This is a genomic window from Kribbella sp. NPDC004138 (assembly GCF_053603655.1).
The window spans coordinates 70846-186188 of the sequence record NZ_JBSGFZ010000014.1 but is presented as its reverse complement, the minus strand read 5'-3'; the positions used below and the strand labels follow the sequence as shown (position 1 = coordinate 186188).

General features: G+C 68.7%; 99 protein-coding genes and 4 tRNA genes (1 of these 103 running past the window's edge). 41 read left to right on the top strand and 62 right to left on the bottom strand.

Annotated elements, in window-relative coordinates; genetic code table 11:
• A protein-coding gene (locus ACWEOO_RS21295; RefSeq protein ID WP_452144461.1) for a S1C family serine protease crosses the window boundary here: on the top strand, positions 1–489 show its end. Its footprint begins 612 nt before the window's first position; the window shows 489 of its 1101 coding nt (coding positions 613–1101); the start codon falls outside the window, past its left edge; its stop codon occupies positions 487–489.
• 4 nt (positions 490–493) lie between these two features.
• Here the strand turns inward: ACWEOO_RS21295 and glsA are convergent, their stop codons facing one another.
• The 8 genes from glsA to ACWEOO_RS21255 form a co-directional block, all read right to left on the bottom strand.
• Positions 494–1474: a glutaminase A gene (gene glsA / locus ACWEOO_RS21290; protein WP_452144460.1), complete on the bottom strand. Its 981-nt coding sequence runs from the start codon at positions 1472–1474 to the stop codon at positions 494–496.
• A gap of 1 nt (position 1475) precedes the next feature.
• Complete coding sequence (locus tag ACWEOO_RS21285; RefSeq protein WP_452144459.1) at positions 1476–3272, bottom strand: SLC13 family permease; 1797 nt, start codon at positions 3270–3272, stop codon at positions 1476–1478.
• Between the two features lie 9 nt (positions 3273–3281).
• Complete coding sequence (locus ACWEOO_RS21280; protein WP_452144458.1) at positions 3282–4949, bottom strand: AbgT family transporter; 1668 nt, start codon at positions 4947–4949, stop codon at positions 3282–3284.
• Positions 4950–4952: 3 nt separating this feature from the next.
• Positions 4953–6458 (bottom strand): leucyl aminopeptidase family protein, encoded by a 1506-nt coding sequence (locus ACWEOO_RS21275; protein WP_452144457.1) that lies wholly within the window; start codon positions 6456–6458, stop codon positions 4953–4955.
• 27 nt (positions 6459–6485) lie between these two features.
• The gene (locus ACWEOO_RS21270; RefSeq protein WP_355690967.1) at positions 6486–6968 is read right to left on the bottom strand and encodes a DUF1269 domain-containing protein; all 483 of its coding nucleotides are present in this window, start codon (positions 6966–6968) and stop codon (positions 6486–6488) included.
• Positions 6969–7074: 106 nt separating this feature from the next.
• Positions 7075–7914, bottom strand: coding sequence for a cytochrome bc1 complex diheme cytochrome c subunit (gene qcrC, locus ACWEOO_RS21265; RefSeq protein WP_452144456.1), 840 nt, complete (start codon positions 7912–7914; stop codon positions 7075–7077).
• An 8-nt stretch (positions 7915–7922) separates the two neighbouring features.
• A complete protein-coding gene (locus ACWEOO_RS21260; protein WP_452144455.1) occupies positions 7923–8411 on the bottom strand; it encodes a hypothetical protein in 489 nt (162 codons plus the stop codon).
• Between the two features lie 11 nt (positions 8412–8422).
• Positions 8423–9700: an amidohydrolase family protein gene (locus ACWEOO_RS21255; protein ID WP_452144454.1), complete on the bottom strand. Its 1278-nt coding sequence runs from the start codon at positions 9698–9700 to the stop codon at positions 8423–8425.
• 83 nt (positions 9701–9783) lie between these two features.
• Between ACWEOO_RS21255 and ACWEOO_RS21250 the strand changes: the two genes are divergently transcribed.
• A complete protein-coding gene (locus tag ACWEOO_RS21250) occupies positions 9784–10302 on the top strand; it encodes a DinB family protein (protein WP_452144453.1) in 519 nt (172 codons plus the stop codon).
• A 154-nt stretch (positions 10303–10456) separates the two neighbouring features.
• Here ACWEOO_RS21250 and ACWEOO_RS21245 read toward each other — a convergent pair whose 3' ends face one another.
• From ACWEOO_RS21245 to ACWEOO_RS21220, 6 genes are read right to left on the bottom strand one after another with little or no spacing between them, the layout of a single operon-like run.
• A complete protein-coding gene (locus ACWEOO_RS21245) occupies positions 10457–10858 on the bottom strand; it encodes an arsenate reductase ArsC (RefSeq protein ID WP_452144452.1) in 402 nt (133 codons plus the stop codon).
• A complete protein-coding gene (locus ACWEOO_RS21240; RefSeq protein ID WP_452144451.1) occupies positions 10855–11589 on the bottom strand; it encodes an aquaporin in 735 nt (244 codons plus the stop codon). The genes ACWEOO_RS21245 and ACWEOO_RS21240 overlap by 4 nt, the downstream gene beginning before the upstream one ends.
• On the bottom strand, positions 11586–12251 hold the full coding sequence (locus ACWEOO_RS21235) for an arsenate reductase ArsC (protein WP_452144450.1): 666 nt from the start codon (positions 12249–12251) through the stop codon (positions 11586–11588). The genes ACWEOO_RS21240 and ACWEOO_RS21235 overlap by 4 nt, the downstream gene beginning before the upstream one ends.
• Positions 12248–12955, bottom strand: coding sequence for an arsenate reductase/protein-tyrosine-phosphatase family protein (locus tag ACWEOO_RS21230; protein ID WP_452144449.1), 708 nt, complete (start codon positions 12953–12955; stop codon positions 12248–12250). The genes ACWEOO_RS21235 and ACWEOO_RS21230 overlap by 4 nt, the downstream gene beginning before the upstream one ends.
• A gap of 33 nt (positions 12956–12988) precedes the next feature.
• Complete coding sequence (locus ACWEOO_RS21225; protein ID WP_452144448.1) at positions 12989–14032, bottom strand: ArsO family NAD(P)H-dependent flavin-containing monooxygenase; 1044 nt, start codon at positions 14030–14032, stop codon at positions 12989–12991.
• Positions 14033–14037: 5 nt separating this feature from the next.
• The gene (locus ACWEOO_RS21220) at positions 14038–14400 is read right to left on the bottom strand and encodes an ArsR/SmtB family transcription factor (RefSeq protein ID WP_452144447.1); all 363 of its coding nucleotides are present in this window, start codon (positions 14398–14400) and stop codon (positions 14038–14040) included.
• 134 nt (positions 14401–14534) lie between these two features.
• Here ACWEOO_RS21220 and ACWEOO_RS21215 point away from each other — a divergent pair, with 134 nt between their 5' ends.
• Positions 14535–15929 (top strand): FAD-dependent oxidoreductase, encoded by a 1395-nt coding sequence (locus ACWEOO_RS21215; RefSeq protein ID WP_452144446.1) that lies wholly within the window; start codon positions 14535–14537, stop codon positions 15927–15929.
• A gap of 105 nt (positions 15930–16034) precedes the next feature.
• Positions 16035–16724, top strand: coding sequence for a DedA family protein (locus ACWEOO_RS21210; RefSeq protein ID WP_452144445.1), 690 nt, complete (start codon positions 16035–16037; stop codon positions 16722–16724).
• Positions 16725–16735: 11 nt separating this feature from the next.
• Here ACWEOO_RS21210 and ACWEOO_RS21205 read toward each other — a convergent pair whose 3' ends face one another.
• A complete protein-coding gene (locus tag ACWEOO_RS21205) occupies positions 16736–17413 on the bottom strand; it encodes an alpha/beta fold hydrolase (RefSeq protein ID WP_452144444.1) in 678 nt (225 codons plus the stop codon).
• Positions 17414–17626: 213 nt separating this feature from the next.
• Here ACWEOO_RS21205 and ACWEOO_RS21200 point away from each other — a divergent pair, with 213 nt between their 5' ends.
• The gene (locus ACWEOO_RS21200; RefSeq protein ID WP_452144443.1) at positions 17627–20917 is read left to right on the top strand and encodes a hypothetical protein; all 3291 of its coding nucleotides are present in this window, start codon (positions 17627–17629) and stop codon (positions 20915–20917) included.
• A gap of 82 nt (positions 20918–20999) precedes the next feature.
• On the opposite strand, the gene ACWEOO_RS21195 is transcribed toward ACWEOO_RS21200, so the two are convergent.
• The 6 genes from ACWEOO_RS21195 to ACWEOO_RS21170 all read right to left on the bottom strand — a co-directional run bounded on the left by ACWEOO_RS21195 (position 21000) and on the right by ACWEOO_RS21170 (position 27617).
• The gene (locus tag ACWEOO_RS21195) at positions 21000–22361 is read right to left on the bottom strand and encodes a SpaA isopeptide-forming pilin-related protein (RefSeq protein ID WP_452144442.1); all 1362 of its coding nucleotides are present in this window, start codon (positions 22359–22361) and stop codon (positions 21000–21002) included.
• A gap of 573 nt (positions 22362–22934) precedes the next feature.
• Positions 22935–23819, bottom strand: a complete 885-nt coding sequence (locus tag ACWEOO_RS21190) for a phosphotransferase (RefSeq protein ID WP_452144441.1) — start codon at positions 23817–23819, stop codon at positions 22935–22937.
• Positions 23812–24447, bottom strand: coding sequence for a DUF2461 family protein (locus ACWEOO_RS21185; protein ID WP_452144440.1), 636 nt, complete (start codon positions 24445–24447; stop codon positions 23812–23814). Before ACWEOO_RS21185 ends, ACWEOO_RS21190 begins: the two co-directional genes overlap by 8 nt.
• A gap of 31 nt (positions 24448–24478) precedes the next feature.
• The gene (locus tag ACWEOO_RS21180; RefSeq protein WP_452144439.1) at positions 24479–25456 is read right to left on the bottom strand and encodes a TolB family protein; all 978 of its coding nucleotides are present in this window, start codon (positions 25454–25456) and stop codon (positions 24479–24481) included.
• Positions 25453–26703 carry an MFS transporter gene (locus ACWEOO_RS21175; protein ID WP_452144438.1) on the bottom strand — a complete coding sequence of 417 codons (1251 nt, stop codon included), beginning with the start codon at positions 26701–26703 and terminating at the stop codon, positions 25453–25455. The genes ACWEOO_RS21180 and ACWEOO_RS21175 overlap by 4 nt, the downstream gene beginning before the upstream one ends.
• 62 nt (positions 26704–26765) lie before the next feature.
• Complete coding sequence (locus tag ACWEOO_RS21170) at positions 26766–27617, bottom strand: alkaline phosphatase family protein (protein ID WP_452144437.1); 852 nt, start codon at positions 27615–27617, stop codon at positions 26766–26768.
• A gap of 262 nt (positions 27618–27879) precedes the next feature.
• Between ACWEOO_RS21170 and ACWEOO_RS21165 the strand changes: the two genes are divergently transcribed.
• The 6 genes from ACWEOO_RS21165 to ACWEOO_RS21140 all read left to right on the top strand — a co-directional run bounded on the left by ACWEOO_RS21165 (position 27880) and on the right by ACWEOO_RS21140 (position 34567).
• Positions 27880–29973 carry an ATP-binding SpoIIE family protein phosphatase gene (locus ACWEOO_RS21165; RefSeq protein ID WP_452144436.1) on the top strand — a complete coding sequence of 698 codons (2094 nt, stop codon included), beginning with the start codon at positions 27880–27882 and terminating at the stop codon, positions 29971–29973.
• A complete protein-coding gene (locus ACWEOO_RS21160) occupies positions 29970–30299 on the top strand; it encodes an STAS domain-containing protein (protein WP_452144435.1) in 330 nt (109 codons plus the stop codon). Before ACWEOO_RS21165 ends, ACWEOO_RS21160 begins: the two co-directional genes overlap by 4 nt.
• A gap of 164 nt (positions 30300–30463) precedes the next feature.
• The gene (locus ACWEOO_RS21155) at positions 30464–31786 is read left to right on the top strand and encodes an MBL fold metallo-hydrolase (protein ID WP_452144434.1); all 1323 of its coding nucleotides are present in this window, start codon (positions 30464–30466) and stop codon (positions 31784–31786) included.
• On the top strand, positions 31786–33027 hold the full coding sequence (locus ACWEOO_RS21150) for an MFS transporter (protein ID WP_452144433.1): 1242 nt from the start codon (positions 31786–31788) through the stop codon (positions 33025–33027). Before ACWEOO_RS21155 ends, ACWEOO_RS21150 begins: the two co-directional genes overlap by 1 nt.
• Complete coding sequence (locus ACWEOO_RS21145) at positions 33024–34148, top strand: cysteine desulfurase family protein (protein ID WP_452144432.1); 1125 nt, start codon at positions 33024–33026, stop codon at positions 34146–34148. Before ACWEOO_RS21150 ends, ACWEOO_RS21145 begins: the two co-directional genes overlap by 4 nt.
• Complete coding sequence (locus ACWEOO_RS21140; RefSeq protein ID WP_452144431.1) at positions 34148–34567, top strand: rhodanese-like domain-containing protein; 420 nt, start codon at positions 34148–34150, stop codon at positions 34565–34567. Before ACWEOO_RS21145 ends, ACWEOO_RS21140 begins: the two co-directional genes overlap by 1 nt.
• Here the strand turns inward: ACWEOO_RS21140 and ACWEOO_RS21135 are convergent.
• The 4 genes from ACWEOO_RS21135 to ACWEOO_RS21120 all read right to left on the bottom strand — a co-directional run bounded on the left by ACWEOO_RS21135 (position 34556) and on the right by ACWEOO_RS21120 (position 39114).
• Complete coding sequence (locus tag ACWEOO_RS21135; RefSeq protein ID WP_452144430.1) at positions 34556–35131, bottom strand: class I SAM-dependent methyltransferase; 576 nt, start codon at positions 35129–35131, stop codon at positions 34556–34558. The genes ACWEOO_RS21140 and ACWEOO_RS21135 overlap by 12 nt on opposite strands.
• 53 nt (positions 35132–35184) lie before the next feature.
• Complete coding sequence (locus ACWEOO_RS21130) at positions 35185–37224, bottom strand: heavy metal translocating P-type ATPase (RefSeq protein WP_452144429.1); 2040 nt, start codon at positions 37222–37224, stop codon at positions 35185–35187.
• Positions 37217–37564: an ArsR/SmtB family transcription factor gene (locus tag ACWEOO_RS21125; protein ID WP_452144495.1), complete on the bottom strand. Its 348-nt coding sequence runs from the start codon at positions 37562–37564 to the stop codon at positions 37217–37219. The genes ACWEOO_RS21130 and ACWEOO_RS21125 overlap by 8 nt, the downstream gene beginning before the upstream one ends.
• Before the next feature lie 167 nt (positions 37565–37731).
• Positions 37732–39114, bottom strand: a complete 1383-nt coding sequence (locus tag ACWEOO_RS21120; protein ID WP_452144428.1) for an alkaline phosphatase — start codon at positions 39112–39114, stop codon at positions 37732–37734.
• A 218-nt stretch (positions 39115–39332) separates the two neighbouring features.
• On the opposite strand from ACWEOO_RS21120, the gene ACWEOO_RS21115 reads away from it, so the two are divergent.
• Complete coding sequence (locus ACWEOO_RS21115) at positions 39333–40148, top strand: aminoglycoside phosphotransferase family protein (protein ID WP_452144427.1); 816 nt, start codon at positions 39333–39335, stop codon at positions 40146–40148.
• A gap of 24 nt (positions 40149–40172) precedes the next feature.
• Here the strand turns inward: ACWEOO_RS21115 and ACWEOO_RS21110 are convergent, their stop codons facing one another.
• The 8 genes from ACWEOO_RS21110 to ACWEOO_RS21075 all read right to left on the bottom strand — a co-directional run bounded on the left by ACWEOO_RS21110 (position 40173) and on the right by ACWEOO_RS21075 (position 51782).
• Positions 40173–41159, bottom strand: coding sequence for a heparin lyase I family protein (locus tag ACWEOO_RS21110; protein WP_452144426.1), 987 nt, complete (start codon positions 41157–41159; stop codon positions 40173–40175).
• A 5-nt stretch (positions 41160–41164) separates the two neighbouring features.
• Complete coding sequence (locus tag ACWEOO_RS21105; RefSeq protein ID WP_452144425.1) at positions 41165–42238, bottom strand: alginate lyase family protein; 1074 nt, start codon at positions 42236–42238, stop codon at positions 41165–41167.
• On the bottom strand, positions 42235–43863 hold the full coding sequence (locus ACWEOO_RS21100) for an extracellular solute-binding protein (protein ID WP_452144424.1): 1629 nt from the start codon (positions 43861–43863) through the stop codon (positions 42235–42237). The genes ACWEOO_RS21105 and ACWEOO_RS21100 overlap by 4 nt, the downstream gene beginning before the upstream one ends.
• A 37-nt stretch (positions 43864–43900) precedes the next feature.
• Entirely contained in the window at positions 43901–44851 is a 951-nt protein-coding gene (locus ACWEOO_RS21095; RefSeq protein ID WP_452144423.1) for a carbohydrate ABC transporter permease, read from the bottom strand.
• Complete coding sequence (locus tag ACWEOO_RS21090; protein ID WP_452144422.1) at positions 44848–45834, bottom strand: ABC transporter permease; 987 nt, start codon at positions 45832–45834, stop codon at positions 44848–44850. The genes ACWEOO_RS21095 and ACWEOO_RS21090 overlap by 4 nt, the downstream gene beginning before the upstream one ends.
• A complete protein-coding gene (locus ACWEOO_RS21085) occupies positions 45834–47078 on the bottom strand; it encodes a polysaccharide pyruvyl transferase family protein (RefSeq protein WP_452144421.1) in 1245 nt (414 codons plus the stop codon). Before ACWEOO_RS21085 ends, ACWEOO_RS21090 begins: the two co-directional genes overlap by 1 nt.
• Before the next feature lie 141 nt (positions 47079–47219).
• A complete protein-coding gene (locus ACWEOO_RS21080; protein ID WP_452144420.1) occupies positions 47220–48233 on the bottom strand; it encodes a LacI family DNA-binding transcriptional regulator in 1014 nt (337 codons plus the stop codon).
• A 132-nt stretch (positions 48234–48365) separates the two neighbouring features.
• On the bottom strand, positions 48366–51782 hold the full coding sequence (locus ACWEOO_RS21075) for an alginate lyase family protein (protein WP_452144419.1): 3417 nt from the start codon (positions 51780–51782) through the stop codon (positions 48366–48368).
• Between the two features lie 210 nt (positions 51783–51992).
• Here ACWEOO_RS21075 and ACWEOO_RS21070 point away from each other — a divergent pair, with 210 nt between their 5' ends.
• Complete coding sequence (locus ACWEOO_RS21070) at positions 51993–52988, top strand: LacI family DNA-binding transcriptional regulator (protein WP_452144418.1); 996 nt, start codon at positions 51993–51995, stop codon at positions 52986–52988.
• 15 nt (positions 52989–53003) lie between these two features.
• Here the strand turns inward: ACWEOO_RS21070 and ACWEOO_RS21065 are convergent, their stop codons facing one another.
• Positions 53004–53492 carry a DUF6326 family protein gene (locus ACWEOO_RS21065; protein WP_452144417.1) on the bottom strand — a complete coding sequence of 163 codons (489 nt, stop codon included), beginning with the start codon at positions 53490–53492 and terminating at the stop codon, positions 53004–53006.
• Between the two features lie 162 nt (positions 53493–53654).
• On the opposite strand from ACWEOO_RS21065, the gene ACWEOO_RS21060 reads away from it, so the two are divergent.
• The 5 genes from ACWEOO_RS21060 to ACWEOO_RS21040 all read left to right on the top strand — a co-directional run bounded on the left by ACWEOO_RS21060 (position 53655) and on the right by ACWEOO_RS21040 (position 59556).
• Complete coding sequence (locus ACWEOO_RS21060; RefSeq protein WP_452144416.1) at positions 53655–54863, top strand: sensor histidine kinase; 1209 nt, start codon at positions 53655–53657, stop codon at positions 54861–54863.
• A 375-nt stretch (positions 54864–55238) separates the two neighbouring features.
• On the top strand, positions 55239–56816 hold the full coding sequence (locus ACWEOO_RS21055; protein ID WP_452144415.1) for a nucleotidyl transferase AbiEii/AbiGii toxin family protein: 1578 nt from the start codon (positions 55239–55241) through the stop codon (positions 56814–56816).
• Between the two features lie 13 nt (positions 56817–56829).
• A complete protein-coding gene (locus ACWEOO_RS21050) occupies positions 56830–57483 on the top strand; it encodes a hypothetical protein (protein WP_452144414.1) in 654 nt (217 codons plus the stop codon).
• An 886-nt stretch (positions 57484–58369) separates the two neighbouring features.
• On the top strand, positions 58370–59062 hold the full coding sequence (locus ACWEOO_RS21045; RefSeq protein ID WP_452144413.1) for a DUF5343 domain-containing protein: 693 nt from the start codon (positions 58370–58372) through the stop codon (positions 59060–59062).
• Positions 59059–59556 (top strand): TIGR02391 family protein, encoded by a 498-nt coding sequence (locus ACWEOO_RS21040; protein ID WP_452144412.1) that lies wholly within the window; start codon positions 59059–59061, stop codon positions 59554–59556. Before ACWEOO_RS21045 ends, ACWEOO_RS21040 begins: the two co-directional genes overlap by 4 nt.
• Before the next feature lie 166 nt (positions 59557–59722).
• Here ACWEOO_RS21040 and ACWEOO_RS21035 read toward each other — a convergent pair whose 3' ends face one another.
• Together ACWEOO_RS21035 and ACWEOO_RS21030 are read right to left on the bottom strand one after the other, a co-directional pair.
• Positions 59723–60352 carry a hypothetical protein gene (locus ACWEOO_RS21035; RefSeq protein WP_452144411.1) on the bottom strand — a complete coding sequence of 210 codons (630 nt, stop codon included), beginning with the start codon at positions 60350–60352 and terminating at the stop codon, positions 59723–59725.
• A 217-nt stretch (positions 60353–60569) separates the two neighbouring features.
• Positions 60570–65888, bottom strand: coding sequence for a sacsin N-terminal ATP-binding-like domain-containing protein (locus ACWEOO_RS21030; RefSeq protein ID WP_452144410.1), 5319 nt, complete (start codon positions 65886–65888; stop codon positions 60570–60572).
• Between the two features lie 1031 nt (positions 65889–66919).
• Between ACWEOO_RS21030 and ACWEOO_RS21025 the strand changes: the two genes are divergently transcribed.
• Positions 66920–67543 carry a 3'-5' exonuclease gene (locus ACWEOO_RS21025; protein WP_452144409.1) on the top strand — a complete coding sequence of 208 codons (624 nt, stop codon included), beginning with the start codon at positions 66920–66922 and terminating at the stop codon, positions 67541–67543.
• Positions 67544–67556: 13 nt separating this feature from the next.
• Here ACWEOO_RS21025 and ACWEOO_RS21020 read toward each other — a convergent pair whose 3' ends face one another.
• The gene (locus ACWEOO_RS21020) at positions 67557–68447 is read right to left on the bottom strand and encodes a phosphotransferase (RefSeq protein WP_452144408.1); all 891 of its coding nucleotides are present in this window, start codon (positions 68445–68447) and stop codon (positions 67557–67559) included.
• Positions 68444–69829 (bottom strand): helix-turn-helix domain-containing protein, encoded by a 1386-nt coding sequence (locus ACWEOO_RS21015; RefSeq protein ID WP_452144407.1) that lies wholly within the window; start codon positions 69827–69829, stop codon positions 68444–68446. The genes ACWEOO_RS21020 and ACWEOO_RS21015 overlap by 4 nt, the downstream gene beginning before the upstream one ends.
• 284 nt (positions 69830–70113) lie before the next feature.
• On the opposite strand from ACWEOO_RS21015, the gene ACWEOO_RS21010 reads away from it, so the two are divergent.
• Together ACWEOO_RS21010 and ACWEOO_RS21005 are read left to right on the top strand one after the other, a co-directional pair.
• On the top strand, positions 70114–70458 hold the full coding sequence (locus tag ACWEOO_RS21010; RefSeq protein ID WP_452144406.1) for a hypothetical protein: 345 nt from the start codon (positions 70114–70116) through the stop codon (positions 70456–70458).
• 64 nt (positions 70459–70522) lie between these two features.
• The gene (locus ACWEOO_RS21005) at positions 70523–70813 is read left to right on the top strand and encodes a hypothetical protein (protein ID WP_452144405.1); all 291 of its coding nucleotides are present in this window, start codon (positions 70523–70525) and stop codon (positions 70811–70813) included.
• A gap of 190 nt (positions 70814–71003) precedes the next feature.
• On the opposite strand, the gene ACWEOO_RS21000 is transcribed toward ACWEOO_RS21005, so the two are convergent.
• Positions 71004–71549 carry a hypothetical protein gene (locus tag ACWEOO_RS21000; RefSeq protein ID WP_452144404.1) on the bottom strand — a complete coding sequence of 182 codons (546 nt, stop codon included), beginning with the start codon at positions 71547–71549 and terminating at the stop codon, positions 71004–71006.
• Positions 71550–71623: 74 nt separating this feature from the next.
• Between ACWEOO_RS21000 and ACWEOO_RS20995 the strand changes: the two genes are divergently transcribed.
• Entirely contained in the window at positions 71624–72961 is a 1338-nt protein-coding gene (locus ACWEOO_RS20995) for a tyrosine-type recombinase/integrase (RefSeq protein WP_452144403.1), read from the top strand.
• Positions 72962–72974: 13 nt separating this feature from the next.
• Here ACWEOO_RS20995 and ACWEOO_RS20990 read toward each other — a convergent pair whose 3' ends face one another.
• Positions 72975–74312 (bottom strand): acyl-CoA dehydrogenase family protein, encoded by a 1338-nt coding sequence (locus tag ACWEOO_RS20990; protein ID WP_452144402.1) that lies wholly within the window; start codon positions 74310–74312, stop codon positions 72975–72977.
• 85 nt (positions 74313–74397) lie between these two features.
• On the opposite strand from ACWEOO_RS20990, the gene ACWEOO_RS20985 reads away from it, so the two are divergent.
• The 4 genes from ACWEOO_RS20985 to ACWEOO_RS20970 are packed head-to-tail and all read left to right on the top strand — an operon-like array spanning position 74398 to position 78638.
• A complete protein-coding gene (locus ACWEOO_RS20985) occupies positions 74398–75150 on the top strand; it encodes a TetR/AcrR family transcriptional regulator (protein ID WP_452144401.1) in 753 nt (250 codons plus the stop codon).
• Positions 75147–76424, top strand: coding sequence for an acetyl-CoA C-acetyltransferase (locus ACWEOO_RS20980; RefSeq protein ID WP_452144400.1), 1278 nt, complete (start codon positions 75147–75149; stop codon positions 76422–76424). The genes ACWEOO_RS20985 and ACWEOO_RS20980 overlap by 4 nt, the downstream gene beginning before the upstream one ends.
• Before the next feature lie 8 nt (positions 76425–76432).
• A complete protein-coding gene (locus tag ACWEOO_RS20975; protein ID WP_452144399.1) occupies positions 76433–77779 on the top strand; it encodes a 3-oxoacyl-ACP reductase in 1347 nt (448 codons plus the stop codon).
• Position 77780: 1 nt separating this feature from the next.
• Positions 77781–78638 (top strand): MaoC/PaaZ C-terminal domain-containing protein, encoded by an 858-nt coding sequence (locus ACWEOO_RS20970; RefSeq protein WP_452144398.1) that lies wholly within the window; start codon positions 77781–77783, stop codon positions 78636–78638.
• 42 nt (positions 78639–78680) lie between these two features.
• Here the strand turns inward: ACWEOO_RS20970 and thrS (ACWEOO_RS20965) are convergent, their stop codons facing one another.
• From thrS (ACWEOO_RS20965) to ACWEOO_RS20955, 3 genes are all read right to left on the bottom strand, one after another.
• Positions 78681–79928 (bottom strand): threonine--tRNA ligase, encoded by a 1248-nt coding sequence (gene thrS, locus ACWEOO_RS20965; RefSeq protein ID WP_452144397.1) that lies wholly within the window; start codon positions 79926–79928, stop codon positions 78681–78683.
• A 149-nt stretch (positions 79929–80077) separates the two neighbouring features.
• A complete protein-coding gene (locus tag ACWEOO_RS20960) occupies positions 80078–80923 on the bottom strand; it encodes an acyl-CoA thioesterase (RefSeq protein WP_452144396.1) in 846 nt (281 codons plus the stop codon).
• A 50-nt stretch (positions 80924–80973) separates the two neighbouring features.
• The gene (locus tag ACWEOO_RS20955; protein WP_452144395.1) at positions 80974–81906 is read right to left on the bottom strand and encodes a proteasome assembly chaperone family protein; all 933 of its coding nucleotides are present in this window, start codon (positions 81904–81906) and stop codon (positions 80974–80976) included.
• A gap of 133 nt (positions 81907–82039) precedes the next feature.
• On the opposite strand from ACWEOO_RS20955, the gene ACWEOO_RS20950 reads away from it, so the two are divergent.
• The 3 genes from ACWEOO_RS20950 to ACWEOO_RS20940 are packed head-to-tail and all read left to right on the top strand — an operon-like array spanning position 82040 to position 85539.
• The gene (locus ACWEOO_RS20950) at positions 82040–83056 is read left to right on the top strand and encodes a hydroxyacid dehydrogenase (protein WP_452144394.1); all 1017 of its coding nucleotides are present in this window, start codon (positions 82040–82042) and stop codon (positions 83054–83056) included.
• On the top strand, positions 83053–84960 hold the full coding sequence (locus ACWEOO_RS20945; protein WP_452144393.1) for a DUF2264 domain-containing protein: 1908 nt from the start codon (positions 83053–83055) through the stop codon (positions 84958–84960). Before ACWEOO_RS20950 ends, ACWEOO_RS20945 begins: the two co-directional genes overlap by 4 nt.
• Positions 84961–85011: 51 nt before the next feature.
• Positions 85012–85539, top strand: a complete 528-nt coding sequence (locus ACWEOO_RS20940) for a ferritin (RefSeq protein WP_363711104.1) — start codon at positions 85012–85014, stop codon at positions 85537–85539.
• Position 85540: 1 nt separating this feature from the next.
• Here the strand turns inward: ACWEOO_RS20940 and ACWEOO_RS20935 are convergent, their stop codons facing one another.
• Positions 85541–87430, bottom strand: a complete 1890-nt coding sequence (locus ACWEOO_RS20935) for a DUF2207 domain-containing protein (RefSeq protein ID WP_452144392.1) — start codon at positions 87428–87430, stop codon at positions 85541–85543.
• 119 nt (positions 87431–87549) lie between these two features.
• Here ACWEOO_RS20935 and ACWEOO_RS20930 point away from each other — a divergent pair, with 119 nt between their 5' ends.
• On the top strand, positions 87550–89736 hold the full coding sequence (locus ACWEOO_RS20930; RefSeq protein WP_452144391.1) for an elongation factor G-like protein EF-G2: 2187 nt from the start codon (positions 87550–87552) through the stop codon (positions 89734–89736).
• Here the strand turns inward: ACWEOO_RS20930 and ACWEOO_RS20925 are convergent.
• Genes ACWEOO_RS20925 through ACWEOO_RS20915 form a run of 3 tightly spaced genes read right to left on the bottom strand, consistent with a single transcriptional unit; the run spans position 89733 to position 92298 of the window.
• The gene (locus tag ACWEOO_RS20925; RefSeq protein WP_452144390.1) at positions 89733–90980 is read right to left on the bottom strand and encodes a tetratricopeptide repeat protein; all 1248 of its coding nucleotides are present in this window, start codon (positions 90978–90980) and stop codon (positions 89733–89735) included. The two genes, ACWEOO_RS20930 and ACWEOO_RS20925, sit on opposite strands and share 4 nt — an antisense overlap.
• A complete protein-coding gene (locus tag ACWEOO_RS20920) occupies positions 90977–91852 on the bottom strand; it encodes a tetratricopeptide repeat protein (protein WP_359929085.1) in 876 nt (291 codons plus the stop codon). Before ACWEOO_RS20920 ends, ACWEOO_RS20925 begins: the two co-directional genes overlap by 4 nt.
• Positions 91849–92298 carry a hypothetical protein gene (locus tag ACWEOO_RS20915; RefSeq protein ID WP_452144389.1) on the bottom strand — a complete coding sequence of 150 codons (450 nt, stop codon included), beginning with the start codon at positions 92296–92298 and terminating at the stop codon, positions 91849–91851. Before ACWEOO_RS20915 ends, ACWEOO_RS20920 begins: the two co-directional genes overlap by 4 nt.
• A 62-nt stretch (positions 92299–92360) precedes the next feature.
• On the opposite strand from ACWEOO_RS20915, the gene ACWEOO_RS20910 reads away from it, so the two are divergent.
• The gene (locus ACWEOO_RS20910) at positions 92361–92765 is read left to right on the top strand and encodes an HIT family protein (protein ID WP_452144388.1); all 405 of its coding nucleotides are present in this window, start codon (positions 92361–92363) and stop codon (positions 92763–92765) included.
• 10 nt (positions 92766–92775) lie between these two features.
• On the opposite strand, the gene ACWEOO_RS20905 is transcribed toward ACWEOO_RS20910, so the two are convergent.
• The gene (locus ACWEOO_RS20905; protein WP_359929090.1) at positions 92776–93915 is read right to left on the bottom strand and encodes an epoxide hydrolase family protein; all 1140 of its coding nucleotides are present in this window, start codon (positions 93913–93915) and stop codon (positions 92776–92778) included.
• Positions 93916–93978: 63 nt separating this feature from the next.
• Here ACWEOO_RS20905 and ACWEOO_RS20900 point away from each other — a divergent pair, with 63 nt between their 5' ends.
• Positions 93979–94941, top strand: a complete 963-nt coding sequence (locus ACWEOO_RS20900; protein WP_452144387.1) for a helix-turn-helix transcriptional regulator — start codon at positions 93979–93981, stop codon at positions 94939–94941.
• Here ACWEOO_RS20900 and ACWEOO_RS20895 read toward each other — a convergent pair.
• Genes ACWEOO_RS20895 through pgsA form a run of 3 tightly spaced genes read right to left on the bottom strand, consistent with a single transcriptional unit; the run spans position 94917 to position 97544 of the window.
• On the bottom strand, positions 94917–96008 hold the full coding sequence (locus tag ACWEOO_RS20895) for a glycosyltransferase family 4 protein (protein WP_452144386.1): 1092 nt from the start codon (positions 96006–96008) through the stop codon (positions 94917–94919). The genes ACWEOO_RS20900 and ACWEOO_RS20895 overlap by 25 nt on opposite strands.
• A 10-nt stretch (positions 96009–96018) precedes the next feature.
• Entirely contained in the window at positions 96019–96888 is an 870-nt protein-coding gene (locus ACWEOO_RS20890; RefSeq protein ID WP_452144385.1) for a phosphatidylinositol mannoside acyltransferase, read from the bottom strand.
• Positions 96888–97544 (bottom strand): phosphatidylinositol phosphate synthase, encoded by a 657-nt coding sequence (gene pgsA / locus ACWEOO_RS20885; RefSeq protein ID WP_452144384.1) that lies wholly within the window; start codon positions 97542–97544, stop codon positions 96888–96890. The genes ACWEOO_RS20890 and pgsA overlap by 1 nt, the downstream gene beginning before the upstream one ends.
• 108 nt (positions 97545–97652) lie before the next feature.
• On the opposite strand from pgsA, the gene ACWEOO_RS20880 reads away from it, so the two are divergent.
• Positions 97653–98603: a hypothetical protein gene (locus tag ACWEOO_RS20880; RefSeq protein ID WP_452144383.1), complete on the top strand. Its 951-nt coding sequence runs from the start codon at positions 97653–97655 to the stop codon at positions 98601–98603.
• Positions 98604–98657: 54 nt separating this feature from the next.
• Here the strand turns inward: ACWEOO_RS20880 and ACWEOO_RS20875 are convergent, their stop codons facing one another.
• Both ACWEOO_RS20875 and thrS (ACWEOO_RS20870) read right to left on the bottom strand, forming a co-directional pair.
• A complete protein-coding gene (locus ACWEOO_RS20875; RefSeq protein WP_359929102.1) occupies positions 98658–99227 on the bottom strand; it encodes an HIT family protein in 570 nt (189 codons plus the stop codon).
• Between the two features lie 10 nt (positions 99228–99237).
• Positions 99238–101259 carry a threonine--tRNA ligase gene (gene thrS / locus ACWEOO_RS20870; protein WP_359929104.1) on the bottom strand — a complete coding sequence of 674 codons (2022 nt, stop codon included), beginning with the start codon at positions 101257–101259 and terminating at the stop codon, positions 99238–99240.
• A 136-nt stretch (positions 101260–101395) separates the two neighbouring features.
• Between thrS (ACWEOO_RS20870) and ACWEOO_RS20865 the strand changes: the two genes are divergently transcribed.
• Together ACWEOO_RS20865 and ACWEOO_RS20860 are read left to right on the top strand one after the other, a co-directional pair.
• Positions 101396–102034, top strand: a complete 639-nt coding sequence (locus ACWEOO_RS20865) for a DedA family protein (RefSeq protein ID WP_452144382.1) — start codon at positions 101396–101398, stop codon at positions 102032–102034.
• Positions 102035–102065: 31 nt separating this feature from the next.
• Positions 102066–103004: a hypothetical protein gene (locus tag ACWEOO_RS20860; protein ID WP_452144381.1), complete on the top strand. Its 939-nt coding sequence runs from the start codon at positions 102066–102068 to the stop codon at positions 103002–103004.
• Between the two features lie 6 nt (positions 103005–103010).
• Here ACWEOO_RS20860 and ACWEOO_RS20855 read toward each other — a convergent pair whose 3' ends face one another.
• The 4 genes from ACWEOO_RS20855 to ACWEOO_RS20840 all read right to left on the bottom strand — a co-directional run bounded on the left by ACWEOO_RS20855 (position 103011) and on the right by ACWEOO_RS20840 (position 108084).
• Complete coding sequence (locus tag ACWEOO_RS20855) at positions 103011–104573, bottom strand: division plane positioning ATPase MipZ (RefSeq protein WP_452144380.1); 1563 nt, start codon at positions 104571–104573, stop codon at positions 103011–103013.
• A 171-nt stretch (positions 104574–104744) separates the two neighbouring features.
• Entirely contained in the window at positions 104745–105410 is a 666-nt protein-coding gene (locus tag ACWEOO_RS20850; protein WP_452144379.1) for a response regulator, read from the bottom strand.
• Positions 105407–106963, bottom strand: a complete 1557-nt coding sequence (locus ACWEOO_RS20845) for a sensor histidine kinase (RefSeq protein WP_452144378.1) — start codon at positions 106961–106963, stop codon at positions 105407–105409. The genes ACWEOO_RS20850 and ACWEOO_RS20845 overlap by 4 nt, the downstream gene beginning before the upstream one ends.
• 47 nt (positions 106964–107010) lie before the next feature.
• Complete coding sequence (locus ACWEOO_RS20840; protein WP_359929116.1) at positions 107011–108084, bottom strand: GntR family transcriptional regulator; 1074 nt, start codon at positions 108082–108084, stop codon at positions 107011–107013.
• Between the two features lie 83 nt (positions 108085–108167).
• On the opposite strand from ACWEOO_RS20840, the gene ACWEOO_RS20835 reads away from it, so the two are divergent.
• From ACWEOO_RS20835 to ACWEOO_RS20825, 3 genes are read left to right on the top strand one after another with little or no spacing between them, the layout of a single operon-like run.
• Positions 108168–108875, top strand: coding sequence for an SDR family NAD(P)-dependent oxidoreductase (locus ACWEOO_RS20835; RefSeq protein WP_452144377.1), 708 nt, complete (start codon positions 108168–108170; stop codon positions 108873–108875).
• A gap of 36 nt (positions 108876–108911) precedes the next feature.
• Positions 108912–110375, top strand: a complete 1464-nt coding sequence (locus ACWEOO_RS20830; protein ID WP_452144376.1) for an ArnT family glycosyltransferase — start codon at positions 108912–108914, stop codon at positions 110373–110375.
• Between the two features lie 18 nt (positions 110376–110393).
• Positions 110394–110990, top strand: a complete 597-nt coding sequence (locus tag ACWEOO_RS20825; protein WP_452144375.1) for a formylglycine-generating enzyme family protein — start codon at positions 110394–110396, stop codon at positions 110988–110990.
• Here ACWEOO_RS20825 and ACWEOO_RS20820 read toward each other — a convergent pair.
• A complete protein-coding gene (locus tag ACWEOO_RS20820; RefSeq protein ID WP_452144374.1) occupies positions 110987–111955 on the bottom strand; it encodes an NADPH:quinone oxidoreductase family protein in 969 nt (322 codons plus the stop codon). The genes ACWEOO_RS20825 and ACWEOO_RS20820 overlap by 4 nt on opposite strands.
• A gap of 537 nt (positions 111956–112492) precedes the next feature.
• On the opposite strand from ACWEOO_RS20820, the gene ACWEOO_RS20815 reads away from it, so the two are divergent.
• Positions 112493–112993, top strand: coding sequence for a hypothetical protein (locus ACWEOO_RS20815; RefSeq protein ID WP_452144373.1), 501 nt, complete (start codon positions 112493–112495; stop codon positions 112991–112993).
• Positions 112994–113095: 102 nt separating this feature from the next.
• Here the strand turns inward: ACWEOO_RS20815 and ACWEOO_RS20810 are convergent.
• The 3 genes from ACWEOO_RS20810 to ACWEOO_RS20800 form a co-directional block, all read right to left on the bottom strand.
• Positions 113096–113170 (bottom strand) — tRNA-Val (locus tag ACWEOO_RS20810).
• Positions 113171–113195: 25 nt separating this feature from the next.
• Positions 113196–113266: transfer RNA gene (locus ACWEOO_RS20805), tRNA-Cys, on the bottom strand.
• 32 nt (positions 113267–113298) lie between these two features.
• Positions 113299–113371, bottom strand: a tRNA-Gly gene (locus ACWEOO_RS20800).
• 174 nt (positions 113372–113545) lie between these two features.
• On the opposite strand from ACWEOO_RS20800, the gene ACWEOO_RS20795 reads away from it, so the two are divergent.
• Positions 113546–114364 (top strand): aminotransferase class IV, encoded by an 819-nt coding sequence (locus ACWEOO_RS20795; RefSeq protein WP_452144372.1) that lies wholly within the window; start codon positions 113546–113548, stop codon positions 114362–114364.
• 74 nt (positions 114365–114438) lie between these two features.
• On the opposite strand, the gene ACWEOO_RS20790 is transcribed toward ACWEOO_RS20795, so the two are convergent.
• A complete protein-coding gene (locus ACWEOO_RS20790; protein WP_452144371.1) occupies positions 114439–115005 on the bottom strand; it encodes a CGNR zinc finger domain-containing protein in 567 nt (188 codons plus the stop codon).
• A 121-nt stretch (positions 115006–115126) separates the two neighbouring features.
• On the opposite strand from ACWEOO_RS20790, the gene ACWEOO_RS20785 reads away from it, so the two are divergent.
• Positions 115127–115198: transfer RNA gene (locus ACWEOO_RS20785), tRNA-Val, on the top strand.
• Positions 115199–115343: the final 145 nt, after the last annotated feature.

Sequence of the window (115343 nt, the reverse complement as noted above, 5' to 3'; positions counted from 1 at the left end):
CATCACCTGATCGGCGCGATCCAGACCGATGCCGCCATCAACCCCGGCAACAGCGGCGGCGCGCTGGTGGACTGCTCTGGACATCTCGTCGGCGTCAACGCCGCGATCGCGACGGTCCCCAACGCGGCCGGAGTCAGCGGCGGCGGGAGTGTCGGGCTCGGCTTCGCCATTCCCGTCGACCTGGCGAAACCGATCGCCGACCAGCTCATCGCCACCGGCCGGCCGGGCCATCCGACCACCGGGCTCCAGGTCCAGGAGCTGCCGTCCGGCGCCGGGTTGTTCGTCCTGTCCGTCGACCCGGGCGGTCCGGCCGTGGCGGCCGGGCTCCGGCCGGGCGACATCATCACGCAGATCGACGGCGAGCCGGCCGTGAGCAGCGAGCAGATCGTGGTGGCGACGCTGACCCGGAAGGCCGGAGACACCCTGAAGCTGTCGTACGTACGCGGCGAGACCCCGGCGACCACGACGCTCACGCTGGCCGCCCAGTAGTCGCTCAGGCGGGCGCGACGGGCTGGGAGGCGAGCAGATCGAGACCGAGGCTGCTCGCCAGGAACCGCGCCGCGAGCCCGCCCGTGACGCTGTTGCCGGCGACATCGAGCCGCGGGCCGTAGGTGCCCAGCGCACCCTTGCCGGGCGAGACGGTGACGATGCCGCCGCCGATCCCGCTCTTGCCCGGCACCCCGACATCGAGCAACCAGTCGCCCGACGTCTCGTACAGGCCGGCGATCGTCATGACGGCCAAGGTCACGCGCGCTACGTCCGCACCGACGACTCGCTGCTGCGTGGCGGGGCACACGCCGCCGTCCGCGAGGGTCGCGCCCATCATCGCGAGGTCGGCTGCCGTGACGCTCAGACAGCTCTGCCTCGTGTAGAGGTCGACAGCTTCGGCCGGATCACCGGCGAGGCCGCCGACACTCGTCAGCAGCGCGGCGAGCGCCCGGTTGCGATGGTTGGTCGCCAAGGCGGACGAGAGTACGCCGGAATCGAGCTCGAGCTCCCGGCCGGCGAAGGCGGACAAGCCGTCAGCGAGGAACTGCCAGCGCCCGTCCGGCGAGTCGCCCGGCGTGAGACTGGTCGTCGCGATCGCGCCCGGGTTGACCATCGGGTTGGTTCGCCCGCCCTCCGACTGGTCGACCGCCTGAACCGAGTTGAACGGCAGCCCGGTGGCGTTGACCCCGACCAGCTGCCGCACCGCTTCGACACCGACCGCCTGAGCCACCAGCGCGAACACGAAAGGCTTCGCGACACTCATGATGGTGAACGGCCGCCGCGCGTCGCCTGCCTCGAAGCACCGGCCGTCGGTCGCCGCGATGCAGACGCCGAACACCTCCGGGTCGACCTGGGCCAGCGCCGGGTAGACCTCCGACACGGCTCCGTCGGCGACGTCGCGGAACCGCTCGTACGCCGTACGCACCAGACGGTCGACCGTGGCGGTGCCGGGCAGGCCGCCGGTGGAGACGTACCGGTCGAGCATGTCAGAACCGCCACACCAGCGGGACGATCAGCAGCGCCATGAGCAGCCACCACGCCATGACGATGATGCCCAGCCGCCAGTAGTCGCCGAAGCGGTAGCCCGCCGGGCTCATGATCATCATGTTCCCGGGAGTGGAGATCGGGGTCAGGAGCGACGCGGCACCTGCGACGGCAACGACCATCAGCACCGGTTTGACGGAGGTGGCCGTGCCTTGTGCGGCCGCGACCGCGATCGGTGTCACGATCAGCACAGTGGCGGTGTTGCTCACCATCTGGCCGAGCGTCGCGGTCAGCGCGAAGAGCGCCAGGAGCAACAGGTACGGGCGGCCCGCGCCGACCGCGTCGATGACGAGATCGGCGATCCGGTCCGCCGCGCCGCTGGACTGGATGGCGCCGGACAGCGGGATCAGGGCGCCGATCATCACGATGATCTGCCACGAGATCGCCCGGTACGCCTGGCGCGGGACGACCACCTTCGTCAGGATCATCGCGAGGGCGGCCAGCAGTCCCGCCATCGCCGGCGGGACCAGGCCGGTCGCCAGCAGCACGATCATCGCGGCCAGGATCGCGACCGCGACCGACGCCTTGGATCCCCACGGGATCGCCTGGCGGCGGACGAGTTCGGGCGAGTCCACCAGCAGCACGTCGCGATCGCGCTGAAGCTCGTCCAGGGCGGCCCACGGCCCGTGCACCAGGATCGCGTCGCCTTCGGCGAGCTCCGTCTGCCGGTTGCCGCGATCCTTGCCCATCCGCTGGACCGCGATGATGACCAGGTCGCGGCTGCGGAGCATACCGGGAAACACCGTTTCACCGACCAGCGACGACCGCGGCGGGATGACCGCCTCGACGACACCGGCGTCACGGTTCATCAGCTCCGCCGCGGGGGCCGTCGTCGTACTGACAGCCAGCGACGCGTTCGCGGTCAGGCTGTGCACCTGGTCGTTCGGCCCGGTCACGACGAGCACGTCGTCGACGTCGATGGCCGACTCCGTCCGGGCGCGGCCGCGGCCGTCCTGCAGGCCGACGATGGTGACTTCCGGGTACGCCGCAAGGTCGACCTCCTCGACGCCGAGGCCCAGCAGCGGCGAGAGCTCTCGTACCCGCAACCGGTAGAACCTGTCGGTCAGCGCGTAATGGCTGTCGAGCGTCTCCGCATGGACGGCCAGGTCGGCCGCCGGATGCGCCGGCCGGGTGGCCGGGAGCAAGCGGGGCCCGAGGAGCACCGAGATCGCGATGGTCCCGACGACGAGCGGAACCCCCACGACCGCGAACGAGAAGAACCCGAAGGGCCCGGCGCCGGCGTCCCCGGCCGCCTCGGAGACGATGATGTTCACCGGCGTACCGGTCAGCATCAGCAGGGATCCCGCGCTGCCCGCGAAGCTCAGCGGCATCAGCAGCCGGGACGGCAACTCGCCGATGCGCGTCGCGAGGACCACGACGAGCGGAAGCAGCGCGGCGACCGCCCCGTTCAGCGTGATGAAGGCCGTCAGCACCGCGGACAGGAGCGTGACGGCGACGAGCACCCGTGCCCGCTTCGTGCCCGCGTGCCGCACGATGACCTGACCGGCCCAGGCGGTCACGCCGGTCGAGTCGATGCCCTCGCTGACGACGAACAGCGTGGCGATGAAGATCACCACCGGGTCGCCGAAACCCGCGAGGATCTCGGGGAACCCGACGACGCCGGTCGCCCACAACGCCAGCGCCGTCAGGACGGCGACCACCTCGACCGGCAGCCGGTGCCACACGAACAGCGCAACGGTGAGACCGAGGATGACCAGGCTCAGCGTCCCGTCGTCCATCGCCGCCGCCTAGCCGAGGTGCACCGGGGCGTTCGGACCCCACGGAATCCCGAGGACGTACCACAGGACGTAGAACAAGGTCCAGGCGACCAGCACGATCCCGGTGTACGGCAGCATCATCGACACCACCGTGCCCATACCGGCCTTCTTCCGGTACCGCTGGCAGACGAGCACGATCAACGGCAGATACACCATCAGCGGCGTGATCACGTTCGCCGGCCCGTCACCGACGCGGTAGGCCGCGACCACGGTCTGCGGCGCGATGCCGAGCCGGAAGAACAGCGGGACGAAGATCGGCGCCAGGATCGCCCACTTCGGGATCACGCCCGGCATGATCAGGTCGATCAGGAACACGAGCAGGATGAAGCCGATCAGCAGCGGCAGCGCGCCGATGTCGGCCCGCTCGAGCAGGTCGGCCAGCCCGGTCGCGGCCAGTGTGGACATGTTGGTGTAGTTGAAGTACGCAATGAACTGGGCGATCAGCAGCATCAGGAAGATCAGCCCGCCGAGCCCGTTGAACGTCTTGACGATCGCGTTGATGACGTTCGTACTCCCGGTCAGGGTCTTCGCGCCGCGGCCGTAGCCGAGCCCGGCGGCCAGGAACAGCATCGAGATGATGAACAGCAGGCTGCTCATGAACGGCGAGGACCCGAAGATCTCCCCGGTGTCCGGGTTGCGCAGCGGGGCGCCCGGGATGAAGGTCAGTGCCGACACGATCGCGATCGCGATCAGCAGGTAGTACACCGACCACCGCAGCCCGCGCGACTCCAGCTGCATCTCCTCCTCCGTCGGCTGGTGGTCGACCGGCGCGTCGGACGGCGCCTCGGCAGGGTCGTACTTGCCGAGCCGCGGCTCCAGCAGCCGCTCGGTGATCACCGTCATCACCACGGCGCAGAACAGTGTCGCGGCGATGCTGAAGTAGAGGTTGTGGGTGACGTTCAGGTCCACGTCCGGCGCCACCAGCCCGATCGTCTCGTTGGTGACCTCGGTGATGATGCCGTCGGCGGGCGTGATCAGGATGTTGACGAAGAAGGCGGCGCTGACACCGGCGTACGCCGCCGCGATGCCGGCCAGCGGGTGCCGCCCGAGGGACGCGAACGCGGCCGCGCCCAACGGGATCAGCACCAGATAGCCGGCGTCGGACGCGACGCTGGAGATGCCGCCGAGCAGCACGATGATGAAGGTGATCAACGCCTTCGGTGCGACCTTCACCATCTTCCGGATCAGCGCGGCGATCAGGCCCGCCTCCTCGGCGACGCCGACGCCGATCATCGCGACCAGGATGACCGCGACCACGCCGAAGTCGTTGAAGTTCTGCACCGCGGTCGTGAAGATGAACCGGATCCCGTCACCGGTCAGCAGACTCTCCGCGGTGATGGTCTCGTGCCGCACCTCGAAGTCCGGCACGGCCGGCGCCGGCGGGGCGTCGTTGCCCGGCACACTCGTGCCCCCGGGGTACTCCGGCGCGACCTGGGCCGTCCCCGGTTCGGCGATCTCGGTGGTGACGCTGGTGCCGGCCCAGGACAGGATCTGGGACAGCACGATGACGATCACGATCAGCGCGAGGAAGATCAGCGCCGGATGCGGGACCTTGTTGCCGACCCGCTCGATCCCGTCCAGCACCCGTTGCATCGCGCCCGGCTTGGCGTGCTTGTCCTCGACCCCTTTGGCGTTCACGGCTCAGTCCTCGGGCGGGCGGGTGAACCCGAGAGCGAACTCGATCAGCAGCTTGGTGCCGAAGCCGGTCGCGCCCTTGTTCCGCCAGGTCCGCGGTGCCGGGAGTTGCGCCGTACCGGCGATGTCGACGTGCGCCCACGGCCGGCCGGCGACGAACTCCTCGAGGAACAGCGCCGCGGTGATGGACCCGGCGTTGACGCCGCCCATGTTCGTCAGGTCGGCGATCGACGAGTCGAGCTGCGTGCGGTACGGGCGGTGCAGCGGCAGTTCCCAGACCTGTTCGTCGACGCTGTCCCCGGCGCGCCGCAACTGCTCGACGACGTCCTGGTGGTTGCCCATCACGCCGGCGATCTCGACGCCGAAGGTGCGCAGGCAGGCGCCTGTCAGCGTGGCGATGTCGACGATCGCGTCCACCGGCTCCTCGGTCGCCAGGGCGAGGGCGTCGGCCATCACCAGGCGTCCTTCGGCGTCGGTGTTCAACACCTCGACCGTGGTGCCGTTGCGCATCCTCAGCACGTCGCCGAGCTTCATCGCCGATCCGGACGGCATGTTGTCGGTGCACATCAGGTAGCCGGTCACGGCCGTCGTGCACCCCAGCGCACGCAGCGCGGTCATCGACGCCAGGACGGCGGCGGCGCCGGTCATGTCGTTCTTCATCTGCGCGTGCGACTCGTCGCTCGGCTTCAGGCTGATGCCGCCGGAGTCGTACATGACGCCCTTGCCGACCAGCGTGATCCGGCCGGTGGGTTCGGCCGGCTGGTACCGGAGCCGGACCATCCGCGGCGGGTCCACGCTGCCGCGGTTGACGCCGAGGATCCCGCCGCACCCCATCTCGATCAGCTGGTCCTTGTCGAAGACCTCCACCTCCAGTCCCGCCGGTGGCCCGACCTCGAGCGCGACCTCGGCCATCCGGACCGCGGACAGCGTGCTGGCCGGGCAGTTCGCCAGGTCACGGCCGAGGCTGCAGGCCGCGGCGACCACCCGGCCGCGCTCGACACCGGCCGCGGCCTCGTCGGCCTCGTCGTCGCCGGCGATGACCAGCAGCGAATCGAGTGTCGGCTCCTCGGCGTCGCGGCCCACGAAGTACCGCCAGCGGGCGAGCAGCACGCCCTCCGTGACGGCCTGCGCGTACGCCGCGACCGGCAGCGCGGAGTCCCGGGAGGGGACCTCGATCGCGAGCCGCTTGTGCCACGGGACGGCCCGGGCGAACTCGGCGGCCAGGTCCCGGACCAGCGTGCTGTCGAGCCGGTCCGGCGAACCGATGCCGACGGCGACGCGGACCGGTCCGTCCACCGTAGGCCGCACCAACGTCTGACCACGCTGCGCGGTGAAGCCGGCCGCCGCGAGACCCGCGGCGTCGACGCCCAGCTCCTCGGCGGGCGGCCTGCCGACCGCCACCGGGACGGCGAGCGCATCGGCCTCGGCCACGGCCTGTTTCAGAGTGCCGACGCCGACCGCCGGCCGGCGACGGGTGGAAGGAATCGGGTCGAAGTCGTCTGGGGTGGTCATCACGACGTCTCCTCCGGACGGGGCTGATCAGCTCTGCAGGGCCTGGACGAGCTCTTCCTCGCGCTCCTTGGTCAGGTTCGTCTGGATGACCGTCGGGCCGAACGGCTTGAGCGCGTCGATCACGCGGTCCACGGTCGCCGACCTGGCGAGCAGGAACACCGCGGCATGGTCGTCCTGCAGCTCACGGCCGACGTCCTTGATCAGCTGGTCGTTGATGCCGATGTCGGTGAGCTTGCCGGCGATCGCGCCACTGGCCGCGCCGACGGCGAATCCGGCCAGCGGGTTCAGGAAGATCAGCCCGAGCAACGTCCCCCAGAGGGCGCCGCTGGCCGCGCCGGCGCCGGTCAGGTTCATCGTCTGCTGGATCCGCACTTTGCCCTTGCTGTCCTTGTACGCGATCGCGGCGTCCTCGCGCTGCAACAGCTGCTGCTTGGCCAGATCCTCGGTCAGCTCGATCACCCGCTCGGCGTCGTCGCGACTGTTCAGGCCGAGCACCACTAGATGGGTCATGCCGGTTCCTCTCCTGGGCTGATGGCTCGACCTGGGGCGCCGAGCGCCTCATTTCATCAACTGCCGGTAGCGGGACGGCTCCACCGATTGAGGTGATTTCGCAGCTTCACCCTTTCCGGGGGATCCGGGGCACCTTGGCGCCGATCCAGACGGCGACGACGACGAGCAGGCCGATGCCGACCAGCCATCCCCACAACCCCTCCGACACCGGGCCGAGCCGTCCCAGCGGGTAGCCTCCGGGGTTGTCCTGCTGCTGCAACTGCGTCACGTAGGCGATGATCGCGCGCTTGTCCTCGGGGAGCAGGACCGCGTCGGAGAAGACCGGCATCTGCTGCGGACCGGTCAGCATCGCCTGGTACATGTTGCGCGGCGACGTGTGCATCAGCGACGGCGCGTAGCGCCCGTTCGGCAACGCGCCGCCCCGCCCGGCGAAGTTGTGGCAGGCCGTGCAGTTGGTCCGGAACAACTCGCCGCCGCGGACGATGTCCGACTGCGTCGCCTTGCTCACGTCGTACGACTCCGGCGGCGGGATCGCCGGGCCGGGGGCGAGCGAGGCGACGTACGCCGCCAGCGCCGCGATCTCCTCCTCGGTGTAGACCGGTGGCTTCTGCGGGATCTGGGCGCCGGGCTGGGCCGCCGGCATCCGCCCGGTGCTGACCTGGAAGTCGACCGCGGCCGCACCGACCCCGATCAGCGACGGGCCGGCCTGCCGTCCGTCGCCGTTCGTCCCGCCTTCGGCGTGCAGTCCGTGACAGCTGGCGCAGCCGACCGCGAAGAGCCGGCGCCCTTCCTCGATCTGCTGGGACTGCGGCCCGTCGGCTCCGGCCGCGCCGTTCGGCACCACGGCGGAGTACGCCAGGCCGACCAGCACCAGCGCGGCCACCAACGCGACGGCCTTCATCGCCCCGTGCCTGCGCAGCGGTCGCCGGTCAGTCGCCTCGCCCATCTGTCTGCTCACTTCTTGTCGCGCTTGGCCTGGCGGCGTGCGCCGGCGGCCCGGGTTGACGCGTCCTTCTTCAAACCACCAGTGGTCTTGGTTGCGCGCGGCGGTCCGTCGGCGGCGCGCACCGGGCGGGACGTCGTACTCCTTGCCGCCGGAGCGGGGCCGGCGGCGGTCGTCTTCGACGCCGCGATCCGCTCGCTGCGCAGTTCGTTCGCGGCCCGCCGGGCGGCCGTTGCCACCTCCCTGCTGACCCGTGCCAGCGCGTCCTCGAAGAGCTCGGCCTTGCCGCGGTCCCGCTGGTTCTTGGGATAGGCCATGCCGCGCCCCCCGGCCGTGGCGACGGACAGGCTGGCGCCGCGGCGGTAGTTCTTCACGTACTTCGTGCGCGCCCGCCGGATCCGCTGGTGCAGCTCCAGCAGCTCGTCCTCGTCCAGCGCGCTCAACGCGTCCCGATCCGTCTCGGCGATCAGCAGCCGCTCGGCATCGGTCAAGGAATTCATCAGCGCTTGGTTCACAGGAAGCCTCCTGCGTCGGAGACGACGTCTCCTTGTTTCATGATCAGTGCGAAGGCGGTCTCGGGTGCGGCCAGGAGCTGGATGTCGTCCAGCGGGTTGCCGTTCACGAGGATCAGGTCGGCCAGTGCGCCCTCCTCGACGACACCGAGGACGCCCGGATATGGATTGCGCGCACCGGACAGCGCCAGGAGCTCGGCGTTCGTGACCGTCGCCATCGCCAGCACCTCGGCCGGTGAGAACCAGCGGGTCAGCTTCGCGAGCTGTTTGCCCTGCTTCGCCGCCAGGGCGGGCTCGAACAAGGTGTCGGTCCCCCAGGCCACGCGGACGTCGTGCTTCCTGGCCAGTTCGTACGCCGTCTCGGTGCCGACCACCATCTGCTCGAACTTGGCCTGGCTGTGCGGCGGCACCGCAATCGCGTCCTCGTCGTCCAGGAACGGCTGGAGCGACCACCAGACGTCGTTCTCGGCCATCAGTTCGACGGTGTCGTCGTCGAGCAGCTGACCGTGCTCGATGCATTTCACCCCCGCGCGGATCGCCTGCTGGACGGCCCGGGGCGTGTAGGCGTGCACCATCACGTAGGTGCCCCAGTTCTCCGCGGCGTCGACGGCCGCGTGCAGCTCGGCCTCGGTGTACTGCGTGACGTCCAGCGGGTCGTATGCCGACGCGACGCCGCCGCCGGCCATCAGCTTCAGCTGCGAGGCGCCGAGCATCAGTTGCTCCCGGGCCGCCTCGAAGACCGCGTCGACGCCGTCGGCGATCCGGACGGCGCCGACGAGTTCCGCGTGACTCAGCTGACCGGCCCGGCCGCGCGGGATCTCGTGCCGGGAGCGGAAGTCGCCGTGGCCGCCGGTCTGCGAGATCATCGCGCCCGACGGGAAGATCCGCGGACCGGGGACGAGGCCCGAGTCGATCGCCTGCTTCAGGCCGAACGACGGGCCGCCCGCGTCGCGGACCGTGGTGAAACCCCGCAGCACCGTGTCGCGAGCCGTCGTGGCCGCCAGGATGTGCAGGAACCCGACGTCGCCGGTCATCGCCAGGGCCAGCGGCGCGGCGGCGAACAGCGAGTGCCAGTGCGCGTCGATCAGTCCGGGAATCAGGGTGCGCCCGTCCCCCGCGATCACGCGCGCGCCGGAGGGCACCTCGCCCCCGGCGTCGATGCTCTCGATGATCCCGTCGCGCACGACGACCTGCGCCGGGTCGCCGACGCGGCCGTTGCGCACGTCCACGACGCGCACCTCGCGAAAGACGATCGGCAAGTCCCGGTCCGAAGCCACGACGGCACCCTTCTTCTGCTCATCTCGAACAGTAGGACCAGTTCGCGCCCGGCCACTCACCCGATATGGAGGATGATGAATCCGTGGACAGGCTGTCCGTGCACGACGAGCTCGAGCGTGCCCGTGCGGACTTCCGGCGCCTTGTCGAGTCGTCGGACGACGAGGCCCTGCGGAAACCGTCCAACGGCACGCGCTGGAGCAACCGCGAACTGCTCTTCCACATGCTGCTGGGCTACCTGATCATCCGCGCGCTGCTCGGACTCGTCCGCGTTTTCGGCCGGCTGCCACCCGGGGCCAGCCGCGGCTACGCCCGGCTGCTGAACGCCGTGACCCGCCCCTTCGACAAGATCAACTACCTCGGCTCGTACGCCGGCGGGCGCACCCTGAGCCCCGCCCGCATGGTCGCCCTGTTCGACCGCGTCGTCGACAAGCTCCACCGCCGCCTCGACGCCGAGACCGACGCGGACCTGGAGCGGGGCATGCACTACCCGACCCGCTGGGACCCGTTCTTCAAGGACTACATGACGCTGGCCGACGTCTACCACTTCCCCACCCAGCACTACGACTTCCACCGCCGCCAGCTGACGCTCGGACAGGATTAGCCGCAACGCAGGGCGGCGGGAAGCCCCGAACCGGGACGTGAGACAAGCAACGGTGACTGGAGACAGGTAATACCAGGTCCCCACCCACCACGGCTTGTCTCGCCACCAGCAGCTTGACAACACCTCCGCCGCCCTTGACCGAACGGCGTTGCGGTTAGCCGGGCTGCAGTTCGGTGAGGAGTTTCTCGATGCGGGCGCGGATCTCGTCGCGGACCTGACGGACGACCTCGATCGGCTGCCCGGCCGGGTCGGTCAGCTCCCAGTCCTCATACCGCTTGCCGGGGAAGACCGGGCAGGCGTCGCCGCAGCCCATCGTGACGATGACGTCGCTGCTCTTGGCGGTGTCGTACTCCAGCAACTGCGGCACGTTGCCGGTGATGTCGATCCCGACCTCGCGCATCGCCTCGACCGCGACCGGGTTGATCTCGTCCTTCGGCGCCGACCCGGCCGACCGGACATCGACCGCATCCCCGGCCAACTGCCGCAACCACCCGGCAGCCATCTGGGACCGACCGGCGTTGTGCACGCAAACGAACAGAACCACAGGCTTGCTCACGAACCGACTCCAGACTCTGTGCGGGGTACGACGACCTCGCCCGCCGCGCCACCCGCGACGGGATAGAGCACGACGAGCAGCAGGGCGCCGACGATCGCGCCGACCACCTGGAAGACCACGAAGGCCGGCACCGACCCGGGCGCGATCCCCGCGAAGGTGTCGCTGAACGCCCGTCCGATGGTGACCGCGGGGTTGGCGAACGACGTCGACGACGTGAACCAGTACGCCGACCCGATGTACGCGCCGACCGCCGCCGGCGCCGCCGCGGACCGGCCGGACCTGGCCAGCGCGAAGATCAGCAGGATGAGCCCGGCGGTGGCGACCGTCTCGCCGACCCACAGATGGCCTGCCGACCGGTCCGTTGCCGACAAGGAGACCGCGTTCTCGCCGTACATCAGGTTGGCCAGCACGGCTCCGGCGATCGCGCCGATGATCTGGACCAGGACGTAGCCGGCGAGGTCGCGTGCTGCCAGACCGGTGCCGTCGCGCCGGCCGAGCCACCAGTCCACGGCCGACACCACCGGGTTGAAGTGCGCCCCCGACACCGGCCCGAGCATCAGGATCAGCACCGCCAGGCCCAGGGCGGTCGCGAAGGCGTTCTCCAGAAACTGCAGCCCGACGTCGTCCGGCGACAGCCTCGACGCCGCGATCCCCGAGCCGATCACCACCGCCATGAGCAAGCCGGTACCGACGCCTTCAGCGACCAGCCGCCGCCACAACGGCTGGCTCATCCGCGGCTCACCGGCACGTCGAGATCGTCCAGCAGCACACGGACACGGCGTTCGATCTCGTCGCGGATCGGCCGCACGGCGGTGACGTCGAGGCCGGCCGGGTCGTCGAGCTCCCAGTTCTCGTAGCGCGTCCCTGGGAAGATCGGGCAGGCGTCGCCGCAGCCCATCGTCACGACGACATCGGCCGCACGCACGACCTCGTCGGTCCACGGTTTCGGGAACTCCGCCGAGATGTCGATGCCTCGCTCGGCCATCGCCGCGATCGCCGCCGGGTTGACCTCGATCCCCGGCTCCGATCCGCCGGACCACGCGACGGCCTGCTCGCCGGCCAGGTGCTGGAAGAACCCGAGCGCGATCTGCGACCGCCCCGCGTTGTGAACGCAGAGGAACAGCACGACCGGCCTGCCGTCGTCGTGATGCCCTTCGACGCGGGCCAAGGCGCTCAGCCGCTGCCGCGCGAAGCGTTCGGCCAGCAGCGGAAGGAAGTTCGGGATCGTGCTGCCGGTCGCGAACTGGTCGTAACTGGAGTGCAGGAACCGCTCGACGGTCTCCGGGCCGTAGATCCCGGAGAACTCGTCGGCGAGCCGCGCGGCTGAGGTGCGCAACGCGACGTGCTGGTCGATGGACAGGTCTTGGCGACGGTGCCATACGAGTTCAGTCATGGGGTGCTCCCAGGGGCGGCTGATGTCGATGCGGGCGTCAGTGCGGGCGCCAACCGGTCGATCCGGTCGGCGAGTTCGGTGTAGGCGGCTTCGAAGGCCGCGTCGGTGTCGACCGGCGCCGGATCCGGCACCGCCCAGTGCAGCCGGGGGCGCTGCTCGACCGGCCAGTGTTCGTAGGCGTTGTCGCAGACCGCGATCAGCAGATCGTCGCGACGTACGACATCCCGCACCTGCGCAGTGCGCCACCCTGCAGTATCGAAGCCGTGCCGGCGAGCGATCTTCAGCGCGCGGCGATGGACCCGGTGCGCGGGATCCGTCCCCGCGGACAAGGCGGGGATCTGGCTCCGGCGGGACCAGATCGCCGCCGCGAGCTGTGAGCGCGCCGAGTTCTGCGTGCACACGAACACAACGCGCGGCACCGCACCCAGAGAGGCCGGGGCGATCGCCTCCAGTGCACTCGGGACCAGCCGGACGTACGTACGACGCCGGTCTGCTTCCGAGCGGCTGCGAACGACCAGACCGGCATCCTCCAGCACCTTCAGATGGTGCGCGACCAGATTCGTCGGCATGTCCAGGACCGCCGCGAGCTCCCCCGGCGCGGCATCGCCGGCGACCAGCGTGTCGACGACCGCCAGGCGCGCGGGATCGCCCAACGCGGCATGGATCCGCGCGCGATCCGCCAGCGACATTCGCTCAGTATTCATTGACTCAATAATCACTGAGTTACTGAGTGGATGTCAATCCGTCAGGCCGCGCACCAGGTTGCGGGCGGTTCGGCCGGCGCCGATGAGTGTCGCGGACGCGGCGCCGGTCCAGTCGCCGTACCCGACCAACTGCAGCCGCGGCTCCTTGAGGGCCTGCGTCTCGCCGTCGGTGGCGATCAGCCCGTCCTTGCCACGGAGGCCGAGCGGCGACAGGTGACCGAGGGCAGGCCGGAACCCGGTGCACCAGATGATCGTGTCAACCTCGAGCCGGGAGCCATCCTGGAACCTGACGCCGGAACCGTCGAGGCGGGTGAACATCTCACGTGCCCGGAGAACGCCGCGATCGCGGGCCCCGCGCACCGAGTCGACCATGACGATGTCCCCCAGGCCGCCCACACCCGCCACGTCACCACCATCGGCGCGAGCCCGTTGCCTAGCGGTGGCGAGCTCGAACAGTGCTCGGCCGTCGACATCGTCAGGCAGGAACCGCGGCGGACGCAGCGTCACCCAGGTCGTGTCCGCGACCGCAGACACCTCCGCCAGGATCTGCGCCGCCGAGTTGCCGCCTCCGACGATCAGCACCCGCTGCCCGGAGTAGTCCGACGCCTGCCGGTACTGCGAGTTGTGGAGCTGCCAGCCGCGGAATGTCCCGGGATACCTGGGCACGAACGGACGTGTCCAAGTCCCGGTCGCCGACACGACATGTTCGGCCCGCCAGCTCTCATCGGCGGCGTGCACGACCAGACAGTCGTCGGCACGCGTGACAGCGTCGACGTGGACCGGACGTCGGACCTGCAGCTCGTAGCGCTCATCGTAGTGGGCCAGATAGTCCACGACATGCGCCGCCAAGGGGTAGCCGTCGTCCAGCGTCCACGGCGGCATCATCCAGCCCGGAAGCGACGAGTACCGCGTCGGCGAGAACGTACGCAGCGTCGGCCACATCCGGCGCCACGCGCCGCCTGCCTGATCAGCGGCGTCGAGTACGACGAAGTCCCGGCCCGGCACCAGCCCGGCGCGACGCAGGTAGAACCCGGTGGCGAGCCCTGCCTGGCCACCGCCGATGACAACGACCTTCATCCGGATCAGCGCGCAGATGCCGGCTCGGGAGCGGACAGCAGTGCGGAGAGCCAGCGCAGGCGGTCGGGTATCGGCCAGTAGTAGACCCAGGTGCCGCGGCGCTCGCAGTCGACGAGGCCGGCTTCGCGGAGCACGCGGAGGTGGTGGGAGATCGTCGGGCCGGACACCTCGAACTGCGGCGTGATGTCGCAGACGCACAGCTCGCCGTCGGCCGACGCGATGATCGACATCAGCCGCAACCGGATCGGGTCGGCCAGGGCCTTGAACACCGTGGCCCCCTCGGCGGCCGCGGCCGGATCCAGCGCCGCCTCCGAGATCGGCGCGCAGCAGCCGTCACCGGTCACGAGCGAGATCTCCTGTTTCGACATACGTCTATCTTGACTCTTGTCGAATCAAGAGGCAAGGTGGGTGACGTTGATTAGATGAACATCAAGTCAAGGCCACCGGCACCCGGCGGGCCGCACCTGATGCGCTGACAACCCCTGCACACCTGGAGAACCCTATGAACACCACCACGCCAGACCTGCCGGTCGTGGTTGTCGGCGCCGGCCCGATCGGCCTCGCCGCGGCTGCGCAGCTGTCCGAGCGCGAGCTCGACTTCATCGTCCTCGAGGCCGGCCCCTCGGTCGCGTCCGCGATCGACGAGTGGCGGCACGTGAAGCTGTTCAGCCCCTGGCGTTACGACATCGACTCCGCGGCCCGGCGCCTGCTGGAGCAGGCGGGCGGCTGGACCGAGCCGGACCTCGACACGCTCCCCACCGGCGGCGACCTGATCGACAGCTACCTTGCCCCGCTGTCGAAGACCGCGGCCCTGACGGACAAGATCCGGTACAACTCCCCGGTCGCGGCCATCACCCGCGTCGGCTTCGACCGGATCCGCTCCGCCGGCCGCGAGAACGCGCCGTACCTCGTCCGCCTCGCCGACGGCACCGAACTGCTCGCCTCCGCGGTCGTCGACGCCGCCGGGACCTGGCGCCGCCCGAATGTGCTCGGCGGCTCGGGAATCCCGGCGCGCGGCGAGCAGCAGGCGGCCACGTTCATCTCACCGGCCCTGCCCGACGTCCTCGGCCGCGACCGGGAGCGCTTCGCAGGCCGCCGTACGGCGGTTGTCGGCGCCGGCCACTCGGCCGCCACCACGCTTCTCGACCTGGGCGAGCTCGCCGAGCAGGTCCCGGGCACCGAGATCGTGTGGGTCGTGCGCGGTTCTGACCAGGCGCGGACGTACGGCGGTGGCGACGCCGACGAACTGCCCGCGCGCGGCGCGCTCGGCAGCCGGCTCCGCGCCCTGGTGCAGTCGGGCCGCGTCGAACTGGTCAGCTCGTTCCGGATCGAGTCGATCTCAACGAACGCCCGGGTCGAACTCGCGGCCGGAGACCGTCGCGTCGTCGCGGACACGGTGGTGAACTCGACCGGCTTCCGGCCCGACCACGACATCGTGTCCGAGCTGCGCCTCGACCTGGACCCGATCCTCGGCTCGACCCGAGCCCTCGCGCCGCTCATCGACCCGAACCAGCACTCCTGCGGCACGGTCCCGCCGCACGGCGCCGACGAGCTCGCCCACCCCGAGCCCGGCTACTACGCCATCGGCGCGAAGTCGTACGGACGGGCCCCGACCTTCCTGCTCGCCACCGGCTACGAGCAGGCCCGCTCAGTCGCTGCCGCGCTCGCCGGCGACTGGGACGCCGCCCGCGACGTCCAGCTCGACCTGCCCGAGACCGGCGTCTGCTCCTCCAACCTCGCGTACGGCGGCTCCGACGACGAGGCCGGCGGCTGCTGCGGCCCGGCGCCCCAGGCCGTCTCCGCGCCGTCCAGCCGCGGCCTGGCGACGGGCATCAGCGGCGGTCTGCTCACGATCATCGACGACAAGCCCGCCAGCCAGTCCGGTTGCTGCGGCTGACAATCAGTTCCACGCCTGATCTCGCTAACTCGAACACCTCTGTTCGAACTGCCTGCTAGGCTATCTCATACACCACTGTTCGAGATAACTGCGCAGGAGTGCCGGATGACCGAGTCGGAGCAGGCGGCGGCCGGGTGGCGGAGGTTCGTGCCGTGGGACGGTCCCGCCGGCCGGGGCGATCTCGCGGTGATGGGCGCGATCCTCGGCGTGGTCGCGTTCGGGCTCGCGCTCCGGCCCGTCAAACCGTTCCTGATCGCGTCGCATCCGGTGCTTTTGGCGTTCCTCACCGGCGACCTGACCGCCGTCGGTGCGGCCGCCGCCTTCGCCCGGATCGGCGAGGCGGATCTGTGGCTGGTCGTCGTCGCCGGCGCGGCCGGGATGGTGAAGTTCGACTGGCTCACCTGGTGGACCGGCCGCCGGTGGGGACTCCGCATCATCAAGATGTTCACGACAAGCGAGCGCGCCGTACGGTTCGCCGGCCGCGCCAAGGACCTGAGCCCGTGGACGCTCCGCGCCGCGGTCCTCCTCGCCGTCCTGCCCGGCGTCCCCACCGCCGTCGTCTACGCCATGGCCGGCTGGGCCGGCATGCGACTCCTCACCTTCCTCACCCTCGACCTCATCGGCGCAGCCCTCATCACAACCCTCCTCGCAGCCATCGGCTACAAGGCCGGCCAAGACGCCGTCGACCTCGTCCTCCTGATCGACAAATACGCAACAGCCGCCAGCCTCACCCTCCTCGCCACCGCAGCCCTACTCCCCTTCCTCAAACGCCTCCTCAACCGCCGAACCCGCTGACGTCTACCGGCCTAAACGGTCAGGATGGATGTGAGGTCGTCGGGGGCTTCGTTGTAGACGGCGTGGCCTACTGGAAGGTCGTGGACTTCCCAGGTGGGGTCGGTGCGGAGGCGTTCGTACTGGTTCTGGAACGGCGTGGCCTCCCACGCTGAAGCGTGGATCAGGGTTCGTCGGGCCACCCGATCGATGCCGTCGCCGAGCCGGAGTCGTTGGAGGAACGAGGCGACGGGATGTGGCCGCCTCCTCGGGTCGGTGTCGGCGGACGGAGCCACTGTGCGGCCGTCTGTCCCGACCCCCGCGATGATGCGGTCCCGGTAGTGGTCGTTGGCCAGGTCCCACCAGGAGTCGCCATCGGCCGGCACGAAAGCGTCGCAGAAAACGAGCCGATCGACAGCGCGGTCGGATCGGTCCGCGGCACCGGCGATCACCAGCCCTGCATAGCTGTGGCCGCACAAGGTGATCGGCCCGGGGCCGCAGCTCTCCAAAGCCGCGAGCACTCGATCGATGTGGGTGTCCAAGTTCGCCCTGGCGCCGTCGGGTGACGGATCCGGCTCCAGGCCGTCGAGCGTGACGGCGACGGTCTGATGACCGGCTCGTCGAAGCCGGTCCACGATGCCGTCCCAGGCCCACGCCCCATGCCAGGCTCCAGGTACCAAGACAAAGGTCCGCTGCTGGTCTTCCGTGATCATGAAGCAAGACTCCGCTCGCCGCCCGGTGGCGGTCCACCGTTACACGGCCACTTGATGCCTGTTGCACGCCAACCTCGACCGCACCGCCCGAGCGATGCGGAAATGTGACGTCACCACGGGCCAATCCAGCGCGGGAGCCGTATCAGTCGGTCGTTTCGTCGCTCTTATCAGTGAGCACGAACGCGTGCCGACAACCCCCGGGGGTGCAGCATCATGGCGATTCTTCTGGATCCGCCGACCGGCGGACTTGCGCCGGAGACGGACGTCACGTTCCACTACGGGCGCCGCGTGTTCTGGCTGATCGTGGGCCTCGCCGTCTTCGGGGTCGCCGTGGCTCTGCTCGGCGATCGGCTCGGGGACTTCCTGCCGGACGCGTTCTGGATCGTGCTGCTGTTCGTCACCATCCTGCTGACCGGGATCGTCCTCCTCGCGGCCGCCCGCATCGAGGGGCGCACCATCCCCGTCTGGGCCGGACGGATCCTCGCGCGCCTCGAGAAGCTGCCCTACTGGTTCGCCGTACTGCGCTGGGCCGCGCTGGTTCTCGCCGCGCTGACGGCCGCGCACTTCGGCGCCGCGGCGAGTCTCAAGGATCAGTCGACCTCGATGGTCGACATCGAACTGTCCGGCAGCAGCAAGGCGTGGAGGGAGTGTGGGTGCGACGCCGCGTTCACGCGAGCCGTCCAGCAGGACTTCTGGTTCATCATCTCGTACGTTCTCCTGCTCGCCCTGCTGGTCTTCTGGGCCGGCGCGTACTTCCGCCTGCCCGCGCTGCGCCGCGCACGCATCACCGTGCTCATCTCGGTCTTCGTGGCCGGCGCCTTCGACATCGTCGAGAACATCCTGATGCTGTCCGCCAGATCGTCGGACCGGGCGTGGCAGTTCGTCGCGATCTGTGCCTGGGTGAAGTTCGCCATCCTGCTCGTCGCCGTCGTCTACGTCACGGCCGGTGCGTTCGCGTGGTGGTCGACGCCGCGCTGGGTCCGGCTCGCCTCGTGGGCGCTGCCCAGGTACGCGCGCAAGGCGGCCGCCACGGTCGCGAAGGAACCACCTTCGCAGGAGGTCACCCAGCAGGCGGAAGGCAAGCAGACGCAGCGCGGCACCGCCCCGCTGGGTACGGCGCAGTACGGCATCGCCCTGTCCGGCGGCGGGATCCGGGCATCCTCGATCAGCCTCGGCGCACTGCAGGCGCTCGACGACGGCGTACTCGGCTGGTCCGGGGCACGCGCGGTCACCGCCGTGTCCGGAGGCTCGAACCTCGCGGCGGGCTGGAGCATCTCCCGCTCCAGCTACCAGACCACCGACGGCGGGAATCCTGCCCGGATCAGTCCGGACGCGCTGAACCCGGTGCCGTGGGAGTGGCAGGACAGCGGGTGGCTCACCGCGGAAGAGCGGCATCTCGTCGACAACCTCGGGTACCTCGCATCGAACGAGCCTCGTGGCTCCGACACCGACCCGGCGGCGACGAATGCGACCAGGAAGGCCGAGAGCGCGGCGAGCCAGGCGTCGTACCGGCCGGCCGTGTTCGCGACGATCATCGCCGGACTGACCGTCAACGTGGTGGTGCTGCTGAGCATGCTCTGGGCGATCACCCGGCCGGTGGGCTGGGCGCTGCGCGCATTCACCGGCGAGGACGGCACGCTGCCGAAGGGCTCGATGCACGACCTCGTCACGGAGCATTCGCTCGCGCTGCCCGGCATCGTCTTCCTGGTCGCCGGATTCGCCGTACTCCTGCTCTGGGTGCTGGCGGGCCGGCTCCTCATCGGCACCGCCCAGAACCAGGCGTGGGCGCGGCTGACGCTGCGGACGCTCAAGAGAGCCGCATACGCCGCGCTCGCCATCGGGGCGTTGCTCGCCCTGACGATCTGGGCCTTCGTCGAACTCGTCGGCGCGGTCGCCTACCTGTCCTTGCCCGCGCTGATCGCCACCGCGGCTGCCAGCGCCGGTGTCGTGGGCTCGGTCGTCCGCATTCTCCGGAAGCCGGCCGCCCGCTTCGCGCCCAAGCTCGGCGGGTTCGCGTTCATCGTGGTCGCGCTGGGTCTGGCGGCGCTGTCGACGTGGACCGCGGCCAAGCACGGGGTGACCTGGTCGGGGAACGACCTGGTCAGCTGGCAATCCGGCTGGAACTGGGTGCTGGCGGTCGGGCTCGTGGTCCTGGCGGTCCTCGGCCCCAGCCCCGAGACCTGGGCGCTGGCGCCGTTCTACCGCGGCAAGCTGCGCCTGGCCTACGCGACCTACCGGACCGCGGACGCAGACGGCGACGCCACCGTGCATCCGTACGAGAACGACGACGTCGCCGGCGCCGACCAGACGAAGCGTGAGCCCGGCCTGTTCGCCTTCAACAACGGCACGACGGCCGTCCGTACGCCGCTCGTGGTGTGCACGACCAGCACCGTGAGCTCGCGCGCCGTCCGGACCCACTACGGCACTCCGGCGCTCAGCGTGACGTTCGATCCCGAGCGGACGACGTTGCACCTGCCCCAGGACGGCCGCGGCAACACGCTGGAGTTCGCCGCGTCCACCCGGGTGCTCGACCGGCTCGGCGCGAAGCTGCACAAGCGGATCACGACGATGATGGCGGTGGCCATCTCCAGCGCCGCCGTCTCACCGGCGATGGGCCGGTTCCAGATCGGGCCGACCAGCATGCTGCTGACGTTCTTCAACATCCGGCTCGGCGTCTGGATCGCCAACCCGCGGTTCATCACTCAACTCGAGGCCGCGAACCTGCAGGACGCACCCGACCTGCGCTATCCGAACACCGGGCTCGGCTACCTGTTCAAGGAGTTCTTCGGGATCCACGACCTGGACGACCCGTACCTCTACCTGACCGACGGCGGCCACTGGGAGAACACCGGCCTGGTCGAACTGCTCCGGATGTCCGAGATCACCGAGATCGTCTGCGTCGACGCCGACTCCGGCCCGGGCGACGCGACCACGTCGCTCGGCAAGGCGATCGCGATCGCCCCCAGCGAGTGCGACATCCGGATCGACATCAGCCTCGACCCGCTCCGGGCGGCGCCGAGCGGCTCCCGCGTCCCGGCGTACTCGCCGCGAACCGTCAACATCGGCTTCTTCACCAAGGGTGCCGGCACCTTCACCTACGACACCCCGGTCGGCGTCCTGTGGTACGCGAAGCCCGGTCTGGCCAAGGAGATGCCCGCGGCCCTACTCGCCTTCCACGAGCGCTACCCCAGCTACCCCCGGGAATCGACCCTCAACCAGTTCTTCGACACCGCGAGCTTCGTTGCCTACCGCAACCTCGGGCGCTACAACGCCCGCGAGATCCTGGTCGCCCGGACGAAACTCCGGGAAGCCCTCGACGAACTCCTCACGATGACCGCCACCGATCTCGACGAGCGCCTGAAGACAATGGCCTGTGCCGCGACCACCCACTGGGCCGTCACCGAGCTCTCCCGGGCCGCCCGCAGTGCCGTCCCGCCCGGCTCCCCCAACGCATCCCACCTCGTCCTGGCGTACTGCCAAGCAGTGCGAGCCTCCCTGGTCTGACGCGGGAGCCCGGAAGCTGACGCGTTCCGGGCTCCCTGGAGCTCCACCTGGGCTGGAGGGGATGTCCAGGCAGAGCGTTCCGCTACGGGTCGATCACGATCGTGCAGGTGTACGTACCGGGCCGCAGGTTGGACGCCGTGGCCGAGCCGTCACCGTTCGCACCGGTGCTGCCGCTCGCCACGGTCCCGCCACCGGGACCGGTGCAGACGATCGTCGACGCCGTACCGCCGTTGATCTGCGAGTCGACCGAGACCGCCAGGTTGGTCAGCGGGGTCTTGTGGAAGGTCGCGGTCTCACCGACGTACGGCGAGCCGGAGCAGGTCGCGACGTTGTCCACCGTCACGGACTGCGACAGCGGACCGTCGGCGGCGTAGCCGGCCGGGAGCGTCTCGGTCACCGTGTAGGTGCCGAACTGCAGGGCGTCCCAGCAGACCTGGCCGTTGGCATCGGTGATCTTCGGATTGGCCCCGTTGATCGTGAAAGTCACGCCGGACTGCGGGTGGTCACCGGATCCGTCGGCCGCGTGCTTGCGCAGCTTCGTGACCTTGATCGCGCCACAGTTGGCGAGGTTCAGCGGCGTCGGGGCGATGAAGTCCTTCAGCGCCGCGGTGAACGAGTCGGACGAGCGGCTCTTCAGGTACGCCGTACCGAACGACACACACGGGTCGCCACCGCCGAGCGCACTGAAGTTGACCGAGGCCTCACCGAACGTGCGGGCGGAGACGTTGCCGAGACCGTCGGACTCGGCGGCCGGGATCGGCGAGGTGTTGATCGACCCGGTCGCCAGGCCGGCGGTGGTCAGGTTGACCTTCTTGTCCCAGCACGGCACCGAGTTCGACGCCTCGCACTTGGTCTTGTCGACGGTCTCCCACCGGGACAGGAACAGCTGCGGGTTCGTACCTCCCTGGGCCAAGTCGTACTGGATCAGTACGTCGCCCGCTGTCCGGACCGGCGTGACGCCGTTGCCGCTCAGCGTGAGCGACTTGTTGAACTCGAAGTCCATGTTGGTGGTACCGGTCGGCTCCTGCACACGGTGCCAGAACAGGTGCAGGAAGTCCGTCGTCGCGGTGTCCTCCAGGTACACGCCGAAGTTGAGCAGGTCGCTCTTCTGCGGCGGGATACTGCCGTCGACCACCTGCGGTACCGGTGTGTCCTCCTTGGTGCCCTGGCCGAACGAGTCGTCGGTCTGGCCGCTCGGCTTGTCGGCCTTCCGCGTCTCGGCGACGTTCGCCCAGTCGAGCGATCCCGCGTCGTCGACCTTGAGGTTGGCGTCGGTGTCGATCTCGAAGTTGCTGCCCGGCAGGCTGACTTCGGGATGAGATGCGAGCGCCGGTGACGCGATCAGAGCACTCGCCACCAGCATCAGACCCGCGGCCAGTACCAACGGCCGGCGTGTCCTACGTGTCGTGCCGGCATCCGGGCCGGCTCCCAGCGAAGACCCCATCTCTCCCCCTCGGAGATCCAGGTCCCGGCCCGTGTCTCGGACCGGGCAGTCTCCTCACGGCGAGCCGTACGTAGTCCCCACCCTACGCAGCCCGTGTGTGCCCCGAATCGCCTGCCGAGCAGGCCCCCAGGCGAGGTCGCGCACCAGGCTCCCCGAGCCGGCCGCGTCGCCAAGATTCCGCTGCCGACGTTACGCCCGGAACCCCTTCAGAACAACGGCTTTCGGCCCAGCTACTCCCCCGGTGCGACCGGCCACCCGACGTGGTCCGCAAGCCCATGCACGCGCAGAAATTGAACCTTCCGGCAACTACCTCGCACCGCCCCGGGCTGGCGTACCGAGCACCTCGTTGAAAGCCTCGGTGGACGACGGGTGGGTGTAGATCCCGTCGCGCAACTCACGCGCGGTCACGTCGTGACGCAGCGGGCGCGACCTCCTCCTGCTCCCGCACGGTGACGCGCACGTTCTTCGCCGAAGCCTTCCGCGCCGCGCTGGGAACATCCCCTTCCACCCACCGCAAGACCACCACTTCGGAACCGCCGACCACCTCGTGAACCCCTGCTGCGGATGAGGACCTCAGCCGATGACCTTCTCTGCCCGTGCGACGTCGAGCTCGACGTGCTCTGGCGGGAAGCCTTTGAGGATCGACTCGTGCACCTGGTCGACCACCCAATGCGCCTGGTAACTGAGCCTCGTCTCCGGGGTGAGCTGGGCGAGTTCCGCGTCGATCTGATCCATGCCCGACTGCAGCTGCAGGAGCGCGTAGCGCCGGTCGCCGCGTGCGACGCCGGAGTTCCAGTCGACCACGCCGCTGATGTTGCCATCGGCATCGAAAAGGATGTTGCCCGGTGTGTAGTCGGTGTGCACGAGATCATCGCCCGTCATCCGGAAGGGCTGCCCGCGGTCGGCCTCGAGGAGCCGCTCCAGCAGTCGCCGGCCTCGTCCGCCCAGCTGGCCGACGGTGCGCTCGAACGCGCCGTACCCCGTCCTGCCGTCGGGGAACGCTCGTGGCCGGGGCACGCGTGGATGGTCGCGGAGCAGATCGGCGAAACGGTTGTTCATCGCAACGAACGCGGCACTCGTGGCCGAGTCGAGCGCGTCCACATGCCGGCCCGGCAACCTCTCCTGCACAACGACGACGTACCCATCGGCCAGCTCCACCACCAACTGATGCTCCGGAACGGGCAGACCTCGGCGGCGTACGTCGTTCAGCACGGTCGCCGTCTGCCGCATGATCGGCAGCCTCGTCCGAGTTCGCGTCATCGCGGCCGCACGCCCATCCGGCCACGCCACGAACGCCGCGCTACTGGTGCCGCCGACCTGATCCGCGATCCCGGTCAGCACCAACCCGCTGCCCGTCCGCGCGTTGACCTCTTCGATGACGGCGGTCGGCGCCCACGGATTCTCCGAGAGCCGAAACTCGACCTTGTGTGCCATCTCGCGCCCTTCCTCGTCACCCACCGGCCGACACGTTCTTGACCAGCCACCGCGCCAGCGGGCGCAACTGGGCGAACGCCGCCAGCACTCGATCCGCAGCAGCCGGGGTGTGCACCCAGTCGTCACAACCGAGCGCCCGCGACGCGATCACCGACCTGTGCCGCAGCAGCTCGGCCCGCGGATGATCCGCCGGATACCCACGCAACGGCCGCTTCAGCAGATCCCCCGAGATCCCGAACTCTTCCCGCTCGAGCCGCCTGAGGATGGCAACCAGCCGAGGCCCGGTGCCGGCGTCCGCAACCGCCGCCCGATACCGCTCGATCTGCTCCGACGGCGCGTACCACCACGCCAGGCCGACCTCCACCCCGTCGAGATCGAACCGAATCCCCAGCTCGACGTTCCGGGCCAACCGGACAATCGCACTCTGCCGCTGCCACGCTTGCAGCAGTACGTCGCCGTACCCCCACACCGAGAAGTCCTCGTACGCCGGATCCGCGGCGGCCACCACGTCGAGCAACTCGACCATCGGCCGCCGTACCAGCTCCTCCCGCTCCCGCCGGCATTCCTCCCGAACGCCCGCCGAAGGCTCCCCCTCGAGCCGCAACAACACGTCGAACGCGTCGCGCGGCCACCCCTCGAAACCCCCGGTCACGCCAACCACCCTAGCGAGGCGACCGGGTCCTTCAGCCGAGGGCGGCCGGGGATTCGGCGTGCGGGATGAGGAGGCGCGGGGCGCCGGAGCCGTCGGCGGGGACGGTCCAGACGTCCGAGTCGCCGGCGGCGCGTGGTACGGCGTACCCGATGGTGTTCGGGTCCAGCCAGGCGGGCTGGTCGTCCACGCTGCGGGTTTCGGCCAGGGGCGTTCGCGCGCCCGAGGACAGGTCGAGCACGGACAGCCGCCACCCCTTCGCAGGATCGCCGTCGACCGCCGACTTGAACGCGATCCGCCGGCCGTCCGGGGACAGCGACGGACACTCGACGTTCTTCGCGACGGTCCGCACGGTCTTCGCCGCGATGTCGCCTTCGACCAGGTACCGGTGCCCGCCGGTGGACATCGTGGCGTAGAAGTGGTTGTCGTCGGCGGTGAAGGTGATCCCCCAGAAGTTGAGGTCGGGAGCTGTGTAGGGTTGGCCGTCCAGCGTCACCGAGAGGAACTCGAGCGAGTCGACCATGTCGCCGGACCCCAGGTCGATCAGCCCGGCGCGGGTGGAGAAGCGGCCGTGGTTGTAGGAGTCGCCCGCGACGAACACGGTCCACGCCACCAGCCGCCCGTCGCCGGACACCCTGGCGCGATTCGGCACCCCGACCAGCGGGATGGCCTTCGCCACGTTCAGGCTCGGGTCCAGGATCGCGATCTGGAAGGTGGTCAGCGCGCCGTCCTGACGCAGGCAGGTACCGGTGCCTCCCGCCGCGTAGACCCGTAAGCAGGTCAGCGCGGACACTGAGCGCGGCCCAGCCGGATCGTCCTTGGCGATCAGCGCCAGGTGACCCTTGCTGTCCGGTGCCGTGCTGCGGAACATGATCCGCGGGCCTGTGAGGCTCAGCGTGTTGGCCGCGGCCACCGTCGTACGGTCGCGCGCGGTCGTGAGTACGCCGTACCCGACCGCGACGGTGGTCAGCACAACGGCCCCGACCACGGCGAGCACCGTCCGCCGGGTCATGCCGGATGCTCCGTTGCGGAGATCCCACGCAACAGGAGGCCGACCACGAGCAAGGCGACCGCGACCAGCGCCGCAGCCACCTGGATCGCTGTAGCGGGGCCCCACACCGTCCACGCCAACCCGAACAGCACCGATGACACCAGGTACGACAGCGCCTGTCCGGTCTGGATCAGCGCGATTCCCGTCGTCCGTACACCGCTCGGCAGCACCGGCCCGGCCAGCGCGATCAGTACGCCGTCCGTGGCGGCGTAGAAGACGCCGTACAGCGTCAGTACGACGACTAGCAGCGGCCACCCGCCGAGCGGGCCGAACAACAGCAGGTACACCAGCAGCAAAGCGGCGTAACCAGCCAGCACCACCTTCTGCCGGCCGATCCTGTCGGCCAGCACACCCAGCGGTGCGGCGAGCAGGAGATAGGCGAGATTGGTGCCGACAGCAAGCAACGGGAACCAGCCGACGCTCAGCTCCTCCCGCCGCTGCAGCAACAGGTAGACGAAGCCGTCGCCGATGGTCACCGTTCCGGCCAGGCAGGCCGCCAGCACGAGCCGTCGTACCGGCGCGATCCGCAGCAGATCGCCCAGCGCCGTCGGCTTCACGACGCCCTTCGGCGGCTGCGTGCCGCGGCGATCCCGGACGAACAACACCAGCACGAGGACACCGAACGCCGCGATGCAGAAGCTCGCCACGAACACCGCGTCGTACGCCTGCGCCGTCGCCGCCAGGATGCCCAGCGCGACGAGCGGTCCGGCGAACGCTCCGACGGTGTCCATCATCCGATGCACCCCGAACGCGCGGCCGTAGTACTGCGGCTGCGTGGACAGGGTGATCAGCGCATCCCGGGGTGCGGTCCGCAGGCCCTTGCCCGTCCGGTCGATCGCGATCACCGCACCGATCGCGCCGACGGTGCTGCCGGCCGCGAGGAGGCCGAGTTTCGCCACCGCCGAGAACCCGTAGCCGAGTCCGGCGACGAACTTGCGCCGGCGCGTCCGGTCGGCGACGTACCCGCCGACGAGCCGCAACAGAGCGGTCGCGCCGGTGTAGGTGCCGTCGACCACGCCGTACGCCGCGGGGCTCAGGTGCAGGCCGATCATCAGGTACACCGGCAGCACCGCGGTCACCATCTCCGACGAGATGTCGGTGATCAGGCTGACCGCGCCCAGCGCGAGGACATTGCCGCTCACCAGGAACAGCGATCGCCGGCGGGCCGGGCCCGCGGTGTGCGGACGGTCGATCGAGGACAGGTACACGAGGATCACCTCCGGGGCGATGGGGACCCCGCTCGCGACCGCGCCGCGAGCGGGGCCGGTGATCAGTTCCAGACGTTGGTGATCTCCGCGGCCGAGTTCAGGTGCGTCAGGCCGTAGGCGCTCTCGATGGTGCTCAGGACGTTGTAGTGGTTGATCTGGTTGGAGAAGCTGCCCACCTGGGTGTGCGCGCCGACGAAGGCGGTGAAGATGTGGTTCGACGAACCGCCGTTGTCCTCGTCGAAGGTGATGATGAGCAGGCTGTTGTGGGTCTTCGCCCAGGACGCGTACGCGCTCAGGTTGTTCTTCAGCCAGGTGTCACCGGTGCCGACCGAGCAGTCGTGCATGTCGTTGCACATGTTCGGGCTGACGAACGACACGGTCGGCAGGCTGGCGTAGTTCGCCGAGCTCGGGAAGACGGAGTACCGCAGGTTGCTCGCCGCGGGCACCGTGCTGAAGTTGACCCAGCCGTTGTGCTTACGCCGGTACTCGCCGCTCGAGCAGCCCGTGTAGCCGTCGGACGGCATGCTCTCGGAGTAGCCCTTGAACGTCTTGCCCGCGCTGATCAGCTGGCTGCCGAGGTTGTTGCCGCTGAAGGTGTGCGGGCAGCTGTCGTCGGTGACGCCCTGGGTCTTCCCCGAGAAGATCGCCAGGTAGTTGGGCTCGCTGGGATGCGTCACGCCGTACGCCTGGGTGAACTTGGCGCCCTGGCTCGCCAGGCTGTTGAACGTCGGGGCGCTGGAGCTGCCGTTGATCTGCGAGTACGCGTGGTTCTCGAACATCACCAGCACGATGTGGTCGAAGACCGGGACGGCGGCCGCCGCCTGCGCGGTGGACGAACTGCCGTGAACGACCGTCACCGAAGCGACGACAGCAGCCGCAGCACACACCACGGCCGCGATGCGCTTGCGTATCACGATTCCTCCTCACACGATGGGGTGGCTCCGCTACTCGGCGGAGCCGGCACCCATCGTGTGAGCCGTCGGCCGACCTGGCCCGAATACCGCGAGCACCTCAGATGTGCGCGAGGTAAACAAACCGCCATCACGCTCAGGAACCCCTTCGTCGCACGAGGGGATCGGCTGCGCTTGGTGGCTTGACGTGGCCCGGTTTTCCATCGTGCTATGAGCTAAGGCGACGTGGCGCTCGGCCCGGGCCGGAGAGTTGGGCAAGGTGTCCATGGCTGGGCGCGCGGGAGTTCCCTCGATCTGGACGGCAACCAGGCTGCGTCTGCCGGCAGATCTGGGCCGCAGAGCGGCAGCCGGGGTCCTGGTCGGCGTGGCCTACTACCTCGGCGCGCGGCTGGGCCTCAGCCTCTCGCTGGTCGAGCAGAACGTCACGCCGCTGTGGCCACCGAGCGGCATCGCACTGGCGGCGTTCCTGGTTCTGGGCAGGTCGATGTGGCCGGGCGTCGCGCTGGCAGCTCTGGCCGTGAACCTGCCGATCAGTGCCGGTTTCGTACCCGCGCTGCTCACCGCCTTCGGCAACACGATCGCCCCGCTGGTGGCGGCGACCGTACTCGAGCGAACCGGGTTCCGGCGTCAGCTCGATCGTCTCCGGGACGCGCTGGGGATCGTCTTCCTCGGTGCGCTGGCCAGCATGACCATCAGCGCCACTATCGGCGCCGTCACCCTGACCGCCTCGAGAGGCACCGATCAACTGGCCGCTGCGTGGGCGGTCTGGTGGACCGGCGACGCGATGGGCGTTCTCGTCGTCGCTCCGTTTCTGCTGTGCATCCCGCTGTTCCGGGAGCTGGATCCGTGGCCGGCCGTGCGCTGGCTCGAAGCCGCGATCGTCCTCGCGCTCACCACGGTAGTGACGATGTGGACGACGTACACCGACCCGCAGCTGATGTTCCTGGTGCTGCCGCTGCTCGGCTGGGCCGCGTGGCGTCTGCAGCTGCGCGGAGCAGCGCCCGCCGCCCTGACGGCCTCGCTGATCGCGACCTGGTCGGCGACGCACGGACTCGGCCCGTTCGCGGGGAGGTCACTGCTCGCGCAGATGCTGACACTGCAGGCGTTCAACGCCACCGTCGCGCTCACGTCGTTCCTCCTCGCCGCGCTCGTGAGTGAGCGGATGCGGTTCATCGGCGCGCTGATGGCCGCGGCCGCCGAGCTGGAGGAGCGCGTCAGGAGTCGCACCGCGCAGCTGGGCCTCGAGGAGGCGCGGGCCCATCGAGAGCACCAGATCGCGGAGACGCTGCAAACCAACCTGCTGCCGGACCGAATGCCCGACATCCCCGGCGTGGCCGTGGCCGCCCGCTACGTTCCGGCGACCGCTGACCTGCACGTCGGCGGCGACTGGTACGACGTGATCCAGTTACGCGGCGGCCTGATCGGACTCGTCATCGGTGATGTCGCCGGGCACGGTCTGCAGGCCGCGGCCGCCATGGCCCAGCTCAGGATGGCGGTCCGGGCGTACGCCGTCCGCGATCCCTCCCCCGCGGCCGTGCTGCACGGTCTGCACGAACTGGTCCGCGAGCTGCCGGTGGCCGAGATGGTGACGTTGCTGTACGTCCTGTACGACCCGGCCGCCGGCACCGTACGGTTCACGAACGCCGGGCATCCACCCGCCCTCCTGGTCGACGGCGACGACACGCGCTACCTGGACGGCGGGCTGGCGCCACCGCTCGGCGTACTCGCGCACTGGGACCATGCCGAGGAAACGCAGCAGCTACGGCCCGGAGCGACCTTGCTGCTCTACACCGACGGGCTGATCGAGAAGCGCACGGAGTCGATCCAGGACGGCCTCGATCAGTTGCTCGCCGAGGCTTCCGCTGTCGCGGGCTCCGACCTCGGCGCGCTCTGCGACCATCTCCTCAAGGCCCTCCCGGAAGACGGCCAGGTCGCCGACGACATCGCGCTGATCGCACTCCGGCCGCTGGTGCTGGCCGGAACGCCGCTGTCCCTCGAAGTCCCCGCCGACGCACGCGTGCTCTTCCAGGTCCGGCACGCGCTGCGCCGCTGGCTCCGCGAGTCAGGGGTCGGCGACCGCGACGCCGGTGAGATCACGATCGCCTGCGGGGAGGCGTGCAGCAACGTCGTACGGCACGCGTACGGAGCCTCGTCCGGAGACCTGCAGGTCGAAGCGAGACTCCTGGACGGGGCCGTCGAACTGACAGTCCGCGACCACGGCCGCTGGCGCCGCCCGGCAGACCGCGGCGGCGGCCTGGGCCTGACCCTCATCCGCGGCCTGATGACTTCCGTCGACGTCGCCACCGGCCTGAACGGCACGACGATCCGCATGCGGCACACCGTGGGGGTCACACGATGACCGAGTACGAGGTCGTCGACGTCCGAACGACCGACGACGTCCAAGTTGTCAGACTCTGCGGCGAAGTGGACCTCACGAACGCGATCGAAGTCAGAGACGCGATCAGCGACATCGCCTCCCCCGACGCAACCACCATCACCATCGACCTGACCCCGACCACCTACCTCGACAGCTCCGGCATAGCCATCCTCTTCCACCTCGCCGAACGCCTCAACGACCGCCGCCAGCAACTCCGCCTCGTCGTCCCCCCGAACTCCCCCCTGCAAACCGCCCTCAACCTGACCAACCTCCCCCGAACCATCCCCGTCCTGCCGACCCTCGACTGACCCACGGCGCCTGGGCCAGGACGACGACCAGCTCGGCCCGCCGGCCGCTCGCCAGCGCCTTCGCTGCGTGGTCGCCCAGGCCCCAACCTCCTGACCAACAGATCCAAACCTTCTCTTGCAATACTCCAAATGTGGGGGTCCTCTTGAAGAGGACGGAGGGGAAGATGACCGTAGTACCGGTCGTGGACGAAGGACTCGGCAACTCGTCGTACCTCGTCGATCTCGGTGACGGGCGGGCGCTGGTGGTGGACGCCGGCCTCGACCTGCGCGCCGTCGGCGCCGCGGCCGAGCGTCGCCGGCTGACAGTGGCGTTCGCGGCGGACACGCACCTGCATGCGGATTTCCTGTCCGGCGCGCGTCAGTTCGCCGTGAGCGACGGCGCCGAGGTGCTCGCCTCCGCGGCCGGCCGGCGTACGTTCGGGCATCGCGGTCTGCGCGACGGCGACGAGGTCGACCTCGGCGGCCTGCGTCTGCGGGCTCTCGGTACGCCGGGCCATACGGACGAACACCTCTCCTTCCTGCTGCTCGACGGCGAGCGTCCGGTCGGGGTCTTCACCGGCGGCTCGCTCATCGTGGGCGCCGCGGCCCGGACCGACCTCGTCTCCCCCGACCGGACCGAGGCGCTCGCCCGCGCGCAATACGCCTCGCTGCGGCGCCTCCTCGAACTGCCCGACGACGTCGCGGTGTGGCCGACCCATGGAGCGGGTTCGTTCTGCTCGGCGCCGCCCGGTGCGGACCGGGTCAGCACGATCGGCCGCGAGCGGGCGACGAATCCGTTGCTGCAGGTCGACGGCGAGGACGAGTTCGTGGCGGCGTTGCTCGGGTCGCTGGGCAGTTTCCCGCCGTACTTCCTCCGGCTCGCGGAGCGCAACCGCCGAGGCCCGTTGCTCGACCGGACTCCTGCTCTCCAGCCGCTCGCGATCGGCAAGGTACGGGCGTTGCTCGCCGAAGGGGCCGAACTGGTCGACGTACGACCGATGCGCGACTTCGCCCAAGGACATGTCCCAGGCGCGTTGTCGATCCCGTTGCGGCCGGGCTTCGCCACCTGGCTGGGTTGGCTGGCACCTGACGACCGGCCGCTGATCGTTGTCCGGGGCACCGATCAGGATGCCGACGAGATCGCCTGGCAGGCGGCCAAGATCGGCTATCGGCTGGCCGGAGAGGTCGGCATCTACCAATGGGACGGCCCGCTGACCCGCACCCGGCTGGTCGCCGCGCACCAGGTCGACGGCGCGGTTCTCGACGTACGGCAGGAGTCCGAATTCGCCGCCGGTCACCTGCCCGGCGCGCAGCACGTCGAGCTCGGCGCCGTCCCCGAGCGAGCCGAAGACGTACAACGTGAGCCGCTGGTCGTCATGTGCGGACACGGCGAACGCGCGATGAGCGCGGCGAGTTTGCTCGAACGCGCCGGGCACCGAGACCTCGCCGTACTCACAGGTGGCGCCGACGACTGGGCCGCCGCGACCGGACGTGAACTGGTGACGTGATGCGGCTCGGGATCCGTGCGAACCTCGCGCAGTTCAGCCTGCTCGTCGCGGTCAACGCGCTCGTCGGCGGCATGCTCGGCCAGGAACGCACCGTGCTGCCGCTGCTCGCCGGCGAAACCTTCCACCTGACCGGCTACACCTTCTTGCTCACCTATGTCCTGGCCTTCGGACTGACGAAGGCCGCGACGAACTACTTCGCCGGCACCTGGTCCGACCGGTTCGGCCGCAAACCCGTTCTGGTCGCCGGCTGGCTGATCGCGGTCCCCGTACCGCTGCTGCTGATCTGGGCGCCGTCCTGGGGATGGGTCATCGTCGCCAACATCCTGCTCGGTATGAGCCAGGGACTCACCTGGTCGACGACCGTGATCATGAAGATCGACCTGGCCGGACCCGAACGGCGCGGGCTCGCGATGGGGCTGAACGAGGCGGCCGGGTATGTCGCCGTCGCGGTGACCGCGCTCGCGACGGGCTACCTCGCGGCCCAGTACGGGCTCCGGCCGGCGCCGTTCCTGCTCGGACTCTCGTACGCCGCCCTCGGCCTCGGGCTGTCCGCGCTCGCCGTACGGGAGACACGCGACCACGCGCAGCTCGAGGCCGCGGGTCACCACAGTCGCGGCGAACTGACCGATCAGGAGGTGTTCACGCGGACGACTCTGACGGAGCCCGCGCTGTCGTCGGCCAGTCAGGCGGGGATGGTCAACAACCTCAACGACGGGCTCGCCTGGGGCCTGTTCCCGATCCTGTTCGCCACCGCGGGACTGTCCGTGGCGCGGATCGGAATCCTCGCCGCCCTCTACCCCGCAGTCTGGGGCCTCGGGCAACTTGTCACCGGTCCGCTGTCCGACCGCCGGGGCCGCAAGCGGATGATCACGGGCGGCATGCTTGTCCAGGCCGTGGCGCTGGCCGTGATCGCGGCAGTCAGCTCCTTCGCGCTCTGGGCAGCCGCCGCCGTACTGCTCGGCATCGGCACCGCGATGGTCTATCCGACCCTGCTCGCCAGCATCGGCGACGTTGCCCATCCGGCCTGGAGAGCACGAGCCGTCGGCGTCTACCGGCTGTGGCGTGACGGCGGCTTCGCGATCGGCGCGGTCCTGGCCGGCGTGATCGCCGACCTCTGGGGCGTGCGCGCTGCCGTGGGGGTGGTGGCGGCCGTTACCGCGCTCTCCGGTCTCGTCGTCGCGCTGCGCATGTACGAGACCCACCCTCGTCGTACCAGCGATCTGCCAAGGGGGAAGCGATGATCTATCTGGACCACAACGCGACCACACCGATCGACCCGGCCGTCACAGCGGCGCTGCTTCCCTATCTCGGCGACAGCTTCGGCAATCCGTCCAGCGACCACTCGTACGGCGCCGAGCCCCGGGCCGCACTGGATCTGGCCCGGCGTGAGCTCGCCGCTCTGCTCGGTACGGGCAACGGCCACGTCATCTTCACGGGCTCGGGATCGGAGGCCGACAACCTCGCGATCCGCGGCACTGTCCTCGCCGCGGACGCCGCCCGGCCGCACGTCGTCACGCAGGTCACCGAGCATCCCGCCGTGCTCCGATCCTGCCAGGCGCTCGAGCGGTGGCACGGCGTCGAGGTCACGTACCTGCCGGTCGACAGCTTCGGCCTGGTCGACCCCGGCGACCTCGAGGCCGCGATCACGTCACGGACCGTGCTGGTCTCGATCATGGCGGCCAACAACGAGACCGGCGCACTGCAACCGCTCGCGGATCTGGTTCCGGCGGCCCATGACCGGGGCGTGATCTTCCACTCGGACGCGGCGCAGATCCTCGGCAAGCTGCCGTTCGATGTCGATGCCTTGGGCATCGACCTGGTGACCGTCGCGGGTCACAAGATGTACGCCCCCAAGGGTGTCGGCGCGCTCTTCGTGCGGGCCGGCGTACAGCTGGAGCCGTTGGTGTACGGCGGCGGGCAGGAGTACGGCGTACGCGCGGGGACCGAGAACGTCGCCCTCGCCGTCGGACTCGGAGTCGCTGCCCGGCTGGCGTCGGAGCATCTCAACGACCGCCACCGGATTCAGAAGCTGCGTGACACCTTGCAGGATGAGCTGACCGCAGAACTGCCCGGACGCGTGCACGTCAACGGCCCGCTGGCGCTCCGGCTGCCGAACACGCTCAACCTCAGCATCGACGGCACGACCGGTGCCGACGTACTCCGCAACGCGCCCGGCATCGCCGCCTCCACCGGATCGGCCTGCCACAGCGGCGACCCGGAGCCGTCACCCGTCCTCACCGCGATGGGCCTCGACCACGACCGGGCCCTCGGCGCGATCAGGCTCTCCCTCGGCCGCTCGACGACAGCCGAGGAGATCGGCGCGGCGATCGGCCAACTCGCGGCGGCTGCGCGGATCGTCTGATGGCGATCGACGAGCGGGTGACGCAAGTCCAGGCCGGGCTTCCGCGCCTTACTCCGGCGCAGGCCTTCGAGGCAGTGCGGCGCGGTACGGCGTACATCGTGGACACGCGGCCCGAGTACCAGCGCCGCGCGGCCGGTGAGGTGCCCGGGGCGATCGTGATCGAGCGGAACCACCTCGAGTGGCGGCTCGATCCGGCGAGCGCGTCGCGCATCCCCGAAGCCGTGTCGTCCGGCATCCGGTGGATTGTGCTCTGCGAAGGCGGCTACTCGTCGAGCCTCGCCGCCGAGTCGCTGCGGGAACTCGGCTTGCTCCGCAGTACCGACATCGCCGGCGGGTTCCAGGCGTGGCAGGCGGCCGGCTTGCCCGTCGTACACCCGGCGACGCCGACCCGGCCGCGCAGTGCGGGATCAGCGGGCTGACCCTTCGATCGGTTTTCGCAGCCGAACGCGTTCGAAATAGCCGGCCCACAGTCGCCGACGCTCCACCAGCGTGAAGCCGACCCGCTCGCCGACCGTCGCCGGCCGACCGTGCCACCAGCGCTTCTCGAAGTGGTCGAGCAACACCAGCTCGCCTCCCGGCCGGATCATGCGGTAGACCTCGGCCAGGGTCGCCGCCCGATCGTCCACGTCGCAGATGGCCAAGGTGCAGACCACGGCGTCGAACGAATCGTCGTCGAAGGGCAGCCGCTGACCGTCGGCAACAGCCACGCGAACTGCTCGGCCGAGCGCGTGCAGCCGCTCCCCCGCGACCTCGACGCGCTCGCGGTCGATGTCCACCGCAACCACTTCGACGTCGCCGCGGTACCACCGGAGGTTCAGGCCGCTGCCAACCGCCAACTCCAGCGTCCGCCCGCTTGCCTGGCGGCACACCCATTCCCGGCTGTTCCCAATCAACACCCACTCACAGCCATACCCAGCGCCGTACCCCGAACTACGGTCCAGTCGACGGCGTCGAGCACGATCGGATCGGTCATTGCGCAGCATCCGAAACACCTACCAACGAGCCTACGCCCACACCACACAGTGCGTGCGTCAGCTCAGGCGTGGTCGCAGGTGCACGGGCCGTCTCCGCAGCACGTCGAGCCGGGAGTGGCGCTGAGCGAGGGGAGCGAACGGCCGGCTGGTACCACGACGGGCTCCGGGGCCCGGACGGTCCTCGCCGCCTGCGCCGCACGAAGCGCCCGGTGAGTGGGCAGACGCTTCTTCCGACCAGCACGAATACCGTTCCCGATCACCAGCACCTCGGCGAGCTCGTGCGACGCGACCACCGCCGCGAGCCCCAGTACGCCGGTCGCGGCCAGCGGCACCAGCGCAACCAGAATCCCTCCGGACAGCACCAGATTCTGAGTGAAGATCCGCCGCGCCGCGCGGGCATGCGCGATCGCATCCGGCAGCCGGCGCAGATCCTCACCCATCAACGCCACGTCAGCAGCCTCGATCGCCACGTCGCTACCCATCGCCCCCATCGCGATCCCGGCATCCGCGGTCGCCAGCGCCGGCGCGTCGTTGATGCCGTCACCCACCATCGCCACCGGGCCACGCGACTTCAACTCGGTCACGATGCGCGCCTTGTCCTCCGGCAGCAACTCAGCACGCACGTCCTCGATCCCAGCCTGCGCGCCGATCGCGACCGCCGTACGAGCGTTGTCGCCAGTCAGCATCACCACGTCAACGCCCTGCCTCCGCAGCATCGCGATCGCCTCGGAGGCCTCCGGCCGGATCTCGTCGCGCACCGCAATCGCGCCGAGCAGTACGCCGTCGTACTCGACCAGCACCACAGTCGCCCCAGCATCCTGCAGCCGCCCGACGTCGGCGACCAACGCACCGGCCGCGATGAACCCAGGCTTCCCCAACCGAGCCCGACGCCCAGCGACCGTACCCTGAAGCCCGTGGCCGGGCACCGCCTCGACATCAGTCCCCGGCGTCACCGCGTCGGTGGCCGCCAGAATCGCGGCAGCCAGCGGATGCTCGCTCCGCGCTTCCAAAGCGGCCGCCACCGACAACACCCTCGACCGATCCTCGCCGGACACAGCCACGACCTCAATCACCGTCGGCTCGTTGCGCGTCAAAGTCCCGGTCTTGTCGAGCGCGACCACGCGGATCGCGCCGAGTGCCTCGACCGCTGCACCACCCTTGAGCAGTACGCCGGCCTTCGACGCAGCCCCGATCGCCGCCACGACGGCAACCGGCACAGACAGCGCGAACGCACACGGCGCCGCCGCCACCAAAACCACCAGCGACCGCTCGATCCACACACCGGGATCACCCAGAAGACTCCCCAAACCGGCAACCACAGCGGCCAGAACCAGCACGCCGGGCACCAGCGGCCTGGCGAACCTCTCAGCCAGCCGCTGACTCACACCCTTACGTTCCTGAGCCTCATGCACGATGTGGACCAGCCGTGCCAGCGAGTTGTCCTCCGCCGTGGCCGTCACCTTCACCTCGAGTACGCCGGGCCCATTAACCGTCCCGGCGAACACCTCCGCGCCGACTCCGACCTCCACCGGCACCGACTCACCAGTGACCACCGACGTGTCCAGCGAACTCCGCCCGGACGACACCACGCCGTCCGTCGCGATCCGCTCCCCCGGCTTCACCACAAGCACATGCCCGAGCCGCAACTCCTCCGGCCCAACCACCACTTCAACGCCGCCACGCAGGACGGTCGCCGACGGCGGCACCAGACTCAGCAACGCACGCAATCCGTGCTGCGTCCGCGCAACGGCGTACCCTTCAAGGCCCTCGGCGATCGAGAACAGCACCGCCAGCATCGCCGCCTCGCCATAATTGCCCAAGGCAACTGCGCCGACCGCGGCGAGTGTCATCAACAGACCGACGCCGATCCGCCCACGCAGCAAAGCACGCACGGTCCCCGGCACGAACGTCGTCGCACCAGCAACCAGCGCCGCAAGCTCGAGAAGCCGCGCCACATCCGACGGTACGAAGAGCGCGGCCAGGAGCAGCACCGCGGCCACCGCCGCCACCTGCAGCTCGCGCACCTGCCAGATCGCGGCCGGCGGCGCGCCCTCTCCCTCCGACAGCACCGGCCCGTCGGTCGCGCAGCAAGCGTCAGCCACCAGAGACCTCGTCCACGCAGTCGTAGTCCTCAGGCCCGCAGACCTCACCCGCCGCACCCTGATGGTCGACGAGCAGAACCAGCGCGGCCAGCTCCGCCAACGCATGCGCAAGCTTCGGATCAGCCAACTCGTACCGCACCCGCCGCCCGACCTGGACAGTCCGCACCAGCCCACAGCCACGCAGACAAGCGAGATGGTTCGACACGTTCCCCCGAGTCATCCCCAACTGATCAGCCAGATCCGAAGGAAACCCGGGCTCATTCAGCAGCGCCAGCAGCAACCGCCGCCGATTCTCATCCGCCAACGCGACCCCGACACGAGCCAACGCCCCCGCATCCACCGCAACCGCAAGCCCGTCACTCACACGCGAGACGATACAGTCAATCCTGAATTAAGCCAAGACTGTATCGAGCTGATCAGCACGAGCAGCGGAGGCTCCCCAGGTTCACTACCCCGAGGCGCCTCCGCTGGTCGTTCCAGGCCGTCAACTGCAGACCAACCGGTCGTTCACCGGCCCTGGAGTACGTCGAACAGGTGCGTGTGATCGTTCGTGCCGAGCACCGCCTCGGCGCCCGGTCCGTTGGCCCAGACCGGCACGACGGCGCCGGTGTGCTGCTGGCTCGGGCCGCTCGCGACCGGCGCCTTGCCGTCGCCGCCGAACCCCGCCGTACCGTAGGTCAGCGTCAGCGTCTGACCGTCCTTGGTCGTCAGGTTGGTCGAGTATCCGGTCGGCAGGCCGGCACCGGATGCGTCCTCGCCGACGATCTGGCTCGTGTGCGAGTGGTCCGCGGTGACGACGACCAGCGTGTCCGGGTGCGTCTTCTGGTAGTCGAGCGCGACACCGATCGCCTTGTCGAAGTTGACCGTCTCACCGATCTGGCCGCAGGCGTTCGTGGCGTGGTCCTGCTTGTCGATCGAGGCGCCCTCGACCTGCAGGAAGAAGCCCTTCTTGTTCTCCAGCAGGCTGATCGCCTTCGAGGTCATGTCCGCGAGGCTCGGCTCGCTCGCCGGGCGCTGGTTCTCCTGGCAGGGCTGCGCCGCACCGCCCTTGCCGAGCGCGGCGGCCGGGCCGCTCCACTCCAGCGACATGTTGCTCTTGTTGAACAGGCCCAGCACCGGCTTGCCTGCCTTCGCCGACTTCAGTCCGGCCGCGTCGGTGACGTACTGGACGCCGTTCGCCTTGGCCTGGTCGACCACGGTCTTACCGGCGTACGGGCCGCCGGTGATCTGCTGCTCGAACCGGCCACGGCCACCACCGAGCAGTACGTCGACCTTGTGATCGACCTCCTGCTCCGCGATCGACCCGAGGCCACCGGCCGCCTTGGTCTCCTTGGGGCAGGCCGTCATGTCGGCCGGGCCCTGGCAACCGCGCAGCGACATGTGCGAGGCGAGCACGGCGGGAGTCGCGTCGGTGACCTCGGCGGTGGAGACGTCACCGACCTTCAGGCCGCGCTTCTGCGCCAGCTCCAGCACCGTCTCGTAGTTCGTACCGGGCACGTTCTCTGCGCTGCTCGGGCCCTGCGAGATCCGCTCGTCGATCGTCTTCTTGCCGGTCGCCCAGCTCGACCCGGTGGAGGCCGAGTCCGGGTCGTAGTCCGGCAGGTACGGCGCCTTGACGCCAGGCTTCACCGACCACGTCGTGTCGAGGCCGGTGTAGCGCGTGCGGTCGACGTTCAGCTTGTTCCGGACGCCCTGGTAGTACCGCGCCGCGGTGATCTCCTGCGTCCCCATGCCGTCGCCGAGGAAGAAGATCACGTTCTTCGGCCCGCGCTGCGGCTGCGGGTTGTGCTTGCCGGCGTCACCGGCCTGAGCAGAGTCGAACGCACCGCTGGCGGCGGCCGAGGCCATCCCCGCCGCGGCAATCACCGTGGCAGCGGCGAAAGCAGCCACAAAAGCCTTTTTCCTGATCATTACGGGCCTTTCCGATCGGACGAAACATCGGGACCGTATGCAGTCGTCCCATCCGCCAGGTGGCCGTCAGGCGACCACCAGGTGACATGCGCGCCGCCCGGAGGCTCACTCACTAGGCTGACGGCATGAGCCTCGACATCCCTGATCAGGTCCGCAAAACGGTCATGGCCGACGGGAACGACTCTTGGCTTGACGAGTTGCCCGGCCTGGTCGACTCGCTGGCCCAGGAGTGGTCTCTGTCGATCGGCTCCAGCTTCGCGGGCGGTCACGCCGCGCTGGCGGTCGAGGTGACGCTCGCTGACGGAAACCCGGCGGTCCTCAAGGTCGGCGTGCCAGGTCGGGACATCAGGCACGAGGCCGCGGCGTTGCGCCTCGCGGACGGGGCCGGATGCGCCAGGCTGCTGCGCGAGGACCTGGGTCGACAAGCCCTTCTGCTGGAGCGCCTCGGTGCTCCGATGTACGACGTCGTGCCCGACCCCACAAACCGCCACAACCTGCTGTGCGACGTGGCGGTGCGCCTGTGGCGTCCGGTCGCTCCCGACATCGACCTGCCCACCGGCGCGACTTTGGCCGAGCAGTACGCCGACCGGCTGCCCAAACTGTGGGAGCAGGCCGGCCGACCATGTTCACCGGCCACCGTGAAAGACGCCCTGAACTGCATGAACCACCGCCGCGCCGCCCACGACGACCGCACCGCGGTCCTGGTCCACGGTGACATCCACGAAATGAACGCCCTCCAGGCGAGCGACGGCACCTACAAGCTCATCGATCCAACCGGCCTACGAGCCGAACCGGCCTGCGACCTCGGCACCATCGTCCGCTGCAACCCAGACCTCGGCGACGACCTCCGGTCCCGGACCGAGCGACTCGCCTCCCGCACAGGCGTCGACGCCACCGCCATCTGGGAATGGGGCACCATCCACCGAGTCATCAGCGGCCTCTACGCCCACACCATCGACTTCCAGCCCTTCGCCCACCTCCTACTATCCGAAGCAGACCGCCTGACCGCGTAACCACCGAGACGTAACAGAGGAAAGTCAGCTGCGGTTGTAGGGCTGGACCGCTGCCTTGGTGGCGCCGATCCTCACGTTTCGGAAGTCGGAACGGAACGTCGCGCCCGGCTGGTAGTCCTTGTACATACCGAACTTGATCCTGAACTCGTTCTTGAAGGAGTCGTCGACGCACCTGGAACGCGTCGCGTAGCCGAAGTACTCCTCCCGCTCGAAGAGCTTCTCCTCGACGGTGGTCGCGCCCACCTTCCGGTGCCAGACCGCGATACGCCCCTTCGGCGCGCCGTCGTGGTAGGGCTCCACGTTGTACTTGATGACGAAGGAGTGCCACTCGTTGGCGCCGATGCTCTTGGTCGCCATGGCCTTGTTGTACTCCTCGTCCATCCCCGGCTCCTCGCCCCGGCGTACGAACTGGAGGTTGTGCCCGTTGCCGGCACCGGACTGGATGCGCACGCCGCCGATCGGGTTCGCGGTGCACTGCCACAGCTGCAGCACGTACGCCCCGCTGCCCGTCACGTCATCGACGCCCTCTGGGATGCGAACGTCGAACCCGACCCACACATCGGTGTGGAAAGGCAGGTCCCACCCCGTCGCCAGCTCCGTGCGGTCCCGGAGAGTATTCCCGGCAGCGTCCTTCCAGGTGTTCTTGGCGGGATCCTCAACGATGGCGCCTTCATACTCGAAGTCCTCGTCCGTGCGGAACGTCAACGCCCGCGCCTCCGAAGTCCCGGTGATCTGGGGTGCCTGCCCCGCTCCCTGACACTTGCCAGGAAACCAGCCGGCGCCCTCCCGGAGGTTGCCGCCGGCGCCCAGCGTCGCACTGCACGCACTGGCGTTCTCGATCGTCCAGCTCTCACCCGCGATACCCGCCGAATAGCTGGGCACCGCGGCTGCTGCCGCACTGGCGGTTCGTGAGTTCGTCACTGCGGCGAAACCCACCGAGGCGCTCAGGGTCAACGCCACGGTGAGAGCCATCGTCTGTCGAGCACGTCGACTTGGGGCGGGGATCTGCATCTGTGTCACTCCTTAAAGGTCGGGAGGTGTTCCAGGGCTGCGGTTGACGGGATCTCGGGGGCGGGTAGGTCTTGCCTTCGCAGGGTCTCTGCGAACGCTGTGAGGCTCGGGGTCTGGTAAAGGCCGGCGGCTTCGTCGGCGAGCCACAGAGCGGTTCTGTCCAGATCCGAGGGCTGCCGCGGCCAGATCCAGCGGCGGTCGTCGTCGGCATGGCCTGCCCAGAAGTGGAACGCGTCGCGGAGACTGCCGTAGCCGGGTTCAGCGGGCGCGTTCCAGAGGTCGCGGCCTTCAGCAGCTGCGACTCGACAGCAGACGGCGAAGGCTCTCAGACAGTAGATGGTGTAGAGCAACGAGTCGGGACGAGCCAGTTCTCTCGGGAGTGCGCCGCCGGGAGCAATGTGGCGCAGCCGGATGTCGAACCGATCGAGGATCTTGGTGAGCGCGGCCCGATCATCGACGAACTGCAGATAGCGCAGGACCTGCGCGTCCCACCAAACTCCGTGGTTGTTGGTCATCCGTTCTTCCTGCCGGCCGAGTTCGCTCGACCGCATCCAGTGGGTCAACTCGGCGAACCAGTCCTGCAGGAGCGGGAGGCCTTCGGTGAATCGTCCGGCCTTCACCAGCAAGTCGACGTGATCCAAGAGGTCGGTCAGAAACGTCGCCTCGATCTGCCCGATCGCCGCACCGTCGTGCTGACCGGGCAGCGCGGCAGCGTGAGCGAAGTTGGGGCGCATCGCGGTCGCCGGGTCCAGGAACCAGCGTTCGAGACGTGCCTCCGCGGCGTCGGCGTAGCGCGCCTCGCCGGTTCGGAAGTGGGCTTGCACCAGGGTGTTGACGGCCGCGGCCGTCTGCCGGAACCGCCGTTTGTCGAAGCGATCGCTCCACGCGTCCGGGTTCCGCCGGCCGTCGACCCTGATGTACGGCAGACCATCGGCTGTCTCCGGATTCGGCCAGGAGTAGTTGCCGACCGAGTAGTAGTCGTGGGCGTCTCCGGCCCAGTCCGACGGCTCCCGGTCGAGGATGGAATACGGCTGACCGGCCAGGAACTCGTCGGCCAGGGTGACCAGCTGACGGCTCACTTGGGTCCCGCCTCCGAGAAGGCCTGTTCGAACTCGGACCGGATCTTGTCGCCGCCGCCGTTGCGCCACTTGGTCACGGCCGCCTTCCAGCTCGAGACGGGTGCGCGTCCGGCCAGGATGCCGTTCCGTGTATCGGTCAGGTCCTTGCCCAACTGCAGACCCTTGGCCGCATCGGTCTCGGAGTACAGGCCCTGGGTCGGATCAGGCGCGAGAATCGGCAGCGCGGCTTCCTGGTAGTCGAAGCGGGCCTGGGCGACATCGCGCCGGCCCGGGTCGTAGATGGCCAGGGTCGGTCCGCTGACGTACCCGAACGGCACCAGCCGCAGATTCTGGCCGCGCGAGTTCACGATCGGGTCCTTGCCCTCGAACGTGAACGTCTGCCCCTCGATCCCGAAGTTGCGCAGGAGGTACTCGGAAGATCCGAACGGCGCGGCGAGCCAATCGAGGACCCGGAGGACCTCGCGAACCCGGTCCGGTTCGGCGCGGGTGACAGCGGTGAACGCCTGAGCCGCACTCCCCCGCGGATGGACGGGCTTGCTCGCCGCGTCGTAGCCGAACATCGGAAGAGACCCGAGCTTGAAGCCCGGCACCTCAGCTCCCCACATCTCGTACTTGCTCCAGCCGGCGTACCCGCCGAAGACGATCGGGGTGGTCCCGTTGGTGAACCAGTCGTTGCGCTGGTTGTTGGACGCAACCAGGCCGTCCGGATGGAAGACGCCGGCGTCGGCCAACTCGCGGGTGTCGGCCAGCGCCTTCTCGTACTCCTCGAGTTCGATGTTGGAGGTGAACTTCCCGCCGTGCTCGCTCCAGCTGCCGGGGATGCCCAAGGACGCGGCGATCATGGTCAGAGTGCTGCCCGGATCGCCGCAGGCCCAGCGGGACTTGCGCTCGTTGGTCAGCCCCTTCAGCAGTGCCTTGAACTCTCCGATGTCCTTGGGCTGCGCAGGCAGTCCGGTACCGGCGACGAGGTCGGCGCGGATCCAGGCGACCGACGGGATCGGTATCCGGGCGATCGGTACTCCCCACAGGGCGTTGCCGTACACGGTCTTGCGCCACGAGTCGGTGGACAGACCCGCCAGGTTCGGATAGTCCTTGACGGCATCGCCCGACAGGTACTCGGTCAAGTCGGTGAACTTTGCCTTCAGCAACGCGGGCAGCTGCTGCACCGAGCCGTAGATCGACACCAGGTCGGGCAGGTCCCCGCCGGCCACGGTCGTCGCGAACCGTTGAGCGTAGTCAGCCGCCGGCGCGTACGTGATGTCGAGCTTTCCACCAAGTCGCTTGTCGACCTCCTGCCACAGCGGATTGTCGGACTTGCCGGGCGCCACCGGGTCGAAGGTGTAGGTGAGGGCGGAGATCTGGCCACCCGACAGCGGGGGCTTGCTGACCGACGCGACGGGATTCGGCGGGTACTCGAAGTACCCGCTCATGCCGAGCGGGCTCGCGCTCTTCAGCGCGGGTTCGGCGTTCCCGGCCTTGGCGAACGTCGGGAGAACGTCAGCTCCGATGCGGCCGGAGGTTCCCGCCGTCGTCTTGGCGGAGCAGCCGAGAGCTGATCCGGCGGCACCGGCGACGGCTGCCGCGGACAGCCCTTTGAGCAACGTACGGCGCGAAAACGCATCCATGGTTACGGTTCCCTCCTCATGGCGGGCGTCCGGTCGATCAGCCTTTGACGGCGCCGATCAGAAGTCCCTTGCTGAAGTGCTTCTGGATGAACGGGTAGATGATCAGGATCGGGATGACGGACATGACCAGAATCGCCATCTGGATCGACGCCTGTGGCGGCAGCGACTCGGTCGACGCCGCGAGCTCGTCCGTACCGAGCGGTGTCTGGTTCACGACGAACGTTCGCAGGACCAGCTGCAGCGGCCACTTCTCCGGCGACGGCAGGTAGAGCAGGGCAGAGAAGAACGCGTTCCAGTAGGCGACGGCGTAGAACAAGCCGACCACCGCGACGACGGCCTTCGAGAGCGGCAGGACGATGGAGGTCAGGATCCGGAGTTCGCCGGCCCCGTCGATCTTCGCCGACTCGGTCAGCTCACCGGGAAGCTCGAGGAAGAAGGACCGCATCACGATCACGTTGAAGGCGTTGACCACCACCGGCAGGATCAACGCCGCCAGGTTGTCGATCAGGCCGAGCTGCTTGACGATCAGGTACATCGGGATCATGCCCGGATTGAACAAGAGCGTGAACAGTGTCATCAGCAGGATGGGCTTGTGCAACAGCGATCCCGGCCTCGACAGGGCGTACGCGAGCATGATGGTGCAGGCCAGCGACAGCACAGTGCCGACAGCGGTGACCGCGACCGACACGCTGAGGGCCCGCGTCACCACTCCTCCCGACAGAACGGCCCGGTACGCCGCGAGCGACGGCTCGCTGGTGAAGAGCACGAGTCCCCCGCGCGCGCTGATATCGCGTTGCGGCGCCAGACTCGTCATCACGACGGCGACGAACGGCACGATCACCGCGAGGCAGGCGACGGCCAGCAGTACACCGCGCGCCGCGGTCGCCCAGCGCGGTTGCCGTCCCATCCAGGCAGGCCGCTCGTCCGACGCCGGGTGACGGTTGCGCCGAGCCCGGCGTTCAGCGGTGGTTTCCAGCAGTCCGGTCATTTCGAGTACACCCCCCGCTCCCCCATGGCGTGGGCGAGCCGGTTCGCCCCGAGGACGAGAACCACGCCGACGACGCCCTTCACCAGGCCGACCGCGGCCGACACACCCCAGTTCCCGCCGATGATCCCGTTGTTGTAGACGTAGGTGTCGAGCACCTCGGAAGCCTGCGCGCCGACCGGACCCTGCTGCAGGAGGATCTGCTCGAAACCGACCGTGAGCGAATCACCCAGCCGCAGGATCAGCAGCAGGACGATCACGGGCCGGATCGCGGGCAGCGTGACGTGCCACAGCTGCCGGAGTGGGCCGGCCCGGTCGATCGCCGCCGCCTCGTACAGGTTCAGGTCGACCTTGGACAGCGCGGCCAGGAAGATGATGGTCGACCAGCCGGTGTCCTTCCAGATCACCTGCGACGTGATCAGCAGTTTGAACAGCTCCGGTACGCCGATGATCTGGAAGGTTCCCAGGTCCGCGGAACGCAGCCACTCGTTCAGCATTCCGCCGTTGCCGAACATCTGCTGGAACAGCGCCACGACGATGACCCACGACAGGAAGTGCGGCAGGTAGAGGATCGACTGCGTCAGCCGCTTGACTCGTTCGTTCAGCATCGAGTTGAGGACCAGAGCCAGCGCGATCGGCAGCGGGAACACGAACAGCACCTGGACCATCGTCATGATCAACGTGTTGACGAGCGCGTTCAGGAACTCCGGGTCACCGTCGAAGATGACCGAGAAGTTGCTCAGGCCAACGAAATCCGATCCGCTGATGCCGAGGAACGGCTGGTAGTCCTGGAAGGCGATCACGTTGCCCAGCAGCGGCAGGTAGTGGAACAGAACCAGGACGATCACGCCCGGAACCGCGAGCACGAGCAGCACCCGGTCCCGGTGCCATCGGGCCGCGAGCTGCCCACGGACGCGGGTCTCGCGGGCGGCAGGCGCACCGGGATCAGCGCCGGCCCTCGGCCGGACCTTGGTCCCCGACGACATCAGCGGGTCCTGCTGCCGACCACTGCGACGGCGGCCTCGACCATCCCCCGCACACGCTCCTGCGCGGCGTCCCGCGCCTGCCGCGCGGCTTCGGCCGCGGCCGGCCGATCGTCGGCGATCTTCTGCAGGAGTTGCCCGGCCGCAGCGTCGGCCCCAGGTCCCAGCTCCACGAACGGCAGGCCGAGATCGTTGTACATCTGGCCCTTGATCGTGTCGGTCGGCTGACGCAGGTAGACCGACGGAACACCTTCCGCCAAGGCGATCAGAGGTGAGTGGCATTCCATGCTCACGACCGCGCCGGCCTGCCGGTACACCGCGGCCGCCTCGGTCAGGTCCCAGAACCGCGGCAGGATGTGGACCAGGTCGGCCACGTCGGCAGGGAACGTCCCCGCGAACTCGGCCTCGGCGACTTCCATCGCGTAGCTCATCTCCGGCACGACGAGCGCCGGCTCGCCAGTGGCTCGCACCCACCCGATCACGGTCTGCCGCAGAACGTCCAAGTCGGACTTCCGATAGCCCGCGTTGTAGGCCGTCCGGCGAACATCCTCGGCCGCGGGTGGGTAGTTCCGGATCTGGTGGTACGGCGTGAAACGCAGCCGCGGTACGACGCAGACGAAGCGTCCGGGCTTCAACCCGTACTCCGCGAGGACCGCCTGGCCGTCGCCGTCGTCGACCACGTCGAACATGACGGTGGCGTCCGGACCGAACGCGATCGCGGGCGCCCCGAGGTCCTGGCCGGCCAGGAACCGCTCGGTCAACGAATCCCGGCAATAGACGAACGCGGCCGTGTCGAGCACCTCGCGCTGGAGCTCGGTGAGCAGGTCACCGTCGATCGCGCTGATCATGCTCGCCGCCCGCGCCAGCGTCGAGCCGTACGGCCGGAGCGGATCTACTGTCACACCGAAGATGCCGTGCGGCTTTCCGGTCCGCCGATGCCATTCGGCGACCTCCACCTGGGCAACGAGCGATGGCCCCGACCCGTGGACCAGAAGGTCGCCTTCGGCAAACAACCGGTCCAGCTCCGGGCTGAGCGGCTCGCCGGGCACGACCCGGTCCTCGACGATCTCGACGTCCGGAAAGTAGCGGCCGAGCATCTGCCGTACGTTCTCGTCGATGCTGAGGGCCCACAGCGTCAGCTTCGCTTCCGGTGCGTAGCGCTGAAAGGCCCGGAGCGCGCCTGGCGTATGGGCGACGTCGCCGATGTTGACGGTTTGCCAGCCGGAGACGAGAACGACGTGAACCATGAGGAATTCCCTGTCCAGCCCATCCCGAGCAGCGGTGGGCCTACGGTCGATTCGGAGCTACGGCGAGCATCATGCCGGTGATTCATCGGTTAATCAAGATCCGACGAAGGCGTCGACGGTGACTTCTCGGCAGGTGGGCGCTCAGCCGGCGTACGGTGCCGTCGATCCTCGATCGATCAGTTTCGGCGCCGGCCGCGTCACCAGTGCCGACTGGACGTGGCGACCGTCGATCATCCGGCGCAGTGTCGTGTAGGCGCGCATTCCGGCTTGCTGCACAGGCATCCGGACCGTACTCGGTGCGGGCCGCATGGCGTCGGCGATAGGCAGATCCTGGTACACGACGATCGACAGATCGGCGGGAATCCGCAGGCCGAGATCGAGAATCGCCGCGATCGCTCCCGGTGCCGCGACGATGTTGTCGATGATCAGCGCGGACGGCGGCCGGGCCGAGCCGAGGAGCTCGCGCGTCGCGGTCGCGAGGTCCGGCGGCTCGTAGCCGACCTGCTTGATCAGCGACCGGTCGAAGCGCACACCCGCTGCCCGCAACGCCGAGCGGTAGCCGTCGACGCGCGCGCTACTGGCGATCGGGACGAGGGGGCCACCGACCAATGCGATGCGGCGGTGCCCGAGACCCAGCAGGTGGGTCGTGGCCAGACCGATCCCGGCCGCGTCGTCGATCCACACCGAGACGGAGTCGTCCGGTCGCGGGTTCTGCAGGATCACGTACGGGATCGACCGCTTGGTGAGTTCCTCAGCGGTCTCGGTCCCCCATTGGGTGGACCGCAACAACACCCCGTCGACCATGCCCGTGCCGACGATCCGGCTCATCAGGTGGCTGCCCGGCTCGATCCACAGTGCGTCGGCCAGCAACAGTACGTCACCGTGTTCCTCGGCAGCCGCGTGCATGCCACGAATCGCCAACTCGAAGACCGGATTCGCGATCTTCGGCACCACCGCTGCGATCACACCCGATCTGGACAGTCGCAGCGACTGCGCGGCGTGGTTGACGCGATAGCCCGTGTCCTGGATCGCCTGCTCGACGCGGAGCCGGGTCGCCTCGCTCATCCGGACGTTGCCGCGAGCCCCGGAGATCACCGCGGAAACCACGGCCGTGGACACCCCGGCCCGCTTCGCAACGTCCTTGATCGTGGTCATGCCGCCAGCGTAACGGCGTCGACGGCAGTACCGGATAGGGGTGAGGCCCCGGGATGGACCAGATCTCTGCCGGAGATCAAGCTTCCTGCCCCGGGGCCTCACGGGATCACATCGTCATCTCCGGCTCAACCGTCACTGTCGCTCGCAGGAGCGTGCGACAGTGACGTTCTCGAACGTGCTCTCCGTGGATGCGTAGAGCCCGACACCGCCGTTCCGGACCACGGTGTCGCGAGCCTCCAGGATCTGAACGCCGTTCAGCGTCACCGTGATGCGGTCGCCGTGGACCGCTGCACCAAGTTCGACGGGACCTGTCAACGGGTTGCTGAGGGACACAGTTCCGACCGTGACCGGACCCGACGCGTGAGCTTCGCGGACGATACTCGCGTACTGCGTCCTGTTGCTCGTCTTGCCGAGGTGGATTCGGTACCCATAGGAGTCCGAGGTGTCTCGCAGCGAGATCCCTGCGGTGCCGACGGATCCATTGATCGTGACCGTGGCCTTCGCGGCATACTCGCACGTCTCGGAGAAGCGTGACGGCAACGTCGAGTCGGCGAGTACGTGCGCCCTGCCATCGGTAGGCGTGAGCTTCAACTGACCCGAGTTGACGGACGCCTTTCCTGCGATACCCCGCCAATTGGCCTGGTCGAGCCCTTCCTTGATGGTGATGTTGTCGAAGGCCGCGGCCCGGCCCTTCGTGGAGGCGGCGGCACCACCCGTCGGCAATTGCGTGTCGTCTGCGGAGATCGACGTATCGCCCACTGTGGCGATCAGATGCTTCCCGATTGCGGAGACGGTCAGCGTGTGCGCGCTGTCTGCGTTGATGGGCAGCTCGTTCTCCGCGAGGAGCGTAGACGTCGCGTTGTAGACCTTCACGAGCTGCAGCTTCGCGCCGCCCGGCGTACTGATGACATCGGCCCGGTAGTAGTTGCGGGAATCGTGGTAGCGGAACGCGAGACCGGTCGTTGCCGTCGTTTGGTTTCGTGTCCCCGGAACGATGTCGGCAGTCACGACCACGTCGTCCGGTACGTCCTGCTGCACCGCCAGCGACTGCGTGTCCGTACTCGAGGTCTGCACCAACTGCGTGTCACCCAGCGTCCAGGTGCCTTGCACTGGTGTCCAGCCGTCGAGGGAGCCGTTGAAGTCATAGGCGGTGCTGTCCAGGCTCGCGTCGGTGAACTCCTCGTTGAGCAACGGCTTCGGGGCGAAGGCCGCCGTGGCCGAGACGGTGACGAGGTCGCCTGTGCGGGTGAACGCGGTCGGGGTGCCATTGATCTTCACCGCGCGTGCCTTCGGCGCGTTGATCGTGAGCGTGCCGGTGAAGGGGGCCCCGAGCGAGATCTGGGCGGCAGCGCCCTCCAGTTCCACACTGAGGTCGGACACAACTCCGGAGGCTTTGATGACGATGTCCCCTGCGTCGACCAGCGACGATCCCTGGGTCAGCGCGTACCGCGTCAGCCCACCGCCCTTGTCGGCGCGCTCGAGATAGGCGGTCTCGGCGTCGGTCGCCGCATCCCCGAACTGCCTCGACGAGGGAATCGCCTCGCGCGACAGGTAGAAGCGGCCGGTCGCTTTCGGCAGGTCGATCGTCATCGCGCTGGCCACGGAGTGATCTACCTGGGGCAGCTCGATGCGCGACGCCTTGACCGAGGGCGCGGCGCCGGCCTTGCCGGGGACTACGACCGTGTCCACTCCGGTGGCGCCGGTGGCGGACCAGTCGTACGACAGGTAGTCGACGTCGGTGAGAACCTGCTCGCCGACGCGCACGGCGCCGTTCTTGTGGACGTTCGACGTGAGATCGGCGCCGGGTTGGGCCACGGGAACGAGCTGCACGCCGGCAACCGGTGTCGCGCCGGGCACGGTGTCGAACCCGATCGTGGCGACGTTCGTGTTCGGGTCGACGGTGACCGGATCGCCAGGGAAGTGCCAGAGCTGCCGGTAGTCGTGTGCGCCGGTGTCACCCGTGAGGTCGTCGGAGACGACCCAGAAGCCGGGCTTGACGAAGTAGACGACGCGATCGTGCGCGATCGGCCGGTACGCCTGCGTCTTACCGCGGTAGATGTCGAGGCCCGCGTTCGAGCGCCACAGCGACGTCGAGCGGGGCAGGCCGGCAGGCTGCGGTTGTCCGTCGACCTCGACGGTGTTGTGCGCCTCGGTCGTGCGGCGCATCCAGTCGTTGGTCGGGGTGGCGCTGTAGTCCCCCGCTCCGGGGTCGACGATCAGCGAGCGCCCGTACGCCGCCATCACCAGGCTGAGGTCGTCGGGATGCCGATGGGAGGCCGTATAGCTGGAATTCTGGTTGTTGATCAGCATGTACCGGGCATCGGCGTCCCACCCCGACCGCTGGACCGCATAGCTGATCGGGAACACCGTGGACGACAGCGTCGGGACGGTCCCCTCGGTGCGCCCGGAGGCGACCCAGGTGAAATCGGACCAGGAGTTGCGCCCACCGGTCTTCCGAATGGCGCTCGTGCCCGCGTCCGTGTTCGGAGAGTCGCCGACGAGCGCGGGCTCGAGATTCGGCTGACGGGTCGCGAACAGCGCATCCGCGATCCAATCTGCTGACTGAACAATCCCGTCTGGCAGGGTTCGCCCGTTGGCATCCGCGACTTGGATCATCGTGTTGATCAGATCCGCCACGTAGGCCTGATAGTTGAACGTCGGCTCGCGGTACACACCGTCGCCCTTCACCCAGGCGCGCAGGAACCGCTCGACAGAGCGCACCACGAACGGCTCCCAGACGAAGGACGCCTTGAACTCGGGCAGATAGACCGCCGAGACGTAGATCGCGCGGGCCATCGAGACGTACCAGTTGTTTCCGACATGGATCTGCAGCACGGTCGCGAGCAGCTCCGTCGTCGCATGCACGCCGGACAGGTACGCCACGAGGTCGTTCGCGTCGATGCTCGGCTCCGTCCTGAACACGGAGAACGCGCTGACGAGCTGGGCCAGCCGCTTGCCGCCCGACAGGTTGCGGTTCTGCGGCCAGCTGGGATTGTCGGCGAAGAAGTCCAGTGAGATGTCCATCCACGCCGACGCGTACGCCGCACGCTTCTGCGGGTCGCTCTCCTTCAAATAGGCGCTCGTCAGCGTCGACATGAACGCGAAGTCGCTCATCAGGACCTGTGCGCTCCCTGGGATGGTCTCCGTCCCGCCCCAGAGATCCGCCCAGTCCACGTCGATCCGCTGCGCGGCATCGTCGTAGAAGTCACGGGTCACGGTACCGAACCGGAAGATCCCCGCCGCCAATTCGTCGGCGGTCGCGTCGCCGCCTCCTTCCCCGCCCACACCCGGGTACTCGATGCCCGAGCGCCCCGCGTAGTAGACCTTGAGCTCGGCCGCGGCGCCCGCCTCATCGCCGGCGGCAAGCTCCGCCGCCACGCGGGCGAGCCCCGGACGCGTCAGGTCGAGCAGCTCACCGAGATCCGACATGTCGGTCGTAGCGGCCCGGGCCGGCGACAGACCCGTCACCATCAGAGCCAGCGCGACTGTCGTGGCGGCCCACGCACGGGCACGGCGGCGAGTGCTCCGCCGAAGAAGTCTTCGTTGCATCCCATCTCCTCATGACACGTGAGAGTTCTTGCTGAGTCCTTCGACTGCGCGCACCAGCGCCCAAGCACCCCCGCGGTCCGCGCGGTTGGTCCAGGGGCGCGCGCGGAAGACCGGCCCGATTCCGAGCCGAGGGCCTGTTAGGTGACGTATCGTTAATTCACCGTAGATTTGATTGCGACGTTACGTCAACGGTTCGAGGGAGGCGCAAGCGTGACAACGCAACGGGACATCGCCCGCACAGCGGGCGTATCGGTCGCGGTGGTGTCGGCCGTGATCAACGGCACGGCCCATACCCGGATGAGCGAGGCCACCCGTGCCCGGGTCATCCAGGCGATGGAGAGCCTCGACTACCAGCCCAACCAAGCGGCCCGGTCCCTGCGGCTCAACCGCACCGGCATGATCGCGCTGATCCTCCACAAGCTCGACAATCCCGTCTACGCCCAGCTGCTGCGCGGCGTCTACGGGGCCGCGGCCGAGCACGGCGGGACAGTCCTGCTCGGGGACGCCGAGATGATGCGCTCAGGCAGTCAGTTCGTCACCCGGCTGCTCAGCCAGGGCACCGTCGACGGCATCCTGATCCGGGACGACTCACTGTTCGACGACGACGTGATGGCCGAGCTGCGTTCCCATCCCAAGCCGATCCTCAGCCTGGATTACGCCCAGGACCACCCGTGGGTCGGCATCGACGACCGCCGCGCGGGCGAGATCGCGACCCGGTTCCTGCTCAACCTGCGCCATCGCCGAATCGTCTTCATCGGCGGGGCGACCGGGCACGCGTTCCAGCAGCGTTACCTCGGGTATCAGCAGGAGATGCAGCAGGCCGGCATGGAACCGGCGCCGCACCTGGCCACCGGATTCGGTGAGCAGGCCGGCGCCGACGGGCTGCGACAGGCGCTGCAACTGCCGGCCGCGCTGACCGCAGTCGTGGTGAACAACATCATGAGCGCCGTCGGGGTACTGGCCGCCGCCCGTGACCTCGGCATCGCCGTACCCGACCAGCTGTCTGTTGTCGGGATCCACGACGTCGGCCTGATGGAACACCTGCGCCCAGCCGTGACCGCGGTCCGGATGCCCATGTACGACCTCGGCCAGGCCGGCGTCCACGGGCTGTACGAGCTGATGGCGGGACGCCCCTGCGCCGGTGGCATCATCACCGCCCCCGAACCCGAGCTGGTCGTCCGCGACTCCGCAACGACCCTGATCTGACGTGACGTTATGTCATCAATGTGCTTTCGAGCCCCGCTCTTCACGGCTCGGCTTGTTCGCCATGGTGGCCGACGGTGCGGTGTGGGGCCAGGTCCAGGCGTACCGCAGGATGAGGGTGAGAAGGATCAGTTCCAGGACGATTCCAAGGCCGTAGAAGTACAGCCAGGACCCGCCCACCGCGTTGAATGCCGTGACGGGGACGTAGAGCGAAGCCACGATGAGGTTGGTGATGCGGTTCGCCCTGGCGGGCAGCGTTATCGACAGCACGACCATCAGGATCGGGATGGCCACGAGGGTCAGCGCCGTGACCGAAAAGGTCTGGGAGAGGTCGAACTCGAAGACCCTGCCGTCGAGGATGTCTTTGATGACGCCGGGCGTGTAGAAGTTGAGAATGTCCACGTAGGCGTAGAGGAACATGAAGCTTGTCCACGCTGCGGCGAGCTTGGCTCTCACCGGGACCGGCTGGTCTTCCAGTGTGGCGGTGGCGGGTTGACGTGTTCTCATCGTGGGCTCCGTTGTCGTGGTGAGGATCGGTAGGTCCACGATCGCCCGGCCAGCCGGCGGGCGCCTCGGCCTGGAGGCCGGGGTTCGCCTGGCCGATGGCATGGTCTCTGTCTAGTTGTTTCGGCGGGTACGCCGAGGCGCGCTCGATCCCTAGCTGGAGCCGTGGTCACTATCCGGCGCTCCATCTGGCATGAGCCGCGGCCTGCTGACGCCCCACCTGTCGGTCGGCTCGACTGGCTGCTGATGGGCGTGCTCGCGGCCGCCGCCTTGGTCGAGGGCATCGCTCGGCCGGGCTTGGCCTGGCGACCCCTTGTAACGGTCCTCGCCCTGGCGCTGATGCCTGCCCTGCTCTGGCGGCGGCACCGCCCCCTGATGGCTGCCCTGGTCGGGTGGGGCGTCGCCGGGCTACTCTCGGTCCTCCAGTTGACTGCGCACGCCGGGGACCTCGGCCTCGACTCCATGACGGCCGTCCTGATCCTGCTCTACTCCCTGGTGCGGTGGGGCTCGGGCCGGGAGATCGTCTTGGGGACGGCGTTCGTGACAGTTGTCGTCGTGCTGGGGATGTACGCCTCCTCCGCGGGCAGGTCCGAGATTTTCGGCGGGAGCGTCCTCTTGTTGTTGATCGTCGCCCTCGCGGTGGTCTTCCGCTACCGAGCGAACCTCTGGCATCGCCGACAGCGCGAGATCCGCAATCAGGAGCGGGTGGCGCTGGCGCGCGAGCTGCACGACACCGTGGCCCACCACGTCTCGGCCATCGCGGTGCAGGCACAGGCCGGCGGCGTGGTCGCGGGCATCCAGCCGGAGAAGGCTGCCGAGATCCTGGTCGCGATCGAGTGTGAAGCGTCGCGAACCCTGGTGGAGATGAGATCCATGGTGCGGGTGCTGCGTGAGGAGGAAGGCGTCGCGTACGCACCGCAGCTGGGTGTCGCGGACCTGCCTGCTCTGGCACGCGCAGACGCGACGCCCACCGTCGAGGTCTCGCTGGACGGTTCGTTGACCCGGCTCGCGCGACCCGTGGACGCCGCGCTCTATCGGCTCGCGCAGCAGTCGCTGACCAACGCCGTACGGCACGCCCGGAGCGCGACCCGTGTCGGGATCGACGTACGCCGGGAGGCGTCTTCCACGTGCGCGACCCGTTCCCGGTGGCGACGCGGTCAGGCTGCGTGTCAGCGACGACGGACAGACCGAGCCGGGGCCTTCCCCGGGGCCTGGGTTCGGCCTGCTGGGCATGGCCGAGCGTGCCCAGCTCCTCGGCGGATCACTCTCCGCAGGTCCGGCGCCCGGGGGTGGCTGGGTGGTCGAGGCCGTGCTGCCGGTGGAGGCGTTGGGATGAGAAGGGGCACCGTACAAATGCGCTGGTCAGACGCTTAGTGCCGAGAGGCAGGCTCTCTGGCGCTTTGGTCGACGCGACCCTCAGCCGCATGCATAAGACGTCGACTGGCTTCGTCGGAAGTCCACTGCCGCTTCGACTAGGAAACGCTGAATCCCCGCGCCCGCAGGACCCAGCTTTCGCCGGAGGTGATCCTGCGCACCACAGGTTTGCGGACAACCTCGATCAGGCAGTCGACTGGGACGTCGAGTTCGAGGCCGACCTGGACGCCTTGCGATTGTTGCTCGAGACCGTGGGCGGTACCCGGCGAAATCAGGTCCGGAAGTCAGCAGACAAGCAGCAGTCGCTCTACGGTCTACCCAGCTACCTGAAGGCGGCACTCGCTGGTGCCTCCCGCCGGGTGACACGATGACCAGGTGCGTGACATCACCGGCGACTTCGAGATCCACCTGACGACCACGAGGTCGGGCGTCACCGTCGACCGGACCGGCGGCGAGTTCCGGATGACCACGTGGACCTCCGACGACGTCGCCGTGTTCGCGGCCAGCCACGGGCTGAAGTTCAGCGACATCGTGCTCGACCGCGGACAGTCTCCCGAGCAGCCAATGGTGACTGTGCGGGTGAGAGGCACGCTCGAGGAGGTCGAGCGGGTCAGCCGCGAGTGGAGTGACCGGATGCGGGCAGAGCACTTCTCCGTGGTCAGGACCAAGGTCGAGGCCGCCCCTTGGAACGACGGTGTGCCCGAGAAGGACGCGGACGCAGTCGAGGGCCGCTACTTCGAGCATCACGTGAAGCTGCTTCTGCCCGACGCCACGGCCACGACGCTCGTTTCGCTCGCCCGGCTGCTCGAACCGCACCAGGCGAGGTTGTCTCGGAACGCCCGCCGGCAGCGCGACGACGGCCGGCACGAGCGGTTCGCCACTCAGCGCTGTCACCGGGCCGGGAGGAACACCGCCACGGCACGGCTCGATCGCCTATTGGTTGCGCTGCACGGCTACGAGATTCTCGAGGTCGAAGAGGAATACGTCGTCCTCGACAGCCTGCTGAGCCTGGATAGCGGCTGGCTGGAGGAGGTAACGCCAGGCACCACCCCGTACGAGGACAGCGCCCGGCGGGCGCCCGCTGGGCAACCCGACTATCCAGCGACCTACCTGCCGTTGCCTGAGCCCTCTGTGCAGCAGCGGGCTGCCTTCGACCCGGCGCTCAAGCAGTATCCGCACGCCTATCGGGCCGGTCAGCCGAGCTTTGACGACCCGGAGCTGGCGGCGCGCTGGCGGTCCACGCGGCGAGCGGCGATCGACCACCTCCTGCGCTTGATCGCCTCTTCCGACTGGGCCGGCAGACTCGTACTGCGCGGCAGCGTCGCCCTGCGCGAGTGGTTCGGCGAACAGGCCCGCGAGCCGGGAGACCTCGACTTCGTCGTCCAACCGCCCGGCATCGGCTTCGACAGCCCGGAAGGACTGCGTCTCCTCGACGACGTGATCGCCGCGGTGGCAGCCGACCCCGGCCCCGGCCTTCAGTTCGCGAATGTGGCCCGCGACGAGATCTGGACCTACGAGCGCGTCCCTGGCCGTCGGCTGGTCTTTCCGTACGAACACGAAGGCCTGACCGGCTCGGTGCAGCTCGACTTCGTCTACAACGAGGAGCTGCCCATGAAGCCGCAGCGCCTGCCGATAGGCGACGCCTGGCTCCTCACGGCCGGCCCCGAGCTCTCACTGGCCTGGAAACTCCTCTGGCTGGAGTCCGACTCCTACCCCCAGGGCAAGGACCTGTACGACGCTGTGCTGCTGGCCGAGTCGACCGACATCTCCCCCACACTGATCCAGACCGTGCTCACGGCCGAGCACGGCAGCCAGGGCTTCGGGCCGACCACCGTTCTCGAATGGGACGTCGACTGGCAGAACTTCCTGGACGAATACCCCACCATCGAAGGCAACGCCGAATCGTGGAAGCAGCGCCTGGCCCTGGCGCTGGAGCGGTCCTACACCAACTGACATACTCCGCCGAGTGAGCTATGACTTCGCGATCTGGGAGACCGACGCATCCACCGGCGAGCACGGTCCTGCGGCCACCTTCGAAGAGCTGTTCACCAGGTACGTCGAGGCCGACCTGGTTGCGCCGACCCCAAGGATCCAGGCGTACTCCGAAGCCTTGACCGCCCAGTTCCCGGACGACGACACTCCCTGGGCAGCGGGCGGTCCGAGCAGCAATTGCTCGGGCCCGATCCTGTACGTCGCGGTCACCTACAGCCGGGCCAACGAAGTCGAAGTAGTCGCGAAGCGACTCGCACAAGAACACAACCTTGTCTTCTTCGACCCTCAGAAGGCGCCGAGCCCACCTGTCAACCACGGTGAGGTGACCATCACCACCCCGCACGGCACAGTAGCCCTACCCGACGGCTGGATGTCCTTCCTATCGCAGGAACTACGCAACTTCGACGACTACATAGTCGTCGACAGCGGCCGAGACCACGTCTTCGCCCAAGCACGCAACGACAACGGAGCCCTCACCCTCGAGTACCGCGACGGCTCACCGCACCAGCACTACCAGGTCCAGGACGTCGACCTTGCCGACGTCGCAGAAGCCCTCTCCCAGTGGACCGAGAACCGCCGCCACTTCATCACCAACCACACCTGGGACCGCCTAACCCTCTGGGACTGACCTCTCCGAGGTTCGCTATTCCACCCCGGCACGCCGAGATCTATTGCCGGTGCATGTGTGGCGGGCGAGCCAGCGGTCTGAACCATTCGCAGGCGCAGCCGGGCCAGCCGCGTGAGCAGTCGGTCTACTCGGTCATCGCGCTCAGCCGTCCCCCTTACAACCGCCCGCGAGCGCCAGCGAGCCAGACGCGGGCGCCAGCCCACAGCTCGCCGGCGCCAGCCCTGCAACAAACGCTCCGGCGCCAAGCCCGGGGGTGGGTGGGCAGCGCGCGTAGCAGGTGCGGGAGGGACCGGAGCACCTACGTAGCATGGGAGGCTTCTGATTACCTGATGCGCATGCCTGAGATCGCTCGGGCAATGACCAGGCGCTGGATTTCGGAGGTGCCTTCGAAGATGGTGTAGATCTTTTCCAGCGTCGCGGTCGCCTCCGTGCAGATCTGAGAATGTGGCCTCTGACCTGCAGGTTTGTCTGTCAACGATGATCATCGGTGACCACAGTTTGTCAACGTCTCACGGAGCTGTGACGGAGCAGGGATTCGCCTGCTCCAACTCCCAGGACGCCCGTCTGCTCTGGCGATGCCACGAGGGCCGATCCGCAATCTGGCGGGCACAAGATGGTGGCCTCCGGAGCCAATTCTGTCGGCGTCGCTATACGCCCACCCTTCCACCGGTGTGCCCGCGCAGCACGCCGGGTATCGGCGCGTGGGGGCTCTACCGCGCGACCTGCGTGTCCACTACCCAGTCCGTTAGGGACCAGGTACCTTCACGGGGGACCGCATGAAATCAGTCGAGCTGTCGATCATGTCATCTGCAATAGCAGATTCCGTACCGACGGTCGGGACTCGTGGGTGAGCTCGAAGCCACAAAGCCAAGGGGGACGCAAGGTCGTGACGAACTACCCATACATCTCCGGACAGGCGGCGCTCGTACAGACGTTTGCGCAGCTCCGCAAGGGGTTTCCGACCAAGGTTGACGCGGGCTACTTGCAGCGATTCAACATCGCGCCCGCCAACGAGTCGTACGTCATCTCTATCATCCGCTTCCTCGGCCTCATAGACGAGGACGGCAACCGCGTCGAGGATAAGACCGGCTACTTCTACGGGAACGATGCCTCTTTCAAGCCCGGCCTCGAAGGCACTCTACGCAGCGCGTACTCGCAACTGTTCGATGAAATGGGCGACGGGGCGTTGGAGGCCGAGCGTGGCGACTTGATTCATTGGTTCCGCGCCGCCGACAAGACCTCGGAGTTGGTTGGCCAGCGTCAGGCGTCAACGTTCCAGACCTTAGCCGCGCTCGCAGGACACGGAGATCTTCCGACCGCTCGCGGAAACGCGGCCAAGAAGACCGGCGCCGCGCCGGGTGCGGCGGCCAAGAAAATGACGGCTAAGAAGACGACGCCGAAGAAGAGCGAGGTGACGCCGCCTCTGGATGAGGGTGCCCGCAGCGATGACGGTGACAGAGGCAAGTCCGGGCAAGATGTCGGCCTGACTGTCCGTATCGAGGTCAACCTGCCACCCGGCGGCGACGCCGATACATACGACGCCATCTTCGCCAGCATCAAGAAGCACCTGATGTCGTGAGCGATTCGCTGGACCGCTTTGAGAACGTTGTGCGGTCCCTCGCCGAGATGGCAGAAGCTTCTGCTCCTCAGGCCGAGACGCCCGAGCGTGACGAGCCGCACCCGTTCGAGGCGCGGAACATCCACCCCGACCTGCCCAGCAAGGTGCGCAAGCTCTTCGACGACGGCCACTGGGAGCAGTCGGTGTTTGAGGCCTTCAAGTACATCGAGCAGGAGGTCAAGCGCGTCAGCGGGTTACGTGGCAAAACTGGCTACGCCCTCATGATGGACGCTTTCAACGAGAACAACGCGAAGGTTAAGCTCAACCCGCTCGCGACAGACTCCGAAATCGACGAGCAGCGTGGCTATAAGTGCATCTTCGCGGGGGCCGCCGCCGGCATCCGAAACCCACGAGGTCACGAGGTCGATCTTGGCGACACCCCCGATGAGGCCCTGGACTACCTGGCCCTGGCATCACTGCTGCTACGGCGGCTCGACGCTGCATGCCTGCGCTAGGACCCGCACATCGACCCCCGGAGGAACGCGCGCGACGCCGAAGCATCGCCGAGCTCGCCGCACTCTTGCTGGCGAGTCGCGCGGTCCTGGAGAGCCGGTCCGGTCGGACCCTGGCGCGGTTGCCGACGTGGTCGAGGCGGGCGTCCGGAGCGGGCGCCCAGCGGTCTCAGTGGTAGTACTTGACAGCCTCGCCGTTGATTGTTCCCGCGATCTTTTCCACGAGGTCGAGGCACGCGTTCGCACCGTCACGCTTGATCACGGAGGTGTCGCCGCGGTGGACGATCTTGTGTCGGAGGGCGGTATACACATCGAGCATCTTCCTCCAGTCCGCCGGCAGCTTCGACTCATCGAGGGTGATGCCGACGTACGACGTGCCGTTGAGGATCCGGGTCACGCCGTGGAAGGTCTGCGTCTCCAACCACACGTCCAGCGCGTTGCGGAACTCCTCCTGTGCTTCGGCCGGAGTCGTCGCTAGGGCCACCCGTAAGGCGAGCCCTGAATCCGCCTTTGCAATTGCCACCAGCGGCGCCCGCATCGCATCCTTGCTCCCCCCGAACTCGGGTACGAGCTCGAGGATCAACTCGTGGATGAAGTTATCGAGGGCACCGATGGCGAAGACGACGGCACCTCGCAGTAGCTCGCGCTCGTCATTGGAGGGTGCGCCCGCCTTCCGATCCTCCTCGCCGAACACCCGCACGAACGCTCGGGACCTGTTGAGGTTCTTCTCGAAAACGATGTAGGAGGAGCACTTCCGCTTCCTGGGACCCCTCCTGGCACCGCCTGCATTCGTTGCCACAGAGGGCAGCGTACGGCAAAGCCCGACGAAGTTGACTCGGAGGCGCAGTTGGGGGCCGAGAAGACACGCTACTGTGCTGACGACGAGATCATGCCGATCGTAGGTGCTTCTCGGCGCATACGGCAGGTGCTGTCGACACATCGCTCCGCCGTTCGAGGGCGCCCGTGCCTGGTTCGGATCTCGCGCGAAACTGCCCGCCCGAGCATGACACAGCGGTTCACAGGCGGAATCGAAGGCGGACACTGTTGCCGACGAACCTGTACAGGGACCTGGTGTCACGGCCAAACGGGTTCGGCAGCATCAGGACACTTGGCTCTGTGGACAGAACGTCTTCGACGATCAGTAGCCGCCAACGTCGTGACCTGGCGTGCTCTTGCGCGCACGCAACTTCGGACTCGCCGAGCTCGATCATTGAGGCGTCTCCGCTGGTCGCCTTCACCTCGTACAAGACCGAACCGTCTGCGCGCGGTACCTCGAAGTCGTAGCCGAGGCTGTCGTCACCGAGCGCCCCCTCGTAGACGTAGGAGACGTAGGTCGACCTCCAGCAGGTCTCGTCCAGTGGCGACCGTTCCTTGGCACGCAGCCAGTGGAAGGCCGTCAGCTCGCCTGCGATACCAATCGCGTTGCGTTGGGTGTCAGAGAGCCGCTGTGGCCTGGGGGCGGACCTTGACGATGGTCGCCTGGAGCCGCGGCTCCCGCGCTGGCCCGCGTCCGTCATCGTCTGGGGTGTGGTGAAGCGGTAGGGCGTCGCCAGGCTCGTTGGCGAGGTCGCCAGGTGTTCTGACAGGCGTGCGATCAGGTTGGCCATCGAGGGCTCCACCTCCATGACTGACCCATGTAACGTGACTTGCCGTTCGACCTTCAGGCGCTCCTCTCGCGCGGCGTCCGACTGGTTGGTCGCCTCGGTCATGTCTGCGTCGGTTAGCCCCAGTGCGGCTGGGTCCAGCGTCAACGGCATGGGGCTCGGCCAGATGCCGACCCGATTCAGCCAAGTCGCCAGGAGATCACCATCGAGCGGGACGAAGTCGAGTGTGCCTGCGGAATTGAGCGCCCGCATGGCATTGTCGACGAAATCCGGCCCGAGTTCACCGCGCGGCTCCGAACTGTTCTTGCGGTGCCAGGCAATCGCCACCTTCTGCACTTTCGCAAGCCGCTCCCTCAACGGCGCGCCGTTGGCCTGGCGCACCTCGGCAGCGTCCGACAGAGTCCATGACGCGGGCTGGGGACCGAAGGCCTCGGTGACCTGGCGGTCGATGCGATCGTCGATGATGCCTTCTGGCAGATCGTCGAGAGAGGCTCCCCAGGCGGGGTCAGGGGTGAGAAAGTCGAGGTCGCGCAGCTCCGTCCAGTCGGGTTGAGATCGTCCTGCCTCGAACGCTGGGAGCCGGCTGGCGCGAAGCCAGTTCAGCAGTTCTGGCCGTCGCTGGGTGCGTCGTAGCCGGAACTCCTCGAGGTGTCGACCCGAGTTGTCTACCGGCGGAATCGACGGGAAATGCTGCTCAAGGACTGTGTTGAAGTCATGCAGTGGGATAGACAGGGCGAGCCGCACAGCATTCGCATCCGCCGCCTCCGAGGCACAGTGCAGGAGGCGCGCCGCCTCGGATGAGTCCTCAGAGGTCAGGCGGGTGAGAGCCGCGAGAACCTCCTCCCGTGAGGAGGCAGTTCCGAAGGACAGCGTGTCAAGAGCCTGTTCGCCCCACAGGCACACTGCGGCCGGGAGAAGCCGGGTCAGGGCCACCGAGACGGCGCCATAGATCCTGCGCTCAATCTCGGCGACCCGGACCAGCTCAACGCCCAAGACGTCCGCCACGTCTGCGGCATCGGGAGCCTCCGCGGGCGAGTCGGTGTCTGTGGCCAGTTTCTCAAGGGTAAGGGCGAGCTCGGCTGTGAACCGTGTCTGTCCCATGAGCTCGAGGGCAGCCGACGCGACTGGGTCCAGCCGGCCCCAGCTCAGGGGAGCGTCGCCAGCCTCGATCAGGAGAGTTGGCTGATCGCCCGGCACAGGAAGCACGCCGCGCAGTCGCGGCGGGAGCGGCTGCTCTCCGCCAGCTGTCGCGATCGAGAGTCGCGAGCACCGCATCAACCGGACACGGGCCAGGTCGTCCATATGGCGCTCGAGGTTCTTGCCCACGGCCGAACCCGAGCGGGGAAACCGCATCGTGCAGGCGAAGACGAGCGGCAGCCAGGGAATCTCGCCAGTCAGCAGTGTCGCATCAGTGTCGGGCCGCCACGGCAGTCCATCGGTCAAGACCTCGATGTCCCAGTCCGGCGTCACGACAACGTCGCCGTGCCATCGGGGCCGCAGCACGTGCTCGGCAACGTCGCGCAGCCGGTCCGGGTCTTCAGAGTTGACCGTAAGCATCGGCCACCCGAGTTCGCGGATCAGCTTGGCAGTCGTGGACGTGTCTCGTGCCCCGGTGACGAACACCCGTTCAGCGCCCGCCGTGTCGGGGTTGAGAAGCTCAAGATGCCCGCTGCGCTCCACGATCAGGCCCGTGTCGAGGATTGGAGAGTTCCGGAGCGCGGGACCCCTGATCTCGTTCCAGGCGTCGGCCAGCGAGGACCTGACGTGGTCAGCCGCCGCCGCGTCGTTGACCTCGCGCGACTCGAAGAGCTCGGTCAGATAGTCGATGAGGGCTGCCGCGTCGTCGCGCGAACCCCAAACCCGCAGCCCGATGGCCCGCATCGTCGACGTCGGATTCGGCAACGACTCGAGCGTGCGCCGCAGCCGAGCCTCGACCAAGGGCGAATAGTAGGCCGCCATCTGGTCCTCTATCGCGGCGTACCAGCTGCGGTCGGGCCTTCGGAACGCGGGCTCCTCGCCGCCGCGCTGATTCGGTACCCAGGCCTGACTGTCGATGAAGCAGGCGAGCGGAGTGGGTATCCGGGAATCGGTGCCGTAGGGCTGCCTGCGTTTCCATGTCGACACCCGATGCGCGGGCTTAAGTGCCGGCAAAGTCCGGACGACGAGGTGCGCGTAACGCGACCTGAGGCGACCGGGAAGCAGCCCGACCTCGTGCTGTCCGAGGAACCAATACAAGGGATCGGTCGTGGTGAAGGCGGTGTCCGGGTGGGACCAGTTGCCAGTCTCGTCGAGACCGTCGCGCCACTGCTCGACCACTCCGGCCGGGACGCCGTCAGGTATCCCGCTACCCGTGATGCGCGCCGTGGTGAGCTGGCGGCCGCTGATCGTGCGGGTGTCCAGCGCTTCCCGGATCGGCAGGGCGGTCGTAAGTCCGAGCGTCGCGAGGAACGCCTGCCAGCGAGCCATCGTCTCCTGACCGCCACCGCCGGGGAACTCCGTTGGGTCCGCCACCAGAATTCCGCGGAGGGATGCCAGTTCAGGCGTCTCCTCGGTTGCCGCCGCTGCCAGCTGGGTGAGGTCGTCTGCGCCGGGCAGCGACCAGGCACCTCCGAACCGCGCGGAGGTGGCGGGGACCCATGCTCCGGACTGAGTGGGCACTTGAAGGCCTACAGCCCCCAGATCGCGCGCGTGCCGGTCAGGTTGTCCTCCCAGCAGCCGGAAGGCGAAATACAACGAGTCCCGCTTGAGCGCCTCGGTCGGCGAGTCCAGCATGACCCGTGCCATCAGGCCGAGGAGCCGCTCGGTGCGGAATGGCTGCACGAGGTGAGTGCTCTCGAGGAACTCGCGCCCGGGTCGGCGTTGCGAGCCTGCGTACCAGTCCAGATCGGGGTGCATGAACGTGATCCGATTGTTCAGCGTGCGCGGCGGGCGGATGTCTACAGGTTCGCCGTCACTCCCTTGCGCATCACTCAGCGAATCGTCGGTCGCGTCCTCTGACTCCAGACGGTCCCCCCTTGCCATCGGCGAGAAGAACACTGACCGCTGCCGCCGTCGGCGCCCGGATCCCGCGGGCGCCGCCCCGATCGGCTCGTTGCACGGGGCGAGCGAGTCATCCGCCGCATAGAGGATAGCCCGGCCCTGCAGCGGCTCTCCGGAGTCGAAGATCAGGGGTAAGTCGTCGTAGAAGGCGGCCCAGGTGGCCAACGTCGCACCTCTGTCACGCATCGCGGCCGTGAGTGTCTCGACCCACGCCGCCTTCTGCGCATCGTCCGGCTCCAGTGACAGGCCCAGGGATTCCGCCAGGTCTGCGGCAGCGTCCAAACGATCGGGGTCTATGCGCCCAGGGTCTGCCAGCACCGCACCACAGTCGGAGGTGAGGATCTCTGCAGTGATCACCCGGGTATCGGCCTGGTTCCACGTGCATGTCTCGGTGAGCGGTCGCCATTCCTTTAGGAGTGTCGGCAGTACGACGAAGTCGGCGAGATTCCGTCCCCGCGTCCGCCTGCAAGCCAGGTCCAGTACCTCGACGCGGTCGCGCCAGGCCAGCAGGTCGAGGGAGGTGTTCGCGTCGCCGCTCCTTTCGGCGATGGTGGCGGCCACGTCCAGACACAGCTCCGCGACGCACTCGATCAGCAATCTGTTGACCGGCTGTTCGTGATCGAGGCCGACCCGAGCGAGGTTGGTCACAAACGGGGCGTTGATGTGCCCATCGAGCGGTGACTCCGCTTCTTCGCCCATCGGGAGGTAGGTGAAGATTCGGCCTTCGCGCACCGTTGGCCCGTCACCGACGGCCACACTGACGAATGCCTCGCTGTTCCACCTCAGCCATCGCTCGTCAAGTGTGCCCCTCTCGACCGACTCCTCGAGCGCCGCTCGCAGACGCCCAGGGTCCACCTGCGCTGAGAAGAGTCGGAAGGAGGTGTCGTCGAGGACTACGCGCTGCCAGGGCTGGTTGCCCTCGGCTGAGACGACCCGTCGCCTGAGGACAACCGGTTCCTCGTCACGGGATGCCCTCACTGAGAGGGACTCCAGGCGCTCGAGGAACAACATGAGCGGTGCCGGGGACGCCAACAGCCCTGAGATGCGCTCGCGAATCTCTTCTGCGGCTGTGGCGCTTGCTGCCGGCAGTCGCACGATCGTGACGTACCCCTGGGTGCGGTAGTCGGCCACGGCGGCCGGGATCTTGGTCAAGGGAGCCGTCAGCAGACTCAGAGACAGGTTTTGCTCGACCCGGGCGGCGAGTTCCTCGTCCCGGTCGAGTTCCTCGACGAGGTCGTCCATGGTTCCGAAGCGGAACGTGAACCCAGACAGACCGGGATCGTCGTGATCCCTGGCGGAGTACACCTCCGGGACCTGACAGACCTGGAAGACGCTCTTGAACCCGATGCCCTTGTTCCCGATACCGACGCCAATCTCCTTGTCGCTGTCACCAAGGGAGGCCATCCGGTTGAAGTTGTCCTCCGAGAGTGGCTGACCTCCGTTCGCCACGTACAAGACGCCGTGATCAGCCTCGGTCTCGTCGAAGTGCACCGCGATCCGACCAGTCGTCGTTCCCACAGGGTGGGCGTCGTACCCGTTCTGGACGAGTTCATGTATGAACCGACCTCGGTACTCGGTGACGGTATGGGCCACCATGCGCTTTACCCACCTGGCGAAGCCGACGTCGTCTTGAAGGACGCCTCGAACCACCTTGCTGGCGCGCCTGCGGATAGCCTCCGCTGGATCGGTCATTGACCTTGTGTACACCAGGATGCGTCCCGATCTCTCGACTTGACGAGGGTCACGAAGAAAGTGTTGCGGCACGGGCCGACCTACCGGCAGCTCAGACACGAGGCAGCCGCCCAGGCCGGCTCCGGCTGCCCAAGCGACGGAGGCCGTAGGCAAGGCGACAACGCATCGTGCGCCAACGACCGTCATCCGAACTCGCACTTCGCTGGGCGGAGCCACCTTCGTTGGGGCGGCACCGCCGCATCGGTCCGGGACCGCCCAATCCACGACATCCACCACTCGTCAACTTGCCTGCGATCCACCAACCTGCAGAGCGTTGGCCACGATGAGACCAAGATTCAAATACCGAGCGCAGAACAGAGGCCAGCCCCTGTCACACATCTGGCACTCGAGGCGTGTCACCAACTTGCAACGGGTATCTGGTCGCCTCGCGTGCCGCACGTTGAGCAAGCATGGACGACTTGCCACCCCCGTTCGGACACGATCTGACTGCCCGCCAACACGTCTGTGAGCACTGCGGTGACTCCTACACCGCGGCCAGATCCGACCAGCGCTTCTGCTCGGATCGCTGCCGCCTCCGCAACTGGCGAAGCCGCCGGCGGGTCCGCTCGGCAGAGGCAATCGAGGCCGAACACGTCAATGTGCTCCTCGCCGAAGCCGACCGATTGCAGCACCAGCTCACCGAACTCCAGCAAGCCAACGCGACGCTCCGGGAGGCACTTTCCCGTGCGCAGAAGCGCTTGGTCACCGCGATGCCGTGGCCTCGGCGACCGTACGGATCTTGGAGATGAGATGGCCCAGTGCAGCCAAGCCACAAGCACTGATTCCGTCCTGGCTCTGAGCGTGACGCAGTTCGGGTTCAGCCGGATGCCGCGAGCGCATGGCGCACCAGTTGTCGCGACGCGCGCCGGTTCGGATGCAGAACCGGAGCAACCGATAGCGGCAGACTTGGTGTGGCTCGACACGTTCACAGCACAGGACGGCGCACACGCGACCGCCCCGGTGGCACGATCAGCGGAGGTAGGCGACGAGGGATGGCGCAACTTACCGACCCGTGGACGGCATTCGACTACGCCGTTGTCGACGTCGAAGGCAACGGGCAGCGGCCACCGGATCTTGTTGAGATCTCGATTGTCGCGATCACGGCCGGCTCGATCGGCCAACCGAGGAGCTGGTTGGTACGACCGCCCAGGCCGATCACCTCGATGGCGCGACGGTTCCACAGGATCACGGACGACCAGGTCGTAGGCGCTCCCATGGTTGCCGACATCGAGCCCGAACTGCGCCAGGCGCTGAGCGGCAAGGTGTTCGTTGCCCACAACGCCAGTGTCGATCTCGGGGTGCTAGGCCGCGAATTGCCGGGCTCCCAACCTGCTCGCGTGGTGGACACACTCAAGCTCGCTCGACGGCTGCTTCCGGGTCGCGACTCGTACCAGCTCGGGCCGCTTGTCGACGCGTTGGGCCTAGCCAGGCGCCTTCCGACTGACCTGGTGCCGCATCGAGCGACCTACGACGCGCTCGTCTGCGCACGGCTCCTCTTGCATCTCGCGACGCCTCCAGGCCGCGAGCCGCTTGCACTCGCCGAGCTGCTGGATGCCGCAGTCAGGAAGGTCGCAACGAGCCATGCGGCGGATGAGGCAGCCGCGACCCTGTTCTGAGCCGCGACAACCACTACTTGTACCGGTGCCACAGTTCGTTGGCGCCCGATCTGAGGGTGGCCAGACGGTGCGCGTGGACCTTCGCGATGTCGGGGCGGTTGCGGAGGTCGGTGATGACGCTGGTGACTAGGACCAGTTCTCGGATGCGGCGGAGCGTTGGCCATGAAGGAAGAGTGGTGACATCTAGGCCGTAGGTGGTGGCCAAGGCTTCGTGGTCTTGGGTGGCGCCGAAGCGGAGGGCGCTGACGGCGGCTACCACCAGGTCGTAGGCGAGCGGGCCGATGCTGGTGCCGTCGAAGTCGCACAGGACGAAGCGGCCGGTGGGCTCTCGTAGCAGGTTGCCGATGTAGGCGTCGCCGTGGAGCAGGCCCATCTGGAGGTCAGGCATGAGGGCGCGGTAGTCGGCTTCGACGTTGGCCCACTGCTCGGTGAGCCAGGCGTGGTCGTCGGCGGTGAGGCCGTCGGCCATGGCGAGACGGCCGCGGGCGCTGCCGAAGGGATCCCAGGGTTTGAGGCTGGGCATCGGTTCGAGCTTGTGCCAGCCGAGTAGTGGAGCAGCCAGTTCGGCTCCGGTCCATGCTGGGTTGCTGCTTTCGAGGAGGTTCCAGATCGTGGCTGAGTAGTTCTCGAACAGGACGGGCTGGGTCAGACCAGGCGCGAGCCTTGAAGCGGGTGCGTCGTGGCGTTCCAGCCAGGTGGCGATTCGGGCAACGTGGTCGGCGCGTTGGCTGGCGAGGTCGCCTGCGCCGAATCTGACGACAACACCTTGGCAGGGAAGGCGGTAGACGGCGTTGTTCGTGTACTTGATGAGCTCGGCTTCGTCCGGGAGAAGGCCGGCTTCTTGGCAAATGCCCTTGAGTGCGTGTTTGAGCCGCTGGTCGAGCTCTGGGGACAGGTTGGTCATGCGGTAAGTGCCTTCGGCGCGGTTGTGCGGACGGATTCGAGCTGGTGTACCAGATCCACAGCTTCCGAGTTGTCGGTGTGCTGTGAGGCTGCGGTGCCGATCTCGGCGAGGCGGCTCATACCGCGGCCGCTGCGGAGATGCTGCGTTTCGCTGATCACGTCACGAGCGACGTCGATGCCGGCGTCCAGCTCGTTCGTACGCAGCAGGTTCGTCGACAAGATGATCCGATCGAAGGTCCGGCTCCGACGCGATCTGTCGGGCCCAGATTCGGTGATTGCTTGCTGTGCGAATGCGACCGCGCGTACGGCGTACTCGCGGGCTTGTGCATCCTCTTTCGCGAAGCCCGACAGAGAGTTGTACACCAGTGCCTGATGCCCCGTGTAGTCCCCAGGAGTGAAGTACAGCGTGGTCCATGGAGAGACTCGGCGCTTGTCCGCACGACCCATCTCGTGTTCCGCGCGAGCGAGAGCATCGACTACGTGATCGTGCTTGCCGAGCATCGCGTAGGCCAGGGCTTCGTTGGCGTGGAGTCTCGCGACCTCGGCCGGATCGCCGGCGTCCTGTGCCGCGAGCTGGCCAAGTTGAAGCATCTTCAAGGCCTCCACAGGCTGGGCTTCCTGCATGCTCACCCGACCGAGGCGGTACAGGATCGACGCGGCCAGCGATGGCTCGTCCGCGTCCTTGGCCAGCACGAGTGCGTTCATCAGGAAGCGTCGAGCCGCGGCTTGATCGCCGATGTCATGGAACGACCAACCCAGCATGCTGCTGAAGTCGGCCAGGGACACTTTGAGGTCCCGGTGTGTGCGCTGATCGGCGGTGGAGTGGATCATCCGCCGTGCATAGCCGTAGAAACCACGGGCAGCGTCGACCGCTGCTCCCCCGCCGTAGCGTTGATCGAGTTTCCGGAACTCGGCGGTCATCGACACGATTTGTTCCACGTCGGTCTCGGAAATCGCCGACGGCACAGAAGCCACACCGCTGGGTACGTCGGGCAACCACTTTCGAGCCTGCTCATTGACCGCACCGAACGCCACGCTCGCCACCGCGCCGGCGAAGTTCCTGCGATCGTCGCTGGTCAGTTCGCGCGACTCATCGCTCCCGCCACGGCCAGATGAGCTGTATGCGAGCCCCATCCGTCCACGGGGAATCTCGAATGCGTCAGCTATGCGTTCAAGGACGTCGTACGCCTTGACCTGGCGGCCGTTGAGGATCTCTGAGACTTCGCCCTGGGACTGACACGTGCGGGCACCGATCTGGGTCTGGCTCCAGCCGTGCCGCTGCAGCCAGCGGAAGATGCCTGCGACGTCACGTGACGCCAGGACAGGACGCATCTCCGGCTGATCCCACCACGACGGCTTGAGCACCGGATGCGTTGCCGTCATCGTCACTCCTTGTCCCTAGGCGGCTCTGTGAAGTTAGCCCGAGCGCATCCGGTGCGTCTATCGGCACCGCCGATAGGTCGGCTCGATGAGCACTGCCTGTAGTGGCGTCCGCCGCCAGAGGGCCATGGTGTGGATACAGAGCGTTACAACAACGATAAGGACGCCCACCATGACGACGCCACTGTTCATCGTGATCTGCCTGACTGCGGGCCTGACTGTCGCAATGATCACGGACCTGGTGCGAGACCTGTCCGGCCGCAACGAATGACGCGGCGGTGGGACAGATGACTAGCACTCTTCCAGGTACGGATCACCACGAGCGGGGCGACGCCATGCGGGCGTACGGCTACATCCGGAAGCACTTCCTCATGAACGAGAACGAGTTGGCTAACGCTCGGAAGCTCATTGTCGACGCCGCTCAGGCCCGCGGTGCGGAGCTGGTCGCGATTCACGTCGAAGAGATCGAGACATCGCCTGAGGCCTTCCACGATCTGCTCGCAGTCGTGATGCAGGAGGCGCAGCGAATGATCATCACGCCCGACCTACAGCACCTCGAGGTCGCCGGTGACCCGTCGTCCGTACGACAGCGACTTGAGTCCAACGGCATCACGATCGTGGTCGCCGACTAGGCACCTCGACCGTCAGGAACGAGTGGTGCACATGCCGGCTATGCCAGCTCTCGGATTCGTCTCCATGTCCTTCGTGCGCAATGCCGGCGAACTTCTCGCGATCCGTCGGCAGTTGAAGGCGTTCGCGACCGAGCACGGGCTACACCTCACCAAGGTGTACGTCGAAGAGCCCGGACCACCCAGCGCTGCGTTCGACCTACTCGAGTCACTGCTGGAGGCAGAAGGTCAGCCGCTCGTCGTGCCGAGCCTGCACCACCTCGCCGTACTTGGGAATCCGGCGCAGATCAGGGACCACCTCCGCCACTGCGCTCACGAAGTCCTGATCGCCACCAATCCGGCGGAGCGGACGTGCTGAGGGGACATCTCACGTTCTCCTCAAGTCCCCTGCACCTCGCGTCCGTTCCGCCGCTCCACCGGGAGCCCACCTGATCCACCTCACTGAGTCGGCTGGCGTTCCTGCCCCGAAGCTGCGTCCGCTCAGCTCCCTGAACCTGAGCGGACGCAGCGCGGCGTACCCCTCGCCTGAGGTCGAACCTGTGCCGCGGTCAGGACGTCACCTGGGCTTCTGCCGTTGCGGCGACCAGCTTGGCCGGCAGTCTGTTGCGGCCTTCGGGTGGCAGGTCGCCGCCACGAAGCACGTACTGCTCACCGTGCAGCTCATACAGTCCAACGTCACCGGCGATGAGATAGCGGTTAGGAGCAGCATCGTCCGCACCGGTACTCGGTACGAGAAAGATCAGGTACTCGGCCCCGGACTCAAGTATCTCCGACGCGTTGCCGAGCTGGCCGGCGACGCCCAGCTGCCTGAGCTCGACATCTGGACCCGCCACCTTCCCCCAGACGACGTTCGTCACTGTGAGCTTGGTGATCGTCGTTGGAATTCCAGAGATCTCGGCCGATCGCTGCTCCTCGGCGGTAGCCCTGACTATCGCGGTACTGGCCTCGCGAAGGTCGGCGAGCGTCTCAAAGGTTCGTACGTGATCGACATAGAGCCGACGCTCTGGCTCGTTAGGTGTACCTGACCCCGCTGCCCGCGACACCGAATCACCTCCATGGCCGGCCGGACCCGAATGGAAACCGAAGGTCTCCATCTACTGTGCGAGTCAATTCTTCCCCGGCTCAGACGTTGAGCCCCCGCACATCAACGTAGCGGAGGTGCGATGCGGTGGCTTTTGTGAAGGATCTCTGGACTCGGCCGGTGGAGCGGGCTGACGGGGGTCCGGCGCGGGTGCGGAATGAGCGGTGGGGGAAGGGGAAGCGGTGGTTGGCGGGGTGGGTGGATCCGGAGGGACGGGAACGGACCAAGGCCTTCGGGACGAAGGGGCCGGCTGAGCGGCATGCGAATGCTATGGAGACGGATCGGGAGCGTGGGGAGTACATCGATCCGGAGGCTGGGAAGGTTCGGTTTGGGGAGGTTGCGGGGCGGTGGTTGGCTTCGCGGGTGGTGGATCCGGCGTCGTTGATCAGGTACGAGTCGTCGCTGCGGTTGCATGTGGATCCGGTGTTTGGACGGCGGCAGTTGCGGACGATCAAGCCGTCGGAGATTGCGGCTTGGGTCGCCGATCTGGATGCGCGGTTCGGGCCGTCGACCGCGCGTACGGCGTACCTCGTGTTGCATGGAACGCTCGAGATTGCTGTCGATGACGAGGCCATCAAGAAGAACCCGGCGAAGGGTCGGGCAGTCAAGGTGCCGGCGGAGAAGAGCGGCAGGACGGTCGCCTGGAGCGACGAAGTGGTGTGCCGGATTGTTGAGGGGCACGCGCCGGAGTACAGGCCGATCTCATCCGTCGGAGCGGCGTGCGGACTGCGGCAGGGCGAGCTGTTCGGGCTCGCGGAAGAGGACATCGACTTCGACGAGATGGTTATTCATGTGCGCCGGCAGGTGAAGAAGCTTGGGCCGGAGTTCGTGTTCGCGTTGCCGAAGAACGACACCGAGCGGACGGTACCGATGTCTGATGGGACAGCCTTGATCCTCAAAGAGCACATCGAGGCTCACACGCCACGCCCGTACACGCTGCCTTGGGAGAAGACGGACGGGGAGCCGCGGACCGTCAAGCTCATGTTCCGGTGGACGGATGACAAGCACATCCGGGCTCGGACGTACGACGAGTTGGTGTGGAAGCCGGCGCTGTTCTACGCGGGTGTGATCGCGGAGCCGAAGACGGATCGGCGCGGGCGGCGGCAGTACGTGTCCTGTCGGGAGAACGGGATGCACGCGTTGCGGCACTACTTCGCGAGTATCACCCTCGCGGATGGGGTCAACATCAAGGAGTTGGCTGAGTACCTAGGTCACAGCAATCCGGGGTTCACGCTGAGGCTCTACACCCACATGCTGCCGTCGTCGCACGAGCGGGCGCGGAAGGCTGTGGACTCCAGACTCTCTCGTCTCTTCTCTCTGAAATCTCACGGAGCAGCCACGGAGCAGGCCGCCGTACGCTCCCCCACCACCTCTTGGGAGCCGGACGGCGGCCTGCACCTGGAAGACCCTGGAATCGGGTTCTGACCTGCGGAAACGCCTACCTGATGCGCATGCCTGAGATGGCTCGGGCGATCACCAAACGCTGGATCTCGGAGGTGCCTTCGAAGATGGTGTAGATCTTGGCGTCTCGGTGCATGCGTTCTACTGGGTATTCGCGGGTGTAGCCGTTGCCGCCGAGGATTTGGATGGCTTGTTCGGTGACGTGGACGGCTACTTCGCCGGCTTTGAGTTTGGCCATGGAGCCTTCGCCGTGGCGGTAGTCGGGGGTTTCGCCGCGCATGAGGGCGGCGGACATGTTGGCGGCGCGCCAGACCAGGAGGCGGGCGGCGTCGATTTCCAGGGCCATGTCGGCGAGTTTGAAGGCGATGCCCTGGTTGTCGACGATAGGGCGGCCGAACTGTTCGCGAGTCTTGGCGTAGTCGAGGGCGACCTCGTATGCGGCGCGGGCGATGCCGACGGCTTGGGCGCCGACGATGTGGCGGGTGATTTCGAACGTGGCCATCGAGGCGTTGCGGCCGGCCGCGGCGGAGGAGGAGCCTGAGCCGGCGGCGGCGCGGGCCTCGTGGGCTCGGGCGATGCGGGCGTCCAACTTCTCCTTGCCGCCGAGGACGTTGGCGGCGGGGATGCGGACGTTGTCGAAGAAGACGTCCGCGGTGTGGGAGGCGCGCAGGCCGTGCTTCCGCAATTTCGTGCCCTGTTCCAGGCCGCGGACCTCGGACTTGGGTACGACGAACGCGGCCTGGCCCTTGGTGCCCAGTGACGGGTCGACGGTGGCGACGACGACGTGGATGTCGGCGATGCCGCCGTTCGTGGCCCACGCCTTCTGCCCGTTGATGACCCACTCGTTGGAACGCTCGTCGAAGACGGCCCGCGTACGGATCGCGGACACGTCCGACCCTGCTCCCGGCTCCGAGGAGCAGAACGCGGCCACGCGTACGTCGTCGGGCGTCCCGTAGCAGCGGCCCATCCACTGGCTCCACTGCTCCGGCGTGCCGTTGGAGAAGATCGCGGACGAGGCCAGGCCGGTGCCCTTCAGCGACATCGCGATCCCGGCGTCGCCCCAGAACAGCTCCTCGTGGACGAGCGGCATCAGCAGGCCGCTCGGGTCGACGAAGAGGTTGACGTTCGTGTCCAGGCCGTAGATGCCGACCTTGGCGGCCTCCTGGATGATCGGCCACGGCGTTTCCTCGCGCTCGTCCCACTCGGCCGCGGCGGGCCGGATGACCTCGGCGGCGAACGTGTGGGCCCAGTCGCGGATCTCGCGCTGCTCGTCGTTGATCGCCAGCGAGAACGTGTTCCACTCGGGCTTGGAGCGCTCGGCGCCGAGCTCGCCGGCCAGCGCCATCACGTCTGCGGACACCACAGGGTCGCTCATCAACCATCCTCACGAATCCGGGAAGTTACCGACGAGTGTAACTGTCGTTTGCACCAACGGGTACCACTGTGGCTAAGATCGACGTATGAGCTCCGCGCTGCTCGCGATCGGACGCCGCCGGACCACGGCGGAGCGTCGTCGCGACCGGGAGCGGGACATCATCCGCGCCACCCGCGAGCTGTTCGACGAGCGCGGCACGATCGACGCTCAGATCGACGATATCGCCAAGCGGGTCGGGATCAACAAGGCCCTCATCTACCGGCACTTCGCCGGCAAGGAAGAGCTGTTCGCGCTCACCCTGGTCGACTACCTCCAAGAGCTCGACGCCCTGCTGCAGCAGAACGACAGCCCGCGGAGAGCGCCGCTCAACCGGCTCAAGGCGCTCAGCGAGACGTTCGTCGACTTCTGCCTGGATTACCCGGCGTTCACCGACTGCGCGATGAGCCTGCTGCGGCGGACCGGCGAGGAGCTGTTCGGCGAGATCACCGAGCCGGTGATGATCAAGCTCGGTACGGCGATGGCGGCCGCGCTGGACCGGATCGCCAAGGTTCTCCAGGCCGGCCAGCGCGCCGGGGTCTTCGACGAGGTCGACACCGCCTACCTGGCGAACCACCTCTACACCCAGACGCTCGGATCGTTGCACATGGCAAGAGTCGGGCTGATCGTGTCGGGCAGCCAACCGGGGCATCCGGTGGTGCATCATGCCGATGTCGGCACCGTCCGGTCGACGGCGATCACCGCCACGCTCGCCACCGCGGTCGGCCGCAAGGCCCTGAATCAGAAGACAGCAGCCAAGAAACCCACCACCCGCTCCGCCAGAGCAGGAGAGACATCGTGACCGAGACCCGCAAGGTGGCTGTCGTCGCCGGCAACCGGATTCCCTTCGCCCGGCAGGACAAGACCTACCGGCACGCCTCCAACTCCGACATGCTCACCGCCGCGCTGAACGGTCTCGTCGACCGCGCCGGCCTGGGCGGCCAGGAGGTCGGTGAGGTCGTCGCCGGTGCGGTCCTCAAGCACGCCCGCGACTGGAACATGGTGCGCGAGGTGGTCCTCGGGTCCAAGCTCGCCGCGACCACCCCGGCGTACGACATCCAGCAGGCCTGCGGCACCGGGCTGGAGGCGGCGATCCTGGTCGGCAACAAGATCGCGCTCGGCCAGATCGAGGCCGGGATCGCGGGCGGTGTCGACACCGCGTCCGACGCGCCGGTCGCGGTCAACGACCGGCTGCGCAACATCCTGCTCGACCTGAACCGCGCGAAGACGTATCCGGACCGTCTGAAGGTGCTGGCCCGGGTCCGTCCGAAGGACGTCGTACCGGAGATCCCCCGCAACGCCGAGCCGCGGACCCGCAAGTCGATGGGCGAGCACGCGGCGCTGACCGCGCTGGAGTGGGGCATCAGCCGCGAGGCGCAGGACGAGCTGGCCTACCGCTCGCATGTGAATCTCGCGAAGTCGTACGACCGTGGCTTCCAGGACGACCTGATCACGCCGTACCTGGGCCTCGAGAAGGACCAGAATCTGCGGCCCGACACCACGCTGGAGAAGTTGGCCAAGCTGAAGCCCGTCTTCGGCAAGGGCGAGACCGCGACGATGACGGCCGGCAACTCGACGCCGCTCACCGACGGCGCCTCGACGGTTCTGTTGAGCACCGACGAGTGGGCGGAGCAGCACGGGCTGCGTCCACTCGCGTACCTGACCCACTCCCAGACCGCCGCGGTCGACTACGTGAAGGGTGCCGAGGGCCTGCTGATGGCCCCCGCGTACGCCGTGCCGCGGATGCTGGCCAGAGCGGGACTGAGCCTCCAGGACTTCGACTACTACGAGATCCACGAGGCGTTCGCGTCGCAGGTGTTGTCCACCCTGAAGGCGTGGGAGGATCCGATCTTCTGCAAGGAGCGGCTCGGCCTGGACGCGCCGCTCGGGGAGATCGACCGGGACAAGCTGAACGTGAACGGCAGCTCGCTCGCCGCGGGCCACCCGTTCGCGGCGACCGGCGGGCGGATCGTCGCCGCGCTGGCCAAGCAACTGGACGAGAACGGTGGCGGCCGCGGGTTGATCTCGATCTGCGCCGCGGGCGGCCAGGGTGTCGTCGCCATCCTCGAGAAGTAGGAGCTGAGATGACGGATCGCTACCAGACCTTCACCCGGACGCCGCTCGGCAAGACGCTGGTGAAGAACCTGGGTCTGCCCGACCCGCTGCCGCTGCCCCGCTGGACCGAGGGCGCATCGGTGATCGACGGGCCGGTCGTCTTCGGCGCGATCGGCGAGACCGACGCCGGCAAGGCGGTCCAGGCGCTGCTGCGCGACATCGGCGCCGCGTTCAGTACGGCGACCGAGGGCGTCGCGTCGAGCGAGATCCGGCCGAAGGCGCTCGTCTTCGACGCGACCGGAGCGGGCTCGACCGCGGACCTGACCAGCCTGCAGCGCTTCTTCTCCCCGCTCGTCCGCCAGCTGGCCGCGGCCGGCCGGGTCATCGTCGTCGGCCGTACGCCGGAGCTCGCGAGCTCCCCCGAGCAGCAGGTCGCGCAGCGTGCTCTCGAAGGCTTCACGCGGAGCCTGGCCAAGGAGGTCAAGCGCGGTGCCACCGTCAACCTCGTGTACGTCGCCCCGGACGCGCACGAGCAGCTCGACTCGACGCTTCGCTTCTTCCTCTCCCCCAAGTCGGCGTACGTCGACGGCCAGGTCGCGCGGATCGGCACCGGTCCCCTGGTCAGCAACGACCCGACACGGCCCCTGAGCGGCCGGGTCGCCCTCGTCACCGGCGCGGCCCGGGGCATCGGCGCGAGTATCGCCGGCACCCTGGCCCGCGACGGCGCGACCGTGATCGGCGTCGACGTACCGCAGAACGCGGACCCGCTGCGCAAGGTGATCTCCCGGATCGGCGGCACCGAGCTGCTCCTCGACGTCACCGCGGTCGACGCGGCGCAGCGGATCGCGGCGCACGCGCAGGAGCAGCACGGCGGTCTCGACATCGTCGTCCACAACGCGGGCATCACCCGGGACCGCCGGCTCGTCAACATGCGCACCGATGCCTGGGACGCCGTACTCGACGTGAACCTCCGCGCGCCGGAGCGGATCACCAAGCATCTGGTGGATTCCGGGGCGCTGCGCGACGGCGGCTCGATCATCGGGGTGTCGTCGATGGCCGGGATCGCCGGCAACAACGGCCAGACGAACTACGCGACCTCGAAGGCCGGCGTGATCGGGCTGGTGCAGGCGCTGGCGCCGGTGCTCGCGGAGCGGCAGATTCGGATCAACGCGGTCGCGCCCGGATTCATCGAGACCGAGATGACCGCGAAGATCCCGTTCGCGATCCGCGAGGTCGGGCGGCGGATCAACTCGCTGCAGCAGGGCGGCCTGCCGATCGACGTGGCCGAGACGATCGCCTGGTTCGCGGATCCGGCCTCGGCCGGCGTGACCGGCAACGTCGTCCGGGTCTGCGGCCAGAGCATGCTGGGCGCCTGACATGCCGACCCGACGGTACGACGACTCCCCCGGCCTCGGCTCGCTGTACGCGCGGACCGTCAAGGCCACCCTGCGGCGCGCCGACTACGAGCCGGACGAGGACGGGCTGACGCTCGAGCTGCCCCGGTCCGCGATCGACCAGGACCATCTCCAGGCCTACCGGGAGGTCACCGGCTTCCAGGCGGGGCCCGCGCTGCCCCCGACGTACCCGCACGTGCTCGCGTTCCCGCTGCACCTGGACCTGATGTCCGACCCCTCGTTCCCGTACAAGCCGATGGGGATCGTGCACCTTTCCAACACGATCACGCAGAAGCGGCCGATCGCGCTGCACGCCGAACCGGCGATCCGCGTGCACAGTACGCCGGAGCGGCCGCACCCCAAAGGCATCGTCTTCGACGTGATCAGCGAGGTCTTCGTCGGCAACGAGCTGGTGTGGAGCGATCTCACCACGCTGCTCAGCCGCTCGTCCGGGACGCCCGACGCGCACGCCGACCTGCTGCCCGACCCGGTGCTGAGCCCGACCGCGTGGTGGGACCTGCGCGGCAACCTCGGCCGCCGGTACGCCTCGGCGTCCGGCGACCGGAACCCCATCCACCTGTTCAAGCTGACCGCTCAGGCGTTCGGGTTCCCACGCCAGATCGCCCATGGCATGTGGGCCAAGGCCGCCGCGCTGGCGTCGATCCAGCGGGCCGGCGAGCTGCCGGACGCCTTCACGGTCCGCGTGGACTTCCGTAAGCCGTTGCTGCTCCCGTCCCGCGTCGGGTTCGGCCACCAGCAGACCGGCAAGACGATCGACTTCGCGCTCTACGACGAGTCGCACGACGTGACCCACCTGATCGGCCAGCTGCAGGAGAGCTGATCTCCAGGCCATCACCATCGCGCCCTCGCGGCGCGGGCACGCTCACGCCGGCTCCGAACGATCGATTGCGAGGGCCTGGGGATCGGCTTGTGCCCTGACCCGGTCGAGAACCTCGCCGATCGGGGCAGGATCCCAACGGTTGCCGTCGCGCTCCCGGACTGCCAGCGCACCGGCCGCGGCCTCGCGGGCGCCGATGACCGCGGCGTACGGCGCCAGCCGGTTCTCGCGGATGCGGGCGCCCAGACTGCCCTCGTCGGCGTGCGCGACCTCCACCCGCAAGCCCCGGTCCGACGCGCGCCGCGCGACCTCGACGGCGAGCTTCTCCTCGTCGTCGGAGATCGGCAGGACGACGAGCTGGACCGGCGCCAGCCACGCCGGGAACGCGCCGCCGTGCACCTCGATCAGCTGCGCCATCGCGCGCTCGATGCTGCCCACGATCGCCCGGTGCACCATCACCGGCCGGTGCTTGTTGCCGTCGGCACCGATGTACTCGAGGCCGAATGCGGCCGGCTGGTGGAAGTCGATCTGCACGGTCGACAGGCTGAACTCCCGGCCGGCCGAATCCTCCATCTGGATGTCGATCTTCGGCCCGTAGAACGCCGCGTCCCCCGGCGCGTCCTCGAACGGGACGCCCGCGTTCTTCAGCACCTCGCGCAGGATCTCGGCAGCCTCGGCCCAGCTGTCCGCGTCACCGACGTACTTGCTCGACGGGCTGTTGAACTCCGCATCGACAGCCGGCAGCGCGAGCACGTAGCGCGAGGCGCTGATGCCCATGTCCGCGTACGCCTGATTGATCAGGTCCAGCGCCGAGGCGGCCTCGGAGGCGACCTGGTCGAGCCGGCAGAAGATGTGCGCGTCGTTCAGCTGCATCGCGCGGACCCGGCTGAGGCCGCCGATCGCGCCCGACAGCTCGGCGCGGTACTGGCCGCCCAGTTCGGACATCCGCAGTGGCAGTTCGCGGTACGAGTGCGAGCGGGAGCGGAACATCAGGGCGTGGTGCGGGCAGATGCTCGGCCGCAGGACGAGTTCCTCACCGCCCATCTCCATCGGCGGGTACATGTCGTCGTGGTACTTCGCCCAGTGCCCGGAGATCTCGTACAGCTCCTTCTTGGCGAGCACCGGCGAGTACACCTGCTGATAGCCGGCTCTTCGCTCGACCTCGGCGATATAGCTCTCCAGCGCGCGGCGTACCGCGGCGCCCGCGGGCAACCAGTAGGGCAGACCCGCACCGATCAGCGGGTCGGAGTCGAACAGGCCCAGTTCGCGGCCGATCTTACGGTGGTCGTACATGGTGGTCTCCTCGTCTGAGAAGGGGCGAGGGACCACGGGAACGACGAAGCCCCGGGGCACTCGCCCCGGGGCTTCGGTCGACAGTCAGGTGTCAGCGCGCCGGGACAAACTCCGGCGTCGTCGTCACTGCTGCGCGCTTGAACACGTTTCTACGTTAGCAGATCGGAGTCGAGACCGACGGGACGAATGAGTCCCTCCTGCGCGACCGAGGCGACGAGGTTGCCGTGCTCGGTGTACAGCCGGCCGGTGGCGAACCCTCGAGCTCCGGATGCCGACGGCGAGGACTGGTCGTACAGAAGCCACTCGTCGGCGCGGAACGGGCGGTGGAACCAGAGCGCGTGGTCGAGCGAAGCGGGCTGGACGCGGCGGTCGCCGATCACGATGCCGTGCGGGAGCAGACTCGCGCCGAGCAGCGTCAGGTCGCTGGCGTAGGCCAGCACGCAGGCGTGCAGCGCCGGGTCGTCGGGAAGCTTGCCGGCGGCACGGATCCAGAACTGGCGGCCGGTGACACCGGCCAGCCGTACGTCGAGCGCCGCCCACTCACGATCCCAGTCGGCGGCCGGCCGGCCCGACTGCGCTTCCAGGACCGTCGCCAGCCGCGGCGCCTCCTCCGGCAGTACGGCGTCGTCGGGCATCGGGTCCTGGTGGTCCAGGCCGGGCTCCGGCCGCTGGAACGACGCGGACATGTAGAAGATCGGCTTCCCGTGCTGCGACGCCACCACCCGGCGGCTGCTGAACGAGCCGCCGTCGCGCGTCGGCTCCGCTCGGTACACGATCGGTACCGACGTGTCACCGGCGCGCAGGAAGTACCCGTGCAGCGAGTGCACGACGCGCTCGGGGTCGACGGACCGCGCGGCCGCCGCGAGCGCCTGGCCGAGCACCTGTCCGCCGAACACCCGCTGCATCGAGGTCTGCGGCTGACGACCACGGAACAGGTCGACGTCGATCTTCTCCAGGTCGAGCAGCTCGACCAGATCCTCCAACGACTCAGGCATGCCTCATCCTGACAGGCGCGAGCGCTGAAAACCGCCGTCCCCGCTGTGACTTATTCGTTGTCGTCGCGGTTCAGCTCGGCGAGGAACTGCTCGACCTCGGCGCCGAGCTCGTCGGCGGACGGGGTGGAGTCGGCGAGCAGGCTCTTGCGGCTGAGTGAGCCCTCGGCCGCGTCGTACTGCGTCTCGAGCGCCTTGACGACCGCGCTGGCGTCCTCGGAGGCCTCGACCTGCTCGTCGACCAGCCGGCCGGTGACGGCGGCCTCGTCGAGCAGGGCCTTGCTAGGGAGCAGCAGGCCGGTCGCGGCGGAGATCGCGTGCACGAGCGCCAGCGCTGCCCCCGGGAAGCGATTCTCGGCCAGGTAGTGCGGCACGTGGACGGCGAAGCCCATCGCGTCCTTGCCGGCCTCGCCCAGGCGGACCTGCAGCATCGTCCCGGCGCTCGCGGGCAGCCGCATCTCGCCGTCCCAGATGTTCGACCGGGTGACCAGCTCGGGCCGCGTCGCGTGCGCGGTCAGACCGAGCGGCCGGGTGTGCGGCACACCCATCGGAATGCCGTGTACGCCGATCGTGAGCGTCACGTTGAACAGCTCGATGAGCTGGCGCATCGCCCCGGCGAACCGGTCCCAGTGGTTGTCCGGCTCGGCACCCTCGAGCAGCAGGAAGTCGACCCCCGCGTCGTCGGTCACCAGATGCAGGCTCAGGTGCGGCGGGTCGTAGTCGGTGAACCGGTCCTCGGCGAACGTCACCTCGGGCCGCCGGGCTCGGTAGTCGTGCAGCAGGTCGACGTCGAACCGCGCGAGCAACCGGTGGTCCAGCACCTCGAGCAGGTGGTCCGCGGTCACGCGGCCGGCCTGGCCGGCGTCCATGAACCCGTCCAGCGAGTGCACCAGCACCTTCGGCGTCGCCGCCGGGCCGGTCGCCACCGACTCGTCGACGATCTCGTAGAGGTCGTCCGGTCGCAGCATCGTCGTCTCCTTCGTCATGGCCGAGAGGTAGTTCTACCTTGACCAACGCCACGACGTCGCGCGGTAATTCCGGCCGCCGGAAAGATTCAGGATGTTCCAAGACTCGGCGGTCGGCGAGACAGCTGCGGAAAGCGCTTGCTAAGTTGTCGTCGTGAGCCGCGAACCAGATTCCGCCCTGACCGTCATGCTGGCGATGAACGACGCCAGCCGGGACCGCGTCCTCGTACCGCGGGTCCGGCAGCGCCTCGACGCGATCGCCACCGTGCTGCCGGTCGGCCCCGGGACCAGCTTTCTCGCCGACCCCGCCGTCCGGGCGGCGCTCCCGGACGTCGACGTGCTGCTCACCGGCTGGGGCTGCCCGCGGATCGGTCCGGAGGTGCTCGACGCGGCGCCGAAGCTGCAGGCGATCCTGCACGCGGCCGGCTCCGTCAAGGCGATCGTCGACCCGTCCGCGTTCGACCGCGGCATCCAGGTCTCGTCGGCGGCCACCGCGAACGCGCAGCCGGTCGCCGAGTTCACGGTCGCCGCGATCGTGCTGGCCGGGAAGCGGGCGTTCCGGCTCGCGGCGCAGTACCGGCTGGAGCGGCGCAAGGCGGACCCGCACGGGATGCCGGGCAGCTACGGGACGACGGTCGGCCTGCTCGGGGCGTCCCGGATCGCGAAGATGGTCGCGGAGCGGTTGCGCGGGTTCGACCTCGAGGTGCTGATCAGCGACCCGTACCTGACCGCGGACGAGGCCGCGGCGCTGGGCGCGGAGCTGGTCGACAACGACACGCTCTTCCGGCGTAGCGACATCCTCAGCGTGCACGCTCCGCTGCTCCCGGAGACCGTCGGCCTGGTGGACGCGCGCCTGCTCGGGTTGCTCAAGGACGGCTCCTCGCTGATCAACACCGCCCGCGGCAAGATCATCGACTCCGAGGCGCTGATCCGCGAGTGCGCGACCGGCCGGATCGACGCGATCCTCGACGTCACCGACCCCGAGCCGCTGCCGCCGGGCTCGCCGTTGCTCGACCTCCCGAACGTCTTCGTCACCCCGCACGTCGCCGGTGCCGTCGGCAACGAGATCGCCCGGCTCGGCGAGCTCGCCGTCGGCGAACTCGAACGCCTCGCGACCGGCCGGCCGCTCGAACACTCCATCAGCCCCACCGAGCTCGGGAGACTCGCATGAGCCGCCTCATCCTGCCCGACACCGACCGCGAGCTCTCGCGCCAGACAGGGTGGGTGCGGGCGCACTGGGAGGCGCTGGCCGACCATCTGCTCGACTCGCTCGTGCCGTACTTCTCCCCCGGCGCCTCTCTGGTCGAGCTGCCCGGCCGGCCGAGCCGGTCAGGTACGGCGTCGGACGCGCTGGAAGGTTTCGCGCGGTCGTTCATGCTCGCCGCGTTCCGGATCGCCGGCGTCCAGGGCAAGGGCTGCGAGCAGCTGATCGAGCGCTACGCGCGCGGCGTAGCGAACGGCGCGAACCCGGACCACCCGGAGGCGTGGCTGCGGCTGACCCCGAGGTCGCAGCAGATGGTCGAGGCCGCGGCGATCGCGGTGTCGCTGCACGAAACCCGCGAGTGGATCTGGGACCGGCTCGACACCCGCGCGCAGGAACACGTGGCGGAGTGGCTCGGCGGGTTCAACAACTCGACGACACACGACAACAACTGGCGGCTGTTCCAGGTCGTCAGTGAGCAGTTCCTCGCGTCCGTCGGAGCGCCCTTCGAGCAGAGCGACATCGACGCGGGCCTCGACCGGATCGAGGACTGGTACGTCGGCAACGGCTGGTACTCCGACGGCGACGGACAGAACTACGACAATTACATCGGCTGGGCGATGCACCTGTACCCGGGCCTGTGGGCGCGGATGGCCGCCGCCACGCCGGGAGCGCAGTACGAGGACCGGCTGAAGCTCTACAAGGAGCGGATCAAGCTCTTCCTGGACGACGCCGTCCACCTGGTCGGCAACGACGGCGCCCCGATCTACCAGGGCCGGTCGCTGACGTACCGGATGGCGGCCGCGGCGCCGTACTGGATGGGCGCGCTGCTCGACTCGACGCCGTTGACGCCGGGCGAGACGCGGCGGCTGTGCTCCGGGATCGCGCGGCACTTCGTGCAGCACGGTGTGCCGGACGAGCGCGGAGTCCTGACGCTGGGGTGGTACGACACGTTCCTGCCGACCACGCAGCAGTACTCCGGACCTGGCTCGCCGTACTGGGCCTCGAAGGGGTTCGTCGGGCTGATCCTGCCGCCGGAGCACCCGGTCTGGTCGGACCCGGAGGACTCCGTCCCGCTCGACGACGCGGATCAGCTGAAGGCGATGCCGGAGCCGGGCTGGATCCTGCACGGGAGCCGTCACGACCAGGTGGTGCAACTGGTCAACCACGGCGCCGACCACGCGCCGGCGGCGGAGCCGGACGGCGTGGAGCCGGCGGGTGACCCGCACTACAACCGGCTGGCGTACGCGAACCACGCAGGGCCGGACCTGTCCGATCACGAGCCGCACGTCGACAACCTGATCTCGCTGGTCTCACCCGACGGGACGGCCAGCGGTCGCGGGCGGATCCGGCGGCTCGGCGTCGACGGGCGGACGGCGTCGTCATGGCACAACGCCTGGCTCGGCTCCGAGGGACCGTGGGCGATCGAGATCACGTCCGTGGTACGCAGCGGCTGGGAGGTCCGGTGTGCGCTGGTCGAGGGTCCGGCTGGGGCGCTCGTGCGCAGCGGCGGCTTCGCGGTCGCCGGCGAGTCTTTGCCGGTGGCAACGGTCAGCGACGTGGCCGCGGCGGCGCGGAACGCCGACGGCCTGGTGTCCGCGGTGGTCGGCCTGCACGGGTACGACGAGGCGGGCGTGCACCGCGGGCTCGGGGTGAACCCGTTCGGGGCGCACTCGGCGACGCCGTACCTGACCGCACCGCATCGCGGCGAGCCGCTGGTGCTGGTAAACGCCGTGCTGCTGACCCGGGACGCGTTGCGGCCGGAGGCGCTTGCCGAGGGCATCGATGTCGGCGTCGACGGGACGACGGTGCGGATCGGCCTGCCCGGCGGTGTCGTGGAGGTCGTCGAGCTCGGACGGAATCGCGCCGGTTAGGTCAGGCTCGCCAAGCGTGTGTATTCGCCGGATGGCCGTTAGATTGACGGCATGAGCACGTACGAGAAACTCCTGCAGGAACAGATCCGGAACGAATTCACCGCCTCGCAGCAGTACGTGGCGGTCGCTGTCTGGTACGACGAGCAGGATCTGCCCCGGCTGGCCGCGCACTTCTACAAGCAGTCGCTGGAAGAGCGCAATCACGCGATGATGATGGTCCAGTACCTGCTGGACAAGGACGTCCGGCCGCAGATCCCGTCCGTCGGCGAGGTCGAGTCCGAGTTCAAGGACGCGCTCGCGCCGCTCGAGCTCGCGCTGGCGCAGGAGATCACCGTCACCAAGCAGATCGAGACGCTGGCGCGGACGGCGCGTGACGAGAGCGACTACATCGGTGAGCAGTTCATGCAGTGGTTCCTCAAGGAGCAGGTCGAGGAGGTGTCCACGATGAAGACGCTGGTGAACGTCGCCAAGCGGGCCGGCGACAACCTCTTCCACCTCGAGGACTTCCTGGCCCGCGAGGCCGTCGGCGACGCCGCCGCGGACCCGACCGCCCCGGCCACCGCCGGCGGCGCCGTCTGAGCTACCAGCTCCCGCCGCCTCCGCCGCCGCCACCGCCGCCGGACGAGCCGCCGCTGAAGCCGGACGAGCTTCCGCCGCCACCGCCCGAGCTCGATGGCGTCGGCGGCGGGTCGAAGCTGCTGGCGACGGAAGCGCCGACGGCCCCGGCCGTCCAGCCCGACGTGTAGTAGGACGGGCCGGAGTACCAGTACGGGTCCGCCGGGATCCGGCCCGCGGCGACCAGCTGCTCGCACACCTTCTGCCAGCGGTCGGCCAGGCCGAACGCGATCGCCCAGGGCAGGTACCTCGAGAAGATGTCCTCCCCCTCCTCGAAGCGCAGCTGGTCCGCCTCGGCGGTGGCCAGATACTTCCGGAAGCCGATCAGCTGGTCGGTCACCGCCCGGCCGGCCGGGTTCCGTTGCCCGCGGCCCCGGATCGCAATCCAGATGCCGATGGCAACGATCACCGCGAGCACCGGGACCGCCACCACGACGGCCCGGCCGAAACCGCCGGTCGCGGCGCTGGCGATGGTCCCGAAGATCCCGCCGCCGACGACCCAGATGCCGATCATCGCCATACACGCGCAGCCGAAGCCGTTCTTGAACGCCGAGCCGCCGCCGGCCCGCGGCATCCGCAGGTACCACTCGCGGGCCTTCACCTGGTCGCGGAGTGCCTTGATCATGGCGTTGTGCGCGTTCCGCATGGTGTTGTCGCCCACCGCGCCGCGGCGCAGCTGCACCTCCGTGCCGGGTTGCAGGCCCGGGAACAGGCCCAGCATCAGCGCCTGCTCGTGCGGAGCGGTCGCGGCCGCCGGGTTCAGCAGCACCGCCTTCTGCGAGTCGCCGTCGTTGTCGATCCGGACACCGCCGCGGACCGCCATGTCGATCAGCGTCGCGGCCGTCTCGGTGGTCGTCGCCTTCGCGTCGATCAGCAGGCCGCCCTCGGCGACCGGGATCCTCGGCGGCGCGAAGGCGACCGGGATCTGGTCCTCGCTCAGGTCGTCCTTGACCGGCTGCGCGGCGAGACCGTCGGGCGGGAACGTGCCCGGCGGCATCCCGGCGTACCGCTGGTCCTTGTTGCCGAGCTTGGCGTAGAGCGCGGCGAGCACGATCGCGGCCGCGGTCACGATGCCGGAGCCGACCAGCGACAGCCAGGACACCCCGTTGCGCTCGAGCCAGCTCGGCGGGTCGACCACGATCGGGGTGTCGTTCTGGACCGCGCCGGCGGGGATTCCGGCGACGATCGTCACTCCCTCGCCGCGGGCGAGCTTGCTCGCGCCGAAGACGCCCTGCTCGTCGCTGACCGTGCTCGTGCACTCCTCGGTCGAGCCGAACTGGCCCTGGAAGCACGACGTCTTCTGCACGCCGCCCGGAACGGTCACCTTGATGTCGACCTGGTTGATGTCGGCGCTCCAGGCCGTGCCGGTCGCGTCCCAGTACAGCTCGCTGTGGTCGTCGAAGTGCCGCAGCGCGCCGCGCACGTCGTGCTTGATCACATAGGTCGCCTGCGTGCCGGGAATCGTCTTGTCCGCGGATCCGATCCTGAGCTGCAGCTCCTGGTAGCGGCCATGGTTGCCGGTATAGGTGTCCTCGGTGAACTCGGACGGGGCACCGCTGGGTGACGACACCTTGATGTTCGAGACCCGGTACTCCTGGTCCTTCGACTTGTCGTCCTTGTACGGCTCGCGGATCACCAGGTCGCGGTAGATGCCGTGCCGGCCGCTGTCCGCGAAGCGGTAGTCGATCGTCTCGGTGACGTGCAGCACGCCGTCCGTGGACACCTGGTAGTCGATCGCGAAGTTCTCGATCTCGTCCCCGGCCTCCGCCGGGCCGGCGCTCGCCGGTACCGCGAAGCCGGCCAGTGCCAGGACCGCGAACAACAGGCCGACGACTACCCCGAGTGCCCTACGCATGCCCGTGACCCTACCGAGGAGCGGGGTCCGGGTGGCGGAGGCGGTCACGAATCCGGGACCTGATGGGCCTTGTGCGAAGTGACGGTTAGCGGAATCGTGGGTGGACCAGGAGGAACGTCATGGCTGACAAGACGAACACTTCCCAAGGCACCGGAGCCGCGCCCGCTGTGGACAGCCCGGCCGCCATCCGCAACGTGGTCCTGGTCGGCCCGTCGGGCGCCGGCAAGACCACCCTTGTCGAGGCCCTGCTGGTGGCCTCCGGAGTCCTGAACAGACCCGGCACCGTCCTGGACGGAACCACGGTGTGCGACTTCGACGACGCCGAGATCCGGCAGCAGCGCTCGGTGGGCCTGTCGCTGGCCTCGCTCCCGCACGCCGGTGTCAACGGCACGGTGAAGGTGAACCTGATCGACACGCCCGGGTACGCCGATTTCGTCGGCGAGCTGCGGGCCGGTCTGCGCGCCGCGGACTGTGCGCTGTTCGTGATCTCGGCGAGCGAGGGCGTCGACGAGCCGACCCGGACGGTCTGGCAGGAGTGCGACGAGGTCGGGATGCCGCGCGCCGTCGTGATCACCAAGCTCGACCACGCCCGGGCGAACTACCAGAACGCGCTCGGCACCGCCCAGGCCGCGTTCGGCGACAAGGTGCTGCCGCTGTACCTGCCCGCTGGTGACGGGCTGATCGGGCTGCTCTCCCAGACCTACTACGAGTACGCCGGCGGCAAGCGGTCGACCTCCGCGCCGGACCCGTCGTACGGCGACCAGATCGAGGAACTGCGCGGCTCGCTGATCGAGGGCATCATCGAGGAGTCCGAGGACGAGTCGCTGATGGACCGCTACCTCGGCGGCGAGGAGATCGACCAGAAGATCCTGGTCGAGGACCTCGAGCACGCGGTCGCGCGCGGCTCGTTCTTCCCGGTCGTCCCGGTCTGCAGCGCGTCCGGCGTCGGCACGCTGGAGCTGCTCGAGGTGATCACCAGCGGCTTCCCGTCGCCGCCCGAACACACGATCCCGGAGGTCTTCACGCCGCACGGCGTCGCCCGCCAAGGCGTCACCTGCGACCCCGCCGGTCCGCTGCTGGCCGAGGTGGTGAAGACGACGTCGGACCCGTACGTCGGGAGGGTCAGCCTGGTGCGGGTGTTCTCCGGCACCATCAGGCCCGACGCGACGGTTCACGTGTCGGGCCATTTCACGTCGTTCTTCGGCGCCCAGAACGGCCAGGAGGGCGCCCAGAAGGGTGCACAGAGCGGCGCGTCGCACGGGCACGAGGACCACGACGAGGACGAGCGGATCGGCACGCTGTCGTTCCCGCTCGGCAAGAACCAGCGGCCCGCGGGCGCGGTGGTCGCCGGGGACATGTGCGCGGTCGGCCGGCTGACCAGGGCGGAGACCGGTGACACGCTCTCCGACAAGGCGGATCCGCTGCTGCTCAAGCCGTGGACGATGCCGGAGCCGCTGTTGCCGATCGCCGTCCAGGCGCACGCGAAGACCGACGAGGACAAGCTCGGGGTCGGGTTGCAGCGGCTGGCCGCCGAGGACCCGACGCTGCGGATCGAGCAGAACCCGGAGACCCACCAGATCGTGCTGTGGTGCATGGGCGAGGCTCATGCCGACGTCGTCCTGGACGCCCTGGCGAACCGGTACGGCGTCACGGTGGACACCGTTGAGCTGCGCGTCCCGCTCCGGGAGACGTTCGGCGGGCCGGCGAAGGGGCACGGCCGGCACGTGAAGCAGTCCGGCGGCCACGGTCAGTACGCCGTCTGCGACATCGAGGTCGAGCCGATGCCGGAGGGCACCGGGTTCGAGTTCGTCGACAAGGTGGTCGGCGGCGCGGTGCCGCGGCAGTTCATCCCGAGCGTGGAGAAGGGCGTCCGGGCGCAGATGGAGAAGGGCGTCGCGGCCGGGTACCCGATGGTCGACATCCGCGTCACGCTGCTCGACGGCAAGGCGCACAGCGTCGACTCGTCGGACATGGCGTTCCAGATGGCCGGCAGCCTGGCGTTGCGGGAGGCGGCGGCCGCCTCCCGGGTGGCGATGCTCGAGCCCGTCGACCTGGTCTCGGTGCTGGTGCCGGACGACCTGGTGGGCGCCGTGATGAGCGACCTGTCCGGCCGGCGCGGGCGGCTGCTCGGCACCGACAAGATCGGCGAGAACAGGACGCTGGTGAAGGCCGAGGTGCCGCAGGTGGAGATCACCCGCTACACCATCGACCTCCGCTCGCTGTCCCACGGTTCGGCGTCGTTCACCAGGGAGTTCTCCCGCTACGAGGCGATGCCCGAGTCGGCGGCGGCGAAGCTGAAGAGTTAGCTGAGGCGGCGGCGTACGTCACGGGACTTGAGGTACGCCGCCACGTCGTCGTACCGCTCGCTCTGGTTGGCGAACTCGATGTACGAGCGCACGCGGTGCAGCCAGTCGAGGGTCGACGGCTTCACCGCGGTCAGCGCGTCGGCGAGGTGCGGCATCGCCAGCGGCGGCTCGCCACCGGTCGACAGCGCCTCGTCGATGACCTTGTCGACGCCGCGCTCGATCAGCGCGCGCAGGTCCGCGCCGCTGAACATCGCGGTCTGCCCGGCGAGCGCCTTCAGGTCGAGACCGTCGGCCGGCACGTCCTTGGTCAGCACGGAGAGGATGTCGGCGCGGGCCGGCTCGTCCGGCGGCGGCACGAAGATCACCCGGTCGAAGCGGCCGGGGCGGAGCATCGCCTCGTCCACGTCCCACGGCGCGTTGGTGGCGGCGAGCACGAGCAGGCCCTCGTTCTCCGAGCCGATCGCGTCGAGCTCCTGCAGCAGGACGTCGACCAGCCGGCGCGCCTCGGACCCGCCGTGCTTGTGGCGGGCGAACGCGAGCGCGTCCAGCTCGTCGAGGAACAGCACGCACGGCGCGTTGGCGCGGGCGCGCTCGAACGCGGCGTGCAGGTTGCGCTCGGACACGCCGAGGTACGGGTCCATCACGTCCTCGATGCGTACGTTGACGAACGGCAGTCCGCACTCCCCCGCGGTCGCCCGGGCCAGCAGCGTCTTGCCGCAGCCGGGCGGTCCGTAGAGCATGACGCCGCCGCCGGACTTCCGCCCGTACTTCTCGTACAGCTCGGGGCGGCTCAGCGGGAGGATCACCATCCGGTGGATGACCCGCTTGATCTCCTCCATCCCGCCCACCTGGTCGAAGGTGGTGGTCTCCTTCGGGGTGTCCAGGACCAGCGGGTCCTGCTCGTCCTCCGGGCCGACCTTGATCCGGACGCCGCTGCGCTCGGAGATCATGCCGTCGACGAGCTGCTGGAGCCGCCCGGTCCCCTCGACCACGCCCTGCTGCCGCGCCGCTTCGAGCAGGTTCCGCAGCAGGGCAAGCCGCCCGTTCGCCGCGGCCAGCTCACCGACCGGTACGAACTGGTCGTCCGGCAGGCCGTGCTGGTCCAGCAGGACGACGTACTGGTCGAGCGCCTCCTCGGTCTCGCCGGCCGCGACCAGCGACTCCGCGAGCACGAGCCGCAGCAGCACGTCGTCCGGGTTGCCGTCGACCGCCTTGCGCAGCGCGTCGATCCGGTCGTTACTCATGAACCCCACTTTCGGTTGAGCCAGCGGCGGACCAGTGGCGGGACCACCCAGGAGTAGACGCAGAAGCCCAGCCAGAACATGGCGAACGCGAAGGACAGCGGCGCGAGTCCGGCGATCCGCAGGCCGTAGATGACCGCGACCGCGGCGACCCAGACGACCAGCGGGTTGAACCGCGCGAACGGCCGCAGGGGCAGCATCAGCGGGTGGTTGAACATCTTCGCCTCGCGGGCGGCGGCGCGCAGGTCCGCGTCACCCGGCTGGGCCGCGGCCGCCGAGGCCAGCGAGCGGTACCCGGACCGCGAGTCGCCGGTGAGCATCGACGCCGTACCGTGCAGGGCCCGTGCGTTCGGGTCCTCGGGGTCGTGCGCCAGCGCCTCGGTGCTGTGCCGGTGCATGTCGCGGTCCTTGCCGAGCGCGAACGCCACCTGGGCGCGCGCGGCCGAGACCGCGACGCTCTCCGGCGCGTGCGACGCGGCCCGCTCGACCAGAGCGCTTGCCTTCTCGGCCTGTCCGGCCGCGAGGCAGACGTGCGCGTACCCGATCAGCAGGTCGGGATCGTTCGGGTCGAGGCTCAGGCCCTGCAGGAACGCTGCTTCCGCCTCGGGCAGGCGCCCCTCCGACCGCAGCGACGACCCGAGGACGTGCAGCATCGCCGGGAACGGCCCGTGCAGGGTGAGGCCGTCCCGCAGCACGTCGATCGCCTCGGCGTTCCGGTCGAGCGCATGCAGGGCCGCGCCGCGGAACAGGTATGCGCGGTAGTCGACCGCGGCGTCACCGGACAGTCCCTGCAGCTCGTCGAGCACCCGCTCGGGGCGGCCGATCTGCAGCCAGTGCGCCGCCATCCGCAGGCGGGCCTCACTCGGATCGTTCACAGCACCACCGTCACCAGGAGGAGGATCAAGGCCTCGGCGACCGCGCCGCCGATCGTCGCTGCGATCCCCACGCCCCACAGCGATCCGTAGTCCGCGCCGCGCAACTGGAACGCGCGGTCCATCGGCCGCTGCAGCCGGAGCTGGGCCAGGCAGCACAGGACGGCGACGACGCGGATGCTCACCCGGAGACCGGACGTGACGCCGCTGTCGCCGTACAGCAGGACGAAGACGCCGATCACGGCCAGCAGGCCGGCCAGGCCGGTGAGCAGGATCAGCCGGCGCTTGGCGGCGTCGACGCCGAGCCGGCCGGCGTTCAGGTAGGCCACCGCCGTGGACGCGAGCACGCCGCCGAAGAACGCGACGTACGTCTGGGACATCAGCCGCCACGGGCGCGCGGACATGTCCACGCCGGCACCGACAGTCGGGCGCAGGAGTTCGTCCGGCATCGGGCTCCTAGTACGACACAGATGGGCAGGGGTTCGGCTCGCGCAGTGTATAGCCTGTGCGGATGAGCGAGAACTGCATCTTCTGCGGGATCGTGGCCGGCGCCATCCCCTCCACGCAGGTCGCTGAGAACGACCGGGCGATCGCCTTCATGGACATCAACCCCGGGACGACCGGGCACCTGCTGGTGGTGCCGCGGGCGCACTCGGCCGATCTCCGCGAAGCCGCTCCCGAGGACCTCACCGGCGCGACCCTGCTCGCCCAGTCCCTGGTCGCCCGCGTGATCGACCGGCTCGACGCCGACGGAGCCAATCTGCTCAGCTGCATCGGCGCCGAGGCGTGGCAGTCGGTGTTCCACACCCACCTGCACGTGATCCCGCGCTACAAGGACGACCCCCTCCAGCTCCCCTGGCACCCGACGCCCGGGGACCTGGACGAGATCAACGCGACGGCCGCCAAGCTCGCCTAGGTCCTGGGTCTTACCGCCCGGCGAAGAACTCGCGAAGGTCCTGCAGCAGCAGGTCCGGCGCGTCCTGGGTGGCCCAGTGGCTGCCGCGGTCGAACTCGTGCCAGGACACGATGTTCGCGTGGTCCCGCTCGGCGAACCGGCGCAGCGGACGGAAGTCGAACGCGAAGCTGGCCAGCGCGGTCGGCGCGGTGGTCGGCTCCTTCGGGTGCTCGGCGTGCTTGTCCTCGTAGTAGAAGCGTGCCGACGACGCACCGGTGTTTGTCAGCCAGTAGATCGTCGCGTTGGTCAGGACATGCTCGTCGGAGCAGGAGCTGAGCAGCTGGGCGATCCACGAGAGCTGACCGGTCGGTGAATCCGCCAGCGCGTGCGCGATGTTCTGCGGCGCCTGCTCCTGCAGCTTCGCGTACGCGCCCAGGTTGTCGTTGAAGTACTGCAGGAACTGCAGGTAGCCCTGCTCCTCCTCGGTAAGGTTCTCCAGCTCCGCCGGGTCTCCACTCGGGAACGAGAACAGCTGCGTCACGTGCACGCCGATCACGTGCTCCGGATCGATCCGTCCGACCTCCGGGGACACGTAGGACCCGCCGTCGTTGCCGTGGGCGCCGTACCGCTCGTAGCCCAGCCGGCGCATCAACTCGGCCCAGGCGCCGGCCACGCGGTACCTGTTCCAGCCGCGGTCCTTGGTCGGGCCGGAGAAGCCGAAGCCGGGGACCGATGGGATGACCACATGGAACGCCTGCTCGCCGTTGCGCGGGTTGGTGAGCGGCTCGATCAGGTCGAAGTACTCGAGCGAGGTGTTCGGCCAGCCGTGCGTGAGGACCAGCGGGATCGCGTTCGGGTCCGCCGAGCGGACATGGAAGAAGTGCACGTTCTGCCCGTCGATCTCGGTGACGAACTGCGGGTACGAGTTCAGCCGCTCCTCCCACTTCCGCCAGTCGTACGACGTCAGCCACTGCTCGGTCAGGCGGCGCACGTAGGACAGCGGCACGCCGTACTCCCACTCGGGCGGCAGCGGCCCGGTCTGGACGGCGTCGGTGTAGTCGATGTCGAGCTCACTCGCCCACCGGGTGCGGGTCAGGCGGTCGCGCAGGTCGTCCAGGTCGGCCTGCGGAATGTCGATGCGGAAGGGCCGGATCTCGGTGTTGTTCGTCATGGCTCTCACGCTAGAAGTCCATTAGGCGAGTTATCTTCCTAATGGTCTGCCAGACTTCCGAGCATGATCGAGACCTCGGCACGGCTGCTGAAACTGCTCACATTGCTGCAGTCTCCGCGCGACTGGACGGGGGCCGAGCTGGCCGAGAAGTTGCAGGTCAGCCCTCGGACGGTGCGCAGCGACGTCGAGCGGCTGCGGTCCCTCGGCTACCCGGTCGACGCCACCCGCGGATCCGTCGGCGGGTACCGGCTGGGCGCCGGCGCCGCGTTGCCGCCGTTGCTGCTGGACGACGACGAGGCCGTGGCGGTGGTCATCGGCCTGCGGAAGGCGGCCGGCATCGCCGGTGTCGAGGAGATGTCGTTGCGGGCGCTGACCAAGCTCGAACAGGTCCTGCCCTCGCGGCTGCGGCGCCGGGTCAACACGCTCGCGAGTTTCACCGTGCAGGTGCCGCCGGACGAGCCCGGACCGCAGGTCGACCCCGAACTGCTGACGCAGCTGGCGGCGCTCTGCCGGGACCGTGAGCAGCTGCGCTTCGACTACCTGTCGCACTCCGGATCGCCGACCCTTCGGCGGACGGAGCCGCATCGGCTGGTCAACTGGGGCCGACGCTGGTACCTGGTCGCCTTCGACCTCGAGAGGCAGGACTGGCGGACGTTCAGGGTCGACCGGGTCCGTCCACGGATCCCGACCGGGCCGCGCTTCGGACCGCGCGAGCTGCCCGAGGGCGGCGACGTGGCGGCGTACGTGTCGCGTCGCGTGTCCGCGGCGGCGTGGCGCTACCGAGCGTCGGTGACGGTCGCAGTACCCGCTGCGGTCCTTGCCGAGCGGTTGACGCCTGCCGTCGGGACGATCGAGCCGATCGACGAGCGGAGCTGCCTGCTGCAGACGGGCTCTGACACGGTGCAGAGCCTCGCAGTACACCTGGCGCTGCTGGATGTGGATTTCGTGATTCAGGACGGTCCGCCGGAGTTGACGGCGTACCTCGACCGGCTGGCCGAGCGCTACCGGCGGGCGACCAGCTCGTAGACGGACAGCAGCTCGGGAAGCAGGACCGACCAGTCGTACTTCGCCACGGTGGCCAGCCCCAGCGCACGCAGTTGCTCGCGCTCCTCGGGTCTGCGCAGGAGACGGAGGGCGCGGGCCGCCAGCTCGCCGGAGTCGCCCGGCTCGAACAACTCCCCCAGGTGCCCGCCTTCCAGGACCTGCCGGAACGCGGGCAGGTCGCTCGCCAGCACCGGGGCGCCTGCCGCCATCGCCTCCAGCAGGACGATGCCGAAGCTCTCGCCGCCGAGATGCGGAGCGACGTACAGGTCCGAGCCGGCCAGCATGTCGGCGCGGGCCTCGTCGTCGATCGCGCCCAGGAACAGCACGTTCTCGCGATACCGCGGCGGCAGCGTCTCCTCGGCCTGTCCCGAGCCGGCGACGAGGATCTTCAGCCGCGGCCTCTCGGCGAGCAACGCGGGGACGGCGGCCAGCAGTACGCCGAGGCCCTTGCGCGGTTCGTCCAGCCGGCCGAGGAAGCTGATCGTGCCGTCCTCACCCATCCACTCCGGCCGCGGACTGCCCTTGAACCGGGCGGTGTACAGCCCGTTCGGGATCACCACGGCCTCACCGCCGATGTGCTGGACCATCATCGAGCGGGCGTTCTCGGACACCGCGATCCGGGCGTCGATCTTCTCCAGCGCCGGCCGCAGCAGGCCGGCCGCCACGCTCATCGCCCGGGACCGCACCTGCCAGGTGTGGAAGGTGGCGACGAACGGCCCGTCCGCGGACCACAGCGCGATGATCGACGCGCTCGGCGTGGTCGGCTCGTGGACGTGGACGACGTCGAAGTGCCCGTCGGCGAGCCAGCTCTTCACCCGCGCCGCCGTCCGCGGCCCGAACGTCACACGGGCCACCGACCCGTTGTACGGCACGCCGACGGCCCGGCCGGACGAGACGACGTACGGCGGGACCGCGTCCGCAGCGTCCACCGGGGCGAGGACCGACACCTCGTGGCCGAGCGCCAGCAGCGCCTCGGCCAGGTCGCGGACGTGGTTCTGCACCCCGCCGGGCGTGCCCAGCGAGTACGGACACACCACGCCGATCCTCACAGCAGGATTGTTACTCCTCCAGGAAAATCCTCTGCAGCATGTGCCAGTCCTGGGGGTGCTCCGCGATTCCCACGGCGAACGCGTCCGCACACCGTTGGGTCATCGCCGCCGCACCGCCATCGGGGTCGACGGCGTCGTGGAAGGTGATCACCAGGTCGCGGCCTTCGTAGTGCAGCGTCGCCGGGATCAGCGGCGCGCCCGTCTTCAAGCTCAGCGCGGCGGGTCCGACGGGCATCCGGGACGGGCGGCCGAAGAACGTGACCGGCACACCCCGCTCGGACAGGTCGCGGTCGGCGACCAGGCAGACGAATCCGCCGGCGCGGAGCCGGTCCGCGAGCACGCCGGTGACGTCCTCGTCACCACCCGTCAGCGGCAGGACCTCCATGCCCAGCTTCTTGCGGTAGGCGATGAAGCGGTCGAACAGCGACTCCGGCTGCAGCCGTTCGGCGACGGTCGACACCGGCATGCCGGTCAGCCCGGCCCACGCGCCGGCGTGGTCGTAGTTCGCCAGGTGCGGCAGCGCGCAGATCACCCCCTGCCCGGCGGCGTACGCGTCCCGCAGCACCTTCTCGTTGACCGTCCGCACGCTGCCGACGATCTCCTCGCGGGTCCACTCGGGCAGGCGGAACGCCTCCTGCCAGTAGCGCAGGTACGAGCGCAGGCCGGCGCGGGTGAGTTCGTCGAGCTCCGCCTCGGTGGCGTCCGGGCGGACCGCGGCCAGGTTGCCGCGCAACCGCCGTACGCCGCGGCCGTTGCGGCGGAACGTGCGGTCGGCGGCCTGCCGGAACAGCCAGGTGACGGTCCGCTCGGGCAGGTGCCGGACCAGGGTCCAAGCGAGCGCGAAAGCGAGGTCGACGACCCGCTGCCGACCGCTCTCCATCAGGCCTTGCTGTCCGGCGGGGGCGTGTCGAGTCCGGAGTTCGACGGGTCGGCCAGCACCTGCTTGCGCACGGACAGCGAGCGCTGGATGACGGTGATCGTGCTCGCCGCGGCGACGTACCAGATCACGATCTCGAGCAGGATCGGCAGGTCGAAGATGTCCGAGAAGAACGCCAGGACCAGCGTGAACACCAGCCGGTCGGCCCGCTCGGCGAGGCCGCCGCTCGCCTTCAGCCCGAGGCTCTCCGCCTTGGCCCGCGCGTACGACGTGACCGCGCCCATCACCAGCGCCCACAGCGTCACGGCCGCCATCAGGGTCGAGTCGCCGGCCCGCGAGTTCGCGTAGAACATCACCAGACCGCCGTACACGGCGCCGTCGGCGATCCGGTCCAGCGTCGAGTCGAGGAACGAGCCCCACTTCGACGACGTCCCCGACGTCCGGGCCATGTAGCCGTCGATCAGGTCCGAGAACACGAACGCCGTGATCACCAGGACGCCGATCCACAGCTGGCCGCGCGGAAAGAAGATCAGCGCTCCCGCGGACACACCGATGGTGCCCACCAGCGTGACCATGTCGGCGCTCACGCCGAGCTTGAGCAGGAGGGTGGCGATCGGCGTGATCACCTTGGTCCAGAACTGCCGGAATCTGTTAAGCATGGCGACGCGATCGTAGTTCACCGAGGTCACCGACAGGGCCTCGGCACGGGTTTCGGCCTGCGCGGCGTCCGTTGGCAGGGGATGCTGGAGGGTGAGGAGGTGGCCGCCATGGCTCGTAGGCAGCTCGCGGGCGTGCTTGTCCTCCTGCTTGTCGCCAGCGGCTGCTCGGTCGCCCAGCGCGCCAACGGGACAGCTCCGGCTCCGGTGCCACCCAGGGTGATCGTCCCGACCGTGATCGCTCCCCCGCAGGCCGAGGGCCTGGACGGTACGTCGGGAGCGCCCGGGCCGCAGGTGTGTACGGCGATCACGCGCACCCTGACTGCCAAGTTCCGCGGCCCCGTCACGGCGAAGCCGAACGCCTGGAACGACGGCGGACTCCCCGCGATGGACCTCTGCACGCTGCTGCTCGGGGACCTGCCGGTCACGATCGGCGTGAGCGCGCTGCCGATCCAGCCGGACACGCTCAGCCGGCTCGTGGAGAACCCCGGGTCGGTCGCCGAGCTCCCGGAGCTCGGTCCGGAAGCAACCATCAGCGAGTCGCGGATCGTGTTCCGGGTCGGCGACCGCGCGGTGCGGATCACGCCGGCCGGCGGCATCGACCGCGATCCCGCCGACGGGATCGAGAAGGCACGCGCGGTCACGATCGCGCTCGCCGCACGGGACGCCGTGCCGCGCACCCTGCGGCCGGCCCGGCAGGCGGACGAGACCTGTCAGCTGTCGACCTCGGCCGCGGAGCGGTTCATCCGGCTGCGGGTGCAGCTGCGGCGGGACTACCGGGTGAAGGGCGCGCTGACGTGCGTCTGGGGAACGTACGACGCGACCGTGTCCATTGTCGAGGCGTTCGACCAGGCGACGATCCCGGAAGCGCAGCAGGTGCCGCCGCCCCGGTTCGCGCCGATCGGCCAGCCCGGCTACTACCTCCCCGAGGCCGGCGAACTCGTCTTCCGCCAGGGCCGCCGCGTAGTCCGCGTCACGGCCCTGACCAACCCGCCACGCGAGGTCACCCTCGACACCCTGACCACCCTGGTCGACCCGATGCTCCCGCTCTTCCTGCGCTGACCTTCACCGATCAGGCCCTCGCCGGTGAGTGATCCCGCGTGGGCGATCTGCCGTCTACGGCCAGGACTTCGCGAGCAGCGCCCGGGTGTCGGCGAGCAGTTGCGGGAGGACCTTCGTGTGCGCGATCGCGGGCATGAAGTTGGTGTCCCCCGACCACCGCGGTACGACGTGCTGGTGCAGGTGCCCGGCGATGCCGGCGCCGGCGATCTCGCCCTGGTTCATGCCGATGTTGAAGCCCTGCGCCGCCGACACCGTGCGGACCGCCTGCATCGCCTCGCGGGTCAGCGTCGAGACGTCCGCGACCTCGGCGTCGGTCAGCTCGGTGTAGTCGGCGACGTGCCGGTAGGGCACGACCATCAGGTGCCCCGGGTTGTACGGATACAGGTTGAGCACGGCGTACGCCGCCTCGCCGCGGTGCACGATCAGCGCGTCCACGTCCGGCAGCCCCGGAAGCCGGCAGAACGGGCACCCGGCCCCGGCCTCGGAGCTGGTCGGCTTGTTCTCGCCCTCGATGTAGGCCATCCGGTGCGGCGTCCACAACCGCATGAACGGGTCCGGCACCCCGACGCCGTCCTGCCGCACCAGCTCCTCGGGCTCGTACGGCGATCCGGGGTGCTCGCTCATACCCGCTCCGTCATACCTGGACGCGCTTCTTCACGGACTCGACGATCTCCGCGACCGCGTCCGCGATCGGTACGCCGTTCTTCTGCGTGCCGTCGCGGTACCGGAACGAGACCGACCCGGCGGCCATGTCCTCGTCACCGGCGATCAGCATGTACGGCGTCTTCGCCTTCTGGGCGTTCCGGATCTTCTTCTGCATCCGGTCGTCGGAGGCGTCGACCTCGACCCGGATCCCCTCCGCCTTGAGCTGCTTCGCGACGTCGAACAGGTAGTCCACGTGCCCGTCGGTCACCGGGATGCCGACCACCTGGATCGGGGCCAGCCAGGGCGGGAAGGCGCCGGCGTAGTGCTCGGTGAGGACCGCGACGAACCGCTCGATCGAGCCGAACAGCGCGCGGTGGATCATCACCGGCCGCTGCCGGGAGCCGTCCGGCGCGGTGTACTCGAGCTCGAACCGCTCGGGCAGGTTGAAGTCCAGCTGGATCGTCGACATCTGCCAGGTCCGGCCGATCGCGTCCTTGGCCTGGACGGAGATCTTCGGGCCGTAGAACGCGGCGCCGCCCGGGTCCGGGACCAGCTCCAGACCGGAGCCCTCGGCGACCTCGCGCAACGTCGCGGTGGCCTCCTCCCAGACCTCGTCGGAGCCGACGAACTTGTCCGGGTTCTTGGTGGACAGCTCCAGGTAGAAGTCGTCCAGGCCGTAGTCGGCGAGCAGGCCGAGCACGAAGGTGAGCAGGTTGCGCAGCTCGTCGCGCATCTGCTCCCGGGTGCAGTAGATGTGGGCGTCGTCCTGGGTGAAGCCGCGGGCCCGGGTCATGCCGTGCACGACGCCGGACTTCTCCAGCCGGTACACCGTGCCGAACTCGAACAGCCGCAGCGGCAGCTCCCGGTACGACCGGCCGCGGGCGGCGAAGATCAGGTTGTGCATCGGGCAGTTCATCGGCTTCAGGTAGTAGTCCTGGCCCTGCTTGCGGATCTGCCCGTCCGCGCCGCGCTCCTCGTCCAGGTGCATGGGCGGGTACATGCCGTCGGCGTACCAGTCGAGGTGCCCGGAGGTCTCGAACAGCTGGCCCTTGGTGATGTGCGGCGAGTAGACGAACTCGTAGTCGTCCTCGACGTGCCGCTGGCGGGAGTAGTCCTCCATCACCTTGCGCAGCACACCGCCCTTCGGGTGGAAGACGGCCAGGCCGGAGCCGATCTCGTCCGGGAAGCTGAACAGGTCGAGCTCGGTGCCCAGCTTGCGGTGGTCGCGCTTGGCGGCCTCCTCGAGCCGGGTCAGGTGGGCCTTCAGCTCGTCGCGCGACTCCCACGCGGTGCCGTAGATCCGCTGCAGCTGCGGGTTCTTCTCGCTCCCCCGCCAGTACGCCGCGGCGGTGCGCATCAGCTTGAAGTTGCCGAGATACCCCGTGGCGGGCACGTGCGGCCCGCGGCACAGGTCCTTCCAGGCGACGCTGTCGTCGCGCCGGATGTTGTCGTAGATCGTCAGCTCGCCGCCGCCGACCTCGACGCTCGCGCCCTCGGCCGCGTCCGCCGCGGAGCCCTTGATGCCGATCAGCTCGAGCTTGTAGGGCTCGCTCGCCAGCTCGGTGCGTGCGTCGTCGTCGGAGACCACCCGGCGGCTGAACCGCTGCCGCTCCTTGATGATCTGCTGCATCTTCTTCTCGAGCTTGGTCAGGTCTTCCGGCGTGAACGGCGTCGGCACGTCGAAGTCGTAGTAGAACCCGTTCTCCACCGGCGGGCCGATGCCGAGCTTGGCCTCCGGGAACAGGTCCTGCACTGCCTGGGCGAGGACGTGCGCGGTCGAGTGCCGGATGATCGCCCGGCCGTCCTCCGACGACGCCTTGACCGGCTCGATCTCGTCGCCGTCGGCGACCACCCGGGACAGGTCCCGCAGCTCGCCGTTGACCCGGGCGGCGATGGCGGAGCGGTCTTGGCCGAAGATCCCGGCGAACAGCTCCCCGATCGTCGTCGTCTCGGTCACACTCCGCTCAGCCTCGCCCTCGACGCCGATCAGATGGACCTTGACTTCCGACACGTTCACTCCTCGGTTCCCGACCGGCCCGGTTGCCGGTCACGCCACGAATGGTATCGACTCACCTGACGAAAGTAGGGGTCGGGACCAGCCGCTCGTCCGATGTGCCGCGGCAGGCCTGATTTCTAGGTTCTTCGGTATGAGTGACGCGATCCTGCACTTCGCCGAAGAGTTGATGTCCTCGTGGTGGATCTATCTCGCGCTGTGGGGGTTCGCCACGCTGGACGGGTTCTTCCCGGCGATCCCCAGCGAGACCCTGGTCGTCACCGCCGGCGTGTTCGCCGCGGCCACCGGCGAGCCGAACCTGTACGCCGTGATCGTGGTCTCCGCGATCGGCGCGTTCGTCGGCGACCACGTGTCGTACGCACTCGGCCGCGGCGCCGGCGGGCGGCTGCTCGACCGGATGAAGCCAGGCACCAAACGGCACGCGGCCGTCCTGTGGGCCCGCCGCGCGCTGGCCGAGCGTGGCGGTCTCGTCCTCGTGGTCGCCCGCTACGTCCCCGGCGGCCGGACGGCGGTCACGCTGACGATGGGATCGGTGCGCTACCCGCTGCGCAGCTTCACTTCCTTCGCGGCCCTGGCCGCCATCAGTTGGGGCGTCTACTGCACCCTCGTCGGTTACATCGGCGGCAAGGCCTTCGAGGACAACCCGCTGAAGGGCGTCGTCCTCGGGATCGGCCTTGCGCTGGCGGTCACGCTCGTCGTCGAGCTGGTCCGCCACCGCCTCCGCAAAGCTCAACCTCAGGTCGAGCGTGAGCCCGAACTGATCGACCGCTGACCGACCCCGCGGGCTGTCACACTGTGTGGTCGTGCCCGGAATCCTGCGTAGTCCCAAGATCCTCGTCGCCTCCGTGGCGCTGCTCCTTGTCGCTTGCAGCTCGGACCAGGGCGGGCCGGACGCGCAGTACGTCGTACCGGACACCGCCGGGCAGGCAAAGGGCCAGGCGCAGGTCCTCACCGAGGCGCTGCGCAAGCGCGGGCTGGTGTGCTCCGACCTGTACCCGGACAACAAGCCGCTGGTCGTCCGGGGCTGCTACCGCAAGGACGCCACCCACGACATCAAGGCGGACTTCACCGCGACGCCGGACGGTCAGCTGGTCTCGGGGTCGTTCGACATCGCGTACACCGACCCGGCCGACGCCCCGCAGGCCAAGCCGGACCTCGAGGCCGTCGTCGGGGACTTCGCCGCAGCCAGTGGCGCCGGCGAGCTGACCGGCCTACTCGCCAAGAGCGGCGAGCACCGGACCGCTTGGGGGTCGGCCACCGTGCTGAGCGCCGGGCTCGAGGGCTTCGGCGGAATGGATCTGGAGCGGAAGGGCTGGAAGTGGCCGACGCTCCCCGATCACGCATTCGCCGGGACCGCCGAGCAGGTGGCCGGCGCCGCCACCGCCGACGGGTTCACCTGCACCAGTTCCAACAGCAGAACCGTCCAGAACTGCATCCGGGACTCAGACCTGGTGACCGCGATCAGCAGCGTCGACGGCATCCACGTGATCGGGATCCGGGCCGGCTCCTGGACGGCGGCTCGCACCCTCCAGGAGCACATCTTCGCGGCACTCACCGGCAACGCTGGGCCGGCCGGCGACCGGAGGCCGCTGGCGACGCAGTGGTTCGCGGCCGGCGAGGCAGCCGGAGCACGCGCCTACGTCGACGGGCTCCAGCTCTGCCAGGCCAAGCACAGCAGGAGCAGCACTGTCTTCAGCATCAGCGCCCTCGTACCGGCCGGAACCACCTCCGGGGAATGCTGATGCTGCTCAGCGCGGGGTGTTCAGCGCGATCGTGATCTGCTCGGACACCCTGGCGGCCAGATCGAGCGCCGCCCGGCGGGTGCCGGGCTGCAGCGCGGAGTGGTCGAGCGGTCCCTCGGCGGCAATGTGCATGTCGGTCGGGATGTCGACGACGGCGGCGGCGCGGGACTCGAAGTACGGCCGGAGCTGCTTCTCGACCTCCTTGTTCACGTCGCCGGGACCGTTCGAGACCGCGATGATCGCGCGGCGGATCAGCCGCTGCGCCTCCGGGCCCTGGTTGTCGAGCTCCTCCAGCATCTGTACGGCGGCCGCGCAGGACAGGCTCTTCCACTTGATCGGGATGACGAGGGCGTCGGCCGCCTTCATCGCCTCGCGCCAGTTGCTGGAGCCCTCGTTGTTGCCGGTGTCGATCACGAGCACCTTGTAGAACCGGCTCAGCAGGCGGTGGATCTGGTCGAAGTCCTTGGCCTCGATCTGCGCGTACGTCGTGGTCGCGGACGTCAGCACGTCGTACTGACCGGCGACCTGGTGCCGCAGGTACGCCGCGACGTCCCCGAGCCGCGCGTCCGGCTGGGTCAGCATCGGCATCGCCTGCAGCATGTCCGTGACGGTGGACCGCGAGTTCGTGTCGTGGGTGCGCAGGTGCATGTTGCCGCGCAGCTCGTTGTTGTCCCAGGCCACGACCCCGCCGCCGCGCGCCTGCCCGAGCGCACCGGACAGCAGCAGCGTGGTCGGCGTCTTGCCCGAGCCGCCCTTCGGGTTCGCCACGACGATCGTCACCGGACGCCGGAAGGCCGTCGCGGCGGTCGCCCGCGCGATCCGCTCGGAACGCTCCGAGCTACCGGGCCGCAGCTTCAGCACGCTCCGCACACCGCGCTCGGCCGGAGCCTCCCGCGGCAACGGCAGCGCCTGGATCAGCTCGTCGGCACGGTACGACAGGTTCTGCGGCGGCTGCTGCGCTTGCTGACCGGGGACGCCCTGCGGGAAGAACTGCTGAGCGGCCTGCGACAGCGGCTGACCGGGCTGGCCGTGCTGGACAGGCTGACCGGGCTGAGCAGGCTGACCGGCGGCGTGCTGCGCCGGCCCCTGCGGGAGCTGGCCACCCTGCGGCTGACCGCCCTGCGGCTGACCGCCCTGGTCGTCGTGCCCGGAGCCGTGGAACGAGGAACCCCCGAACACCGGGGTGCTCTGGCCGGCCTCCGGAGCAGCGCTGTCGGCTGCCCCGGTCGACGCCGCCTCGCCGTCGACAGCCAACTCGTCGTCCTGCTCCTCGGGCTGGCTCCACGACGCCGCACCGGACTCGGCGGCCGGCTGGGTCCAGGACGGCGCGGGCTGGCTCTGCGGCTGCGTCCACGGCGCCGGCTGGTCCACGGGCTTCGGAGCCACTCCCCACGAGTCGGTGCGCGAGAGCGCGTCCTCCTGCTCGTCGGTCTCCTCGACCTGGTCGGCGTCGGGCGACTGGTTCGGGTCCGGCTGGGTCCAGGAGGGGGTCGGCTGCCACATTCTCCGGACCTCGGCCGCCGCCGCTTCCCGGTCCTTGTGCTGTCCGGAGGTGTGCGAGTCGGTCACGACCTGGATCCCCGATTCTGTGAGAGGGGGCGGGTGGCCCCTGAGGCTTGCTGGGTGGCCCGGAGGATGTGAGGGCCCCCGGGAGGGTCCACTATCCCATGACCGGGTGTCCTCACAACGTCACGACCCGGAGCGTCCGGTGACGGTTCCGCACCAGTACCCGACTGTGCGTCAGCCCGTGACCAGCCCGGCTTCGTAGGCGACGATCGCGGCCTGGACCCGGTTCTTCACCCGCAGCCGCAACAGGATCGCGCTGACGTACGCCTTCACGGTCCCCTCGACCAGGAACAGCCGCGCGGCGATCTCTGCGTTCGACATTCCGGCACCGAGCAGTCCGAGCACCTCGAGCTCGCGCGGAGTCAAGGTGCTGACCTGTTCCTTGGCGGCCGCCGCCCGCGCCATCGCGCCGCCGCCGGCGCCGGCGCTCAGCTCGGCGATCACTCGCTGCGCGACCTTGGGAGACAGGTACGCGGCGCCGTCGGCGACCGCCTTCAGCCCGGCGATGAGTTCGCGCGGATCGCCCGACTTGAGCAGGAAGCCGCTCGCGCCGTCGCCGAGCGCGCGGGCGATGTAGGCGTCCTCCGAGAACGTGGTGAGGACGACGACCGCCGTCTCCGGTACGATCCGCCGGATCTCCGCGCCGGCGGCGAGTCCGTCCATCCGCGGCATCCGGATGTCGAGCACGGCGACGTCCGGCCGGTGCCGCCGTACCGCTTCGACGGCCTCGACGCCGTCGGCCGCCTCGGCGACGACCTCGATCTCGTCGTCGGTGCCGAGGATCGCGCGGACTCCGGCCCGCACCATCGCCTCGTCGTCGGCGAGCATCACCCTGATCATCGATTGCCTTCCGGTGTCGGTGGAACAGATCCGCTCTGTACGACGGCCTTGGCGACCAATGCGCCGTCGGCGAAACACAAGCGGTAGACGTAATTGGCCGAGAACGGGGCCGCCGGGCGGTAGTACCGGCAGCTCCATCCGGCCGGAGCGTGATAGTCCTCCCCCGGCGGGTCGATCATCTGCATCCGCGGCAGCAGCTTCGCGACGTCCGCCTCGGACTGGCCGACGGTGAGTGCGTCGTACTGCGCCGGACGCAGGATCGCGCTGTAGCCGGCGACGAGGTAGTAGCCAAGGGCAACCGCACCGACGACGGCGCCCAACAGGACGGGCGCGGCAATCGCGGTGATGAGGCCACGCTGTGCGCTACGCCGTACCGTGGCACGCTCCACCGCCGCAGTGGGTGGCTCCGGTCGGCCGCCGGCGCGGGGCATCGTGGCACTGACCTCGAACCCACCACCCGGACGCGATCCCGCGGCGAGCGAACCGCCGGCCAGACGGACCCGCTCACGCAGCCCGTCGAGCCCACGCCCACCTGACGGCGCGGCCACCACCTGGGTCGCACCGGTGTCCACCACCGCCACCCGTACGTCGTCGTCGTGCGTCGTTACGCTGACGGTCACGGCCGCACCAGGTGCGTGTTTGCTCGCGTTCGTCAGCGATTCCTGGACCACGCGGTGCACGGCGCGGTCGACCATCGGCGCCAGTACGCCGTCGATCTCCTCTGTCAGCCGCACCGCCAGACCGGACGCTGCCGCCCTGTCCACCAACGCACGCACCGTCTCGTCGTGCGGCACGGTCGGTGCGTCCTGGTCACGCAGTACGCCGACGATCTCGCCCAGTCGCTCCGTGGCCGTCGCCGCCGACTCGCGGAGCTCACCCGCGGCCCGCCGGTGTTCCTCCGGGAGCGACGGGTCGAGCTCGAGGGCGGCCGCGCGCAGCGCGATCAGGCTGAGCTCGTGACCGACCGAGTCGTGCATGTCCTCGGCGATCCGGGACCGCTCGCGCAGCCGCTCCTGGTCGATCTCCATCCGCTGTTCGCGCTCGATCCGCTCGGCCCGCTCCCAGCCGGCCGACGCCAGCAAGGCCTGCTGCGCCCGGTACCGGCCCATCAACCAAGGCAGCACAACCAGGAGCAGTGCGAGCAGGAGCAGCATCAGCCAGGTCAGGATCGCCTCTGTTGCCTGTGCTCCCCTACGCATCGTCAGTGCAAGCACCAGCATCCCGAGCAGCGACCAACTGCAGAGCAGGACGAAGTGCTTGAGCTGTGTCTCCCTGCGCCCGGCCAGATAGCTCAGGAGGCTGATCGCCGGTACGAGCGCGATCTGCACGCCGTTCGTCGTACCGAGCGCGAAGGCGAGCACGACGATCTCCGTCCACGCCACGACACACAGAGCGACCAGCGGCCACTTCCGCCGGCCGAAGACAGCGAACGCCAGGACGGCGAGACACGCGGCACGAAACCCGTACGGATCGTGGCGCGCGCCGCTCTCCGCGAGCACGAGAAGGCTCAGCGCGGCCCACAGACCCGCGTCCCCCAGGCGCCGCCACTTCATGGCGTAGACGCTACACAGTCGCAGCACGCCCGCCGTACTGCCGAAAGTCAGGTCTCCGCGTCGATCAGCTCGAACGGTACGTAAGACAGCGTCGGCACCGGTTCGCCGCGCAACTGGGCCAGGAGGAGGTCCACGGCGAGCCGGCCCATCTCGGTCTGGTTCTGGCGCACGTGCAGGTACGGCGGTCCGCCGATGGAGTCGCCCGGCGAGTCGAAACACGCGACCACCCGATCGCCGCCCAGTGCCCTGTCGACCATGCGGGCCAGGTTGTACTCACAGGCGAAGTACGCCGTCACCTCGGGCCGCTGCTCGCGGAAGGCCCGGATGGTGTCCATGTCCGCCCGGACGCTCTCGGTGGTCGTCGAACCGGGCAGCGTGCTGCGCAGGTCGGTCAGCTCGTACGGACGGCCACGGTCGCCGAAGGCGGAGCGGAAGCCCTCCAACCGCTCCTCGATCGAAGACGTGTTCACCGGCGGCGGCGAGACGAACGCGATGTGTTCATGTCCCTGGGTCAGCAGCCGCTGCGTCAGCGCCCGAGCCGCGGCGACGTTGTCCGTCAGTACGGCGGACACCGGGATACCGGACAGCTGCCGGTCGACCAGCACGACCGGGAAGCCGTCCAGCACCTGCCGCAGCAGGCTGGCGTTGTAGAAGTCGCCGTACACCGGGAACACGATCAGACCGTCCACCGTGGCCACCAGCGAGTCGACGGCCTTCTCCTCGTCGGTCTGACGCCCGTGCGTCCGCCGGATCACCAGATGGGCGCCCTGCTCCGCGCAGCGCTCCTCGATGGTGTTGAGGAGGTCCAGCCCGAACGCCTCCGACATCGACGGCACGATGTAGGCGATCGACAGCGTCTCGCGCCGTGGGTTCGACCGGAGCGGGACGGTCAGCTCGGTGAGGTCGGGCAGCCGGGGTACGACGAACGTGCCCTTGCCGCGGACACGCTCGACCAGACCGGCTTCCCGCAGCACCTCCAGGGCCCGCTTGGAGGTGATCCGGCTGACCGCGAACTGCGCGGCGAGCTCCATCTCCGACGGGACCCGGTCGCCCGGCCGCAGCGTGCCGCGGCGGAGCTGCTCCAGCACGTGATCACAGATCCGCTCGTACAGCAGTGCCACAGCGCCTCCCCCTCATGACTTGTCCGGTTGACATATCCAATCATCCACGGGAACTGTCGGTGGGCGGTGGCACCGTGCTGACCATGGACATCGCAGGCAAGACTGCAGTGGTCACCGGAGCGGCCGTCGGGATCGGCCGGGCGATCGCCGCCCGGCTGGGCGCCGCGGGCGCGTCGGTGGTGGTCGCCGACCTCGATGCGGCAGGCGGCGAGGAGACCCGCGCGCTGATCGGGCCGACGGCGCGGTTCGTCCAGGTCGACCTGCGCGACGACAACGCCGTGCGCGAGCTGATGGCGTGCCGGCCGCAGATCCTGGTCAACAACGCCGGCGGCGGCGCGGTGCTGCGGCCGTGCTTCCCGGAGGCCTCGGTCGAGCGCTGGACCGCGGCGCTGGACCTGAATCTCCGCGCTCCGATGCTGACCACCCAGCTGGCGATCCCGGGGATGCGGGCGGCGGGCGGCGGCGCCGTGGTGAATGTCGGCTCCACGGCTGGGGTGGGCTTCGGGCCGCACGTGTCCCCGGAGTACAGCGCGGCGAAGGCGGCCTTGATCCGCTTCACGACCACGTTGCCCGACATCGACGGCGTCCGGGTGAACTGCGTGGTCCCCGACTGGGTCGCGACGCCACGCGGGATCCGCGAGCGCGCGGCACTCCAGCCGGCCGAGCGCGGCCAGGCGCTCGTCCCACTCGATGCGGTCACCGACGCGGTGGTCGATTTCGTGGCGGACGACTCGCTCGCCGGTCGGGTCGTCCTGCTGGAACGCGAGTCGGAGCCCCGGTGGTTGAACTAGGTGGTGGCTAACCCCTGCGGCTGGCACCATTCCGTCATGACGCGCCCTCCGGTGGCCGCATTCGCGGCCCGGCCCGTGACGACCATTGCGCTCATCGTCGGTGCGGTGCTGACCGCGCTGTCCGGGCGCTACGGCTACCACCGCGACGAGCTGTACTTCATGGTCGCCGGCCGGCACCTCAGTTGGGGGTACGTCGACCAGCCGCCGCTGACCCCGTTCATCGCGCGCGTCTCGACCGCGGTCTTCGGCGACACCGTGATGGGGCTGCGGGTGCTGTCGACGCTGAGCACCGTCGCGACGATCGTGGTCGTCGCGCTGATCGCCCGCGAGTTCGGCAGCGAGCGACGCGGGCAGATCCTGGCCGCGGTCTGCGCCGCGGTCTCCGGCTTCGTCCTCGGCGTCGGGCACCTCGTGTCCACCGCGACGTACGACCTGCTCGCCTGGATGCTGATCGGCCTGTTCGCGGTGAAGCTGCTGCGGACGGGCGACGGCCGTTGGTGGCTCGCGCTCGGCCTGACGGCCGGGATCGCGCTGGAGAACAAGTACCTTGTCGTGCTGCCGCTCGGAGCCCTGTTCGTGTCGCTGCTGATCGTCGGTCCGCGCGGCATACTGCGTTCCTGGTGGCTCCTCGCAGGTGTGGCCGTCGCAGGGCTGATCGCCCTGCCGAACGTGCTGTGGCAGTTTCAGCACGACTGGCCGCAGCTCAAGGTGGCCGGCGGTATCAGCGAGGACGACGGCGCCGAGAACCGGATCATGTTCGTCCCACTCCAGATCCTGCAGCTGTCACCGTTCCTGGTCCCGGTCTGGATCGCCGGGTTCCGCCGGATCTGGCGTGAGCTGCCGTGGGCGCGGGCCGTCGCCCTCGCCTACCCGGTGCTGTGCGTCATCGTCCTCGCGGCCGGCGGCAAGTCGTACTACGCGCTGCCGCTGCTGCTGGTGCTTGTGGCGGCTGGTTGTGAGCCGACACTTCGCTGGATCGGCCGGCACCGCGTTGTCGCTGTCGTCGGTCTGACGCTGACCGCGCTGACCTCCGCCGTGTTCACGCTTCCGGTGCTGCCCGCGTCGGCCGCGGACTTCGTCATCCCGGTGAACAAGGAGCAAGGCGAGCAGATCGGCTGGCCGGCCTTCGCCGCGTCCGTCGCCGATGTCTGGGGTCGGATCCCTGTTGGTGAGCGATCGACGGCGACGCTGTTCACCGGGAACTACGGCGAGGCCGGTGCACTCGTGCGCTACGGGCCCGCGCACGGGCTGCCGTCGCCGTACTCCGCGCACATGAGCTTCTGGGACTGGGCGCGACCACCGGACACCAACACCGGCCCGGTCCTCCTCGTCGAGCTCGAACGGACGCCGATCTTCGAGTCGTACTTCCGGGATTGCGAGCAGGTCGGGACGATCGACAGCATCGTGGCCAACGACGAGGACGGGACCGCGCTCGTCCTGTGCTCCGCGCCCGCCGAGGCCTGGTCCACGTTGTGGCCGAAGGTCCGCCAGTTCTACTGATCCGCTTACGGTTGCGGGATGCTCGACGTACCAGCTGGATTGCTGTTCCTGCGCGACGACCGGGTGGGCAGGCGCTGGCCTGTGGATCTGCCGGCCTTCCGGCTCGCCCCGTACCCGGTCGCGCGGGACGGCGTGCCGCTCACCGGCGTGAGCTGGTACGACGCCGTTGCCATGTGCAACCAGATGTCGGCGGACGCCGGGTTGCCGCTCGCCTATGCGATCGACGGCGAGCAGGTCGCGTGGGATCGGTCCTCGCCCGGCTACCGCCTGCCCACCGAGGCCGAATGGCAGTACGCGTGCACCGCCGGCACGCCCGGCTATCGCTACGGGCCACTCGACGAGATCGCCTGGTACGCCGCGAACTCCGGCGGACACGCGCATCCGGTCGGCCTGCGCGCGCCGAACGCGTGGGGGTTCCACGACATGCTCGGCAACGTGTGGGAGTGGTGCTGGGACCTGTACGACCCGGAAACCTACGGCTCGTACCGGATCTTCCGCGGCGGCGGCTTCGCCGACGAAGACCGCTCGATCGGCTCCACCGTCCGCCGCCGGTCGCACCCGACATTCGCGATCGAGGACCTGGGCTTCCGGGTCGCGCAGTCGATCGTCGACTAGGGCTTGAGTGCGAGTTTGCCGACGGTGGCGCGGGCCTCGAGTTCGCTCAGCGCCTTCGGGCCGTCGGCGAGGTCGTAGACGGTCGGGCGGCCGGGTGGGTAGACGCCGGCCTCGATCAGCTCGTCCAGCTCTGCGAGGACCTTCGCGAACAGCTCCGGCGCGTGCCGGATCGTGGTGGTCAGGTGCTGGCCGATCACGTGCACCGGGTGCCGGAAGTTGAGCTCCCAGTTGCTGATCGAGGCTTCGCCCGCCGCGGCCCCGATCACGACAACCTTCCCCGTCACCCGGCGCGCGACCTCGACGCTCTGCCGGAACGTGTCACCGCCGACGGATTCGAGCACGATGTCGGCGCCGCGTCCGTCGGTCAGCCTTCGCACCTCGGCGACCAGATCCGCGTTCCGGTAGTCGATGACATGATCCGCGCCGAGCCGCCGTACGACGTCGTGCTTCGCGGCGGACGCGGTCGCGATGACGGTCGCACCGTAGTACTTCGCGATCCGCACCGCAGCCTGTCCGACACCACCAGCCGCCGCGTGGATCAGCACGAAGTCACCTGCGCTGAGCTGCCCCGGGCGGAGCGACACAAGCGCGGTGGCCCAGTTGAGCACAAGCCCGAGCGCCTCCTCATCACTCCACCCGGCCGGCACAGGCACGACGGCGTCCGCAGCCATCACCATGTACTCCGCAAACGCCCCGGCGCCTGTGCCTATGACGTGGTCTCCTACAGCCACCCGCGTCACGTCCTCGCCCAGGGCAACGACGGTGCCGGCGGCCTCGAAGCCCGCGACGTACGGCGGCTTGGGACCGCCGTCGTACGTGCCGCGCGTCTGCATCACGTCCGCAAAGTTCACGCCGGCGACACCGACCTTCACGAGCACCTCATCCGGCCCCACCACCGGCACCGGAACGTCCACGACCCGCATCACCCCGGGCCCGTCCAACGAAGGCTGCTCCAACGCCCGCACGATCTCACCATCCCTCTATATGTTTGATCTTGATCGTACATCCGTTCGCTACTCATCAAACAAGATCTCGGCATCCGGTCGGTTTCGCCAGCCTGCCCTTCGTGAAGTCCGCCCACTGGCCGATCGAGTCCGGCGTCCAGCCCCTCGCGAGCAACCTCGACAGGACGTCTCGCCGCCCAGCCCTCCTCGCCACGCTCAGCCACCGCCCAACCCCTGCGAAATGACCACACACGTCCTGTCGAGCTGGCACACCCAGGGTCGAGGTCCCGGGACTTTCGACCAATGTTGCCGGGCCTGACAGCCCTTGGTCGCCGTTCGGCTCCCACCTACACACGAAGTAGGTAACACTCCGTGTTCCCTCACCAAGAGAGAGCACGGATCTCGCGGTTCAGCCCAGGGCGGGGCGACCGCATTACGGGGAGGGGGGACACGAGCATGTCTCAGCAGCATCCGCGGCGGAACGATCAAGTGAGGCGGAGCATCTTCACGGCACTGGCAGCCGGAGGGGTTGTCGTTGGCCTGGTGGCGTGTGGCGGGGTGGCAGGCAATCCGGCTAGTACGCAGCCGACGGGCACCAACGCACTTCCTGAGTCGACAGCGACCTCGCCGACTACGAGCGAGACGCCGGCGCCGACCGACGAACCGTCCACCTCTGACACCACCGTCGCGTTCGGCAAGGCGTTCACCTGGGAGAACGGCGTCTCCGCAACCGTGTCCGCGCCGAAGGCATACCGGCGGTCAGATACCGGATTCGGCGGCGAGAGCTTCAAGCACGCTGTTCAGTTCACGATCACGATCGTGAACAAGTCCGGCAAGGCGTTCGATCCTTCGACGGCCACTGCCACCGTTCAGAGTGGCGACGTCGAGGGTGACGAGATCTTCGACTCGGCCCACGGCATCAACGGTTCACCGGACACGAAGATCCTCGACGGCCGGCAGGCGCGGTACAAGGTCGCCTTCGGGGTCTCGAATCCCAAGGACATCGTCTTCGAGTTCACGCCCGGTTTCGAGTACGACTCGGCGATCTGGACGACCTGATCCGGGCGGACGCCGGAAGTGAAGACACGCGCCCAGTGGCCACGCAACGAAAGACCCCTCCCAGATCACCGGGAGGGGCCCTCAACGCCTGCCATTGAAATTTGGTGGACGATACTGGGATCGAACCAGTGACCTCTTCCGTGTCAGGGAAGCGCGCTACCGCTGCGCCAATCGTCCGTCTGGAACCTGATTGAGGTTCTCGAGGTGGAGACGGGATTCGAACCCGTGTACACGGCTTTGCAGGCCGTTGCCTCGCCTCTCGGCCACTCCACCACTGAGAAAGCTGGCGTGCCGAACCCTCTCCGAGCGGACGACCGGGTTCGAACCGGCGACCTCAACCTTGGCAAGGTTGCGCTCTACCAACTGAGCTACGTCCGCATTGCGCCCGGTTTCGATGTCCCCGGCGCGAGAAGAACATTAGCCCATCTCCGCCCCAGTTCAAAAACCGGGGTCCCCCACAGGTCGACGTACGGTCATCAACTGCTCACCTCCGGACTGCCCCGCGGTCCTTGATCACCTGCGCACTAAGGTGATTCCCGGAAGGAGCACCACATGCGTATCTGGCTCAACGGCGCCTTGCTGGACGACGAGGCGACGGTCTCGCCGCTGGACCACGGGCTGACCACCGGCGACGGCGTCTTCGAGACGATCAAGATCGAGAGCGGCCGCCCGTTCGCGGTCCGGCGGCATCTCGACCGGCTGGTCCGTTCGGCGGTCGGGCTCGGCCTCCCGGCGCCGGACGTCGCCGCGATCGAGGCGGGGATCGACGCCGTGATCGAGGCCGACCCGGGGATCCCGTTCGGCCGGCTGCGGATCACGTACACCGGCGGGGTCTCGCCGCTGTCGTCGGACCGCGGTACGTCGGGGCCGACCGTGCTGGTCGCGACACAGGAGATCAAGCGCCCGTCGCCGGTGTCGGCGATCGTGACCGTGCCGTGGGTACGCAACGAGCGCAGCGCGGTGGCCGGCCTGAAGACCACGTCGTACGCCGAGAACGTCCGCGCGCTCGCCTACGCGAAGGAACGCGGCGGCAGCGAGGCGATCTTCGCGAACACGATCGGCAACCTCAGCGAGGGCACCGGCTCGAACATCTTCTGCGTGTACGACGGTGAGCTGGTCACGCCGACGCTCGAATCGGGCGCACTGGCCGGCGTGACGCGCGCGCTCGTGCTGGAGTGGTTCGGCGGCGTGGAGCGCGACGTGCCGCTGGAGCGGCTGTTCGAGGCCGAGGAGATCTTCCTCACATCGACAACTCGTGACGTCCAGGACATCCAGCGTGTCGACGACCGCGACCTGCCGGCGCCCGGCACCATCACCGCGCAGGTCGCGAAGATCTTCGCGGAACGCTCCGCGGAAAACCCCAACCCCTGACAGACGCCGGCCTGGGGAGGAATTCGTCCCTGATCGGGCGGACAATCCTCCCCAGGCCGGCGTTCGTTCCTGAGTTATTCGCCGGAGGCTTTGCGGCGCTCGCGGTACGCCGCGACGTGCAAGCGGTTGCCGCACGTCCTGGCATCGCAGTACCGCTTCGAACGGTTGCGCGACAGGTCGATCAAGGCGTCGTCGCAGTCCGGCGCCTCGCAGCGCCGCAGGCGTTCGCGTTCACCCGCGGAGATCACCTGGGCGAGCGCGATCCCGCACTCCACGGTGATCCGGCAGGCCAGCGACGCGCCGTCGCGGGAGTAGTGGATGTGCCACGGGTGCCCGTCGTGGTTGGTCAGCCGCGGAGTCGACGTCCCACGCGCGATGATCGCGTTGATCATCGTCGCCGCGGACGCGTCGGAATCCGTGGTGAACACCGGCGCGAACAGCGGGCGCAGGTCCCGGACCTCGGCCAGGTCCTTCTCCGTCAGCATGCCGACCGCGCTGAACTCCCGTTCCTGGACGAACTTCTCCAGATCCTCCAGGGTCTCCAGCGAGTCGACCTGACTGTTCGGTCCGGGCATGGTGTTGACGAGCCGGACCAGCGTCCCGAGCGCCTGCTCGGTGTCGTGCGAGAAAGTCACAATCACGTCTCCAACGCGACGGGATCTCCGTCCTGCAGCAAGAGTAGCCCGGCCCGATTAGATCGTCGCTTCATCATGCGCTATGGTTTCACCCGCAACACCACATAAGAAACATCAGCACCACCCCGGGCGATTGGCGCAGTGGTAGCGCGCTTCGTTCACACCGAAGAGGTCACTGGTTCGAACCCAGTATCGCCCACGAAGTCGATAGGCGGCGTGTGCTCGCGGAAAGCGCGAGCCGCGTCGCCTTCGTCGTTTTGTGCGGCTGCGCTTCGCTTGCCGCCGGCGGGGGCTCCGCCACCCGCACCCCCCTGCGCCGTCGCTTCGCTCGGCGGCGGTGGTTG

Excerpts from the sequence above, each read along its gene's own strand:
- ACWEOO_RS20905 (WP_359929090.1), bottom strand. The coding sequence starts at position 93,915 with ATGACGAACAACACCGAGATCCGGCCCTTCCGCATCGACATTCCGCAG.
- ACWEOO_RS21195 (WP_452144442.1), bottom strand. The coding sequence starts at position 22,361 with ATGGGGTCTTCGCTGGGAGCCGGCCCGGATGCCGGCACGACACGTAGG.
- thrS (WP_452144397.1), bottom strand. The coding sequence starts at position 79,928 with ATGTACGACCACCGTAAGATCGGCCGCGAACTGGGCCTGTTCGACTCC.
- ACWEOO_RS21205 (WP_452144444.1), bottom strand. The coding sequence starts at position 17,413 with ATGATCACGGAAGACCAGCAGCGGACCTTTGTCTTGGTACCTGGAGCC.
- ACWEOO_RS20910 (WP_452144388.1), top strand. The coding sequence starts at position 92,361 with ATGAGCGAGAACTGCATCTTCTGCGGGATCGTGGCCGGCGCCATCCCC.
- ACWEOO_RS21015 (WP_452144407.1), bottom strand. The coding sequence starts at position 69,829 with ATGACGGCAACGCATCCGGTGCTCAAGCCGTCGTGGTGGGATCAGCCG.
- ACWEOO_RS21095 (WP_452144423.1), bottom strand. The coding sequence starts at position 44,851 with ATGACCGGACTGCTGGAAACCACCGCTGAACGCCGGGCTCGGCGCAAC.
- ACWEOO_RS21100 (WP_452144424.1), bottom strand. The coding sequence starts at position 43,863 with ATGGATGCGTTTTCGCGCCGTACGTTGCTCAAAGGGCTGTCCGCGGCA.
- ACWEOO_RS20945 (WP_452144393.1), top strand. The coding sequence starts at position 83,053 with ATGAGCCGCCTCATCCTGCCCGACACCGACCGCGAGCTCTCGCGCCAG.
- ACWEOO_RS20795 (WP_452144372.1), top strand. The coding sequence starts at position 113,546 with ATGCGTATCTGGCTCAACGGCGCCTTGCTGGACGACGAGGCGACGGTC.
- ACWEOO_RS21030 (WP_452144410.1), bottom strand. The coding sequence starts at position 65,888 with ATGACCGATCCAGCGGAGGCTATCCGCAGGCGCGCCAGCAAGGTGGTT.
- ACWEOO_RS20825 (WP_452144375.1), top strand. The coding sequence starts at position 110,394 with ATGCTCGACGTACCAGCTGGATTGCTGTTCCTGCGCGACGACCGGGTG.
- ACWEOO_RS21260 (WP_452144455.1), bottom strand. The coding sequence starts at position 8,411 with ATGAATTCCTTGACCGATGCCGAGCGGCTGCTGATCGCCGAGACGGAT.
- ACWEOO_RS21000 (WP_452144404.1), bottom strand. The coding sequence starts at position 71,549 with ATGGAGACCTTCGGTTTCCATTCGGGTCCGGCCGGCCATGGAGGTGAT.
- ACWEOO_RS21285 (WP_452144459.1), bottom strand. The coding sequence starts at position 3,272 with ATGGACGACGGGACGCTGAGCCTGGTCATCCTCGGTCTCACCGTTGCG.
- ACWEOO_RS21220 (WP_452144447.1), bottom strand. The coding sequence starts at position 14,400 with ATGTCGAAACAGGAGATCTCGCTCGTGACCGGTGACGGCTGCTGCGCG.
- ACWEOO_RS20865 (WP_452144382.1), top strand. The coding sequence starts at position 101,396 with ATGAGTGACGCGATCCTGCACTTCGCCGAAGAGTTGATGTCCTCGTGG.
- ACWEOO_RS21075 (WP_452144419.1), bottom strand. The coding sequence starts at position 51,782 with ATGCAACGAAGACTTCTTCGGCGGAGCACTCGCCGCCGTGCCCGTGCG.
- ACWEOO_RS21085 (WP_452144421.1), bottom strand. The coding sequence starts at position 47,078 with ATGGTTCACGTCGTTCTCGTCTCCGGCTGGCAAACCGTCAACATCGGC.
- ACWEOO_RS20970 (WP_452144398.1), top strand. The coding sequence starts at position 77,781 with ATGCCGACCCGACGGTACGACGACTCCCCCGGCCTCGGCTCGCTGTAC.
- ACWEOO_RS21145 (WP_452144432.1), top strand. The coding sequence starts at position 33,024 with ATGATCTATCTGGACCACAACGCGACCACACCGATCGACCCGGCCGTC.
- ACWEOO_RS21230 (WP_452144449.1), bottom strand. The coding sequence starts at position 12,955 with ATGAATACTGAGCGAATGTCGCTGGCGGATCGCGCGCGGATCCATGCC.
- pgsA (WP_452144384.1), bottom strand. The coding sequence starts at position 97,544 with ATGCTTAACAGATTCCGGCAGTTCTGGACCAAGGTGATCACGCCGATC.
- ACWEOO_RS20890 (WP_452144385.1), bottom strand. The coding sequence starts at position 96,888 with ATGGAGAGCGGTCGGCAGCGGGTCGTCGACCTCGCTTTCGCGCTCGCT.
- ACWEOO_RS21150 (WP_452144433.1), top strand. The coding sequence starts at position 31,786 with ATGCGGCTCGGGATCCGTGCGAACCTCGCGCAGTTCAGCCTGCTCGTC.
- ACWEOO_RS20975 (WP_452144399.1), top strand. The coding sequence starts at position 76,433 with ATGACGGATCGCTACCAGACCTTCACCCGGACGCCGCTCGGCAAGACG.
- ACWEOO_RS21160 (WP_452144435.1), top strand. The coding sequence starts at position 29,970 with ATGACCGAGTACGAGGTCGTCGACGTCCGAACGACCGACGACGTCCAA.
- ACWEOO_RS20990 (WP_452144402.1), bottom strand. The coding sequence starts at position 74,312 with ATGAGCGACCCTGTGGTGTCCGCAGACGTGATGGCGCTGGCCGGCGAG.
- ACWEOO_RS21215 (WP_452144446.1), top strand. The coding sequence starts at position 14,535 with ATGAACACCACCACGCCAGACCTGCCGGTCGTGGTTGTCGGCGCCGGC.
- qcrC (WP_452144456.1), bottom strand. The coding sequence starts at position 7,914 with ATGGGCGAGGCGACTGACCGGCGACCGCTGCGCAGGCACGGGGCGATG.
- ACWEOO_RS20845 (WP_452144378.1), bottom strand. The coding sequence starts at position 106,963 with ATGAAGTGGCGGCGCCTGGGGGACGCGGGTCTGTGGGCCGCGCTGAGC.
- ACWEOO_RS20930 (WP_452144391.1), top strand. The coding sequence starts at position 87,550 with ATGGCTGACAAGACGAACACTTCCCAAGGCACCGGAGCCGCGCCCGCT.
- ACWEOO_RS21020 (WP_452144408.1), bottom strand. The coding sequence starts at position 68,447 with ATGACCAACCTGTCCCCAGAGCTCGACCAGCGGCTCAAACACGCACTC.
- ACWEOO_RS21010 (WP_452144406.1), top strand. The coding sequence starts at position 70,114 with ATGACTAGCACTCTTCCAGGTACGGATCACCACGAGCGGGGCGACGCC.
- ACWEOO_RS20880 (WP_452144383.1), top strand. The coding sequence starts at position 97,653 with ATGGCTCGTAGGCAGCTCGCGGGCGTGCTTGTCCTCCTGCTTGTCGCC.
- ACWEOO_RS21275 (WP_452144457.1), bottom strand. The coding sequence starts at position 6,458 with ATGACCACCCCAGACGACTTCGACCCGATTCCTTCCACCCGTCGCCGG.
- ACWEOO_RS21065 (WP_452144417.1), bottom strand. The coding sequence starts at position 53,492 with ATGAGAACACGTCAACCCGCCACCGCCACACTGGAAGACCAGCCGGTC.
- ACWEOO_RS20835 (WP_452144377.1), top strand. The coding sequence starts at position 108,168 with ATGGACATCGCAGGCAAGACTGCAGTGGTCACCGGAGCGGCCGTCGGG.
- ACWEOO_RS21135 (WP_452144430.1), bottom strand. The coding sequence starts at position 35,131 with ATGCTGCGCAATGACCGATCCGATCGTGCTCGACGCCGTCGACTGGAC.
- ACWEOO_RS20850 (WP_452144379.1), bottom strand. The coding sequence starts at position 105,410 with ATGATCAGGGTGATGCTCGCCGACGACGAGGCGATGGTGCGGGCCGGA.
- ACWEOO_RS21180 (WP_452144439.1), bottom strand. The coding sequence starts at position 25,456 with ATGACCCGGCGGACGGTGCTCGCCGTGGTCGGGGCCGTTGTGCTGACC.
- ACWEOO_RS20875 (WP_359929102.1), bottom strand. The coding sequence starts at position 99,227 with ATGAGCGAGCACCCCGGATCGCCGTACGAGCCCGAGGAGCTGGTGCGG.
- ACWEOO_RS20925 (WP_452144390.1), bottom strand. The coding sequence starts at position 90,980 with ATGAGTAACGACCGGATCGACGCGCTGCGCAAGGCGGTCGACGGCAAC.
- ACWEOO_RS20960 (WP_452144396.1), bottom strand. The coding sequence starts at position 80,923 with ATGCCTGAGTCGTTGGAGGATCTGGTCGAGCTGCTCGACCTGGAGAAG.
- ACWEOO_RS21165 (WP_452144436.1), top strand. The coding sequence starts at position 27,880 with ATGGCTGGGCGCGCGGGAGTTCCCTCGATCTGGACGGCAACCAGGCTG.
- ACWEOO_RS21110 (WP_452144426.1), bottom strand. The coding sequence starts at position 41,159 with ATGCAGATCCCCGCCCCAAGTCGACGTGCTCGACAGACGATGGCTCTC.
- glsA (WP_452144460.1), bottom strand. The coding sequence starts at position 1,474 with ATGCTCGACCGGTACGTCTCCACCGGCGGCCTGCCCGGCACCGCCACG.
- ACWEOO_RS20900 (WP_452144387.1), top strand. The coding sequence starts at position 93,979 with ATGATCGAGACCTCGGCACGGCTGCTGAAACTGCTCACATTGCTGCAG.
- ACWEOO_RS21240 (WP_452144451.1), bottom strand. The coding sequence starts at position 11,589 with ATGAGCCAGCCGTTGTGGCGGCGGCTGGTCGCTGAAGGCGTCGGTACC.
- ACWEOO_RS21200 (WP_452144443.1), top strand. The coding sequence starts at position 17,627 with ATGGCGATTCTTCTGGATCCGCCGACCGGCGGACTTGCGCCGGAGACG.
- ACWEOO_RS21210 (WP_452144445.1), top strand. The coding sequence starts at position 16,035 with ATGACCGAGTCGGAGCAGGCGGCGGCCGGGTGGCGGAGGTTCGTGCCG.
- ACWEOO_RS20985 (WP_452144401.1), top strand. The coding sequence starts at position 74,398 with ATGAGCTCCGCGCTGCTCGCGATCGGACGCCGCCGGACCACGGCGGAG.
- ACWEOO_RS21005 (WP_452144405.1), top strand. The coding sequence starts at position 70,523 with ATGTCCTTCGTGCGCAATGCCGGCGAACTTCTCGCGATCCGTCGGCAG.
- ACWEOO_RS20955 (WP_452144395.1), bottom strand. The coding sequence starts at position 81,906 with ATGACGAAGGAGACGACGATGCTGCGACCGGACGACCTCTACGAGATC.
- ACWEOO_RS21080 (WP_452144420.1), bottom strand. The coding sequence starts at position 48,233 with ATGACCACGATCAAGGACGTTGCGAAGCGGGCCGGGGTGTCCACGGCC.
- ACWEOO_RS21140 (WP_452144431.1), top strand. The coding sequence starts at position 34,148 with ATGGCGATCGACGAGCGGGTGACGCAAGTCCAGGCCGGGCTTCCGCGC.
- ACWEOO_RS21025 (WP_452144409.1), top strand. The coding sequence starts at position 66,920 with ATGGCGCAACTTACCGACCCGTGGACGGCATTCGACTACGCCGTTGTC.
- ACWEOO_RS20935 (WP_452144392.1), bottom strand. The coding sequence starts at position 87,430 with ATGCGTAGGGCACTCGGGGTAGTCGTCGGCCTGTTGTTCGCGGTCCTG.
- ACWEOO_RS20915 (WP_452144389.1), bottom strand. The coding sequence starts at position 92,298 with ATGCCGGACGAACTCCTGCGCCCGACTGTCGGTGCCGGCGTGGACATG.
- ACWEOO_RS21270 (WP_355690967.1), bottom strand. The coding sequence starts at position 6,968 with ATGACCCATCTAGTGGTGCTCGGCCTGAACAGTCGCGACGACGCCGAG.
- ACWEOO_RS21155 (WP_452144434.1), top strand. The coding sequence starts at position 30,464 with ATGACCGTAGTACCGGTCGTGGACGAAGGACTCGGCAACTCGTCGTAC.
- ACWEOO_RS20830 (WP_452144376.1), top strand. The coding sequence starts at position 108,912 with ATGACGCGCCCTCCGGTGGCCGCATTCGCGGCCCGGCCCGTGACGACC.
- ACWEOO_RS21090 (WP_452144422.1), bottom strand. The coding sequence starts at position 45,834 with ATGTCGTCGGGGACCAAGGTCCGGCCGAGGGCCGGCGCTGATCCCGGT.
- ACWEOO_RS21225 (WP_452144448.1), bottom strand. The coding sequence starts at position 14,032 with ATGAAGGTCGTTGTCATCGGCGGTGGCCAGGCAGGGCTCGCCACCGGG.
- ACWEOO_RS21235 (WP_452144450.1), bottom strand. The coding sequence starts at position 12,251 with ATGACTGAACTCGTATGGCACCGTCGCCAAGACCTGTCCATCGACCAG.
- ACWEOO_RS20940 (WP_363711104.1), top strand. The coding sequence starts at position 85,012 with ATGAGCACGTACGAGAAACTCCTGCAGGAACAGATCCGGAACGAATTC.